This window comes from Frondihabitans sp. Leaf304, from assembly GCF_001423105.1.
Lineage (GTDB): Bacteria > Actinomycetota > Actinomycetes > Actinomycetales > Microbacteriaceae > Frondihabitans.
This window is the reverse complement of sequence record NZ_LMNV01000002.1, coordinates 150,233-264,048: the sequence shown is the minus strand read 5'-3', so window position 1 is coordinate 264,048 and position 113,816 is coordinate 150,233. Positions and strand designations below refer to the sequence as shown.

The following is a 113,816-nucleotide window of genomic DNA, read 5'->3' as shown; positions in this document are numbered from 1 at the left end:
GACGCGCGCCTTGACGGCGGTCGGGAGGACCGACTCCTTGTAGTCGTCGCTCTGCTCGTCGAACCATTCGAGGCTCGGAGCAGAGATGACGCGGGCGTTGATTCCCTCGCCACGAAGCACCTCGCGGGCCTCGACAGCGATCTGGACCTCGGAACCCGTGGCGATGAGGAGCACGTCGGGGGTTCCGCCCGGGGCCTCGGCCAGCACGTAAGCACCCTTGGCGACATTCTTCGCCGAGGCGAAGGTCTCGCCGGTGGCGTCACCGTCACCGCGCTCGAAGACCGGGAGGTTCTGGCGGCTGAGCGCGAGACCGGCCGGGCCGTTGAAGCGCTGCAGGATCGTGAGCCACGCGTAGGCCGTCTCGTTGGCGTCGGCAGGGCGGACCATCGAGAAGTCGGGGATCGCACGAAGGGCGGCGAGTTGCTCGACCGGCTGGTGCGTCGGGCCGTCTTCACCGAGGGCGACGGAGTCGTGAGTCCACACGTAGGTGACCGGCGCCTTCATGAGCGCGGCGAGACGAACGGCCGGACGCATGTAGTCGGAGAAGATCAGGAACGTGCCGCCGAAGGGGCGCGTATTGCCGTGCAGGACGATTCCGTTGAGGATCGATCCCATGGCGTGCTCGCGGATGCCGAAGTGGAGAACGCGGCCGTAGGGGTCGCCGCTCCACTCGTGGGTCGACCACTCGGTCGGCACAAACGACTTCGCGCCCTTGATCGACGTGAGGTTCGACTCGGCGAGGTCGGCGGAACCGCCCCAGAACTCGGGGAGGACACCGGCAATGCCGTTGATGACCTGGCCGGAAGCGGCACGGGTCGAAACCTCTTTGCCCGATTCGAAGACCGGGAGGGCTTCTTCGAGGCCCTCGGGGAGGTCGCCGGCGAGGATGCGGTCGAGGAGGACCTTCTTCTCGGGGTTGGCAGCGGCCCACGCGTCGAGCTTGGTGTTCCACTCGGCGTGCAGAGCCTGGCCACGCTCGACGGCCTTGCGGGTGTGAGACAGAACCTCGGGGTCGACGTCGAACGACTTCTCGGGGTCGAACTCGAGGAAGCGCTTGAGGCCGGCGATCTCGTCTTTACCGAGAGCGGAGCCGTGCGACTTGCCCGAACCCTGCTTGGTCGGGGACGGCCAGGCGATGATGGTCTTGAGGATGATCAGCGACGGCTTGTCGGTGATTCCCTTGGCGCGCTCGATGGCGTCGTGCAGTTCGGCGACGTCTTCGACGTACTCGCCGGTCTTCTTCCAGTCGACGACCTGGACATCCCAGTCGTAGGCCTCGAAGCGCTTGTGCACGTCTTCGGTGAAGGCGATGTTGGTGTCGTCCTCGATCGAGATCTGGTTCGAGTCGTAGATCGCGATGAGGTTACCGAGCTGCTGGTGGCCTGCGAGCGAGGCGGCCTCGCTGGTGACGCCCTCCTGCATGTCGCCGTCGCCGGCGATCACGTAGACGAAGTGGTCGAACGGGCTCGTGCCGGCGGCAGCCTCGGGGTCGAACAGACCGCGCTCGAAGCGGGCCGCGTAGGCGAAGCCAACCGAGCTTGCAAGACCCTGACCCAGGGGGCCGGTGGTGATCTCGATACCGTCGGTGTGGCCGTACTCGGGGTGACCGGGAGTCTTGGAGCCCCAGGTGCGGAGCGCCTCGAGGTCTTCGAGCTCGAGGCCGTAGCCACCGAGGTAGAACTGGATGTACTGCGTCAGCGACGAGTGGCCGACAGACAGGATGAAGCGGTCGCGCCCGATCCAGGTGCTATCGCTGGGGTCGCGCGCCATGACCTTCTGGAAGAGCAGATAAGCAGCGGGAGCAAGGCTCATCGCCGTACCCGGGTGACCGTTTCCCACCTTCTCAACCGCATCGGCCGCGAGAACGCGGACAGTGTTCACTGCCTTGTTGTCAATGGATTCCCATTGCAGATCTGCCACTTGAAGATGACCCTTCTTGATGCGAGATTGCGCGGGTGTCGTTCCCGCACTGACATGCCTACCGAGGCGCCTTCGACTCAGTCCGGGTGTGTTCCCTGGGCCTGCTGCCGGGCATACTTCTAGGGCGACATCGACACGAACGTGGGATCGGCGCCCTGGGCCCTGCAACTGGCAAGCAACTCCCAGCATAGCGACGTGCACTGTCACAGCGCCCGTCGAACGGCCAGGAACAGCCCCTGATCGCCACATTCATCGCCTACACTTGCTATGGCTTCGGTTTCGCCAGGCACTGCTCTGCCTCCGGCGATTCTTCGCGGCCCGTGCCTGAAACGGCCCAGCAATCAGAGGATGTATGACAACCCATAGCGCTTTGACCACTCCCACCGACTCGCAGCCCGCGGTATCTTCCGCCAAGCGAATCGGCGTCAAACGCAAATTCCGCGCCTACGTCTCGCTGACGAAGCCGCGCGTGATGGAGCTGCTGCTCGTCACCACCATTCCCACGATGTTCCTTGCCGAGGGGGGTATTCCGAGGCTCTGGCTCGTCGTGGCCACCCTGATCGGCGGGGCCTTGAGCGCCGGCTCGGCGTCGTCGTTCAACTGCTACATCGACCGCGACATCGACCGCGTCATGAAGCGGACCAAAGACCGGGCCCTCGTCACGGGTGATGTCTCCGACCGCGAAGCGCTCATCTTCTCGTACGTCATGGGCGTCGCGTCCATCGCCTGGCTCGCGTACACCGTCAACCTGATCTCCGCGGCACTGTCGCTGTTCGCGATCCTCTTCTACGTGTTCGTCTACACGCTCTGGCTCAAGCGCCGCACGCCGCAGAACATCGTCTGGGGCGGAATCGCCGGCTGCATGCCCGTCCTGATCGGCTGGGCCGCAGTCACCGGCTCGCTCACCTGGGCGCCCGTCATCCTGTTCGCCGTCATCTTCCTCTGGACCCCGCCGCACTACTGGCCTCTGTCCATGCGGTACCGCGACGACTACGCCTCCGTCGACGTGCCCATGCTCGCCGTGGTCCGCGGTCGAGCCCACGTCGGCCTGCAGGTGATCCTCTACGCGTGGGCCACCGTCGTCTGCTCGCTCCTCCTCATTCCGGTCGCGCACATGGGTGTGCTCTACACCGTCGTCGCGCTGGCGAGCGGCGCCTGGTTCGTCGTCGAGTCGCACCGTCTCTACAGCCGGGCGATCACCCAGGTGGCCGAGGTCAAGCCGATGAAGGTCTTCCACGCCTCCATCACGTACCTGACGCTGCTGTTCCTGGCCGTCGGCATCGACCCGCTGCTCCCCTTCTGAGTTTGTAGCGCGGCGCGCCGCCGCAGCGCCGGACCTCCGGCTGTGTTGACCGCGGCGGGCGGCCGCAACGCCGGACCTCCGACAAGCTCCGGTCGTCCGGCGGTGCGGCAGCTCGCCACCCCAGCCGTTCGGCGGTGCAGCATTTCGCCACCACCGCTCGTCGAGCGGCGGGGGCACCCGAATTCGAAGGAAAAACCGCCGGGCGCCAACCAGTCCATGCGGATCGGCGGGGGTGCGCCCCGCGTTTCTCCTTCAAATTCGGAGGGCAGGCGGTGCGGCACAGGAGAACCCGGCGCACAACAGGCCGTCAAGAGCGGCAGAGGCGCAGGATCCTGCGGCCCGCCGCTCGACACGAGCCCCGCAGCGCTACGCAGCGATAGTCGCTGCCTCCGGCACCGGCTTCGCGAGGTCGGCGTCGCTCTCGAGCGTGTGCGTAACCGCCGTCATCGCTGCGACGAGGAGCCCGGCGAGCACGAGGTGGACGCCGACGAGGAACGGCGGCAGACCGGTGTTGGCCTGGATGAGCCCCACGGTGATCTGGAGGACCTCGACGGCGAGGAGCAGAAGGGGGAACAGCCGGGGGAGCCCGAGTCGAATCGCGCCCACCACGAGGGCGAGCGTCAGCACGAAGACCGCGAACGCCGGCACGGCATGCAGCGTCTCGATGAGCTTGGGGTCGAACCCGTTGCGATGGGTGTTCTCATCGCCGGCGTGGGGGCCGGCACCCGTGGTCAGGATGCCGAGCACGACCGTGATGGCGACGAAGACCGCGGCGACTCGCGTGGTGAGCGCGTACCACGGGGGAGTCGCGGCCGAGGTGCCGCGCGGCCCGTGATAGACGCGGTAGACGAGGGTCGCCGTGATGCGGACCAGGACCATCGAGACGATGAAATGCGACCCAACGACGTAGGGGTTGAGTTTGGCCAGGACGCTGATGCCGCCGAGAACCGCCTGGAACGGGATGCTGAGTGCCTGGATGAGCGTGAGCCAGAACAGGTCGCGTCGCACCTTCCGCATGCGGAACACGGCGAAGAAGGCGAGGATCACGATGATGACGAGGACGAACGTCAGAAGCCGGTTGCCGAACTCGATGATGCCGTGAAAGCCCATCTCGGGTGTCGTGACGATCGACCCGGCGGTGCACTCGGGCCAGGTCGGGCAGCCGAGGCCGGAGCCGGTGAGGCGGACTAGGCCGCCGGTGCCGACGAGCAAGAGTTGGCAGGCGAGAGACGCCCAGGCGATGAACCGGACACGCCGGTCGATCCGAGCCGGAAGCCACGACCAGACTCGGGCGATGACGCCCATCGACGTTGCCTGTGCATTGCTCACGGATTGCTGTCCTTCGTTACTTTTGGATGCCTGGCCTGTAGCATTGTGGGGTTCAGGAACACACCCGGTTTCGGTGCGTCGACGCAGACCACAGATCTCTCGGTCTCGAGTGTAGAGACATCGATCTGGGTGGTCGCCCCTGAATACCGACTCCTCTCGCAGCTGCGAGACCGAGTCCCGCCCGCCAGGGAATGTCGCAACGAACGTATCGGTTCGAGACGACGAAGAAAGAGGTAGGTATGTCTGACGTGTTGATCGACCGCCCGGAGCTCGCAGGACTGGGCCAGTACGAGTTCGGCTGGGCCGACTCCGATGCCGCTGGCGCATCCGCGCGCCGTGGCGTGAACCCCGAGGTCGTGACCGACATCTCGAACCTCAAGAGCGAACCCGAGTGGATGCTCAAGAACCGCCTCAAGGGTCTCGCCCTGTTCGAGCGCAAGCCCATGCCCACCTGGGGCGCCGACCTCTCCGGCATCGACTTCGACAACATCAAGTACTTCGTGCGGTCGACCGAGAAGCAGGCCGGTAGCTGGGAAGAACTGCCCGACGACATCAAGGCGACCTACGAGAAGCTCGGCATCCCCGAGGCCGAGCGCAACCGCCTCGTCGCCGGCGTCGCCGCTCAGTACGAGTCCGAGGTCGTCTACCACCAGATCCGCGAAGACCTCGAAGAGCAGGGTGTCATCTTCATGGACACCGACACGGCTCTTCGCGAGCACCCCGAGTTCTTCCAGGAATACTTCGGCACGGTGATCCCGGCCGGCGACAACAAATTCGCCGCGCTCAACACGGCTGTCTGGTCGGGCGGATCCTTCGTCTACGTTCCGAAGAACGTCCGGGTCGAGATTCCCCTTCAGGCCTACTTCCGTATCAACACGGAGAACATGGGCCAGTTCGAGCGCACGCTGATCATCGCCGACGAGGGCAGCTACGTGCACTACATCGAGGGCTGCACGGCTCCGATCTACAAGAGCGACTCGCTGCACTCGGCCGTGGTCGAGATCATCGTCAAGAAGAACGCCCGCGTTCGCTACACGACGATCCAGAACTGGTCGAACAACGTCTACAACCTCGTCACGAAGCGCGCCATCGCCCACGAGGGCGCCACCATGGAGTGGATCGACGGCAACATCGGCTCCAAGGTGACGATGAAGTACCCCTCGATCTACCTCGCTGGTGAGCACGCCAAGGGCGAGACCCTCTCTGTCGCGTTCGCGGGCCCCGGCCAGCACCAGGATGCCGGCGCGAAGATGATCCACATGGCGCCGTACACGACGTCGTCGATCGTCTCCAAGTCGATTGCCCGTGGCGGTGGCCGAGCCGGCTACCGCGGCGAGGTCCGCGTCGACGAGGGTGCGCACCACTCCGCCAACACGGTTCGCTGCGACGCCCTCCTGGTCGACACCATCTCGCGCTCTGACACCTATCCGGCGATCGATATCCGCATCGACGACGTGCAGCTCGGCCACGAGGCGACTGTCTCCCGTGTGAGCGAAGAGCAGCTCTTCTACCTGATGTCGCGCGGCATGGCCGAAGACGAGGCCATGGCCATGATCGTCCGAGGCTTCATCGAGCCCATCGCCCGCGAACTCCCGATGGAGTACGCACTCGAATTGAACAAGCTCATCGAGATGAGCATGGAAGGATCCGTCGGCTAGATGTCCGCCACTCCCGCAACGACCGACACATCCACGCCGATCGTCGAAGCGGCGGTGCCGAACGGTGCCGTCGTACCCGGCTCTGCGGCGCACACCGACGGGGCCTGGGCCGACCGGCCCATCCCCGTCCAGACCCGCTCCGGTCGATTCGCCTCGACCGACCCGGCGGCCTTCCCGGCCGTCACCGGCCGCGAGGTCGACTGGAAGCTGAGCCCGGTCCAGGCGCTCCGTCCCCTCATCGACGGTCCGCTCGACGGCTCTCCGTACGCCTATCTGGCCCGCGAGACGCCCGGCGCGTCCGTCGACTGGGTGACACCGGAGCACGAGCTCGTCGGCACTGCCGGCACGCCCGAAGACAAGGCCTCGGCCAACGCCTGGGCGAGCACCGAAAACGTCCTCCTCGTGACCGTCTCCGGTGACGAGCCGACGTCGATCACGATCGGTCGCTCGGGCCTCGACACCGCGCCGCGCGCCGGCCACACGGTCATCCACGCCAAGCCGAACTCGACCGGTCTCGTCATCCTCCAGAACTCCGGAGATGCGCAGCTCGTCGAGAACGTCGAGGTCGTGGTCGACGAGGGTGCTCACCTCACGGTGGTCAGCGTGCAGGAGTGGAACGACTCCGGCGTCCATCTCTCGAGCCACTTCGCCAAGATCGGCCGCGACGCACAGCTCAAGCACTTCGTCGTGAGCCTCGGCGGCTCCATCGTGCGGGTCAATCCGTCCGCGCACCTCGCGGCGCAGGGTGCCGACGCCGACCTCAACGGCGTGTACTTCGCCGATGCGGGGCAGCACCTCGAGCAGCAGGTCTACGTCAACCACGACGCCCCCAACACCAAGAGCCGCGTGAACTACAAGGGCGCCCTTCAGGGCGACGGTGCACGGACGGTCTGGATCGGCGACGTCCTCATCGGGCGCACGGCCCCCGGCACCGACAGCTACGAGCAGAACCGCAACCTCGTTCTCTCCGAGGGCACCCGCGCCGATTCGATCCCGAACCTCGAGATCGAGACCGGCGACATCATGGGCGCCGGCCACGCGTCGGCCACCGGCCGCTTCGACGACGAGCACCTGTTCTACCTCGAGTCGCGCGGCATTCCCGAAGAAGAAGCGCGCCGCATCGTCGTGCTCGGCTTCCTCAGCGAGATCGTCCAGCACATCGGTGAGCCCGCCCTGCAGGAGCGCCTGATCGCGGCCCTCGAGGCCGAGCTCGCAGACGGCGCCGACGCGCGCTCGGCTGCGAATGCGGCGGGCAGCTCGACGGCAGCGCGACGTTCTCCGTACGTCGACTCGCAGCCCGGTGCCGCCGTCGCGACGGGCACCGACCATGTGTCGAGCGAGCCCGATGTCGCAGCCGGAGTCACCGGTGAGGGCACGGCACCCGGAGGCACGCACTGATGGCTACGACACCTATGGGGCAGCGGGTCTGCGCCGAGGCCGACGTCAGCGTGTCCGAGGCCCTGCGAGTCGTGGTCGACGGAATCCCCGTCGCCGTGGTTCGCGACTCGGCGGGGCAGTTGCACGCCCTCGGCGACACCTGCACCCATGGCGACATCTCACTCGCCGAGGGGTTCGTCGAAGACGACACCCTGGAGTGCTGGGCCCACGGCTCGAAGTTCGAGCTGACCACCGGCAAGCCGCTCACCCTTCCCGCCTACGAACCCGTGCCGGTCTTCCCGGTCACGGTCGTCGACGGTGACGTCTGGATCGACACCACACCGGTCACGGCACCTCCGGTCGCGTAGCGGCCTCCCGATCTTCAGCTCCAGATTCAACTAAAGGAACATCATGGCTACCCTCGAAATCCGCGACCTCCAGGTCTCGATCGACACCGAGCAGGGCAACAAGCCCATCTTGAAGGGCGTCGACCTCACCATCAAGCAGGGTGAGATCCACGCCGTCATGGGGCCCAACGGCTCCGGCAAGTCCACCCTCGCCTACACGATCGCCGGCCACCCCCGGTACAAGGTCGACGGCGGATCGATCACCCTCGACGGCGTCGAGGTGCTCGACATGACCGTCGACGAGCGCGCCAAGGCGGGCCTCTTCCTGGCCATGCAGTACCCGGTCGAGATTCCCGGCGTCACCGTCGCGAACTTCCTCCGTACCGCGAAGACCGCCCTGGACGGCGAGGCGCCCGCGCTCCGCACCTGGGTCAAAGACCTCCGCCAGCACATGAGCGACCTCAAGATGGACTCCTCGTTCGCCGAGCGCAACGTCAACGAGGGGTTCTCGGGTGGCGAGAAGAAGCGCCACGAGATCATGCAGCTCGAGCTCCTCAAGCCGAAGTTCGCGATCCTCGACGAGACCGACTCGGGGCTCGACGTCGACGCTCTCAAGATCGTCTCGGAGGGCGTCAACCGCGCTCACCAGTCGACCGACCTCGGCATTCTGATGATCACGCACTACACGCGGATCCTTCGCTATATCAAGCCTGACTTCGTGCACGTTTTCGTCGACGGCCACGTGGCCGACGAGGGCGGACCCGAGCTGGCCGACCAGCTCGAGAACGAGGGCTACGACCGCTACGTCGCTGCCTCGGCCGAGGCTGCTACACCGGCCGGAGCCTAGACATGCCGATTGCACTCGCGCCCGAGAAGTTCGACCAGATCGAAGAGGCCCTGAAAGAGGTCATGGACCCCGAGCTCGGCGTCAACGTCGTCGACCTCGGCCTGATCTACGACCTGGCCCTTGACGACGAGGTCGAAGACGCGCTGATCATCAGCATGACTCTGACGAGCGCCGGTTGCCCTCTGACCGACGTGATCGAGTCCGAGACGGCCAATGCCCTCGACGGGGTCGTCGACGCCTTCCGTATCAACTGGGTCTGGATGCCGCCGTGGGGCCCCGACCGCATCACCGACGACGGGCGCGACATGATGCGCGCCATCGGCTTCTCGATCTAACTGAGCTGTTCCGACCCGCACGGTCGGCGAATGCATCTGTCCCTGGGCAGATGGTTTCGCCGGTCGTGCGGGTTTTGCGTTCCCCGGCGCAGAAGCCGCCCGCGCAGAGGAGGCCCCGCGCAGAAAAAGGCCCCCGCCGCGTACGACGGGGGCCCGAAAGCGAAGGATCCGGCGGCTAGTCGTTCTTCTTCGAGTCGAGGGCGCGCACACCGCGCCACAGCAGCGGCAGCATGCCGGCCGCGATGACCCACTTGACGATGCCACCCACGATGAACGGCGTGAAGCCGGCCGCGAGCACCGCGGAGACGTCGTGCGGGTAGCCCAGTCGAGCCAAGGCGAACCCGAGGAAGGGGAGACCGACGGCGAAGGGGATCAGCGATGCCAGGAAGAAGCCGACGAGCGAGCGGACGACGTGGCGATCCCACTGGCGCTCCGACAGCCAGCCGATGGCGAAGGCGGCCGGGATGAATCCGACGATGAATCCGAAGCTCGGGAGCATGACGCTGGCGAAGCCGCCGTTGTGCTCGGCGAAGATCGGCAGGCCGACGAGGCCGACGAGAGCGTAGGCGAGCAGCGACAGCGCACCACGGCGGGCGCCGAGAGTCGCGCCGACGAGCAGAACACCGAGAGTCTGGCCGGTGACCGGGACGGGCCACAGCGGCACGACGACCTGTGCGAGAACGCCCATGACGGCGACTCCGCCCGCGATGAGCGCGGCATCGGTCGCGATGCTCCGCGTGACGAAGCGATCGGCGAGCACGGACTTGCGGGCCGGAAGAAGGGCGCCAGCGGACAATGCTGCGGGGTTGGTCATGCAATCTCCTAGAATAGGTAGGTCGATCGGCGCAGTCTGCTCCGACGACTCGGTTCCACGCTGATTCCTCTTCATCCTAGGGGCGACCCAACGGCGGGCGGCGTTGTGGACACCTCACCAGATGATTGGACTTTCGCTGTGCTCTCCGTGCACGACCTCGAGATTCGCGTAGGCGCCCGCCTCCTCATGGAGGGCGTGACCTTCCGTGTCGAAAAGGGCGACAAGATCGGCCTGGTCGGCCGAAACGGCGCGGGCAAGACGACCATGACCAAGACCCTGGCGGGCGAGACGATGCCCACCGGTGGCTCGATCGACAAGACCGGTGAGATCGGGTACCTGCCACAGGATCCCCGCAGCGGTAACCCCGAAGACCTGGCTCGCACCCGGATCCTCGATGCCCGTGGTCTCGGCCAGATCCTCCTCGGCATCCAGGAGGCGTCGCTCGCCATGGGTAGCGACGACCCGGCCGTGGCCGAGAAGGCCATGAAGCGCTACGGCGACCTCGACGACCGCTTCAACGCCCTCGGCGGGTACGCCGCCGAAGCGGAGGCCGCGTCGATCGCCAGCAACCTCAGCCTGCCCGACCGCATCCTCGACCAACCCCTGTCGACCCTGTCGGGTGGTCAGCGTCGCCGCATCGAGCTCGCGCGCATCCTGTTCTCGGCCGCCGACACGATGATCCTCGATGAGCCCACGAACCACCTCGACGCCGACAGCGTCGTCTGGCTGCGCGAGTACCTCAAGACGTACCAGGGCGGCGTGATCGTGATCAGCCACGACATCGAGCTCGTCGACGAGGTCGTCAACCGTGTCTTCTACCTCGACGCGAACCGCCAACAGATCGACATCTACAACATGGGCTGGAAGCACTACCAGCGCCAGCGCGCCTCCGACGAGGAGCGTCGCAAAAAAGAGCGCGCCACCGCTGAGAAGCAGGCCGGGCAGCTGCAGAAGCAGGCCGCCCGCTTCGGTGCGAAAGCGTCGAAGGCTGCCGCGGCGCACCAGATGGTCGCTCGCGCCGAGAAGCTCCTCGCGGGGCTCGACGAGGTGCGTGCCGTCGACCGGGTCGCGAAGCTCCGGTTCCCGACCCCCGCCGCCTGCGGGCGGACGCCGCTCATGGCGACGAACCTCTCGAAGAGCTACGGCTCCCTCGAGATCTTCACGGCCGTCGACCTCGCCATCGACCGCGGATCGAAGGTCGTCATCCTCGGCCTGAACGGTGCCGGCAAGACGACCCTCCTGCGCATCCTCGCGGGTGTCGACGCGCCCGACACCGGTCAGCTCGAGCCGGGGCACGGGCTCCGCATCGGTTATTACGCACAGGAGCACGAGACGATCGACGTCAAGCGCAGCGTGCTCGAGAACATGGTTTCGTCGTCACCGAACATCACCGAGATGGAGGCACGTCGGGTGCTCGGGTCGTTCCTCTTCACGGGTGACGACTCGGCGAAGCCGGCCGGTGTGCTCTCCGGTGGCGAGAAGACCCGTCTGGCCCTGGCGATGATCGTCGTCTCGGGCGCCAACGTGCTGCTTCTTGACGAGCCCACGAACAACCTCGACCCGGCCTCGCGGCTCGAGATCCTCGACGCGCTCAACAACTACGAGGGTGCTGTCGTCCTCGTCAGCCACGATGAGGGTGCTGTCGAGGCGCTGAACCCCGAGCGCGTGCTGATCATGCCCGAGGGCACCGAAGACCACTGGACGCCCGACTACTCCGATTTGATCACGCTGGCGTAGCGCAGCGGAGCCAGCGTGACCATCGAGCACAGGACGCTGGCGTAGCGAAGCGGAGCCAGCGTGACCATCGAGCACAGGACGCTGGCGTAGCCACCGCCGCAACACGTATCGCGGACTCTCAGACCTGCCGCGGCAGGTGGGGGAGTCCGCGATACGTCTTACGGCGCTCAGCGACTGATGCGCGTACCCGGCGCCGAACTCTCGTAACCCGACTCGTCGAGATCGCCGTCTTCGATTTCGGCGTCGCTCGGGCCGCGCTTGAGCCGCTTGCGCTCGCGCTCCTCCTCGAGCCAGCGCTGGTCTTCTTCGTCGCTGTTGTGGAGGTCGTACTCCTGGCGGATCACGTAGGCGAAGAAACCGAAGCCGGCGAGGGCGAACAGGACCCACTGCACGGCGTACGACACGTTGAGGCCGTAGTCGACCTGGGGCTTCTGAGCCAGCTTGGGCAGTGTCGCCGCCGACGGCGTCTCGCTCTTGAGCTGACCGAATGCCGCGGTGTAGGTCGGCAGATCGAGCCGCTTGCCGATCGTCGCCGGCTTGATGACGGCCAGCTCGTTGGTGTTGGGGATGTCGGTGCGACCCGGTACGTCCGGCTCCGTCTGAGCGAGTCGGGCGATGACGGTGACCGTGCCGCTCGGGGGAGCGGGCACCGAGTCGGGATAGTCGTGGGTGTTGCCGGTCGGAACCCAGCCGCGGTCGATCACGAAGATCTCGCCGCTCTCGGTCTCGAGCGGTACCAGCACCTCGAAGCCGGGGAACCCGTTGTAGCTGCGGTCGCGAGCCAGAAAGTAGTCGTCGGCGAGATAGGTGCCGGTCACCCGCACCGGCGTGAACTCGTCAGACGTCGAGTACGAGTCGAGGTTCGGCAACACCGACGACAGGTCGACGGGCCGGGCGTTGTAGTTGGCGTCGAGTTTCTCTTGCAAAGCGAGGTTCTCGCCGCGTCGCTCCCACTGCCAGTGCGAGAGCCCCGCACAGATGATCGCGAAGACGACGGCGACCGACAGATAGCCGACCCACTTCTTCGAGAGCGCGAAACGCCACTCCTTCACGAGGTGGCCTCCGTTCCGACCGCCGACACGGTCACGCCCAGTTCTGTCACCTCCACGGGAAAGTCGCGGGAGCGCAGGAATTCTGCGAGAAAGTCTACGTGCTCGGCGCAAGCGGCCCAGACCTTCACGCGGTCGATGCCGTGGATCTTCGGGTTGCGCCAGTTCACCTGGTGGGTTGCATCGGCGCGGCATCCCGCGCGGGAGCACTGGGGGATGTCGGGGCCTGCCGAACCGATGATCACGGGCGGTGTGGGCCGGGAGACGTCGGTTCGCCCGAGGCGCCGGTGAAGGGACGGTCTCGAGGATCCTGACCCTCGTATCCCGGAACACCCTGCTCGGGTCGGTAGATCTCGACTCCGCCGGGGCGCACGACCTGACCCTGCGGCCCCTCGGAGCCGACCGTGGCGAGCACGACCGCGACGTAGGGGAGGACGATGGCGCCGACGGCGGGAAGGGCCGTCCACCAACCGAACGGGATCAGGAATGCCACGATCACGCACACCAGACGGATGAACATCGCCAGGCTGTAGCGGATCATCCGGCCGTGTCGCTCTTCGTCGGGCGACGGCGGCAGCGAGGTGATCGCGTTGGTCGTCTTCTTCGTCGTTCTCATTCACTCACGGGCTCAGGCGTCGTCGATGCCCGGCCGAACGGGAGGGCATCACATAATCGTAAGGCGTCTTGGGTATCCGCCCTTTATGGCGAGACTAGGCTTATCGCGGTCGCTCCGGTCGAGGCCGTGACATCTCCCGGGTGTGATCTCTCGATCCCGAGCAAGTCGGGGCCCGTGCGCCCCGGCGAGAAGACATGGAGACCCACATGGAAACCCCTCGCACCGTCCTCGTCACCGGCGGAAACCGCGGCATCGGCTACGCCATCGCCGCTCGCTACGTAGCCGCCGGCCACCGCGTCGCCGTGACGGCCCGCTCTGGCGCCGGCCCCGATGGCACCCTCACCGTCCACGCCGAGATGACCGACTCGGCCTCGATCGACGCCGCGTTCACCACCGTCGAGCAAGAACTCGGGCCGATCGAGATCCTGGTCGCCAACGCCGGCATCACCAAAGACACCCTTCTGATGCGCATGTCGGAAGACGACTTCACGTCGGTCATCGATACAAACCTCGGCGGCACCTTCCGCGTCGTCAAGCGCGCCTCGAAGGGCATGCTCAAGGCGCGATTCGGGCGCATCGTGCTGATCTCGAGCGTCGTCGGGCTCTACGGCGGAGCAGGCCAGGTCAACTACTCGGCGTCGAAGGCCGGCCTCGTCGGCTTCGCCCGCTCGGTCACCCGCGAGTTGGGCGCGCGCGGCATCACGGCGAACGTGATCGCACCGGGCTTCGTCGAGACCGACATGACCGCCGTGCTGCCCGAGGCGCAGCAGGCCGAATACAAGAAGAGCATCCCCGCCGGCCGGTTCGGCACCGTCGACGACATCGCCGACGCCGTGGTCTGGGTCTCGTCAGACAGCGCCGGCTACATCTCGGGCGCCGTGATCCCGGTCGACGGCGGCCTCGGCATGGGCCACTAGGGCTCGAGAGCGCGTGGGGCGAGGAGCCCAGGATCCGGCGGGCCGGATCCTGGGCTCCTCGTCATCCGCGCAGGCCCGCGAGTGCCAGCACCGACGCGAGGTCTCGGGTGCTGAGCGAGACGTCCGCCGCCGCGCGGACCCGCGGTTTGGCGTCGAAGGCGACGCTGAGCCCGGCGGCCCGCATCATTTGAAGGTCGTTGGCGCCGTCGCCGACCGCGATCGTCTGAGACCGGGGGATGCCGGCGTTCGCAGCCCACTCGACCAGGGCCGCGGCTTTGGCGTCGGCGTCGACGATCGGCCCTTCGACGCGACCGGTGAGGTGGCCGTCTTCGACCTGGAGCCGGTTGGCCCGCCAGTGGTCGAGACCGAGATCACGAGCCAGTGGATCGAGGATCTCGTGGAACCCGCCCGAGACCACGGCGATGAGCCCGTCTGCCCGATGCACACCGGCGATCATCTCGGGAACCCCCGCAGTGACCTGCACTCTCGCCGAGGCGTCGGCGAAGCAGCTTTCAGGGAGCCCCTCGAGCGTTGCGACTCGGGCGTGCAGGCTCTCGGCGAAGTCAAGCTCGCCCGCCATCGCTCGCTCGGTGATGTCGCGCACCTCGTCGTGAGAACCGGCGGCGTCGGCGAGCATCTCGATCACCTCGTTCTCGATGAGGGTGGAGTCGACGTCGAGGACGATGAGGAAGCGCGGCACGCTCTCAGGGTAGTGGGCGGCGTCAGGACTCGACGCGAACGCCCTTGCCCACCACGGTGATTCCTGAGGGCGTGACCGTGAAGCCGCGAGCTCGATCGGCCTCGGCGTCGAGCCCGACGTGCGCTCCGTCGGCGATCACCACGTCTTTGTCGAGGATCGCGCGGTTGACGATCGAGTTCTTGCCGACGTAGATGCGGTCGAAGAGCACCGAGTCGACCACGCGTGATCCTGAGTCGAGGGTGTTCCACGGCCCGACGACGCTCCGCTCGATGTGCGAGCCCACTGCCAGGGTGCCGAGCGACACGATCGATTCGATCACGGACCCCGGGTTGCCGTGCTCGTCGCGACCGAACTTCGCCGGGGGAGAGTTCAGTTGCTGGCTGAAGATGGGCCAGTCGGTGTTGTAGAGGTTGAAGACCGGCAGCGCGGCGATGAGGTCGCGGTGGGCGTCGTAGAACGAGTCGATGGTGCCGACGTCACGCCAGTAGTAGCGGTCGCGCTCGGTCGCTCCTGGTACCTCGTTGCGATTGAGGTCGTAGACCGCCGCGTCGCCGCGCGACACGAAATCGGGGATGATGTCGCCACCCATGTCGTGGTCGGACTCGGGGTTCTCTCCGTCGCGGAGCACAGCGTCGATCAGCGCGTCGGCGTTGAAGACGTAGTTGCCCATCGAGGCGAGCACCTCGTCGGGCGAGTCGGCGAGACCCACCGGGTCTTTCGGCTTCTCGAGGAAGGCGTCGATCAGAGTCGCGTCGTCGGCGTTCGTCTGGATGACGCCGAACTGGTCGGCCAGCGAGATGGGCTGACGGATCGCCGCGACGGTCGCACTCTTGCCCGAGGCGATGTGCGCCTCGACCATCTGCTCGAAGTCCATGCGGTAGACGTGGTCGGCACCCACCACGACGACGATGTCGGGCTTCTCGTCGCGGAGCAGGTTGAGGCTCTGCAGGATCGCGTCGGCGCTCCCCGCGAACCACCGCTTGCCGAGGCGCTGCTGGGCAGGCACGGACGCGACGTAGGCGCCGAGGAGGCCCTCGATGCTCCAGGTCTGCGACACGTGCCGGTCGAGGCTGTGCGACTTGTACTGGGTCAGGACGACGATCTGCCGCAACCCGGAGTTGATCAGGTTCGACAGAGCGAAGTCGACGAGACGGTAGTTTCCGCCGAAGGGCACGGCGGGCTTCGCCCGGTCAGCGGTCAGCGGCATGAGCCGCTTGCCTTCTCCGCCTGCCAACACGATGCCGAAGATCTTCTTTGATGCCATGGGCCCAGAATGGCACGTTTCGCCCCCGGACGACTACGGTAAGGGCCGTGCGAGTCGATGTGATTACCAAGGAATACCCGCCCAACGTCTACGGGGGAGCGGGCGTCCACGTGACGGAGCTGGTCAAGGCCCTCCGTTCTTCCATCGACGTCGAGGTTCGAGCCTTCGGCGCGGCGGTCACCGAGAGTGGCACGACCGGCTACCCCGATCTTGCCGAGCTGGCCGACGCCAACGGTGCGCTCAAGACCCTCGGCGTCGATATCGCGATCGCCCAGGACGTCGCGGGTGCCGACGTGGTGCACTCGCACACCTGGTACGCCAACGCGGCCGGGCAGCTCGCCCAGATGCTGCACGGGGTTCCCCACGTTCTCACCGCGCACTCCCTCGAGCCGCTTCGGCCGTGGAAGGCCGAGCAGCTCGGAGGCGGCTACCGCGTCTCGAGCTGGATCGAGAAGCAGGCGTACGAAACCGCCGACAAGGTCATCGCGGTCAGCGAGGGCATGAAGCGCGACATCCTCCGCTCGTACCCGTCGATCGACGAGACAAAGGTCGACGTCGTCTACAACGGCATCGACCTCACGTCGTGGCGGCGCCTCGACGAGCCCGAGCTGGTCCGCTCGCTCGGCATCGACCCGGATCGCCCCGCCGTGGTCTTCGTCGGTCGCATCACGCGCCAGAAGGGCCTGCCGTACCTGCTGCGCGCGGCCAAGCTGCTCCCGGACGACGTGCAGCTCATCCTCTGCGCCGGAGCGCCCGACACCCCCGAGATCATGCAGGAGGTGACCGGCCTCGTCGAGGAGCTCCAGGCGGAGCGTTCCGGCGTCGTGTGGATCGAGCGCATCCTGCCGCGCGACGAGCTGTGCGCCGTCCTGTCGGCCGCGACGGTCTTCGTCTGCCCGTCGATCTACGAGCCCCTCGGCATCGTCAACCTCGAGGCCATGGCCTGCAGTCTCCCCGTCGTGGGTACGGCAACCGGCGGAATCCCCGAGGTCGTCGCCGACCAGCTCACCGGTTGGCTCGTGCCCATCGACCAGGCGACCGACGGCACCGGAACCCCGCTCGACCCGGAGCGCTTCGTGAACGATCTGGCCGCGACCCTGACGCACGCCGTCTCGGATCCTGGGCTGGCAGCTCTGATGGGCCGAGCCGGTCGTCTCCGCGCCGAGGCCGACTTCTCGTGGGGCGGCATCGCCGATCGAACCCTTGAGATCTACCGTTCGCTGCTCTGACGCCGATCGATCCATCACCTGTGGAATAGTGACGGCTTCGAGCACCCCCGTGGAATAGAGTTCTGTCATGGCCACCGTTTTGCAGCTCACCGATGTGTCCGTTGTTCGAGATGGCTCGCCGGTGGTCGATTCAGTGTCGTGGACCGTCGATTCCGACGAGCGCTGGGTCGTGCTCGGGCCTAACGGTGCCGGCAAGACCACGATCCTCCAGGTAGCGGCCGCGCAGACGCATCCGTCGTCCGGTGAGGCCGAGATCCTCGGCGAAGACCTCGGCAGCGTCGACCTCTTCGACCTCCGACCCCGCATCGGCTTCGCGTCGACCACGATCGCGCGAAGGATCCCGCCGAAAGAGAAAGTCCTCGACGTCGTTCTCACTGCGGCGTATTCCGTGACCGGCCGCTGGAACGAAGAGTATGAGGGCGTCGACGTGCGTCGGGCCCACCGTGTGCTCGACGAGTGGAAGCTCGGTCACCTCGCCGACCGGTCGTTCGGCGACCTCAGCGACGGCGAGCAGAAGCGAGTGCAGATCGCCCGTGCCGTGATGACCGACCCCGAGCTCCTCCTCCTCGACGAGCCCGCCGCGTCGCTCGACCTCGGTGCCCGCGAAGAGCTCCTCCGCATGCTCGGCGGCTATGCCTCGAGCGAGGGGTCGCCCGCCATCGTCATGGTCACCCACCACGTCGAAGAGATCCCACGCGGCTTCACGCACGCGCTGCTGCTGGCCGGGGGCGAAGTGCGGGCGATGGGTCCGCTCGCCGAGGTGCTCACCGCATCCACGCTGGGCGACACGTTCGGCCTCGAGCTGACCGTCGTCGAAGACGCTGGGCGCTACACCGCTCGCGCCGTCTAGGCGTTCTCACCAAAAGGTGACGCGAATCGGCCAAAGCGACCTGGCGAGCCGCGTCACTTCGGCCGAACCGCGTCGGGAAGGCCCCACGGTCAGGGGAGCCTGCACATCAGCCGCAGCTCGGCTCGCCGCTCTTTGTCTGGTATCGTTAGAGGCTGTTTGCGGGCCTTATTGTGCCTGCACTCCCACGAGCTGGCAAAAACCAGTTCACCCCTAGCCTCTGAGGAACCCCATGAAGAACGACACCCACCCGTCTTATAACCCGATCGTGTTCCGCGACCTCGCCTCGGGTGAGACCTTCCTCACGCGCTCGACCGTCACCAGCAGCAAGACCATCGAGCTCGACGGCGTCGAGTACCCCGTCATCGACGTCGAGATCTCGTCGGCCTCGCACCCGTTCTACACGGGCAAGCAGCGCATCATGGACAGCGCCGGCCGCGTCGAGAAGTTCAACCAGCGCTTCAAGAACTTCGGCAGCAAGTAGGCCCGAGCGCCTCACGCTCCGCACAACGCCCCGTTTCTGCTTCGGCAGTCACGGGGCGTTTCTGCGTCTGCGGAGATCGCTAAGGGCTCGTCGTCACGCTCGGCGGTCGAGCCGGTACAGGGTGTCGCGATGCAGCCCCACCGTCAACGTCACCCGGTAGCCGAGGCGCTCCAACTGGGCGAGCTGCTCCGGGCGGTCGCCCGAGAGCCCCCTGTAGTCGACGAACCAGACCCGGCCGTCAGTAGCCCGCAGCGCTGCCGCCGACGCTTCGATCGATCGCGTTACATCACGAATTCCCGAGGTCTGGGCGTACGGCGTCTTCAGGGTGACGTCGACCAGCCCGGCGAAATCGCTCGGGTAGAGATACTTCACCGCACGGGGCTTGCGTGAGTTGCCCACGTCGTCGTCGAACACGACCGCGTCGCCGGGGCGAGCCCGCTCGCGCACCGCCCGGGCGACCTCGGCCCAGTCGCTGCCGCCGTCTTTTGCGAACGGTTGTCGCTGTGCGACGTACACGGGAAGCACCAGCACTGCGAGTCCGACAACGACGACTGCCTGAACTGCGAATCGGCGAGTGATCGTGGATATGCCCAGAGCCATCAGCAGCGCCACGAACGGCGTCGCGAACGAGAGGTAACGCGTTGTGTAGATCGGCGCGACGAGCGCGTTGACGACCAAGAGAATCAGCATTGGCACGAACACCGCAGCTGCAGATAGCGAGAGCAAAGACGCTGTGGCGTCGTCCGCACGAGTGTGTCGCCGACTCTCCCCGACCCCGACGACGAGGGCCACGGCGATCGCCGACCAGCCGAAGACAGCTACCGGAGAACTACCGAACCACTGCGTCACGACCAGCGTGTGAGGGGTGACCGCCTGCTGATCGCCAAGAAAGCTGATCTGGTTGCGTTGTCCGATGGCAAAGCCGATGACGGGGCCGGCGAGCAGGATCCCGAGGAGCGTGAAGCGAATCCAGCGTGCTGGCTCGACCACCACGCATCGCCCCCTCTTCGCACCCCGCCACAGCCACGGCACGACCACCGCGACTGCCACCGCCGGAAGAAGCAGCCCCAGGTAGAGGAATATGCCGATGCTGGCGGCCAGGGCGAGCGAATACGCGAACCAGACGCGTGGCCGAAGCCCCGGGCTGTGGAGCAGGTGGACGATCAGCACCACGAGCCAGACCGCCGCGGCGGCGCTCAGCGCGTACGACCGCGCCTCCCCGCCCATGAAGGCGACCCGGGGCAAGACGATGAAGACCGCGCCGGCGATGGTTCCTATTCGACGGCTACCGAGCCGATCCCCGAGAACGACGACCCCCGCCGCCGCGAACCCGACCGCCACCGCGCTCGGCAGCCGGAGGGCAACCATCGACTGCCCGAATGCATCGATCCAGACGTGCATGACGGCGTAGTAGACACCGTGGACGGCATCCACCGTCGTCAGCATTCGCGCGAGGGAGAGCCAGGGCCGATCCGCCGACAGCACGGTCGCCGCCTCGTCGCCCCAGGGCGACGGCACCCACGAGAACGCGAACGAGACGAGAAACGCCACGACGCCGAACAGAGCCGGTCGCGCGAAACGGTGAAGCCGCGCTGTCATCGGGCGACCGAGGGCACTCCCGCTGCGACGTCGGCGCGGAGGCGGGAGACGATCTCCTCTCCCGCACGAACACCCCTCGCCTCGGTCACGCCGAGGTGCGGCCGAGCAACCCCAAGATCGTGCAGTTCGCCGTGCGCCGGCCGGTAAGCGACATCGGCGAAGTCGAGCAGGTCGAGATCGAGGAGCGAGTCTCCGGCCGCGAGAACTCGGCTCGCCCCCACCCGCGACGCGACCTCGGCGATGGCGGCGCTCTTGGTCAGCGGTGCCGGGACCAGATACAGCTTCCGCCCCTGCAGCGAGACCGTCCAGCCCCGTCGTTCGACCTCTGTCGTGAGGGTCGCGAGACTGTCGGCTGCGGCGCTGCCCTCGATCAGCTGGTCACGCTGCACGATGGCGTACACGAAGTGGTCTTCCGCACGAGAGAACCGAAGGATCCAGCCGTCGTCGTGAGGATCGGGCAGCAGCGCTTCAACCTCGGCGAGGGGAGCACATCGCCCCTCCAGGCGCCGCATCACGGTGTCGGCCCAGTCACCGTCGGGCTCACCGTGGTGGAGGAGGACCCCGCCGTTGGTCGTCACCGCGTACTCGAATCGGACGGTCGGCAGGCGAACGCGTCGAAACTGAGCCACGGTGCGGGTGGTGACCGGCACGAAGACGACCTCGGCGGCGAGGGCAGCGAGCTGCTCTTCTGCCGCCCGCGTCATGAAGGAGAGGGGCTCACCCCGGTAGATCTCGCTAACGGTGAGCAACGGAGCATCGAGGTCGAGCGCGCGGCTGTCGGACGCGCTGCCGTCGGACGCCGAACTGCCGACTCCCGCACTCGTCTCGTCGAGGTGCAGTGCTCGTGCCGAGTAGATGAGTGTCCGGTCGAGGTCGGACGCGACGAGATCGCCACTCACAGCGCACCCTGGGCCGGGTCGAGCGGGTCACCAGCGAGCGGACGGATGAGACCGACGCAGCTGTAGGGGAGCCCCTCGACGTGAACGACTTCGACACCCCGTTGCTCAGCGAGCAGCAGCACGTGCGCAACTTCGTCGAGGGCGTCGGGCCTCACCAGGATCTTCCACGGCACCCGCCGCAGCAGCACGCGGGTGGTCTCGCCGACACCCGGCTTCACCAGGTTGACATCGTCGAGGCCGTACTCCTGCTGAAGGCGCTCGACCGTGGCCCAGCCCTCCCAGGTGGGGGTCCGGTCGGTGGCCAGGAGGTCGATCGCTGCGGCGGCGGCCTCGGCGCGAACCGCGGCGAAGTGCTCCGACACCGTGTCGAGAAACTCGCCCGAGACGTCGTCGGCCGCAAGCTCGGAGTAGAACTTCGCACCGTGGAACTCGCCCGGGCCGATGAGCCGCTCGCTGAACACGGTCCGTGACACGAGCCCCGAGACCGTCGAATTGAGGCACGCGGAGGGAATGAGGAAGTCGTCGCGGGTGCCGAAGACAGGCACGCAGTGGCCGGGGTCGGCGAGCACGACGAGGTCGTCGGAGAAGCGCGAGCCGCCCGCCGCCGCATAGTCGTCGAGAGCTGCGGTCAGCTCGCGCGCGATCGCGCCTTTCCCGGTCCAGCCGTCGACGAAGACGACGTCGGCGGGGTCGTGATGGTCTGCCAGCCAGTCGAGCGCTGTCGTGTCGATACCGACACCGCGGACGATGCTCATCGTGTAATGGTCGACACCGATCGATCTCGACCGTTCGATCCAGCGCTTCATGAGGATGCCGATCGGCGTCCCCGCGCGAGCCAACGAGACCAGCACCGGTGGCCGCTCGCGGCCGTCGAGCACCATCTCGGCCGCCACTCCGACAGCGAGAGCCACGCGGCGGGCCGACCGCTCCAGAGCGTCGGCGTAGAGCGCGCGATATTCGGGCGACGGGACGTACTCCTGCGGGAGCGACTCGGCGTAATGTGCTCGCCCGGACTGGATGGCCGCCTCACGGTCAGCCGAGGGCGCCTCGAGAGCGATGCCACCGAGGTCTTGCAGCAACCAGCTCACCTCATCGGCACGGTACGACCCGAACGCAGGGCCGCGGAGGGGTCTCGCGACCACCTCGTCGACGGGCGCGCTGACGGTCACGACGACGACCTCGTCGCAGGCTGTGGCGAGCACGTCGAGCACATCGGCGAGGTCGTGGAGCGTGACACCGGGCTCCGGCACGAGCACGATCTGCTCGAAGCGTCGACCGCCGGGCGTCAGGTTGTAGGCGAACCGCGGGCCGGGACCGTCGATCGTCTCGTCATGCGAGGGGAACGAGTGCACCGAGCGGATCGCGTAGTCGTCACGGTCGATCGCCGCGATCGGCGAGCGGGTCGTCGACGAGAACAGCGCTCCGACCCGGCGAGTGTCGAGCAGGGCGGCGACCTCGAGCGGGAACGCCATGAACTCCTCGGTCCCGAGCACCAGGGTCGACACTGGGGTCGACTCTCGCGAGCTCGCCTCCACCGCATCGGCCACCGCCCGAGCGACGGCTCCGTCAGAGCGATCGCGGTAAGAGGCGCCCGAGCGGTCGGCAGCAAGCACCCCGACGACAGGAGCCTCGAGGATCCGCGCCAACCCCCGCTCATCGGCGGGCACCGGGGCGGTCTCGACCGTCTCGGCCACCCGCTCCGCCGCGGCTGCAGCAAACCCGTCGGGAATCCGGACGGCGCCGCTCCCGAGCGACACGACGTCGATCACGGTGTCGAGTTCGTGCTCGAGCTCAGTGAATCGCGCACGATCGGTCTCGGAGCGGAGGTCGACGAGGGCGGCGACGACGACGCGCCGGGGAGCGGCCAGGGCGTGGATCTCGCGGATCGTGTTGATGATCGTCGATCCCGTGCTGAGTTCGTCATCGACGAGCACGAGGGTGCTCCCGGGCCGAAGCCAGCCCTCGTCGGTCGGCACGATCTGATGGCGGGTGGCGTGCGAGTGGGCCTCATCGAACCCGCCCACCGGGCGGTCGCCGGGCGACGATCTCCGGGTGGAGTGGATGTAGTAGCAGCCGAGCTGGTCGGCCACCAGGCGTCCGAGACCGGTCGCCGTCTCGGCGTAGCCGAGCGCGACCGCGTCGGGCACGACGACCTCGGCTCTGCGGAGCAGGCGGCGGAGCGCAAGCAGCTCGTCGCGAGCCGGCCTCGGCGTCGCTAAGGCCTCTGCGAGCTGCCGTGACGCATCGTTGACGAGGCCCGGCTCGGCGGGCCGCCCGAGCTGTTCCGCGACGAGGGTGCCGAGGAGCGCGCCCGCGCTCTCGACGAGGAGCGGGGGAGTCGGCACGTGCTTGGCGAGAACGGTGGAGACCAGCAGGTGGGCGCGGCGGGGATTCCGACGGAGCGCGACACCGACCAGGGCATCGACGGGAACGACGCTGTTCGCCGGATCCTGGTCGATTTCGAGCCCTAGCTCGTCTCTGACGTAGGAGCCCGTCCAGGTGCGGATCACAGCATGCTCGCTTCGAGGAAGTCGACGAACGTCGCCTCCGGGGAGGCCACGCCGAAGGCATCGGCGCGCAGCAGAGTCTTCTCTGCCCACATCTGGTGCGGTTTCATCTCGTTCATCTTGTTTCTGTAGGGGGAGGCGGCTACTCCGGCCGACCCGGGGGCAGTGATCGCCACGGCGTCGAGATACTCCTCGTGGCTGATCACCGAGAGCGCGTGCACGAGCGGAACGTGCGAGGGGTGGATGACGGTCTTGCCGAGCAGGCCGTTGGCGTGGTCGAGCGTGATCTCGCGGAGCAGGCCGTCGTAGTTCTTGACCAGCAGCTGGCGTCGGAGGTTCTCTTCGTGGGCTTCGGCGAACGGGGTGAGGCGAAGCTGCGGGCGCAGGAGGCGCTCTGTGTCGGCGTAATGCTCCCAGACCGGACCCGTGATGGTGAATCCGTCGCTCCCGCGGCCGAGGATGTTGACGATGTCGCCGATCACCGAGGCCACGACGTTGACGTCGTAGATGGTGAGGTCGCGCGAACGCCGCAGGCCGAACACGCTCGACAGGTCGGTCGTGCCGATGCGGACGGCCAACACGTCGTCGCGGTTCGCCTGCAGCAGGCTCGCGATGTCCGAGAGCACGCGCGTGCGCGACTCCGCATGGATCATGGCCGGCGACTCGAGGATCGGCATGATCCGAAGCGACCCGGCTCGGGCCGGCCGAGCGGACTGAACCTCGTGCAGGGCATCGAGGAAGTCCTGCCCATAGCCGTCGTCGTTGTGGAATTTGGGCACGACGAAGCCGGCGAGGCTTCCGATAGCGTCACCCGCGCGCTCGGCCAGCATCGTGATCTGCGCGGCAGTCCGCACCCGCACGAAAAGGAGCGGGAGCCCGTCGCGACCATCGAGGTCACGCAGGGCCTGCACCACGTTGTCTTCGGCCATTGGCACGACATCGTCGGCGATGCTGTCTTCGAGGCACAGCACCATGCTGATCGCGCCACGCGCCGTCTGCCGGATCACTGACCCCGCGAGGTCCGGTCGATCACCCGGGGTGTACAGCGTCGCACCGAGCGCCGTGCTGAGCAGACGGGCGGGCGATGCGGTCGTCAATTCGACGGGCTGCCGGTGGAAGAGCCGGGATCGGTAGTCGTCGCTCAGGAACGAGAAGTGGCGCATCCTTGATTCTCAGGTATCTCGGCTGAGAAAGTCGAACCGCTCCGCGACCTCGAAGCCGAACTCCGCGTGAACGGCAGACGACGAATCGCCCCTCGAGGCGCTGGCGACCCGGAGCTCGATGACGCCGTCGATGACGAGGAGCAGGACCACCGTCGGCCCGGCGCCGTCGCTGGACGCCGTCACGACCGAACCGTCGGCCAGCCGGATGCCCATACTGCGGCCCGAACCACCGACGAAGAGAGCGCGACGCAACTCGCGGACGTGGCGGAGAGTGACCGCGGCCAGATCGCCGTGGAAGCCCACGAGAGGGCGGTTGCCGGCGGTCATGACGACGGTGCCGGTGGTCTCACCCGAGACCGCGGCCGTGCCCGAGACGAGGTCGGTCGACTCCCAGACGACTTCCGTCGCCCCCTCGACGAGGAGCGTGCCGATCGACGACCGCAGCAGGTCGAGACGGGCGACCGGGCTCTCCGCGTCGAGTTCGGCGCGACCCGACACGGCGGGAGCGGGAAAGAGGCGGGAGCGGTTGGAGCGGCTCGGAGTGCGGAGCGGGGGCCTCGGCGGGGCCGCGGGCGGAGCGACGCGGGTTGCAGGGGCCGTGCGGGACGGGGCCGAACGGACCACGGGGTGCGACATCGCGGGGGAGGCGGGGCGAGCGGGAGGGGGCGCGGGCGGGGTCGGGGGAGTGACGGTGGGCCGGATCCTGCGCTTCAGAAACGGGAGGTCATGACGAACGGGCGAGGTCACGGTCAGATCGAGACGTCGAAGTCTTTGGCGACCCCGGTGAGGCCGGTGCGGTACCCCTGGCCCAGCGCCCGGAATTTCCACTCGTCGCGGTGGCGGTACAGCTCGCCGAACAGCAGCGCGTTGATGGCCTTGTCGTCGATGGTCGAGAGGTCGAAGCGAACCAGCTCGGACCCGTCGCGTCGAGCGACCCGGATGTGCGCCGACCGTACGGAGGCGAAGCTGCCGGGGCCACGCACGTCGGGGTCGACGTAGACGATGAACATGATCGTGTCGACGGCCGGTGGCACGTGCGCGAGGTCGACGTCGATCTCGTCGTCGTCGTCGTCGCTGAGGAACGCCACCGAGGCATCGGCCGATTCGATCTGGTTGAAGTAGACGAGGTGCTCGTTCGAGAGAGCTTTGCCATCGGCACCGAGGAGCAGCGCCATGGCCGTCAGTTCGGACTGTGGGCCGCGGCTGGGGATGACATCCCAGCCGAGGCCGACCACGACCTCGTCGAGGCCGGGGTTTTCGGCGGTGAGCGCGGCATTGCCGCCGGCAACGATGCTCGCCATCAGGCGTTCTCGGAGGAGGGCGCGAGCGTGAGCTCGGGTCCGTCGAACTTGGCGGCGAGAAACCGGCCGTGCGTGGACAGCTCGGCGATCGCTCCGGTGCGGATCTGGTTGAGCAGATCGCGGATGGTCTCTTCGAGCAGAGTCAGCTGGTCGACGAGGATCCCGGTGGCCCTGCTCGACTCCCGGCGATCGTCGCTCGGAAGCGCAAGGTAGGTGTGCACCGGCGTCGGCAGATAGTCGCCGACCATCGCGTCGAGCAGGTATCGCTGCTCCGTAGACGCGTCTTCGGAGGCCGCCGCGTCGACGACCACTCCGAGCAGGTCGGCGATCTGGCCGAGCTGCGACGAGACCAGCGTCGGCAGGTCTCGGCCCGACCGACGTACCAGAGCCTGGAAGTCGGCCAGTGCCCGGGCGGTGCGCTGCGCCTCGGTCTCGACGGCCTCGGCGGGTCGGGAGTCGTCGACCGGCACGGCTGGCCGGCCAAAGATCGCCTCGACGAATCGCCGCATCAGCGCCTCACCTCTCTGCCGTCATTTCTCGTGCTGTTCTCTCTTCTGTGCCGGGCCCCTGCGCTGAGTGGACTCTCGGCGACGGGCCGGGCTTCAGGAGCGACCGGTGCCGATGGCGTCGGGCTCCGTGCCCTCGCTCTGCCGGCTGCGCTCGAGATAGGGCCGAGCACGCTGGATACCCGTCTCGAGGGCCGCGACTGTTCCGGCCATGTTCGTGGCCGCCTGGGCGCGGAACGTGTCGATCGAGTCCATCGTCGCGAAGACGTTGTCGAATGCCTTCTGCAGCGTTTCGACACTCACGCCCGAGCTCGATGCCTGCTCGTGAATCCGGGTCGTCTGATCGCGCAGCATCTCGCTCGTCTGCAGGATCATGTTGTTGGTCGTCGTGTTGATGGCGTCGATCTGATCGAGCACCATCTTCTGGTTGGCCAGCGCCTGAGCGACGACGACGGCCGTGCGCAGGGCCGCGATGGTCGTGGTGCGTGCCCGGTCGACGCCCTTGATGAGCTCGACGTTGTTCTTGCGAATGAGGTCCATCGCGAGATAGCCCTGCACCGAGACGGCGAGCTGCGTCAGGATGTCTTGGTGCCTCTGGCGCACGGTGAACAGCACGTCGGATTCGAGCTTCGAGGCCTCGTCGATCTTGCCCGACGAGCGCATCGCGTCGATCTTCTCAACGGTGGCCGCGTCGAGGGCCTTGGCGAATACGGCGTACTCGCTCAGCTGCTGCATCGTCTCCCACAGCTGAACCTTCTCGCCCGCGAGCGACGCGTTGTCTTTGAGGAGCTCGTCTTGACCCGACATGAGCGACTTGATGATCGCGTCGAGCTGGGTCTGAGCCGACTCGTACTTCTGGAAGTACTTCGCCAGCTTGTTGCCACCGGGGATGAAGCCGAGGATCTTGCGACCCACGCCCAGGTCAGCCTGATTCGGCGTGAGGTCTTCGACTGTCGACCGGAGATCACCGAGTGTTGCGGCGACCTTCACCTGCGAGCTCGACCCGCTCCGCTTCGACCCCGCCACGGAGGTCGAGGAGCGTTCCAGCATGCGCGACGAGAACGACCCCGAGGTCGTCATCTCGGTGCTGGCGATCGCGGAGATGCCCTCCACCTTCTCGGTGAACTGCGGGGAACGAGGATCCATGGAAGCCACCTCGGCGACGAACTCTCGCGCCTGCCGCTGAATCTCGGTCTGACGCTCAGCCGGCACGGGAACCATGCCCGGCGCGTCGTCAGCGGTGACGATCTCGGGTGCGTCGGGAGCGCGCAGCACCAGACCGGCTTCGCCGCCGGTGTCTTCAGGGGGAGTGAGGGGAGTGGCCACGGGGGAGTCCTCGTCGAATGGAAGGGATCGGGAATGGGCGGGCGTGTTAGCCCAGGTTGACGCCGAAGTCGGCTGCGATGCCTGCGAGGCCGGTCGTGTAGCCCTGGCCGACGGCCTTGAACTTCCACTCCGAACCGTTGCGGTAGACCTCGGCGAAGACCATCGCGGTCTCGGGCGCCGCGTCTTCGCTCAGATCGAAGCGAACGATCTCGGTGTTGTCTTGGTCGACCACACGGCAGTACGCGGCTCGCACCTGACCGAAGTTCTGGCGACGCTCGTCGGCCTTGTCGATCGAGACCGCGATGACGACGCGCGTCACGTCGGCCTCGACGTTCTTGAGGTCGATCATGATCTGCTCGTCGTCGCCGTCGCCCTCACCCGTCCGGTTGTCGCCCAGGTGCTCGACCGAGCTGTTCGCCGACTTCTTCTGGTTGTAGAAGATGAAGTCGGCGGACGAGCGGACCTTGCCGTCGGCGCCGACGAGCAGGGCGGAAGCGTCGAGGTCGAATTCTTCGCCCGAGGTAGTGCGGGGATCCCAGCCGAGGCCGACGGTGGCGACGGTGAGCCCGGGGCTCGTCTTGGTGAGCGAGAGGTTGTTGCCCTTTTCGAGCGTGAGTCCGGCCATTTCGAATGCTCCTTCGAGGTGCTGATGGTCTGTGTCTCGACGAGCGTCGGATCGCTCGTCGGCCTGAGTGGCTGGTTGGCTGGTGGTGCTTGCCAGAGCTAGTCGAGGACGATGCCGAAATCGGTCGCGATTCCGCGCAGGCCCGTCACATAACCCTGGCCCACGGCCCTGAATTTCCACTCAGCGCCGTTCCGGTAGATCTCGGCGAAAATCATCGCGGTCTCGGCGGCGGCGTCTTCGCTGAGGTCGTACCGGACGATCTCTTGCTGGCTGTCTTCGTTCACGACCCGGCAGAAGGCGTCGCGCACCTGGCCGAAGTTCTGCCCGCGCACGTCTCCCTGGTCGATGGTGACCGTGATGACGATTCGCTGGACGTCGGCCTCGACGAGCGACAGGTCGATGAGGATCTGCTCGTCGTCTCCGTCGCCGAGGCCCGTGCGATTGTCACCCTGGTGGATCACCGACCCATTGGGGGTCTGCAGCTGGTTGTAGAAGATGAAGTCGTCGTTAGACCGCACCTTGCCGTTGGCTCCGATGAGGAGGGCCGACGCGTCGAGGTCGAACTCCGCCCCGCTGGTCGTCCGGGGATCCCACCCGAGGCCGATCATGGCGCGCTTGAGCCCCGGATCCGCTTTCGTCAGAGAGAGGTTGTTGCCCTTGGAGAGCGACAGGCTGGCCATGGTGATCCTTTCGGCGGAAGGGTTCGACTGGTGTGAGGCGGATGCCCGCGCTAGAGCGCCTGGGCGGCCGGGGTGATGAGGTCGAGAACGGAACGCCCGGCGGCACGATTGCCGACGGCCGTGAACTTCCAGCCCGCGCCTTCGCGAGACACCTTCGCCATCACCATCGCCGTGTGCGTACCCGCGTCGGTGAGCTCGAACCGGACGACCTCCGGTGAGCCGGCTGTCGAGTCGTCGACCAGGCGGCAGAACGCGTTCTGCACGAGGTCGAACGTCTGGCCGCTGTAGCTGGAGATGACGAAGACGATCTGGGCGACGGCGGGCGACACCTTCGTGAGGTCGACAAGGATCGTCTCGTCGTCTCCGTCGCCGGCACCCGTGAGGTTGTCGCCGGTGTGCTGAGCGGAGCCGTCGGTGCTCTTGAGCTGCTTGAACCAGATCTTGTCGAGCGGCTGCCCGGCCTGGTCGAAGTAGATGGCCGACGCGTCGAGGTCGACTTCGGCGGCCTTGCCGCGGCCGAAGAGACCACGCTTGACGGGTGCCGCGCTGTCCCAGCCGAGGCCCATGCGGACTTTGCTGAGAGCACCGCCGTCGGACTTCGTGAGTGACAACGACTGACCCTTGGAGAGGCTCAAACCCATGACGTGATCTCCTTCGATTGGTGGTGCGGGGGAGTTGGCGGTCGGCCGACCGGATGTTCGACTAGACGGAGACGGACTCGACCGGGTGGTCGGCCGCCTCGGCGAGGCGTCTGTTGCGCATCACCGAAGTGATGAACGCGGCGAGGATGAAGAGGACTCCGATGAGGCCGGTGACCACTTCGCTGACCTCGGTGGTGATCGTGACGAGCAGGATCACCGAGAGGGCACCGATCGCCCAGTGGGCGCCGTGGTCGAGGTAGACGAATTCGTCGAGTGTGCCCTGACGGACGAGGAACACCGTCAGCGACCGGACGAAGATGGCGCCGATGAGGCCGAGACCCAGGGCGATGATGATCGGATCGGACGTGATGGCGAACGCCCCGATGACACCGTCGAAAGAGAACGACGCGTCGATCACCTCGAGGTAGAGGAACAGGAGGAACGCGGCCTTGCCGACGACCTTGCCGAGTTCGCGATTGCCTCCGCCGACCTTGGCGGCCCGCTTGTCGATGGAATCGGCGTCGAGTTCGCTCTCACCGTTCTCTTCTTCGACCTCATCGTCACCGACGTCGAAGAGATCGCCGAGCCCGTTGACCAGGAAGTAGAGGATCATTCCGGCGATACCGGCGATGAGCACGATCGTCTGCTTGTCGCCTGCGGCCAACGACGCGGCGACCAGACCTGCGAGCCCGACGATGACCGAGGCGGCGTTGATCTGGCCGATTTTGGCCAGGGGCTTCTCGAGGAAGCCGATCCAGCGGATCTCGCGCTTCTCGAACATGAAGTCGAGGAAGATCATCAGCAGGAAGATGCCACCGAACGCGGCGATCTGCGGGTGGGCGTCGTGGAGGATGTACGCGTACGTGCCGGGTGTCTCGATCGACCCCTTTTCGAGCGCCAGCTTGACGGCCTCGACCGGGTTGAGGCCCGAGGTGACGGACACGATGACGAGGGGGAACAGGATCCGCATGCCGAGGACGGCGATGAGGATGCCGACCGTCAGGAAGATGCGCTGCCAGAACGGGCTCATGCGCTCGAGGATGCGAGCGTTGACGACCGCGTTGTCGAAACTGAGACTGATCTCGAGAACACCCAGGATCGCCGCCAGGGCGAGGGCCGATGGCCCGCCGTAGAGGAATGCGATGGCCAGGGCGAGGACGGTGATCACGAGCGACCAACCGAAGGTCTTCAGGAACAAGGCTTGTGGCCCCCAAGGGATCGCGCTGCTGTCGGAACGTATTTCGCTCCTACATCGATATTACTGAACCGCGTCTGAGAGACGCGAGCCGTCTAGCGGGACGGCCAGGAACCGGACGCCGTGAAGGTGGGGTCGGTGCGCCGCTTGAACTCTTGGAAACTGGCCGCCTGGTCACGACACCAGCCCACCTGCAGGGTGTGGAGGTCGGGTGCCGGCACGTCGAGCGTGGCCTGGTGTTTGCGGGCCATGGCCTGCGCGACGCGACCGGCAGCGACCGCGTCCGCACCGGCGTCGTGGGCGTCGGTCAGCGAGACCTCGTAGAACTGGGCGGCCGCCTCGAGCGTGCGCTTGCCCTTGCGGTACTTGTCGACGGCCTTGTCGATCACGAGCGGATCGACGACGCACCCGTCGACCAGGGCGTCGGCCAGTGGCTCGAGACCGTGGCGACGAGCCTCCCGGTCGAGCACGGTGAGGTCGTAGGGGGCGTTGTAGATGACGAGGGGGATGCCCCGCAGGAAGACGGCGCGAAGAGCCGCGATGATCTCGGCGACGACCTCGACCGCGGGCCGCCCCTCGGCCCGCGCGCGCTCGGTCGTGATGCCGTGCACGGCGGAAGCCTGCGACGGGATCTCGACGCCGGGGTCGGCGAGCCATTTGCCAGCGGCGATCGACGCCCCGGTCGAGTCGATCACGCCGACGTGCGCCGTGACGATGCGCGCCGTCTCGACGTCGATGCCCGTGGTCTCGAGGTCGAACACCCCTAGGCCGTCCCACCAGCGGACGGGGACAGGTCCGATCTCCACGTCTCCGTCGACCGCACCGACGGCGGCACCGGCTTCGTCACTCGAACCGGAACCGTCGATCGCTGCATCACTCACGCGAGAAGCCTAGAGCCAGCCACCGTCAGCCCTGGGCAGACACCGCCGCCTGGTCATCCGTGGTCGCGGTATCGGGCCCACCGACGTGCAGCCAGAAGAACGCCTGGGTGCCGAGAGTGAGTGTGACTTCGCCCTTCTCGTCGAACGACGGGAACTGCCCCCCGCCGAACAAGTCGAACAGCGTCCGGCCCGCGAACTGCGGCGCCGAGACTGTGACCGAGGTCGGGTTGTGCGCGAACGAGAACACGCAGAGGATGTCTTCCGCCGAGTCGCCGAACTGCGTTCCCGATCCGGCGTACGAGCGCACGAAGGCGAGCGTCGACTCGTGGTTGGTCGGAAGCACGTCGAGGGTGCCGAGCCCGAAGGTCGGGTGCGCCTTCCGCACGTGGATCACGTTGCGGATCCAGTGCAGCAGCGACCGCGACTGCGCGAGCTGGCTCTCGACGTTCACGAGCGTGTAGTTGTACACGAGCGACTGGATCGTCGGCAGGTAGAGCTTTCCCGGGTCGGCGGTGGAGAACCCGGCGTTGCGGTCGGGCGTCCACTGCATCGGTGTGCGCGAGGCATCGCGGTCGTTGAGCCAGATGTTGTCGCCCATGCCGATCTCGTCGCCGTAGTAAAGGAACGGCGAACCCTTGAGGGCGAAGAGGAGGGCGTGGGCGAGCTCGAGCTCGGCGCGCGAGTTGTCAAGGAGCGGAGCGAGGCGCCGCCGGATCCCGATGTTCGATCGCATTCTCGGGTCGTAGGCGTACCAGCCGTACATGGCCTGGCGGTACTCCTCGCTGACCATCTCGAGGGTCAGCTCGTCGTGGTTGCGGAGGAACACCCCCCAGCCGGCGCTCTCGGGCACGTCGGTCGTCTCGGAGAGGATGCGGGTCAGCTCGCCGGCATCCTGCGAGCGCAGCGAGTAGAAGATGCGCGGCATGACCGGGAAGTCGAAGGCCATGTGGCATTCGGGCTCGTCTTCGGTGCCGAAGAAGGCGGCGACCTCGCGGGGCCACTGGTTGGCCTCGGCGATCATGATGCGTCCGGGGTACTCCTCGTCGATCATGGCGCGGAGCTTCTTAACGAACTCGTGCGTGGCCGGCTCACCCTCGCCGTTGCCCTCTTCGGACTGATACAGGTAGGGGATCGCATCCAGTCGGATCCCGTCGACTCCGAGGTCGAGCCAGTGCCGGATGACGTCGTAGATCGCCTCGTGCACCTTCGGGTTCTCGTAGTTGAGGTCGGGCTGGTGCGAGAAGAAGCGGTGGAAGAAGAATTGGCGGCGGACGGGGTCGAACGTCCAGTTGCTCTCTTCGGTGTCGACGAAGATGATTCGGATGTTCTCGTACTTCTCGTCGGTGTCGCTCCAGGTGTAGAAGTCGCCGTAGGGACCGTCGGGGTCTTCTCGCGACTGCTGGAACCAGTCGTGCGCGTCGGAGGTGTGGTTGATCACCATGTCGATCACGATGCGCATGTTGCGCTCGTGCGCCTTGGTGACCAGGTCGCGGAACTCGTCGAGCGTGCCGAACTCGGGCAGGATCGCCTTGTAGTCGGAGATGTCGTAGCCACCGTCGCGGAGGGGCGACTGGAAGAAGGGCGGCATCCAGAGCGCGTCGATGCCGAGCCACTGGAGGTAGTCGAGCCGCGACGATAGACCGGCTATGTCGCCCGCGCCGTCACCGTTGCTGTCGACGAACGAGCGGACCATCACCTCGTAGAAGACGCTTCGTCGATACCACTGCGGATCGAGGGTGAGTCCGGGCGTTTGGATGGGGGCAGTAAAGCTCACCGTTCTCCTTGCGACTGTGCGGGTTGGGCTGACCGGGTATCGGCACGCGAACGCGTTTGCAGCGGTCCTTCTACTCTAGGGCGGGCGGTCGCCCACCCGCCCAAACTCGCCCACTCGCCGAAACTCGCCTGCCTAGACTGAACGCGTGCCTGAACCGAGAGTCCCCTCGCCCTACGCCGACCGGCTCGGAGCCATTCCTACCGAGCGGGGCCTCGTCGAGGTCGGGGGTCGAGCCGCGCACTACTGGGTGTATGGCGATGTCGCCGCGCCGACCACGATCGTGGCGGTCCACGGCTTCCGCGGCGACCATCACGGCCTCGAACCCGTCGTCGCCTTCCTCGCGGGGCCCGATGCTCCCGGCGAGCGCGTCCGGGTGATCTCGCCCGACCTGCCGGGCTTCGGCGAGTCCGAGGCACTGACGGGTCGCGAGCACAGCGTCGCCACCTACGCCGAATGGCTCCGCGGTTTCCTCCGTGCTCTCGACCTCGGCCCCGAGACGGTCCTGCTCGGTCACTCCTTCGGGTCGATCGTGTCGAGCGCCGCGTGCGCCTCGGGGCTCGACGTCGCGAAGCTGATCCTCGTCAACCCGATCGCCGCTCCCGCGCTCTCTGGGCCCCGCGGCGTGCTGACGAGGCTCGCCGTCTTCTACTACTGGGCAGGCGCGCGGCTGCCTGAGCGGGCGGGGTATCGGATCCTCGGCTCCCGTCTCGTGACCCGGATCGCGAGTCTCGCCATGGTCAAGACCAAGCAGAGCGCTCTGCGGGCCTGGGTGCACGACCAGCACGACGTCTACTTCTCGCGATTCGCCTCGAGGCAGGTGGTGCTCGAGGCGTTCCAGGCATCGGTGTCGAGCGACGTGTCGACGTACGCGCGCGACATCCGCGTCCCGGTTCTGCTGGTGGCCGCGGACCGCGACGACATCACGGCGCTGCCCGCGCAGTACGAGCTGCAGACCCTGTTCGCCGACGCCCAGCTCGACGTGATCCGCGGGGTCGGGCACCTGATCCACTACGAGAAGCCCCGCGAGGCGGCGGTCGCGATCCAGGACTTCCTCCGATGACCCGCGCCTCCACCGCTCCGCTCCACCTCGTCGTCGACTGCCGCTACGTGCGGGTGGGTCGGCACGACGGCATCAGCCGATTCACGGCCGGGGTGGCATCGGCTCTCGTTCCGCTGGCGCGTACCGCAGGGCACGACGTGACGCTGCTGGTCAACGACGTCCGTCAGCTCGACAAGCTGCCCGAGGCGCCCCACCAGCTCGTCAGCGCCCCCACGAGCCCGAGAGAACCCCTGGTGGCCCTCCAGGTCAACCGGCTGAAGCCCGGTGTCGTGTGGTCGCCCATGCAGACGATGGGCTCGTTCGGGCGCCGATACCGGCTCGTGCTGACCCTGCACGACCTCATCTACTACACCAACCGCACACCCCCGCCCGAGTTCGCGCTGCCGATCCGTTTGCTCTGGCGGCTCTACCACCTCGCCTGGTGGCCGCAGCGGCTGCTTCTGAACCGGGCCGACGAGATCGTGACCGTCAGCGAGACCACCGCGGCCGAGATCGCGGCACACCAGCTCACGTCGAAGCCGGTGACGGTGGTGTACAACGCGGCCGACCCGCAGACGGCGGAACCGAGGATCCAGCCCACCGCCCGCAACCTGGTCTACATGGGCAGCTTCATGCCTTACAAGAACGTCCGGTCGCTCGCCCGAGCCCTGCTCCGCCTCGACGGGTACCGCCTGCACCTCATGAGCCGGGTCTCCGACCGCGAGCGCGACGAGCTCGAACGCCTCGCCCCACCCGGGTCACTGGTGTTCCACGACGGGGCGAGCGACGAGGAGTACCGAGACGTGCTGCTGGGCGCCACGGCGGTCGTCACAGCCTCGAAGGCCGAGGGCTTCGGCATTCCGGTCATCGAGGGCATGGCACTCGGAACCCCCGCTGTCGTCAGCGACATCCCGATCTTCCGTGAGGTCGGCGGGGAGGCGGCGCTCTACTTCGACCCCGACTCGCCGGCGTCGATCGCGGACGCCGTGCTGAAGCTGGCCGAGCCGGGGGAGTGGGCGCGTCGCTCCGAAGCGTCGGTCACGCAGGCCGCCCTGTTCAGCTGGGAGTCGTCGGCGACGACGCTGCTCGAGGCGCTGGAGCGGGTCGGTCGACGCTAGCCCGGCAGCGAGCTGACGCGGATCGGCCGAACCGACGCGGCGCGCCACGTCGCTCTGGCCGATCCGCGTCGGATCGCGGCCCGCGTCAGGCGTCGGCGCGACCCTCGAGCGCGTTCTGGTACTCGAACGAGTAGCGGCCCGCGGCCTCCGACTCGACCTCGATCGGATCGTCGAACGCGATCAGCGACAGGGCGCCGTCGATCACATCGAACGAGTGGATCGACCCGTTGCGGATCGGCACCGAACGATCGGCCGACGTCTCGGGTGAGATGTGGTTGACGATGGCGCGGATCACGGCGCCGTGTGTCGCAACCACGACGGTCTCTCCGGGGTGACGCTCGGCGATCCCCAGCAGGGCGGCCTCGACCCGGGCGCGAAGCACACTGCGACGCTCCCGACCGGGCACCGGCGCATCATCGGGAAAATGCAGCGCGATGTCTTCGAACGTGAACCCCTCGGCCTCGCCGTAGTTCCGTTCGATCATTCCGGGGTCGATCTCGGGCTCGGCGAGCCCGAGGTGGCTCGCAATGATCGAACCCGTCTCGAGCGCACGGGAGAGCGGGCTCGCGACGACGCGGTCGAACGAGCGGCGAGAGAGCAGGCGGGCGGTGTCGAGGGCTTGGGCCCGGCCCGTGTCGTTCAGGGGGATGTCGGTCGAGCCCTGGATCCTTCGCGTCCTGTTCCAGTCGGTCTCACCGTGGCGGACGAGGTAGAGCCGTGTCATGGGGGAGTCCTTCGTGTCGGCGAGGCCGTGCAACCACCCCTCGACGGGACTACGCGTCGATGAGCCGCTCGGCCAGGGCTGCCAGCGTCTCTGACGCGCCGGCACTCAGCTTAACCACGGCGCGGGCATCGCCCTTCGTGACGCCCCGGTTGACGATGACGACCGGGGCCTTCTTGCGGAGGGCCGTCTCGAGCAGTCGAATGCCGGAGTTGACCACGAGGCTCGACCCCGCGATGACGAGAGCGTCAGCCGACTGCACCATCGCCCGGGCCTCGGCGAACCTCTCGACCGGTACGAACTCGCCGAAGAACACCACGTCGGGCTTCAGCACGCCCGAGCACACGGTGCAGACCGGCAGCACGAAGGCGTCGATGTCGTCGACGTCGACATCGCCATCGGGGTTCAGGCGGATCTTGTCGGGACGCTCGAGCCAGGGATTCGCTTCGGCCATGCGCTGCGCGACCGTCTCGCGCGCGAACGCCTGACCGCAGGTGAGGCAGACGACCCGGTCGACGGTGCCGTGCAGATCGACGACACGCGAGGATCCCGCCCGCAGGTGCAGCCCGTCGACGTTCTGCGTGACGACACCGTTGGTGACACCGGCCTGCTCCAGTGCGGCGAGCGCGCGGTGGCCGTCGTTCGGGCGGGAGGCGGCGAAGTGGCGGTAGCCGAGGTGGCTGCCGGCCCAGTAGCGCTTCTGGAAGTCGGTATCGCCCTTGAACTGCTGGAAGGTCATCGGGCGACGAACCGGCGCGCCCTCGCCGCGGTAATCCGGGATCCCCGAATCGGTCGACACCCCCGCGCCCGTGAGCACTGCGAGGCGGCGCCCCCGGAGGACGCGCACGGCCTCATCGAGCGTGGCTGCTCCGTCGGTCGAGCTGTCGGGCGTGGCGGCTTGCGCCATAGGTGGGGCTCCTCAAAGGCGGGTGACGTTAGCCTAAACGCGTTCTCTTGCCGTTTTGTTTCCGGGAGCCCTCCTTGCGCGTCACCCGCATCACCGACCTCGACTCCGCCGAGCTCGCCGACTACTCCCGCCTCACCGACGTGGCCCTGCGCCGCAAGACCGAGCCCGAGGGCGGCCTGTACATCGCCGAGTCGTCGAAGGTCATCGCGCGCGCTCTCGCTGCCGGCCACGTGCCCCGGTCGGTCCTCCTGAGCGAGAAGTGGCTGGCCGACATCGAGCCGCTCGTGGCCGACTACGACGGGCCGATCTTCGTCGGTGAGTCCGACGTGCTCGAACGACTGACCGGCTTCCACCTGCACCGTGGGGCGCTCGCCGCAATGCACCGCCCCGAGCTCCCGAGCGTCGAGTCGGTGCTCGAGGGCGCCCGGCGCGTCGTCGTGCTGGAAGACATCGTCGACCACACGAACGTCGGGGCCATCTTCCGCGCCGTAGCGGGGCTCGGGGCCGACGCCGTCCTCGTCACACCCCGTTCGGCCGATCCGCTGTACCGTCGCAGCGTCCGCGTCTCGATGGGCACGGTGCTGCAGGTGCCCTGGACCAGGTTGCCCGACTGGCCGGAGGGGGCGGACGTGCTCCGCAGCGCCGGCTTCGAAATCGCCGCCCTGGCGCTCAGCGACGACGCGGTGACCCTCGACGAGTACGCCGCTCGGGCTCCCGAGAAGATCGCGATGCTGTTCGGCACCGAGGGTGACGGGCTGTCGCACCGGGCGCTCGAGGCCGCGACAACGGTCGTCACGATCCCCATGCTCCACGGCGTCGACAGTCTGAACGTCGCCGCGGCCTCGGCGGTCGTGTTGTGGGCACTGCGTCCAGGCGCGGCGCGGCCCGGGGCCCAGGCGTGAGCCGGGGAGCGCGGGGCCGCGGGTCGGCGCGTCGTCCGCACTACGTGAGGCGCCGTATCCTGACGATTCTCGCCCTGGCCGTCGTCGTAGCAGTCGGCGTCTACGTTCCGGCCACGCTGCTCGCCCCGATCGCTCCGGCCTCGGCGACCGTCACGAAATTCACCGCACCGGCCGAGAAATCACTGTCGCTGTCGTTCCCGTCGTACGGCGCGACCGCCGTCGAGGCCGTCGGCTTCACCGACAGCCTGAAGACCTCGGGCGATGCCAAGCCACGCTCGATCGCCTCCATCTCGAAGATCGTCACCGCACTCGTGGTGCTCGACAAGAAGCCCCTCGACGGCTCTCAGGGCCCCAAGATCACGTTCACGGCCTCCGACCACGCGCTGTATGCGCGCTACCTGGCCCAGAACGGCGAGGTGGCCGACATGCCGACGGGTCTGACGCTGACCGAACGGCAGACTCTGCAGGTCGCCCTGATCAAGTCGGCCAACAACTACGCGAGCGCCCTCGCCTACTGGGCCTACGGCTCCAACGACGCCTTCGTCGACGCCGTCTCTGCCTGGCTGAAGAAGAACGGCCTCGACCACACCCGACTCGTCGAGCCGACCGGCCTCAGCGCCGCGAACCAATCGACGGCGACCGATCTCGTGAAGATCGGAAAGCTCGCTCTCGCCAACCCCGACGTGGCGAAGATCGTGTCGACGAAGTCGGTCGAGATACCGACGGTTGGCACGGTCGAGAACTCCAACAAGCTGCTCGGCATCGACTCGGTCGTCGGAATCAAGACCGGCACCCTCGACGAGGCCGGCGCCTGCCTGCTCTTCGCCTCGCGCGAGACCATCGAGGGCAAAGAGGTCACCGTCATCGGCGTGATGCTCGGCGGAGTCGACCACGACTCACTCGACGCCGACATCCAGAAGCTCCTGGCGAGCGTGAAGTCGGGGTTCCAGACCGTGACGGCCGTCACCGAGGGCACCGCCTTCGGCACCTACGCGACCGAGTGGGGCGCGAATGCGCACGCCGTGGCCTCGAAGACGGTGTCGAAGCTCGTCTACGGCAAGGCAACGGTGAGAGCCGTCCCGTCGCTCGACCCCGTCACGGAGGCGTCGACCGGAGACCGGGCCGGAACACTCGAGGTCACCATCGGCGAGACGACGACGACCGTGCCGCTCGAGCTCGACCACCCGATTCCGGCGCCCGACGCGTGGTGGCGGCTGACGAACCCGTCGTTGGTCTTCTAGCCGCGCTACGGGGCGTCGCGGCCGTGGCCGGGAACTGACCTCGCGCGGATCGGCCGATGTCACAGCGCCGCGGCGCACGAGGTTGGCCGAAAGTCGTCAGGTCGCGAGGCTGGTCGCTGGTCGCTGGTCGCTGGTCGCCGGTCGCTGGTCGCAGCCGGTGGCGACTGCTCGCGCCTACTGCTCCCGGTTCGTGCTCTCGCGGTACAGCACCGCGACAGCCTCCGGCCGCTTCGGCCCGAGCCCGTCGCCCGACGACTGGTGGCGCACCCGGCGCAGCACCCACGGCACCAGGTACTCGCGCGCCCAGCCCATGTCTTCGCGGCGGGCCTCGCGCCACAGGCGACGATCAGGATCCGGCAGCACGTACTCCTGCAGATCGTTCTCGACAGCCAACGACGCCAGGACCATCCGGGCGATCCGGTGGTGCCCAAGAGGAGAGAAGTGCAACCGATCGGGAGCCCACATGCGGCTGTCGGCGAGCTCGCGAAGAGCCCACATGTTCGCGACGACGGCGTCGTGCCGGAGAGCGATGGCCTGCACGTTCTCGTTGTAGATCGCGACCTTGCCGCGAATGCGCCCGAGCACGGGAGTAGCCCCGATGTCGGGCCCGTTGAAGAGCACGACCGTCGCCCCCTGAGATGACAGCGTCGCGACGAGACCCTCGAGTCGGGAGGCGACCTCATCGGGGTCGGTGCCGGGGCGGATGATGTCGTTGCCGCCGGCCGAGACCGTGATGAGGTCGGGCCGGAGGTCGAGCGCGGCCTGGGCCTGCTCGTCGATAATCTGCTGCAGCAGCCGCCCGCGGATGGCGAGGTTGGCGTACGCGAAGTCGTCGACCGTCGACCCGAGCACCTCTGCGACGCGGTCGGCCCAGCCTCGATGCCCGCCGGTCGACCCCGGATCCGGGTCGCCGATTCCCTCGGTGAAGGAGTCGCCGATCGCGACGTAGCGGGACCACGGGTGGGCTTGTGTCATGCAACCACCGTAGCGTTGTCGTATGGCGACCATCGCGGATCCTTCTGCCCTTCTCGACGACGACCTGCTCGAGCGATTCCGCGCGCGAGCGGCCGGCTACGACGAAGCCAACGCGTTTCCGCACGACGACTTCGACGAGCTCGCCGCGCTGGGGTACCTCAAGGCGGCCGTCCCGCGCGAACTCGGCGGCCTCGGGCTCGGCGTGGAAGCGATCGCCGCCCTCCAGAGCCGACTCGCCACCGCGGCGCCCGCGACCGCACTGGCGGTCAACATGCACCTCGTCTGGACAGTCACCGCGGCACTGCTCGCGGCCCGCGGCGACGACTCCCTGCGGCTCGTGCTCGACGACGCGGCCGCCGGAGAGATCTTCGCGTTCGGAGTCAGCGAGCCCGGCAACGACCTCGTGCTCTTCGACTCGGTGACGACGGCCACCCCGACCGGCGACGGCGGATACACGTTCACCGGCACCAAGATCTTCACCTCGCTCTCTCCGGTCTGGACGAGGCTCGGCGTCTTCGGTCGAAACGACGAGGATCCGGCGGCGCCCTCGATCGTGCACGGCTTCCTCCGCCGCGCCGACGGCGGCCACGAATCGCTCGACGACTGGGACACCGTCGGCATGAGGGCGACGCAGAGCCACACGACGCGGCTGGTCGAGGCCCCGGTGGCCGCATCGCGGGTGGTGCGGATCCTTCCGGTCGGCCCCTCCGCCGACCCGTTCGTCTTCGGCATCTTCGCGGCGTTCGAGACACTGATCGCCGCCGTCTACCGCGGGATCGCCCGGCGCGCCCTCGACCTCGCGGTGGGTTCCGCCCTCGCCCGTGACTCGCGCCGCACCGGGCTGCCGACGTCGAGCGACCCCGTCGTACGGTGGCGGATCGCCGACGCCGCCATCGACCTCGACGGACTCGAACCCCAGGTCGACCGGATCGCCGCCGACCTCGACGGGCTCGTGGACCACGGTGTCGACTGGTTCCCGAAGCTCGTCGGGCTGAAAGTCCGGGCGACCGAAACGGCGGCCCGGGTGGTCGACCGCGCCGTGACGGTGGCCGGCGGATCCTCGTTCCGGTCGACTTCGGAACTCGGACGGCTCTACCGCGACGTGCTGGCAGGGCGATTCCACCCGTCGTCGAGCGACTCGGCGCACGCGACGGTGGCGGCGCGCTGGTTGGGGCCCGTCGGCTGAGCTCGTGCTTGTCGTCCCCCCTGCCGAATTTGAAGGAGAAACCGGAGCGCCGGGGCTCTCGATCGGCATGTCGTCGTCGGCGTGCGGGCGTTTCTCCTTCAAATTCGGGCGCAGGATCCGAGGCGGCCCCGTTCGAGGATCGGATGTCAGTGGCCCGTGTGAGGATTGCCCCCGGAGGTGATCGATGAGCAAGCAAGACGGCAGCGGGCGTCAGGTCACGGCTGAGCCCACTGACGATGCGACCGCGACGATCTTCCACGTCGATATGGACGCCTTCTTCGCGTCGGTCGAGCTTCTCGAGCGGCCGGAGCTTCGCGGCCTACCGGTCGTCGTCGGCCATCGATCCCAGCGTTCAGTCGTCACGGCCGCCACTTACGAGGCCCGTAAATACGGCGTCAACTCGGCTATGCCCATGGCGATCGCCCTCCGCAAGTGCCCCCACGCGATCATCCTGGAGCCGCATTTCGAGCGGTACAAGCACTACTCGCAGCAGGTCATGTCGATGTTCGACGACGTCACCCCCCTGGTCGAACGACTCGGAATCGACGAGGCATTCCTCGACGTGCGCGGCTCGCTGCGCCTGCTCGGCACGCCGTACGAGATCGCGACGCGACTGCGCCAGCGGGTGCACGCCGAGACGGGTCTGCACTGCAGCATCGGTATCGCCTCGACCAAATTCGTCGCCAAACTCGCGTCGAGCGTCGCCAAGCCCGACGGGCTGCTGCTGGTGCCGCATCGCGAGACCCTGGCGTTTCTGCATCCGCGGCCGATCAGCGCGCTGTGGGGCGTCGGCGGGCGTACCGAAGAAGTGCTCCGGGGCTACGGGCTGGCAACGATCGGCGACGTCGCGGCGGCTCCTCTCGACATGCTGGTGAGGGCCATCGGAGCGGCGGGCGGTCAGAAGATCCACGAGCTCGCCTGGGGCCGCGATCCTCGGCACGTGACGACCGAGAGCGAAGAGAAGAGCGTCGGCCACGAGGTCACGTTCGAGTCGAACGTCGGCGACGCCGACCGCATTCGCAGCGAACTCCTCCGACTGAGCGACCAGGTCGGCCGACGGCTGCGAGCGGCCGGAGCGACGGGTCGAACCGTCGTGCTCAAACTGCGCTTCGGCGACTTCGAGACGATCACCCGCTCCAAGACGCTTGCCGAGCCGACCGACCTGGGGCGGCGTATCTACGAGGAGGTCCGCGGAGTGTACGAGACGAGCGGGCACGCCGGCTCGCTCTCGCGGCACCCCACGCCACTCCGGCTCGTGGGGGTGCGCATGGAACAGCTCGCCTTCGAGGGGTCGTCGGGCGGCGCCGTAGGCCTGTGGGACGACGATGCCGACTGGCGCGAGGCCGAGACCACGATGGACGCGCTCCGAGCTCGCTTCGGGCCCGGCAGTGTCACAAGCGCGAGCCTGCTCGGGGGCTCGACCAAGCGCATCTCGCGCGGCGACCGCGACACGAACGGCGCCGCCCAGCGAGGGGCCTCGGCTACCGATGCGTCGTAGGCGGCTCCCGGTGACGACTAAAATCGGAGAGAAGTGAGTATCGCCACCGCACCAGACCCCGACGAGCCCCGCGGCTCGACCTTCGACGAACCCGGCGCATCCGGGCCGCAGCCCGCTGAGGCCGCGCCGACTGGCTCCGCGCTTGCCGGGCCCGAGCCCACCGGCTCTGCCCTCGCCGGGCCGGAGCCCACTGGCTCTACCTCTTCCGGGCCGGAGCCCACTGAAATCGGGCGGGCGGCCGCCGAACACCTGTCGCCGGCCTTCCCCGAGCGAGCTGCCTGGGGCACCGCGGGCAAACTCCGCGCGTGGCAGGCCGAGGCCCTCGAGAAGTACTTCGCCGCTGAGCCCCGAGACTTCCTCGCCGCCGCGACCCCCGGGGCCGGTAAGACGACATTCGCTCTGCGCCTCGCCACCGAGCTTCTCTCGCGCGGCGACGTCGATCGCATCGTCGTCGTCGCCCCCACCGAGCACCTCAAACGCCAGTGGGCCGATGCGGCGGATCGCGTCAACCTCCGCCTCGATCCGATGTTCAAGAACGCCGATGTCACCTTCGGTCGGCACTACCACGGCGTCGCCATCACCTATGCGCAGGTGGGCATGAAGCCCGAGGTGCTGAAAAGGATCACCGAGACAGGCCGCACTCTCGTGATTCTCGACGAGGTGCATCACGGCGGCGACGCCCTTACCTGGGGTGACGGAATCCGCGAGGCCTTCGGCAAGGCGACCCGGCGACTCTCGCTGACCGGAACCCCGTTCCGCTCCGACACTGCGCCGATCCCGTTCGTGCAGTACGCCCCCGACGAGCACGGCATCCGCACCTCTCAGTCCGACTACTCGTACGGTTACGGCCGTGCTCTCGCTGACGGCGTCGTCCGGCCCGTGCTCTTCATGGCCTATGCCGGAGCCATGCGCTGGCGCACCCGCATGGGCGACGAGATGAGCGCTACTCTCGGCGAGCACGTCACCAAAGACATCACCGCCCAGGCCTGGCGAACCGCATTGTCACCGCAGGGCGACTGGATCGCGTCTGTGCTCTCGGCCGCCGACAAGCGTCTCACCGAGGTGCGCCGCGGCGTCGCCGACGCGGGTGGGCTCGTCATCGCGACCGACACCACCGCCGCCCGCGCCTATGCGTCCATCCTCACCAAGATCACGGGTGAGCGGCCCACCGTCGTCCTCTCCGACGAGAAAGCGTCGAGCGACCGCATCGGCGCCTTCTCCTCCTCCGACTCGCGCTGGATGGTCGCCGTCCGCATGGTGTCCGAGGGCGTCGATGTGCCACGCCTCGCGGTCGGCGTCTATGCCACGTCCGCTTCCACGCCCCTCTTCTTCGCCCAGGCCGTTGGGCGTTTCGTCCGAGCTCGTCGTCGCGGCGAAACGGCGTCGATCTTCCTCCCGAGCGTGCCCGGGTTGATGGCGTTGGCCGGGCAGCTCGAACTCGAACGAGACCACGCTCTCGACCGGCCGACCAACGCCGACGACGGCATCTTCACTTCCGAGGAAGACGCGATGGTCGCCGAGGCCAACCGCGAAGAGAAGGCGTCGAGCCTCCTCGAGCAGCAGCCTTTCGAAGCTCTCGACGCGCAGGCCAACTTCGACCGGGTCCTCTACGACGGCGGTGAGTTCGGCACGGCAAGCGAGGTGGGCAGTCTCGAAGAGCTCGACTTTCTCGGCATTCCCGGACTGCTCGAGCCCGACCAGGTGCGAGAGCTCCTCCGTCAGCGCCAGGCGACTCAGGCCGGCCGCTCGAAGCGTCAGCCCAAGACCGGCCTGCCCACCGTGGTCGAGGAGCCATCGCGCCCCCTCTACATGACCATCAAAGAGCAGCGTCAAGAGCTCAGCCGCCTCGTGTCGATCTGGTCGCGCCACTCCAACGAGCCGCACGGGGTCATCCACGCTGAACTCCGCCGCGTGTCGGGTGGCCCGTCGGTGGCCCAGGCCAGCACCGAGCAGATCCAGAAGCGGATCGACGTGCTCCGCGGCCGCATCGGCAACCGCAAATAGCGCGCCGCTGCGGTGGCTCGCGGCTCGCGGCTCGCGGCTCGCGGCTATCTAGTCGCGTTTCGCGGGTTTAGTCGCGCTATATCGCGACTAAACCTGCGATTTGCGACTAATTGCGCCAGATAGCAGCGTCGGCGGCGCTTGCCAGCCGCAGCCCGCCTCGCGGTTACGCATCGCTAACCGAAATCTGCATCGCTTACCTAAAGATCGGTGTGCGATGCGTGATTCGGTTAGCGATGCAACAAACAGCCGGCACCGAGGCCGCGAGTAGCCAGCAGACGGCAAAGACCGACGACCCACACCCACTGCCTAGGCCGCCACCCGGCACCCGGCACCCGGCACCAGCTAAAATCGACGCGTGCTCGACGAAAGCGGCCCCGGAAGCTGGCTCGTCCGCGCCCACGACGATGCGCCACCCGAAGCCCTCGTCGAGAGGTTCGCCTCCGGCTACCGGCTGACGAGTTGGTCGCTCACCGAAAGCGAGCAAGAAAACCTCGGCGTCTACACCTCGGCTGCCCACGCCGAGACGGCGTGGTGGCGCCACCTCGACGGTTCCGACTCCTAGCGGCAGCCGCTCGGCCCCTTAGTGCAAGAGGCGAGACGACTCAGCTCGCGCGAGAACACCTCACCCGCACCCAACGCGACGGACTCCACGCGGCTCACGCCGACTCACGAGCCGACGCACCCATCGACGCACTAACGACGCACCCACCGGCACACCGCCCGGCACCGGCTCGCCGCGGCTCTTCTCCTCCCGCGCGATCTCGGCCCTCGCCTACTCAGCCGTCGCCAACACCGGGCAGGTCACGCACCGTGTCTCGTAGCGCGGAAGCTCGGCGCCGGGAACGAGCGTGTCGATGTCGGCCGCCTCGAAGCCCGCGTGGCCGGACTCGTGGCAGACGTAGGCGGCCCGCACTGTAAAGCCGGTGCGATCGCCGCAGGTCAGCAGGTGTTCGAGCCACGAGACATCGTCGCGGTCAAGCACGGCTGCGCCAGGCCGTTCGAGTACGAAGACGTACGACACCGCGTGGAACTCGTCGCGGATCGAGCGGAGGAGCTCGACGAGACCCTCACCGTCCGCACCGCCCGTGGCGTCGGGCCCGCCCCAGAGGGGGAGATCGCCGATCGGCACCATGACCGGCATTTGCACGTCATCGCCGTCGAGGAGCAGGAGCCAGAGCTGACGCTGCGTCGCGCAGGGGATGAGTTGCCGGATGCGCTCATCGAGGTCGGCCCGAGTGCGGAGCTCGCGATGCGAGTCGAGCACTTCGGTCGAGGGCGGGCAGGGGCAGGTGGTGGACGGAGCATCGGTTGAAGTGGTCGTTGTCATGCGAAGAGCATCGTGCAGATGCCCCGACGCTCGCCGGCGTTATCCACAGCCCCGTCGGATCCTCGGCCCGGACCGAGACGAGGAGACCAAGACCAAGACCAAGACCAAGCCCAAGCCCAAGCCCAAGCCCAAGACCAAGCCCAAGCCCAAGCCCAAGCCCAAGCCCAAGAGAAACCGAGACCGCTATCGGGCGATCGAGCCCTCGTCCAGTGCCGACACGGCCCGACGAAGAATGGTCGACGACGTCGACATCGTGTACGGGAAGTACACGACCTCGACTCCGACCTCGGCGAACTCGCGCTCGAGCTTCAGCCCCTTCTCGGTGCCGCGCCAGTCGTCGCCCTTGAAGAAGACGTCGAACTGCAGCTCGCGCCAGACGTCCATTTTGTCGGGGACGACCTCGGCGTGGGCGAGGTCGACGAAGTCGATGTGGCTGACGATCTCGAGGCGCTCGGCGAGCGGCACCATGGGCGAGATGCCTTTGGTGAGTTCGAGCATCTCGTCGGCGACGACACCGGCGATCAGGTAGTCGCACTGGGTCTTGGCATGACGAAGCAGATTGAGGTGGCCGATGTGGAACAGGTCGTAGGCACCGGCCGCGTAGCCGACGCGTCGTTTCAGGGTCACGAGCGGTCCTTTCGAAGTGAGTCGCGCACGGGGCGCGACGGGTCAGAAACAGCGGCGAATGCCTCTCGCTCTTCGGCGAGACGTGCAAGGTCGGCAATGGAGAGTCGCGAACGCGGGGGAGCGCTGACCAGATCGAGATCAGGATTCGCGGAGCTCGCCTGCAGTACCGGACCCCTGCCCGCACGTGCCTCGCGGATGTCCGTCGCCGCCCAGTCGCGCCGGACGGCGATCCGGTGGCGGCCCGCGACGCTCGTCATGAGCACACCGAGGGGTTCGACCCCCATCCCGACGAGTTCGCCGTGCATCGCCAGGAGATCCTCGACGGTGGTCCGGTTCGATCGGACGACGATCACGACGGCGTCCGCGAGCGGTGCAACCGCTCGGAGCGGCAGCGGGTGCGAATTGCTGGCGACGAGCGTGACGACCGCGTCGTACCGCTCGCCGAGAGATCCGAAGAGGCTCTCGACCTGGCCGAGGAGGCGCTCGGGGCGGGCCGAGGCGACGAGATCCGGCACCGGTACGCGCTGGTAGCCCGCGGCGTCGGGGTAGGCGGCCGCATCGAGGGCCGTGTCGCGGACGGTGGAGGGTCGAGCGAGAAGCTGTGACTCGATGTCGGCCTGAACCAGGGCTGGGCGGAATCCGCTCTCCAGCAGGGCACGGGCGTAGCCGCCGTCCACCCCAGAGACTTCGCCGACATCGTCGGCGCGGGCCAGGACGAGTCGCGACGGCAACTCGCCGCCAGCGAGCGACCGGACGTTCATGACGGCTTCGCGAAGCGCCGATCGCATGCGACTCGACGTCGGACGGATCGCGAGGTCGTCAGCGTCGACGACACCCCGCGGGAGTTGCGCCACAACGGGAAGGCCCGTGACACGACGAACATCGTCGGCCGTCGTGACACGGGGTTCAAGTCGCGTCAGGACGATGCCTGCCGCGAGGCCGAGCGCTCCACCGGCGAGGAGGAACGCGAAGAGGATGACGAGGGCGCCGATGGGCGTCAGTCCCCGGTCGTCGCGTCCGTCGAGCGCCTCGACGAGGGCCACGCCCGCGACGAGAGCGAGCAGCGCCGACGCGGCGACGAGGATCCACCGTCGGCCGAGCTGAGCGACGGCGTCGGCAAGGGCTACGCGGCGCGTCATGGCGCGACCGACCGGTCGGGAAGCTCGCCGAGGCCCTTGAGCTCGCGGAACCACTTGGGCAGGGCGAGCGCGAGGTACAGGGTGTTCGCGGCGAAGAAGGCAATGTACACGACGGTGAATCCGAGAGGCCACGCCAGGAGGGCGAACGACAGGCACATGAGGCCATAGTCGGTCGGCACGACGGCCAGCGAGTACAGCGTGCTCGTCGAGCGACTGCCGCGCGTCGGGATCCCGGTGCGGATGTGCTCGGCGCGGCGCAGCTGGTCGGTCAGGACGATCGCGAAGAAAGCGACCGCCGCGATGGCAGCGTAGGCGAGCGGCACGCCGAGCACCGCGTGGCGCCCCTCGGGCTCGCGCAGCCAGTTTCCGAAGACGGCCAGGTGGAGAACGCCGATCTTGGTGGCGTCGATCACGTGGTCGAGCCATTCACCGGCCGGGCTGCCGCCACCGCGAAGGCGGGCCAGCTGCCCGTCGGCGGAGTCGAGTGCGTAACCGATCACGAGAAGCAGCATCACGACGATGCCCACGACGATCGAGGTGGGGACGAAGGCGATCACCGCGATGCCGGCGAACGTGAACAGGGCGCTCACGGCGGTCACCTGGTTCGGCGTCATACCCAGCTGATAGGCCGCGGCCGCGAGGTAGCGACCCAGACGGCGGTTGATGAAGCGCGAGTAGGCGGGGGCGCCGCTCGACCCCTTCTGGGCGCCGGCGAGGCGGGTGAGGGAGTCGGCGTACGTCTCGCGGACAGCAGTCGTGGTCATGAGGCCTCCGCCAATTCGGTGGTGATGCGGGTGGGGCGGCCCAGCTCGCCGTCGACGACCGCTGCGATGCGGGAACGCATGCGGGCGGGCGTGAAGTCGCGGTGGTAGGCCGCTTCGGCTCGGCGGCCGGCTGCGCCGAGGGTGGCGACGTCGAGGTCGCGGAAGAGCGATGCCAGGCCGTCGACGTCCTCGCGGTCGAACAGCCAACCGGTGACGCCGTCGTCGATGACCTCCTCGGGACCTCCGGACCGGCTGGCGATCACGGGGCGCCCTTCGCTGAAGGCTTCCACGGTCACGAGCCCGAATCCCTCGAGGGTGTCAGTCGGAAGCACGACGGCGTCGGCGGCCTGCAGATACGGGGTCGCGTCGTCGACTTCGCCCACGACGAGAACCGTCTCGGGCCGGGAGACGTGCTTCTTGACCAGGGCCGCGACGTCGATGCCGAGACCCACCGCGGGGACAGCACCGAGGATCACCAGCTCGCCGGGGCAGCCAGCGGCGTCCCACGCTCGCAGGAGCGTGCCGTGGCCCTTGTGCGGGTTCCAGCGGCTCGCGATGACGTAGTGCGGTCGACGGTGCTCCGGGGGAGCCGTCGGAAGCTCACGCGAGCGATGGGGGACACCGTTGTGAACCACCACCGCCCGCGGGTCCTCGGCGAGACCCGACGCGCCGAGGACCGAGTGCGACACAGCCACGAGGGCCGTGCACGCACTCGCCAGGGGACGAAGACCTACCCGGTCCTTCGCACTCCATGGTTCTTGGAGATGCCCGACCACTCGACGGACGCCAGTGAGGCGTGCGAGAGGTGCGACGGGCAAACATGCGCTGGTAGCGCAGTAGACGAGATCGAAGTGACGGCCGCGGAGCCTCGCCAGAGTGCGCACCGCGTCGCGCCCGAGGCGGAGGAATCCGCCCGGGCTCAGTTTCATCCGCCGCAGAATGGGCAGCGGGTGCCGCTCGACCCGGGCTCCGAGCTCGCGGAGCATCGGGCCGAGGGGGCCCGGCGCGACGTCGCTCGGTAGCCACACGGTGACGTCGAGCTCGTCGGCGGCCACGAGTTCCGCGACCACTTCGAGCACGATGCGGTCCGATCCGTACAGCTCGTCAGACGAGTGCACGACGAGGACCCGCCCGCGACGCCCGCTGCGGCGTGCCGCGCCCGCATCGCCGGGCAGGGCGGAGGCCGTCTCGTTCACGGTTTCGTCGGGAGTCATCAGTACGCCCCGTTCGGCCGCAGAATCACTTTCACGGTGCGCCACATCAGCACGAAGTCGACGGTCATCGACCAGTTCTCGACGTAGTACAGATCGAGCCGAACGCTCTCCTCCCAGCTGAGGTCGCTGCGTCCGTTCACCTGCCACATGCCGGTGAGGCCGGGCTTGATGTAGAGACGGCGGTGCACGTGGTCGGTGTAGCCGTCGACCTCGCGGGGAAGCGGGGGCCGCGGCCCGACGATGCTCATGCTGCCGCCGATGATGTTGAAGAGCTGCGGGATCTCGTCGAGGGAGTACTTCCGAAGGATCCGGCCCACCCTCGTGACGCGGGGGTCGTCTCGCATCTTGAAGAGCACGCCGTTCCCCTCCGACTGCTCGGCGAGAGCCGCGAGACGAGCTTCGGCGTCGACGACCATCGTGCGGAACTTGAGCATGGTGAAGCGGCGTCCGTCGCGCCCCACTCGTTCCTGCCTGAAGAGCACCGGGCCGGATCCTTCGCTCTTGATCACCAGGGCGATCACCAGCATGAGGGGAAGCAGGAGAAGCGACGCGAATCCGGCAAGAATGACGTCCGTCGCACGCTTCATGACATGCTTCGGGCCGTCGAACTGGGGCAGCTCGACGTGCATCAGCGGGAGCCCCTCGACGGGACGGAAATGGATGCGGGGTCCGGCGATGTTGGCCAGGCGAGAGGCGATCACCAGTTCGGTGGCGCGGCCTTCGAGGCTCCACCCGAGGTCACGGATGTAGTCGGTGCCGGCACGCGGGTCGCCGGCGACGATGACGCTCTCGACGTTCATCTTCCAGACGGCGCGCGAGACGTCGTCGAGCGACGCGACGATCGGAACGACCCGCGACCCGGCGGCAACGGCGCTGCCGTCCTCGTCTTCGACGACGGCTCCGACGACGTCGTAGAGGGCGCCCGGCTTCTCGTCGATTCGATCGATCACGTAGCGGACGTCGCTGCGGCCACCGACGACGATGGCTCGAGAGAGGTAGTTGCCGAGCTGGCGCTGGCGGATCAGCCACTTGCGCAGGAGGAACCGCGAGGCGATGAGGCCGACCGAGCCTCCGGGGAGGGCGACGAAGAAGTAGGCGCGCATCGACTCATGGCCGGTGATCGAGATGACGAGCGCGATAAGCACGAAGGTGAGGATCGTGGCGTTGAGCACGCGCTTGTACTCGGCTGCCCCGGTTCCGACGACCGAGAGGTCGCGGGTGCGCTGGAACGCCAGGCAGAGGGCCCAGAGGAGGCCGATGCCGACGGGGTAGCCGATGAACTCGACGAGGGGTTTCGCGTCGGCGGCAGCAAGGCCGGCAAAGGTCTGGTCGACCCCGTCTCGGATGGTCTCGACGACGGCGGCAGTGACGACGCTGGCGAGAATCACGAGCGCGTCGCTGGCGAGGAGTCGACGGCGGTATCGCAGCGCCCAGCCGATGCCGGTTGTGGCACCGCCTACTCGATCTCTGGCTTCCGTCCATCCTGCGCTCGGGTTTCGGACCGGTGCAGTCCACGGCAGACGGCGTTGTTCGCCGACGTCGCGGCTGATGCCGGTCATGATGCCGCTTCCGATTCGGGACGGAAGGGGGTACGCGAAAACGTACGCAGAAGAGGCTGGGTAAGCATGGATCCAGGGTTCGGGTAGGCGGTGCAGTAGCTCTGACTCGTATTTCGGGTACGGGTCACAGCATGAATCCGGTACTTCGACAAGAGATCGGGTTCCTGTCGGAGTACCGGAGTGACGACGGCGATTTCGATCCGTCGAGCTCCCGTCGGGTACGGGAGATCTCGAGGTTCGGTGCGCGTCGACGATCGGGAAGGGTTCGGGTCAAGCGGTGATCGGGTGTGGTGCTATTCGGGTTTCATGCTGGTGGAGCTGCGCGGACCGTGGACGGAATGACAAGCGGATGGGTTCCAGTTGTCAGCCGATGGCCTCAGCGGGTATATCCCGACGGTAGGCCATCGACCGCTCGCTCCACATGCCCCCATTTCGGGGGACCGCATGCCCCCCGCATGAGGTACGCGCCAACGGGTGATGCCGCCTCTCCAACGGGTGATGCCTTCGGGGGACCGGACCCCCCTCCGGGGGGCGTTGCCGTAACACCCAGGCACGAAACAGTTTGGTTCGGCATGAGGCACACCTGATGCCCGCCAGCACGCGGATGCGGGCACCTCGTCCCGTTCGACAGGAGTAAATTAGACGACGGGCGTCGTTTATCTCGTCGACGTCGATTGTGCGCGTCCTCCCGAATGACCGCACGTGCTGTACCCCGTTTTCAACCAAACGGGCGAGAGGGGGTGAAGTCTCGGCTTTCGGCGTTCACGGCCCGTTCACCTGCGCGAAGCGCACTGACCGCTCGTGCGCCACCCCTCGGACACGAAAGGGCCCCCGTCGCACGAATGCGACGGGGGCCCGATATTTGGCGAGATGAAACGCTACTTCTTCACCCCACCCGCGAGAGCGACGAAGTTCGCTCGCGGGTCGTTCATGTTCTCCAGGGTGGTCTCGTCGCGACCACCGACGAGGTTGGTGACCCATCCGGTCAGGATGCGCCACTTGCGCGTGAAGGTCGGCATGGCGAGCAGGTGGTACCCGCGGTGGGCCAGCCACGCGAACAGGTTCTTCAGGTGCACGCCCTGAATGAGAGCCGCACCCTTTCCGATGCCGTAGCTCGCAACGGTTCCGACCGACTCGTGGCGGTATTCGGCGAGAGGCTCTCCGGCCATCGACGCGAGGATGTTCTCGGCGACCGTCACCGCCTGACGGACGGCGTTCTGAGCGTTCGGCGGGTAGTAGGCCGGCTGCTTCGCGGCAGTCAGGTCGGGTACCTGGGCGTTGTCGCCGAGTGCCCAGACACCATCGATGCGCTTGCCCTCGTCGGTGACGACCTCGAGCTTGGCGTTGGCGTTGACGTGACCCTTGGGCCCGCGGGGCAGGTCGGTGCTGTCGAGCGCCGGGTTCGGCTTGACGCCTGCCGTCCACACAATCGTGCCGGCGGGGACCGTCTCGCCGTCGCTCAGCACGCAGTCGCCGTTCTCGCACGACGGCATCGTGGTCTTCAGTCGGATGTCGATGCCACGGGCGCGGAGCGCACCGAGGGTCCACTTGGACAGCTCGGGGCCGACCTCGGGAGCGACACGGTCGAGGGCCTCGACGAGCACAAAGCGCACCTCGTGCCGGGAGAGAACCGGGTACTGGTCGACCGCGGAATTCGCGGTGTCGAGCAGTTCGCCCATCGCCTCGACGCCCGTGTAGCCGCCACCGACGAAGACGACTGTGAGGAGCTTGGCCCGTTCCGCCGGGTCAGTGGTCGCGGCCGCCTTCTCGATGTTGCCGAGGATCCGGGCCCGCACGTACGACGCTTCCTCGACGCTCTTGAAACCGACGGCGTTCTCAGCCAGGCCGGGCGTCGGGAACGTCCGCGTGACCGCACCGATGGCGACGACCAGGTGGTCGTAGGCGACCTCGCTGGTGCGGCCGTCGACGAGGTCGACCGTCACCTTCTTGGAGTCGGTGTCGATACCCGACATCGCCCCCTGAATGAATTTGGAGCGCTTAAGCGTCTTGCGTAACGGAACCGTCACATCTTTGGGATCGATGTGCCCGCCCGCCACTTCGGGCAGGAACGGCTGATAGGTCATGTAGGGGCTCGGGTCGATCACCGTGATGCTCGCGCTCTGGGGAGGTCGCTTCTTTTGAAGAGCCAGAGCGGTCTGAAGACCCGCCGAACCACCACCCAGAATAACGATTCGTGTTGTCATGACGACGACGCTACTCCTGAGTCACCAGTGGTTGCTATTCGACGCCGTCGCTTTCGGTATAGCTGCCCTCGAAGCCTGCACGATCAGCCTCGGTCTCGCCCGGCTTCGTTGCTTCCTCGGGGATCTCGCTGTCGGTGAAAGCCCCGTCGTACTCGACGCCGTCCTCCTGGGTTCCCGTGTACGAGCCAGCCTTGATGTGCTCGCCACCGTTGAGGGGAGCATCTGTTCCGGCGTCCGTCTGCTTAGCCCCGGTCTGCGCGGCCTGGGCCTCGTTGTGGTCGTGCTTGTCGTCGCTCACGGGCGGCTCCGTTCGTCGTGCCGGGCGGCTCCGTCACCGCCCTGGTGGGTCGAGTATGCACCCTCCGGGGGCGGGAGGTCAGAAACCTTCGGGCGCACGGGGGACGTAGGGCCCCTGAAGCGCGACGAGCTCGTCGTCGTCGAGGTGGAGCTCGACGGACGCGATCGCGTCGTCGAGGTGCTGAGGCTTCGTGGCCCCCACGATCGGCGACGTCACCGCCTCCTGCTGCCGGACCCAGGCGAGTGCCACCTGCGCGCGGGAGACACCACGGGCGTCGGCGATCGTCTTCACGGCGTCGGCGACCCGGCGGTCCGCCTCTTCCTGCTGGCGATAGAGAGTCTTGCCGAAGGCGTCCGTCTCGCTGCGCGTCGTGGTGTCGTCGAAGTCGCGGGTGAGTCTGCCTCGGGCGAGAGGGCTCCACGGCAGCACGCCGACCCCCTGGTCCAGGCAGTAGGGCAGCATCTCTCGCTCCTCCTCGCGCTGGATCAGGTTGTACTGATCCTGCATCGAGACGAATCGCGTCCAGCCGCCGAGGTCGGCCGCGTGCTGCATGGTGGCGAACTGCCACGCCCACATGCTCGACGCGCCGATGTAGCGGGCCTTACCGGCCTTCACGACGTCGTGTAGCGCCTCCATCGTCTCTTCGACGGGCGTGTTCGGGTCGTAGCGGTGGATTTGGTAGAGGTCGATGTAGTCAGTCCCGAGCCGCTTCAGCGACGCGTCGACCTCGGTCATGATCGATCCGCGCGACAAGCCCTGCCCTCCGGGGCCGGGACGCATTCGGCCGTGCACCTTGGTCGCGATCACGACCTCCTCGCGCGTGGCGAAATCGGCTAGCGCCCGCCCGGTGATCTCTTCGCTCGAGCCGTCGCTGTAGACGTTGGCGGTGTCGAAGGTGGTGATGCCCGCCTCGAGTGCCTGCTTGATGAAGGGGCGGCTCTGCTCTTCGGGGAGACTCCAGGAGTGCCCGCCACGGGCCGGATCGCCGTAGCTCATCATTCCGAGGGTGATCGCGGAGACTTCGAGGCCGCTGTTGCCGAGACGCACATAATCCATGGCCCGACCATACGCCCGAACAAAAAAGACCCTGCCCGGTAAGGGCAAGGTCTTTTCGTTTTGTTCGGTGTCCGAAGGGGGACTTGAACCCCCACGCCCGTAAGGGCACTAGCACCTCAAGCTAGCGCGTCTGCCATTTCCGCCACCCGGACCGGTGTGTTGCGGCGTAACCGCCTCGAAGACATTAGCACGATCTGAGCGGCGGTTTTGACACGCGCCTCCGGGTAGCGTTGCGGCATGACCGAACACGTCGACACCACCCAGCTCGACGAGACGGCTGAGATCGCGCGCGACCTCATCCGTTTCGACACCTCCAACTACGGAGGAGGCAAGTCCAATGGCGAGGCCGATGCCGCCGAATACGTGTCGGCGAAGCTCGAAGCCCTCGGCCTGAAGCCGGAGACGTTCGAATCCGAGCCCGGCCGTCACAGCGTGATCGCGCGGGTCGAGGGCCGCGACCGGGCAAAGCCGGGGCTCGTCGTGCACGGTCACCTCGATGTCGTTCCCGCGGATCCTGCGAACTGGACGGTCGATCCGTTCGGCGGCGTCGTCAAAGACGGCATGCTCTGGGGCCGCGGCGCGGTCGACATGAAGAACATGGACGCCATGATGCTGACGGCTGTCGGCGACCTGCTGCGTGCCGGCGAGCGTCCGGCGCGCGACCTCGTGCTGGGATTCCTTGCTGACGAGGAGGCCGGGGGAGTGCTCGGGTCGCACTTCCTGGTCAAGAACCACCCCGAGCTCTTCGACGGCATGGGCGAGGCGATCAGCGAGGTCGGCGGCTATTCGACGTACATCGATGGCAAGCGCTCGTACCTGCTGCAGACCGGCGAGAAGGCGCTCATCTGGATCAAGCTCATCGCTCGGGGCACCGCGGGGCACGGGTCGCAGATGATCGCGAACAATGCGGTCACCCGACTCGCCGAGGCCGTGGCGATCCTGGGGCGTCAGGAATGGCCCGTCGCACTGACCGAGACGACGTCCGGGCTGCTGCGCGAGGTGTCTCGGATCCTCGGTGTCGATCCCGAGCGGGTGAGCCCCGACGAGCTGGTGCTGAAGACGGGCACGGCATCGGGCTTCATCAAGGGCAGCCTTCGAGTCACGACGAACCCGACCATGCTGACGGCGGGCTACAAGCACAACGTCGTGCCCGACACGGCCGAGGCGCTCGTCGACATCCGCTGCATGCCCGGCGAAGAGGAAGACGTCCTGGCCCAGGTGCGCGCCCTCATCGGCGACGACATCGAAATCGTGACCATGCACACCGACATCGGCCTCGAGACGCCGTTCTCCGGCCCGCTCGTCGAGTCGATCAAGGCCACGCTCGAGCGGCACGATCCGGGAGCCCCCGTCTTGCCCTACCTGCTCAGCGGCGGCACCGACAACAAGGCCCTCAGCCTTCTCGGCATCAAGGGCTACGGCTTCGCGCCGCTCCGCCTGCCCGAAGAGATGGACTTCCCGGCCATGTTCCACGGCGTCGACGAGCGGGTACCGCTCGAGGCGCTAACCTTTGGCAGTCGCGTGCTCCGCGACCTTCTCGCCAGCTACTGAGAGGCTCCTTCCTCACGTGGAACACCTTCTTCAGGCACTCCTTCTCGGCCTCGTCCAGGGCCTCACGGAGTTCCTCCCCATTTCGTCGAGCGGTCACATCCGCCTCGTCGCGCTCTTCTTCCCGCACGGCGCCGAGGAGTTCGATCCCGGCGCGGCTTTCACCGCGATCATCCAGCTCGGCACCGAGCTGGCGGTGCTGATCTACTTCTGGAAAGACGTTTCTCGCATCGTCTCGAAGTGGTTCGGGTCGCTCTTCGGTCGGGTCGACAAGCGCGACCAGGATGTCCGGATGGGCTGGCTGGTGATCATCGGCACGTTCCCCATCGTCATCGTCGGCGTGCTCACCCAGAAGTTCATCGCGAACGAGTTCCGGTCGCTCTGGTTGCTCGCGACCGTGCTCATCGTCTTCGGCCTGGTCTTGGCCGCCGCCGACATCTTCGGCAAAAAGCTCGCGCGCTTCGAAGACATGAAGTGGGGGCACGGCATCGCGATCGGCATCGCGCAGGTGCTCGCACTGGTGCCCGGTGTCTCGCGCTCGGGCGCCACGACATCGGCTGGCCTCGCACTCGGCTACACCCGTCCGGCGGCCGCCCGCTTCTCGTTCCTCCTCGCGATCCCCGCCGTCTTCGGCTCCGGGCTGTTCGAGGTCTACCAGGCCCTCTCGGGCGGGGCCACCAACGAGTTCACCTGGCCCGCCACCATCGCGGCGACCGTGGTCTCGTTCGTGGTCGGCTTCGTCGTCATCGCCTTCTTCATGAACTACATCTCGAAGCGGAGCTTCCTGCCCTTCGTGATCTATCGGATCCTGCTCGGCATCGTCCTGTTCATCCTCCTCGGCGTCGGGGTCATCGGCTGATGCGCTCCTGGAACGCCCCGGTCATCCCGGTTCTTCCGGGCAAAGGATCCGCGCCCGACCTCTTCGACACCGCCACCGGCGGGCGGCACGTCACCGACGGTGGTCGCCTCTACGTCTGCGGGATCACCCCGTACGACGCCACCCACCTCGGTCACGCCAACACGTATCTCGCCTTCGACACGCTCGGGCGGGTCTGGCGCGATGCGGGCGTCGAGGTCGTCTACGCGCAGAACACGACCGACGTCGACGACCCGTTGCTCGAGCGCGCGACAGCCACCGGCGTCGACTGGCGTGAGCTCGCGGCCTCGCAGACCGACCTGTTCCGCTCCGACATGGAGCACCTCCGTGTGAGCCCGCCCGACCACTTCGTGGCCGTCACCGACGTCATCGAGCCCATCGGCGAGGCCGTCGCGAAGCTCCTCGCCGACGGCTTCGCCTACCGGGTCGACACACCCGATTCGACCGCGGGTGACGACGTCTACTTCGATGTCGACAGGGCAGGATCCGAGACGGCGTGGCATCTCGGTCTCGAAAGCCGTCTCGGCGCGGGCGACATGCTGCGGTTCTTCTCCGAGCGCGGGGGAGACCCGGAGCGACCCGGCAAGCACAACGTCCTCGACCCGCTGCTGTGGCGTTCCGCCCGCGACGGCGAGCCCTCGTGGCCGAGCGCCGTCGGCGACGGACGCCCCGGCTGGCACATCGAGTGCTCGGTGATCGCCCTCGACCACCTGGCTCTGCCGGTGTCGGTGAACGGCGGCGGCTCCGACCTCATTTTTCCGCACCACGAGATGAGCGCGGCCCACGGCACGGCACTGACCGGTGAGACGTTCGCCTCGCACTACGCCCACTCGGGCATGGTCGCGTATCAGGGCGAGAAGATGTCGAAGTCGCTCGGCAACCTCGTGAAGGTCTCCCAGCTTGTGGCCTCGGGAGTCGACGCCCGTGCCATCCGGCTCGCGCTGCTCGACCACCACTACCGGAGTGACTGGGAGTGGTTCGACGACTCCCTTCTCACGGCCGTCGCACGCCTCGCCGAGTGGCAGCGGTGGGCCGCGCGAGCCGTCGATGGCACCGAGGTCACACCGCTCCTCACCGAATTGCGCCGCCACCTCGCCGACGACCTCGACACACCCGGTGCCATCGCGGCGGTCGAACGCGCGGTGGCGTCCGGCGAGGCGCCGTCATCGATCGACGTGGAGGCTGTCGATGCTCTTCTCGGCATCCGCGTCTCGGCCTGACAGCGGGTTCTCGGCATGACGCTCAGGCCCCTCGACGCTCTCCCCACGAGCCCACGCCGAGTGCTGGTGGCAGGCGTGTCGGGGGCCGGCAAATCGACTCTCGCGAGGCGCCTCGCCCGGATCCTCGGCCTCGACTACGTCGAACTGGACGCCCTCTTCCACGGCCCGAACTGGACACCGCGCGAGGAATTCGTCGCCGACATCGAGGCGTTCAGCAGCGGCGACCGGTGGATCACCGAGTGGCAGTACGAATCCGCTCGCGCACTGCTGGCCGAGCGCGCCGACACGCTGGTGTGGCTCGACCTGCCCTATCGGCTGGTCTTCGCCCGGGTGGTTCGTCGCACTCTGACGCGCAGGATCCGGCGACAGCCGCTCTGGAACGGCAACATCGAAGGCCCCCTCAGCGCGATCCTCACCGACCCGGAGCACATCATCCGCTGGTCCGTTCGCACTCGCCGCAAATACCGCGACCTCGGTGCCCGGCTCGCGCGGTCGCACCCGCACCTGCAGGTCATACGTCTTCGCTCGCGGCATGAGGTGGAGCAGTTCGTCTTCGCGGCCGGCACCCACCGGGCCGACCAGCGCGACTCGTAGGTCCGGCCTGCCCTCGCGGCGGGTCGCTGACGGCCGCGCCAGCGATCCACGGTGTCACACCGCGGGCGGCCGCCAGGGCTCGTCGCCGCTTTTGCCGTCGCGCTTGCGGAGGTACTGCTCGAACTCCTGCGCGATCGCCTCACCGCTGGCCTCGGGGGAGTCGACCGTGTCGCGGGCCTGTTCGAGCTGCTCGATGTAGCCGGCCATGTCTTCGTCGTCGGCCGCGAGCGCGTCGATGCCGGATTCCCAGGCCGATGCCTCGTCGACGAGCTCGTCTCGGGGGATGACCACACCGGTGATCTCGGCGACCTTGTCGAGGATCGCGAGGGAGGCCTTGGGGGAGGGGGCGTTGTGCACGTAGTGCGGCACGGACGCCCAGATGGACAGGGTCGGGATCGACGCTGCCTCGAGGGCGTGCCCGAGTACGGAGAGGATGCCGACGGGCCCCTCATAGGTGGAGCGCTCGACGTCGAACTCTTGACGGACGTCGGCGTTTTCGCTGCCGACGAAGATCGAGATCGGCCGGGTGTGGGGCACATCGGCGAGCATCGCGCCGAGAAAGACCACACCCGTGATGTCGTGCACGTCGACCAGGTCGACGATCTCGGCGGCGAAGCTGCGCCAGCTGCGCGAGGGCTCGGCGCCGAGCAGCACGAAGAGACCTCCGTCGGCAGGACCGTCGGCGGTGTCGAGGACGCCGGAGATGTCGATCACGGGGGAGGCGACCTGGGGCGTGCCGTGCAGCTGGATTCGCGGCCAGATGAGGCTGGCGCTGCCGTCGTCGTCATGCGAGGCCTGCGGACGATTGAACTGGTAGTCGATGTACGCCTCACCGTCGAGCTCGGCGAGCGTCGTCATCTCGAGGGTGTCGACGAGTGACCTGGCGACGTTGCTGGCGGCTTCTCCGGCGTCGTTCCAGCCTTCGAAGGCGACGACGAGCAGTCGACCCTCAGCGAATCGTGACGATGGCGACACCGGACTCCTTTACTGCGGAGACCCTCGTTCGGCCCTCCGCGTCAGCTCTCCACGATAGCCGCTAGCAGCAGTGGCCCGGTCCCGGACCTCCCGTCGGCGTCACCGCCCTGCTCTAGACTCGCCTGTCGTGACCGATTCGACTGCAGAGCGCCTCCGCGCCGAGATCATCCCGGCCGCCGTCCTGTGGGACATGGACGGCACGCTCGTCGACACCGAGCCGTACTGGCAGGAGTCACAGGTCGCTCTCGTGGCCGAGCACGACGGTGTCTGGAGCCAGGAAGACGGCGACTCGCTGATCGGCTCGAGCCTCTGGCACTCGGCCAAGGTGCTCCAAGATCACGGCGTCGACCTCACGGCCCAAGAGATCATCGACCGGATGACGGACGACGTGCTCGAGCGGGTCCGCGTCCACGTACCGTGGCGTCCGGGTGCGCGCGAGCTCCTCCGCGAGCTGCGCGACGCCGGCATCCCGACGGCTCTCGTGACCATGTCGTTCCGGCGGATGGCCGTCGAGATCGTCGAAATCATCGATTTCCCCGCCTTCGACCTCGTCGTCGCCGGTGACGAGGTCGAGCACGGCAAGCCGCACCCCGAGGCGTACCTCACCGCGGCCGCGAAGCTCGGCGTCGACCCGCGGCACTGCGTCGCGATCGAAGACAGCCCCACCGGCCTCGCTGCGGCCATGGCCTCGGGCGCTGCGACGATCGGAGTCGAGCATCATGCACCGTTGCCGCAGGACGGCGGGTTCACCCACCGGCACTCGCTGAGTGACGTCTCGCTGAGCGAGCTCTCGCGGATCCTTCACTCTGCCCGCGGGCTCGACGTACTCCCGGAAGGCGACTCATGACCGACCACCAGACCGACACCTCGCAGGCGGACGCCCAGTTCCGTCGGCAGAGCGGGCCGTTCCTCTGGGGCGACAAGGTGCAGCTGACCGGGCCCAAGGGCCGCATGCACACCATCACGCTGACCCCCGGCGGCGAATTCCACACGCACCGCGGCATCATCCGCCACGACGACGTCGTCGACCTGCCCGACGGCTCGGTGCTCATCAGCACGACGGGCGATGAGTACCTCGCGCTTCGGCCGCTCCTCGCCGACTTCGTCATGTCGATGCCCCGGGGCGCCGCGATCGTCTACCCGAAAGACGCGGCGATGATCGTCACGTTCGCCGACATCTTCCCGGGAGCCACCGTCGTCGAGGCGGGGGTGGGCTCGGGTGCCCTGTCGCTCTCCCTGCTGCGCGCCATCGGCCCCGAGGGTCGCCTCGCCTCGTTCGAGCGCCGCGAAGAGTTCGCCGACGTCGCGCGGGGCAACGTCACGAGCTTCGTCGGCGCCACGCCCAGCAATTGGTCGGTCACGGTCGGCGATCTGCTAGAAGAACTGCCCCGCGTGGTCGAGGCCGGAACAGCCGACCGCGTGGTGCTCGACATGCTCGCCCCGTGGGAGAACGTCGAGGCGGTCGCGACGGCCCTCAAGCCCGGCGGTCTGGTGGTCTGCTACGTGGCCACCGTCACTCAGCTCTCCCGGACGGCCGAGGCGTTCCGTCACTTCGGCGGCTTCACCGAACCCGACTCCTCCGAGACGCTTGTGCGGTCCTGGCACGTCGAGGGCCTTGCCGTTCGGCCCGACCACCGCATGATCGCGCACACCGGCTTCCTCTTGACGGCCCGTCGTCTCGCCCCGGGGGCCGTCCTCCCGCAGCTGAAGCGCCGCGCGTCGAAGTCCGACTACTCCGAAGAAGATGTCGAGCTCTGGACTCCGGGCGCTCTCGGCGAGCGTTCGGCCACCGCGAAGAAGCTTCGCAAGACTGCGAGGCAGGCTCAGGACGCCGCGGCCAAGGCCGTCGCCGGCGCCGACGCGATTCGGCCCGCAAGCGAAGGATCCGAGGCTCGCGCGCCCGGCACCGACCTCCCGACTCCGTCCACCACAACCGAACAGGACTGACCGTGCAGATGAAGATCACCAAGACACTCGCCGCCGCTGCCGCCGTGGGGGCTCTCGTCTCCCTGTCGCTCGCCGGTTGCTCCTCCGCCGAGCCGAGCGCCAGCTGCTCGGGCGGCACATCGTCGGGCAGCGTCTCCGAGTCGATCAAGGCGACCGGCGACGTGGGCAAGGCCCCCAAGGTCACCTTCGACAAGGGTCTATCGACGAAGACCACCGAGAAGACGACGCTGGTCAAGGGCGACGGGGCCCTCGTGAAGAGCGGCCAGCCGGTCATCTTCCAGGTCTCGCTCTACAACGGATCGACGGGCAAGCAGGCCACCTCGACCTACACGTCGACGCAGGGCGGTACGTACCTGGTCGCGGGTAAGCCGGCCTCGGGCACCAGCCTCGCCGCACTCAGCGAGGGCTTCGTGTGCTCGCACGTCGGCGACCGCGTCGCGATCGCCGGCAGCCCCGAAGACTCCACGAACGGTCAGGGCATCAGCGACTACAAGATCGGCGCGAAAGACAGCGTCGTCTTCGTCGCCGACATCCTGAAGGCGTTCCCCTCGAGGGCGACCGGCGAGAAGCAGAAGGCCGTGTCCGGCGAGCCCACCGTCACCCTCGCCAAAGACGGGGCCCCGACGATCACCGTTCCGAAGACGAAGGCTCCCAGCAAGCTCGTCTCGACCACGCTCATCGAGGGATCGGGCGCCACCGTCAAGGAGGGCGACTCGGTGATGATGCAGTACACCGGCGTGCTCTACAAGAACGGCAAGGTATTCGATTCGTCGTGGGCCAAGGGTCAGCCCTTCGTCGGGAGCCTGACCTCGGGTCAGCTCATCGACGGCTGGGTCAAGGGTCTCGCCGGCAAGAAGATCGGCAGCCAGGTGCTGCTGGTCGTGCCTCCGGCCGACGGCTACGGAGCCACCGCGCAGGGCGATTCGATTCCCGCCAACTCGACGCTCGTGTTCGTCGTCGACCTGCTCGGCAAGGTGTCGTGACCCGTCGCGACTGAGCGGTCGGAGCCGCGGCCGCAGCCCCTCGAAGGGCCTGTGACCAGCGGCTTCGACCCCCACGAACACCCGATAGGCTGAACGGGCCGTGCCCTCAGGGGCCGGCTCTCTCAAGTGCAGTAAAGAAATGAGGATTCGTGCGCAAGATCCCCGCGCTGATCGTTGTTGCCGGGCTTCTGGCGACGCTGACCGCTTGCTCCACGAGCTCCGCCCCCGGTTCGGCCGGCTGCACGACCCCCGCCTCGGGCGACGCCTCGTCTGTAGTCTCGGCGAGCGGGTCGGTCGGTGAAGCGCCGACCAAAGTCACGATCCCCACGCCGATCAACACGCGGCACACCCAGGTCTCCACACTCGTGCAGGGCGACGGCCAGACCCTCACCGACGGCACTCCCGCGCTGATCAAGTTCGCCGTGTACTCGGGTGAGACCGGCAAGGCGGTCCAGCCCTACGCCGCCGCCGCAGCCCCCGTCACCGTCGGTGCCACCGCCGGTGGCCCCCTCGTCGACGCGCTCGAGTGCGCCCAGGTCGGGTCGCGTATCGCCGTCGCCGTCAAGGTCAGCGATCTCAGCTCCACCACGGCGAAGAAAGACGACAAGTCGGGCCCGGCCTACATCGCCGTCATCGACGTCGTCCGCGCCTTCCTTCCCAAGGCCGACGGCGCCCTCCAGTTCGGCGTCAACAACATGCCGGCCGTGGTGACCGCCGCCAACGGCGCACCCGGCATCAGCATCCCCGACGTCGCTGCTCCCAAGACCGAGAAGGTGCAGCTGGTCCGTAAGGGCAACGGGGCGAAGCTCACCGCGAAGTCCACCGCCGTCGCGCAGTTCACCGCGGTCGACTGGGCGGCCGAGCCGACCGTTCAGGGCTCCACCTGGGTCAACGGCGACGCCGCGACGACGATCGACCTCTCGTCCGACAAGATCCCCAGCACCGTGAGAAAAGCCCTGATCGGCCAGCGGGTCGGCTCGCAGGTCATGATCGTCATCCCGCCGACGGCCGAGAGTGGCTCCACGTCGACCCTCGTCTACGTATTCGACCTTCTGGGATCGCTCTGACGATCCGCCTCGGCTGACCTAAGATCCCTTTCGTGCCGAAGAAAGCCACTCCTTCCTCCAGTGCCGGACCCGTTGGGCGCGCCCCACGCGTCCCGGTTGAAGAGCGGCTGTTCAGTCTCGTTCTGGCGTTGCTCGCCACCGACACGGGTCTGACCAAGACCGAGATCCTCTCGACCGTCCAGGGCTACCGGCAACGATGGAGCCGGGGTGACAACCTCGCCCTCGAGCGACAGTTCGAGCGCGACAAAGACGACATCCGCGAGCTCGGCGTTCCCCTCGAGACCATCGAAGAACTCGGTTCGAGCGGCAACAACCAGAACCTCCGCTACCGAATTCTCCGCGGCGACTACGAGCTCCCCACCGACATCGCCTTCTCGTCCGAAGAGACGGCCCTGCTAACCCTCGCCGCCATGGTCTGGCGCGAGGGGACGCTCTCGGGGGAGTCCCGTCGTGCCCTCCTCAAGCTCCGCAGCCTCGGTGGGGCGGCCCCGGTCCCCGAACTCGACTATGCCCCCAGAATTCGCTCGCGCGACTCCGCGTTCGAGCCGCTGCGCACCGCCCTCGATCGGTCGGCCGTGGTTCTGTTCGACTACCTCAAGCCCGGCGAGAGTGCTCCTCGGGCCCGGCGAGTGGTTCCCTATGCCCTCGTCCAGTTCCAGGGGCGCTGGATGTGCTCGGCGATCGACACCGAGACGGGCGGCTGGCGAACGTTCCTCCTCTCCCGGATCACCGGCGAAGTCACGGTGACGAACGAGAGCGTCACGGTCCCGCCGGAGGCGACAGCCGAGCGCTCGCTCGCCGACCTCGAAGACCTGTGGGCGGCACAGACGGCCGTCGTCGAGGTCGAACCCGCCTCCGATGCAGAGACCCGACTGCTGAAGCGCCGCGGCACGACCCGGGGTGACGACGGCACCCTGACCATCCACTGGTCGGATCGCTTCCTCCTCGCCGACGAGCTGGCCTCGTTCGGGCCCGAGGTGCGCGTCGTCGAACCGGAGGGGGTGCGCGAGCTCGTCGTCGAGCGTCTCAGCGCAGTCGCGACTCAGCACGCCGATTCACGAAAGGCATCCCGTGGCTGAGCGCGCACCCGCCCTCCAGGCGCAAGACAAACTCGCTTTCCTGCTCTCCCTCGTTCCCTACCTGATGGATCGCGGAAGCGTCAGCGTCGCCGAGGCTGCTACCCACTTCGGAGTTCCCGTCACGCAGATCCGGCGCGCGGTCGAGCTCATTGCCGTCTCGGGTATACCGGGCGAGACAACCCAGTACCAGCACGGCGACCTCTTCGACATCGCCTGGGACGACTTCGAGCAGAACGACGTGATCGTCCTCACGAACCTCGTCGCTATCGACGACTCGCCTCGCTTCTCGGCACGAGAGGCCGCCGCCCTCATCGCCGGTCTGCAATATCTCTCGTCCCTGCCCGAGAACGCCGACAGGCAGGCCATCGCCACCCTGATGTCGAAATTGGCGCGCGGAGCCTCCGGGGCCCCCAGCCAGGTCGCCGTCGAGAATTCCGAAACGAACCAGCTCCTCGCCCTCGTCCGCCGCGCGGTCGACGAGGGCGTCCAGCTCGAATTCGACTACTCCGGAGTCCGCGGGCAGATCGAGCGGCGACGCGTCGATCCGCTCCGAGTCGAATCCCTCGACGCCGACTGGTACCTCCGGGGCTACGACCACCTGCGCGAAGCCGTCCGCACTTTCCGCCTCGACCGGGTGAGCGATGCCGCTGTCAGCAACCAGCCCATCTCGTTCCGCGCCGCCGACGTCTCGCTTCCCGACACGCTGTTCGAAGGCTCGCCCGACGACATCGTGGTCGAGATCGAGATCGACGCCGCGGCCTCGACGCTGCTCGACGACTACGCCCCCGAGACGATCGAGGGCGGGCCCGAGGGGCGCACGCGACTTGCGCTGCGGGTCAACCACTTCGGATCCTTGGCTCGCCTTGTCGCCGGGCTCCCCGGGGGGCCTGTCGTCGTCTCGCCGGCCGCGGCACGGGCGGCTGTGGCCGACTGGGCCACCCGAGCCGCTCACAGGTACGACCGGCCCTGACGCTTTTCCGCGGCGTCCGCGTTAGAATCGTCTTTCCGCACACGTCTTAGGAGGCGACTGATGTTCTCAGGTGCTCTTGGCCTACCCCACCTTCTGATCATTCTGGTGATCCTGCTCCTCCTCTTCGGAGCGCCGAAGCTCCCCGCCCTCGCGAAGAGCGTCGCTCAGTCGATGAAGATCTTCAAGACCGAGATCGGGCCGAACCACGACGGTTCGTCCGACGCCGCCACCACGGCGCCGACCAACGCCGCACCCACGACCGTGGCGCCGACTCCAGCTGCACCCGTGCAACACACCACGGTGAACCCCGACGGCAGCACCACCACCACCGTCACCACGCCGGCACCGTCCGGCAACGCGGCTCCGCTCAACACCGACAAACCGAAGCTCTAGTCGGTGGCCACGACCTCGGCGCCGGGCGGTGCTCAGGGCGGTGGCACGGCTCGTTCTCGCGGTGCGAAGCGGAGCCCGGCTGAGGGTCGCATGTCGCTCGGGCAGCACTTCCTCGAGCTGCGCAAACGTCTCTTCTTCGCCGCAGTGGCCATTGCCGTGTGCTCGGTGGCCGGCTGGTTCCTCTCGCCGTACGTGCTCGACGTGCTCCGCTCACCCGTCGAACAGATCTCCGGCAACGGTCGTCGTCTCGCTTCACTGAACTTCGCCAATGTCACCGGCGCGTTCGACCTCAAACTCACCATCACGATCACCGTCGGCGTCATCATCTCGAGCCCGGTGTGGCTTTACCAGATCTGGGCGTTCATCGTGCCGGCTTTGGTCCGCAAAGAGAAGCTCTACGCGATCGGCTTTCTCGGCGCCGCGATCCCACTCTTTCTGGCCGGTTGTTGCGCCGGGTTCTTCGTGCTACCGCACATCGTGCAGGTCATGACCTCATTTATCGCCTCCGAAGACTCCAGCATCATCGACGCCAAGACGTACTACGACTTCGTGCTCAAGCTGGTGCTCGCCATCGGCGTCGCGTTCGTGCTTCCCGTCTTCCTCGTCCTGCTGAACTTCATCGGTGTCCTGACAGCGGCGTCGATCCGCAAGAGCTGGCGCGTAGCGATCATCCTCATCACCCTTTTCACCGCCATCGTCACCCCCTCCGCCGACGTCATCTCGATGATCCTGCTGGCCATCCCCATGGTCGGGCTCTACCTGATCGCCTGCCTCGTCACCACCCTCCACGATCGCCGTCTCGCCAAACGGGTGGCTGCCCTCGACGCCGAGCTCGCCGGGGCCTAGCGGTTCCCGGCACAAGCCCCTCTCGGCAGTGGTCTCCCGTGCACGGGCTCGGAGGCCGCGCGTGACAGAATCGACCACGTGACCAGCAGCGAACTGTCTCCGTCCGAGCGATTCGCGGCCTCCCGGGCCCGAACTCGCACCCCTCAGCTCCAGGGTTTCCGCGAGCGTCTGGGCTTCGCGCTCGACGGGTTCCAGATCGCTGCCTGCGAGGTCGTCGAGGCCGGTCGCAGCGTGCTCGTCGCGGCTCCGACGGGGGCCGGCAAGACGCTCGTCGCCGAGTTCGCCATTCACCTCGCGATGCAGCACCCCCGTGACAAGGTCTTCTACACGGCTCCGATGAAGGCGCTGAGCAACCAGAAATACCAGGAGCTCGTCGCCGAATACGGCGCATCCGAGGTGGGTCTGCTCACCGGCGACACCAACGTCAATTCCCGCGCGCGGATCGTCGTCATGACGACCGAGGTGCTCCGCAACATGCTCTACGCCGGCTCCGACCTGCTGACCGACCTGCGCTGGGTCGTGCTCGACGAGGTGCACTTCCTCGGCGATCGGTTCCGCGGCGCCGTCTGGGAGGAGGTCATCATCCACCTCCCACTCGACGTCCGCATGGTGTCGCTCAGCGCGACCGTCTCGAACGCCGAGGAGTTCGGCGACTGGCTCCAGACGGTCCGCGGCGACACCGATGTGATCGTCTCCGAGGAGCGCCCCGTTCCTCTTCAGCAGCACGTCCTGGTGGGCTCCAAGTATCTCGACCTGTTCGACTCGACCGGCAAGGCCGCGACCAATCGGGTCAACCCCGAGCTGGTGCGGGCGGCATCGCTCAGTTCGAGGCCGGGCTCGAGAAACGGCCGACAAGGATCCGGCTCCCACGGCTACAAGCCCAAGCGAGACTCGCGCCCCCAGTCGTCCGGGCCCCAGAACTTCGGCCGGATGGACCGCTGGAAGATCGTCGAGCTGCTCGACGGAAAGAACCTGCTGCCGGCCATCTTCTTCGTCTTCAGCCGCGTCGGCTGCGATCAGGCTGTCCGGCAGGTGCTCCGCTCCGGCATCCGGCTCACGACCGCCGCGGATCGCGATGAGATCCGCGAGATCGTCGATGAGCACTGCCGCACCCTTCGCGACGAAGACCTCGCCGTCCTCGGCTACTACGAGTGGGTGGAGGGTCTCGAGCGCGGTGTCGCCGCACACCATGCGGGCCTGCTCCCCGCCTTCAAAGAGGTAGTCGAGGAGCTCTTCCAGAAGAAGCTCGTCAAGGTCGTCTTCGCCACCGAGACCCTGGCGCTGGGCATCAACATGCCTGCTCGAAGCGTCGTGCTCGAGAAGCTCGAGAAGTACAACGGCGAGTCGCGCGTCCCGATCACACCGGGGGAGTACACCCAGCTCACCGGCCGCGCGGGTCGCCGGGGCATCGACATCGAGGGTCACTCCGTCATCCAGTGGGCTCAAGGTCTCGACCCGCAGGCGGTCGCAGCGCTCGCTTCGCGCCGCACGTACCCGCTCAATTCCAGCTTTCGGCCGACCTACAACATGGCGGTCAACCTGATCGAGCGGTTCGGCCGATCCCGTACGCGAGAAGTGCTCGAGACGTCGTTCGCCCAGTTCCAGGCCGACCGGGCCGTGGTCGACCTGGCCCGTAAGGTCCGGTCGCAGCAACAGTCGCTCGACGGGTACGCCAAGTCGATGGAGTGCCATCTCGGCGACTTCGGCGAGTACATGACCCTGCGACAAGACATCGCCGAACTCGAGAAGCAGGGCGCATCCCGCTCTGAGGTCCAGAGTCGAAAGGAGCGCGACTCCCGCCAGGAGAAGATCACCGCCCTCCGTCGTCAGCTACGGCAGCATGTCTGCCACAACTGCCCGGAGCGCGAGCAGCATGCACGCTGGGCCGAGCGCTGGTACAAACTGAAGAAGCAGACCGATCAGCTGTCGGCTCAGATCCGCAGCCGAACGGGTGCGGTCGCGAAGGTCTTCGACCGGGTCACCGACGTGCTGGTCGACCTCGGTTACCTGGTTCCTCGAGGTGCGGAGCCGAGTGCAGGGTCGGCCGACAGAATCGCCGATTCGTCGCGGCTCTCTCGCGTGGCTGAGGTCGACGTCGCCGCCCCCGGCAAAACCCTGCGGCGCATCTACGGCGACCGAGACCTTCTCGTGGCCGAGTGCCTCCGACGAGGATCCTGGAACTCGCTCGACGCACCGCAGTTGGCGGCCATGGCGGCGACGCTCGTCTACGAGCCCCGCCGCGACGAGGGGATGCTCGGCGACCGCTACCTCCCGTCGGGAGAGTTCCGCACAGCACTCGATCGAACCCGGACGATCTGGGCCGAACTCGACGACCTGGAGCAGGCGCATCGACTCCCGGGAACCCTGCAACCGTCGCCGGGTATCGCGCTGGCCATGTACCACTGGGCGCGGGGAGCGTCGCTCGACACGGTCCTCGACGACGCCGAGCTCGCGGCCGGCGACTTCGTACGCTGGACCAAGCAGACGATCGACCTCCTCGACCAGTTGTCGGTCGTCGCCGATCCGCCGGTCGGTCCGGTGGCGCGGAAGGCGCTCGACGCCGTCCGGCGCGGCATCGTCGCCTACACCGCGGTGTGATTCGACAGAGTCACTCCACAGTGTCGGCACCCTACAATTCACGCGTGCCCCGTTTCTCCGGCGTGCCGAGCCCTTCGGGCGACCCGCGCACCTCCGACTTCCGTCTTCCCCTCTGGATCGCCCTCGTCACGGGTGTCGGGGGCGGGGCATTGATGGAGTTCGGGTTTCCCGACCGCGGTATCTGGCCCCTGACCTTCGTCGGCATCGGCCTGATCCTTCTGGCGCTGAAGGGGAGAAGCGTCGGCGGATCCCTCCTGGTGGGCCTGGCGTCGGGCATGGCCTTCTTCTTCGTCCTCATCGACTGGGTGGCCACCTACCTGGGCCCGGTGCCGTGGATCGCCCTAGCGGGGCTTGAGGCGCTGATCTTCGCCCTCGGCGGCATTCCGATCACCCTGGCGTATCGGTGGGTTCCTCGCGTCTGGCAGGGCACGCTGGGCCGCACGCTTCTTCTGCCGGTCGTTGTCGCCGGATTCTGGGTCGGTCGCGAGTTCGTTGCGGGGCACTACCCCTACGGGGGCTTCTCGTGGGGACGCGTCGCTGAGAGCCAGTCGCAGAGCCCGTTCGCCTCGCTGACCGCCTGGTTGGGCATCTCCGGGCTGAGCTTCGTCATGGTCGCGCTCGTAGCCGCGGTCATGCAGCTGCTCGTCGAGCAGCCGATTCACCTCACGACTCGGGCCCTCGTGGCCGCGACGGCGATCGTGGCTGTCCTCGTCGTTCCCGCCTGGCCGACCGCGTCTGCCGGATCCTCGACGATCGCGGCTGTTCAGGGCAACAGCAAAGCCGGCTTCTTCCAGCAGCGCACGTACGGCGACCTGAGCAACGCGCAGGTCGACGCGACGTACAAGGGCGTTCTGCCGTCCGACGACATCGACATGCTCGTGTGGCCCGAGGGCGCATCCGACCGCGATCCCACTCGGGATCGTTTCGGTGCCTACATCTTCGACGTGCTGTCGAAGGCTTACAGCGCTCCGATCGTCTCCGGCGTCATCACCGAGCGCGGGTCGAAAGACTACAACTCGTCGATCGTCTGGGACGACGGCACGGTCCAGGCGCAATACGACAAGAGGCATCTCGTTCCATTCGGGGAGTACGTGCCCGATCGCCCCTTCTTCAACGCCCTCGCCCCCTCGCTCGTCGGTTTGCTCACGCGTGACCTGACCCCGGGCACGAATACGAACGTGCTCGACGTCGGATCCATCAAGGCCGGTATCTCGATCTGCTTCGACATCGTCGACGACGCCCTGACTCGCGAGATGGTCGACGGGGGAGCGCAGGTCATCCTCGCTCAGACGAACAACGCCGACTTCGGCCAGACCGACGAGAACACCCAACAGCTCGCGATCGCCCGCCTGCGAGCCATCGAGACGTCTAGGCCGCTCGTGAACATCTCGACCGTCGGATCGAGCGCCGTCATCTCCGCCGACGGCAAGACCATCGACAGCATTCCGGCGTTCCAGCCCGGTGCGATGGTCACCAAGGTCCCCCTCGGCACGGGCACTACTCCCGCGGTGAGGGGCGGGGCCGCTCTCGAGCAGCTCGCGATGTTCTTCGCGGCTGCGGCCCTCGTGCTATCTCGTGTTCTACTGAGGGGATCCGGGTATGGCGATGCTGCGCGTCAGGCGAAACAGTCTGATCGTCTCGCCCGCCGGTCTCGTCGTCTCGGTCGCGCCGCCCAGTAGGCGTAGAAAAGTCCACCCACCCCGAGGCCGAGAGGCCGGTCGAGGTAGATGGACGTGTGAGGCGCGGTGAGGCTATGCGCCGATCTTCTGCTGCCCTTTGCGGGCCCGCAGGTAGTCGAGTCGCTCTTGCAGCAACTCTTCGAGCTCGGGTCGCGTGCGACGCTCGAGCAGCATGTCCCAGTGGGTTCTGGGCACTTTCACGTCACCGCGGTCGATGTCGACGGGCTTGCCGTCGGCCGAGAGCAGAAGTCCTTCTTGACCGCTCTTCGGCGACTGCCACGAGTCGGGAATCTCCGCCTCTGCGGCGAAGACGACATCGAACGTGGCTCCGTCGGTCGTCTGATAGACGGCCTTTTTGCGGGGTGAAAATTCCACGCCCTCTTCGCTTTGGAGGCTCTGGCTACCAAGCCTCATTCCGCGCAAACTGCGATCTGCCATTGCATGGTCTCCTCTCGCGTTGCAATCTCCCGTTATAACCACTTAAGATGAAGGTTTGTTTCGCGAGGTGAGATTTCACAGTGCCCTCCCAGGCCTCGCCGCTATTTGCTACTCCTAGTTCGGAGCAGAGCGAGTGTGAGATCGGATCGATCGGTGATGAGGCCGTCGACTCCCCGGTCGAGCAGTCGGGCCATGTCGACCGGATCGTTCACGGTCCAGACGTGAACCTCGACGCCGGCAGAGTGAGCGGCCTCGAGGAGGGCTGCCGAGAGGACCGGGACCCCGCGGTGCTTTTCGGGGATCTGCAGGGCGTCGATGCCTCGAAGTGCGCTGCGCCGGAACCAGGGGAGCGGGGTTCGCGCCGCCAAAGCTGCACGCACGACGCCTCTCGTCGAGGGCGAAGTCGCTACACCGGGCAGGGCTGCCACGGCCGCCTTGCGACGGGCATCGTCGAACGATGTGACGAGCACGCGAGGGGCGGCACGGTGCCGCTTGATCGCCGCAACCGTCGGCTCGAGAGCCTCGTCGACCTTGATGTCGATATTGAAACGCGCATCGGGAAAAGCGGAGAGGGCGTCGTCCAAGCTCGGAACCTCTGTGCCGTCGGGCAAACGCAGCCTCGCGACTTCTCGGGAGGTCAACCCGAGGATCCCGGTGGCCGGCCCACCGACCCGGCCAAGGTCGGCATCGTGGCTTAGAACCGCAACGCCGTCGCTCGTCGCATGCACATCGGTCTCGAGGTGTGTCACACCGAGGGCCAGGGCAGCGAGGAATGCCGGAAGTGTGTTCTCCGGCGCCTCCGTTGCCAGACCCCGGTGCGCGATCACCCGCGGCGGGGCCGGCGTGAACCAGCTCGCCGTCACTCGGCGGAGGGTGCCGTCGTCGCGGTGGGGAAGCCCGTGGCCGGGGCGCTCTTCGTCGAAGGAGTCTCTCCCGACATGGCCTCTTTGGCTCCCATGAATCCGGCACCGACACCCTTGAGCGCCTCGGTGAATTCGGACGGGATCATCCAGACCTTGCTCGCAGCGCCGTCGGCGATCTTCGGCAGAGTCTGGAGGTACTGGTAGGCGAGCAACTTGGGGTCGGGGTCGCCGTCGTGGATGGCCTTGAAGACCGTCTGGATGGCCTCGGCCTCACCCTGAGCCCGAAGGACCTGCGACTTCGCCGCGCCTTCGGCCTCAAGGATCGAGGCCTGCCGGGAACCCTCCGCCTGGAGGATCGCCGCCTGCTTCGTGCCCTCGGCGCGGAGGATCTGCGCACGGCGGTCGCGCTCGGCGCGCATCTGCTGCTCCATGGAGTCTTGGATCGACAGGGGCGGCTCGATCGCCTTGAGCTCGACTCGCCCGACGCGAATTCCCCACTTGCCCGTCGCCTCGTCGAGCACGATGCGCAGTTGGCCGTTGATGTTGTCGCGACTGGTCAGGGCTTCTTCGAGGTTGAGCCCACCGACGACGTTACGAAGGGTCGTGGTGGTGAGCTGTTCGACGGCACCCAGGTAGTTGGCGATCTCGTAGGTCGCTGCTCGCGCGTCGGTCACCTGGAAGTAGACCACCGTGTCGATCGAAACAACGAGGTTGTCTTCGGTGATCACGGGCTGAGGCGGGAAGGAGACGACCTGCTCGCGCATGTCGAGGAGGGGACGCACACGGTCGATGAACGGAACCAGGATGTTCAGACCCGGCGTCAGGGTCTTGTGGTACTTACCGAGTCGCTCGACGACACCCGCTGTCGCCTGAGGGATGATCCGTACCGACCGGAACAGGATCACCAGAACGAAGATGACGACGATGATAAGGAAGATGGCGAGGACGACTCCGCCGATTGCTGCTCCGTCGGTCATTGGTGATGCCTTTCGCGTAAGGGTGGCTAGAGAGACTTGATGTCGGACGGGACGACCACTGCTGTCGACCCCTCGATGGCCGTCACGACGACGGCCGACCCCGTGTCGAGGAGACTGACCCCGGCCGGTGCGAGAAGCCGGGCGGTCCATGTCTCGCCGTTAGCCAGCTTGACCTGGCCGAGACCCGGGTGCACCTCGCCGCCGGGAATGGGAACGACCACGGAGCCGCCGAGGCCCAGAAGAGCCTCGACGTTGCTCGGCGTCGGGTCGCCGCCCCGTTTCAGGGCTCGGAGAAGGGGTGGCTTGACCGAGAAGAGGAGGAGGACTGACACCACCGCCGCGACGATCACCTGCAGCCAGAAGGGCCCGCCGAAGAGACCGGTGAGAAGACCGCCGACGCTGCCGATGGCGAGCATGAGGAAGGTGAACTCGACCGTCGTCACCTCGATGATGATGAAGATCAGGATGAGCGCCAACCAGACGACCCACGAATACTGCTGTAAGGAGTCGACCAGGTTGTCCATCTGAGCTACCCATCTCCTTCGGTGGTGTTCTGCATTTTTGTTTGCGCTTCCACGCTAGCAGTCGGATGGTCCTCTCCGTCAGAGGCACTTGATAGCCTGGGGACTGCCTCAATGCCAGCACCGACAGGAGTCTCCCCGTGCCACTCGACCTCGCTTCCGCCCCCCTCGCGGCCGGTTCCCTCTCGGGCAAGCGCGCCCTCGTCACCGGTTCGTCGCGCGGCGTCGGAGCAGACACGGCCCAGTACCTCGCCGCCGCGGGCGCCCGGGTCGTCATCAACTTCCGCAACAAAGAGAAGCGTGCCCTGCAGCTCGTCGCGAAGATCGAGGAGACAGGCGGCGAGGCCGTCTCCATCGGCGCCGACCTGACAGACGGCGAGTCCGTCCAGGCCATGATCGATCAGGTCGAGACGGAGTTCGGCGGCCTCGACATCCTGGTGCTCAACGCCTCCGGCGGCATGGAGTCGGGCATGGCCGAGAACTACGCCCTCCTGCTCAACCGCGACGCGCAGGTCGACGTGCTGACGCGGGCCCTGCCGCTCATGGCCGCCGGTTCGCGCGTGGTGTTCGTCACGAGCCACCAGGCGCACTTCATCAAGACGACCGAGACGATGCCCGAATACCTCCCCGTCGCGCTCTCGAAGCGGGCCGGCGAAGACGCTCTGCGCGATCTCATCCCCACCCTTACCGAGAAGGGCATCGACTTCGTGGTCGTCTCCGGCGACATGATCGAGGGCACCATCACTGCGACACTCCTCGAGCGCACCAACCCCGGTGCCATCTCGGCTCGCCGCGAGGCCGCCGGCAAGCTCTACAACGTCGCCGAGTTCGCCGCCGAGGTCGCCCTGGCGGCCGTCGAGGGCATCCCTGCCGATCACACGCGGCTGGTCGGCGACACCGCCGACTTCCAGGCCGTCTGAGCCGAGCGGCCGCGCGACCATGTCTGATACCGAGCCCGACGCCGAGAACGGGACCAGAAGGATCCTGCGGCTCACCTCGCGACTGATCGTGGTCGACGAAGACGACCGCATTCTGCTGATGGACACCAAGTCGCCCGACACCTCCGGCGTCTCCCGCTGGATCACGCCGGGCGGCGGCGTCGACCCGGGGGAGTCGCACCGCGACGCCGCGATCCGCGAGCTGCACGAAGAGACCGGGCAGGTGATCGACGATCCGGGCGAGGTCGTCTACACGTCCGACTTCGAAGTGGAGTGGGACGCCGCCGACCACACCCACGGTCATGCCGAGTTCTACGTCGTGCGCCTGCCGCACTTCGAAATCGTCGACGACGACTGGACAGACGAGGAGCGCGTCGACATCGTCGAGTCGCGCTGGTGGAGTCACGATGAGCTCCGCACGTCCGACGAGAAGTTCGAGCCCGAAGACCTGCAAGAGCTGATCGAGCGGCTTTTGGCCTGAGCCTCATACTTTGTGATGAGGCCGAAATGCGGCCGATCGGCCGGTGCCCCCGCGAAGGCCGATCCGTACGCTTGGAGCTATGGAGCTCACAGTCATCGTCCCCACGTTCAACGAGGCGCCCAATGTGGCTGAGCTCGTGCGCCGTGTCGAGGCTGCGGTCGTCGGTATCGACGCCGAGGTGCTCTTCGTCGACGACTCGCGAGACAACACGCCCGACGTGATCCGCGAGGTCGCGGCCCAGCACGATCTCCCCGTGCGACTCATCCACCGCGACACTCCCGTCGGCGGCCTCTCCGGTGCCGTCATCGAGGGCCTCCGGTCGACGACCAGCCGCTGGTCGATCGTGATGGACGGCGACCTGCAGCACCGCCCCGAGACACTCCCGTCGATCATCGCCAAGGGCGACGCCTCGGGCGCCGATGTCGTCGTCGCCTCCCGCCACGTCGACGGCGGCTCGAGCGACGGGCTGTCCGGGGGAGTGCGACGCCTGGTGTCACAGGCCTCGATCAAGGTCACCAAGGCGCTGTTCCCGACCCGCTTGCATGGCACCACCGACCCGATGAGCGGTTTCTTCGGCATCCGCACCGGGGCCATCCAGCTCGACGGGCTGCACGCTCGCGGCTTCAAGATCCTCCTCGAGATCCTCGCCCGCCAACCGCTGCAGGTCGCCGAAGTGCCTCTCGTGTTCGAGGCGCGCCTCGCCGGCACGTCGAAGGCCGACATGAAGCAGGGCATCGCGCTCGGCCGGCAGCTCTTCGACCTCAAATTCGGGCGCATCTCGGGCTTCGCGGCCATCGGTGCGCTCGGCGCCGTGGCCAACCTTGCGATCCTCGCCGGCCTGCAGACGTTCGGCGTCGGCTACCTCGCCGCCGCCTGCATCGCCGCCTTCGTCACCATCATCGGCAACTTCCTGCTGCAGGAGCGCTTCATCTTCAACGATTTGAAGCACGGCGCCCGCGGGGTGTGGAAGCGCTGGTGGCACACCTTCGCCTTCAACGGCACCGAGTCGATCGTCCGCACCTTCGTGCTCTGGGTGATCGTCGAGAACACAGCGCTCCACAGCGTGTTCGTGCAGGCCGCGCTCATCGCCGTCGGCTTCTCGCTGCGCTACCTCTACCAGTCGCGAATCGTCTACAAGAAGATGTCGCCCGAGCCGACCCTGGACGACATCATCGAGGCCGAAGAGGCCCGCGCTGACGAGCCCGCTATCCCCGTGAAAGCCACCGAGCCCGTCTGATCGCCTCGTTCGACCAGACTCAGACGAGTCCGTTCTCGTACGCGTAGATCACGAGCTGCACGCGGTCGCGGAGCGCCAGCTTGGCGAGGATCCGACTCACGTGCGACTTCACCGTCGCGTCACTCAGGTGCAGCTTCTCGGCGATCTCGTTATTGCTGAGCCCGGAGGCCAGCGCCGCGAAGATGTCGCGCTCCCTCGTCGTCAGCGGCTCGAGCGCCTCGGTCTCGACCCGCGGCGTTTTTCGGGCGAACCGCTCGACGAGCCCGCTCATCACCGAGGGCGCTACGACCGCTGATCCCGAGTGGATCGTCCGCAGCGACGCGAGCAAGAACTCCGGGTCGGCGTTCTTCAGCAGGAAGCCGCTCGCCCCGGCCTGAATGGCGTGGAACGTCTTGTCGTTCAACTCGAACGTGGTGAGAACGACGACCCTGGTGCGGGTCGCGACGTCTCCTGTCTCGGTGGAGTCGAGGATCCTGGTGGTCGCCTCGACCCCGTCGGTCACCGGCATCTCGAGATCCATCAGCACCAGATCGACGGGTTGCTCGACGGCGAGTCGCACGGCTTCGGCGCCGTCGGAGGCCTCCCAAACGACGTCCAAATCGTCTTGTGAGTCGAGGATCATGCGGATGCCCGCCCGGAAGAGCGGTTGGTCGTCGGCCAGGCCGATTCGGATGGGGTTCACTCGGGGCCTCCGGGGGAGTGGGGGATTCGCGCGGCGACTCGGAAGCCGGGTGTGCCGTCGTCTCGAGGGCGGGCGTCCACCGTGCCGCCGACGAGCCTGACCCGCTCCATCATGCCGGGAATGCCGTAACCGCCAGTGCTGGGTCGCAGTTCGTCTCCGAGGAGACCGGGACCGTCGCCTTCGGTCGTCTCGGTGCGGACCGAGACCGCGTTGTCCGACCAGTCGAGGTCGACCTTGACCGTCGTGCCGGGCCCGCCGTGCTTGAGGGCATTGGTGAGGGCTTCCTGGACGACGCGGTACAGCGCGAGATCAGGGCCGATCGCCAACGGGGCCCGGTCTCCCGTCTCGTGGATGTCGACTACGAGTCCGGCTGCCCGGGTGTTTTTCGCAAGCCCCTCGAGGTCGGCGACACCGAGCGAGCCCTCGTGTCCGTCCGACCCGGTGAGGACGCTCAGAAGCTCACTGACGTCATCGAGGGCAGAGCGTGCCGAACTATTGATCACGCCTAAAGCTTCAATCGCCACTTGAGGGTTCTTCGCTACGGCGTATCGAGCACCGTCGGACTGCGCGATGATGACCGCGAGGGAGTGACCGATGACGTCGTGCATCTCACGCGAGATCCGCGTGCGTTCGGTCTCTTGCGCCACTCGCAGCTCGGCACGGAGCAGTTCTTGCGAGCTCTCGAGCCGGTCGACGCGTTCGCTCATCAGGGCGCGGCGGATCCTGGTGATCATTCCCAGCAGCCAGAACAGCGAGAGGGTCGCCGCGATGACGCCCGCCACGCCCACGAAGTAGAGCACCTTCGACAGGGCGGCCTCGCCATCCTGCTGATGCGCCGGCAGGAACAGCCCTGTGATCAAAACGAGCTTGACGCTAGCCAGGATTCCACCGACGACGCTGGAGATGAGCCCCAGGCGACTCACGAGGCGGCTGTCGGCGACGCTGGTGCCGTAGATGACCACGGCGATGAGCACGTTGCCGTTGATGAACGTCGGCAAGACGAACAGCTGCGCGATGGCTCCGGCCCAGGCGATACCGAGCGCCGCGCCGGGAGAACGACGACGAAAGACTAATGCGACGGCGAACACTGCGTCGATGGGAAGAGTCGTCCACCCGGTGCGGCTGACGTCGAGCACACCGAAGAAGGCGAACGCCACAATCGCGATGATGGCGTCGAAGACCATCGGCCGACGTTCGAGGGTGGTCCACACAGGAGTAACGCTAGCGTGCGGCGGTGCTGTGGTCCGGGTAGCCGCGGGCACGCTCCGAGACCCCTCTTCCCGCGTCGCTCTATTCGCCGATAATGCACATTATGTCAAGTGACGTCAATTTGACCCTGTTCTCCGAAGTTGATATGTGGTGTACTGAATAAGAAGCACTCCACTTCTGACCAGCCGACGAGAGGCCGACCCGATGAGCCCGACTCCGCACGTGACGATCATCAACCCGCTGGCCGGGGCACTCGGGCACTACGCCCGCACGCTGAAATCGAATCTGACCGACTCGGGCCATGACGTGACTGCGGTCGATCTTGTCGAGCCATCCTTGGCCGACGAATCTCGATTGACCTGGGTTCGACGCTATGTCTCAGCTCTCTTCCGTGTCCGTCGTGCCAAGCCCACGGGTGCGGTCATCCTCGCGTGGCCCGTGCTCGGCTATTGGGATCTCGTTCTCGCCCGCCTCATCCTCGGTCACCGCCGCACGACTCGGCTCGTCATGCACGACCCGGTCCCCCTTGTGCGTGCCGTGGGCTATTCGGCACCCGCTCGGCGTATCGGGTGTGCCCTGTCACGCAGGCGCACCGTCATCGTCCACTCGACCACGGCTCAGGAGGCGATCACCGAGACTACGTTCGGCGTCGACAGCCCGATCGTGGCTCACCCCCTTCAGGCGACCACCCACTCCTGCGAGTCCACCGAAAGCAACGTGCCGACAGAGCGCCCCGTCATTCGAGTTCTCGGCCAGTTCAAGCCGGATCGAGACATCCAGCTCCTCGCTGACCTCGCCGTCGAACTAGCGCCGCGCTATTCGCTGGAGATCCACGGCCGCGGCTGGCCCCACATCGACGGCTGGGCAGTCAGCGACGAGTTCGTGGACGAAGACCGCCTCGATCACCTGCTCGCGACGTCGGCAGCCGTCCTCATTCCCTATCGACGCTTCTACCAGAGCGGCATCGCGATTCGCTGCTTCGAACTGGGCACACCGTTCGTCGGGCCCCGGTGCGATGCCCTGGCTCAGCTCTATGGCCCCGACTCCCCCCTGCTCGTCGGCTCCCCCGCCGACACGTCGGCCTGGGTGAGAGCCGTCGAGCAGGCCGCGACCGAATGTCGCGACGCGCTTCGTCTGCGGGCTGCCACGGCGACCGCGGAGGTCTCAGACGCCTGGCGACGCGAGCTCGCCCTGCACTGACGACGACGCCGGAGTCGATCGAGGGCGCCCTGGATCCTGCTCTCCCCCGCCACAGAGGGCGAGACTCCACGAATGGCCCGTGTCTGCTGAAGACACGGGCCATTCGTGGAGTCTCGCGTAACGCCGTAAAAGAGAGTCAGTCGGTGCCGGAGTCGAACGCGGCCGACTCGGAGGCGGCGTCGGTCGCCCGCCCGAGTGCGTCGGTGGCGGAGTCGGGCGCGCCGGCGCCACCGAGAATCTGGTCGGCCTCGCCCGCCTCGAGCTCTCCGACCAACTCGGCTGTCGCTCCCCCGATGAGCCCCGCGGCCGCGTACTGCTCGAGTCGAGACCGCGAGTCGGCGATGTCAAGGTTGCGCATGGTCAGTTGACCGATGCGGTCGTCGGGACCGAACGCTGAGTCGCCGACGCGCTCCATCGACAGTTTTTCGGGGTGGTAGCTGAGCTGCGGCCCCGTCGTGTCGAGGATCGTGTAGTCGTCACCGCGGCGAAGGCGGACGGTGACCTCGCCGGTGACGGCGGAGGCGACCCACCGCTGCAGGGATTCGCGGAGCATGAGCGACTGCGGGTCGAGCCAGCGCCCCTCGTACATGAGTCGGCCAAGACGGCGGCCCTCGTTGTGATAGGCGGCGACCGTGTCTTCGTTGTGGATCGCGTTGAGCAGTCGCTCGTAGGCGAGGTGGAGCAGGGCCATTCCGGGCGCCTCGTAGATGCCGCGGCTCTTCGCCTCGATGATGCGGTTTTCGATCTGGTCGGAGGCGCCGAGGCCGTGACGACCACCGATGGCGTTGGCCTCGTAGACGAGCGCGACGGGGTCGGAGAACTCGACGCCGTTGATGGCGACCGGGCGGCCCGCCTCGAAGCGGATCGAGACGACCTCGGTGGCGATCTCGACGTCGTCGCGCCAGGCGGCGACACCCATGATCGGCTCGACCAGGTCGATGCCGGCGCTGAGCTCTTCGAGGCTCTTCGCCTCGTGAGTCGCACCCCAGATGTTGGCGTCGGTCGAGTAGGCCTTCTCGGTGGAGTCGCGATACGGGAAGCCTCGCGCCACGAGCCATTCGCTCATCTCGGTGCGGCCCCCGAGCTCGTTCACGAAGTCGGCGTCGAGCCACGGCTTATAGATGCGCAGGCGCGGGTTCGCCATGAGGCCGTAACGGTAGAACCGTTCGATGTCGTTGCCCTTGTAGGTCGAGCCATCGCCCCAAATGTCGACCGCGTCGTCTTTCATCGCGCGCACCAGCATCGTGCCGGTCACGGCGCGGCCGAGCGGCGTCGTGTTGAAGTACGTCTTGCCGCCGGAGCGAATGTGGAACGCACCGCACTGAAGAGCGACGAGGCCCTCTTCGACCAGAGCGCTCTTCGCGTCGACCAACCGAGCGACCTCGGCACCGTACTCTTTCGCGCGTACCGCGACGGAGTCGATGTCGGGCTCGTCGTACTGGCCGATGTCGGCCGTGTACGTGCAGGGAACGGCACCCTTCTCTCGCATCCAGGCGACGGCGCACGATGTGTCGAGACCACCGGAGAACGCGATGCCGACGCGTTCGCCGACGGGAAGAGAGCTCAAGACTTTGGACATACCCAAAACCCTAGCGGGATCAGACCCCGCGCTTGACCTTCGGGGTTTTCGGCACGACCACCTGCCCGGGCTTCTGCTTCGCCGCCCGCCCAATCGCCTTCTTTCGTTTCGTCGACTTAGGCGCAAGGGCACCGTTCTTTCGCGAGTTAACGACGAACAGGGTGGTCGCAACGGCTGCGACGACGAGGACTAAGGCACGCATGGCATTCTCCTTCTGGGTGAAGCTCAACGCTACGCTCCCGATCGAGCAAAGGATCCGCGCCACCGTGACCTCCTCCCCCGCGTCCGATTCCCCCTCGACGACACTCGCCGATGCCGCCCGCTGCCCGTGCCTGAGTGGCGAGACGTACGGCGCCTGCTGCGGGCCACTGCACCGAGGCCTGGTGGTAGCAACGACGGCAGAACGCCTGATGCGGTCTCGGTACTCGGCCTTCGCGGTCGGCGACGCGGTCTATTTGCTCGCCACCTGGGATCCTGCGCTTCGGCCCGATTCGCTCGACCTCGACGAGGGCGTGCGCTGGTACCGACTCGACATCATTGCCACCGAACGCGGCGGCATGCTCGACACCACGGGAATCGTCGAGTTCCGGGCGCATTATCGAGACGACGAGGGAGCGCACACCCTGCACGAACGGTCGACCTTCTCCAAGCAGAGCGGCCGCTGGTTGTACGTCAACGCCCTCTAGTGCGAGCGGTGCAGTTCGAGTACGCGCACCGGCCCGAGATCGGTGCGGCTGGCCACGGCGAATCCGCTCGTCTCGAGCACCCGCCTGGCTTCGTCGGCTCTCGGGTCGACCCCTGAAGCGCCGATGATCCAGACGTTGTCGATCGACGCGAGGCGACGCGGAATGAGGGTCGCGAGATCTCCATTGCGATCGAAGAGGCGCCCTTCGGCACGACGGTTTCCGGTCACGGCCAGATCGCGCATTCCCTCGAAGGCACCCGGGTAGGCGATCTCCACGAGATTGGCTGTCGCTGAGGGGAGCTGGGCCACCGTGGCGAAGACGACCGCGTCCGGCCCGGTCGACGACTCGCGTTGTTCGTGCACGAGCTCCGCCGCATCGGACCAGTAGATCTCGTGGTGCGAGTGGGGCAGGCGGATCGCGATGAGGGAGGGAATGGCCACAGCGACGACCAGGACCACAGCCACCACGCGGCGTCGTCGGGTGAGACCCGCAATACCGATGGCCATGAGGATGGCGACGAAGGGAGCGCTCAAAGTGAGGTAGTAGGGCGCGAAAAGTGGTTTTCCGAGGGCCGTCGCGGTAAGCAGGAGCACCATCGGCCCGAAGGCGAGAAGAGCGAGCGCCCTTCCCGGGTACACGCGAACGGTGCCCGAGTCGTCGGTCTCAGACCCGGAGGTCGGCCTGTCGCCCGACTTGAGGGCCGACCGGACTCCGACAAGGAGAAGCACCCACCCGACGGGCACCGCGATCAGCGTGAATACGCCAAGACCTCGAATCGGCCAGACGGCACGGAACCAGGTGTCGAGGACGATGTGTCGGATCGTGTGCACCGAGAGCTCGGGAATCCAGTGCACCTGCGCCGCCTCCCCCACGACCAGGAGCGCGAAGGGAACGAGGAGGGCCGCAGCAGAGCCCGCCGTGATCAGCCAGGGAAGAAGTCTCGAACGGCCACTCCGGCAGGCCACCGCGAGAATGACGACGTGCATCACCACGATCATCGCGAGGTAGATATTGAGCAGAACGGCGATGACGATTGCGAGCCCGTACCACAACCAAGCGACGCGGCTCGGTGACTTGCGGTCTCGCTCGAGGGCACGAACGAAGAGAAGCGTCAGCCCGACGGCGGCGACCATCACCATGGCGTAGGGCCGCCCTTCGACTGCAGCCCAGGCGACCCTGGGCAGACACGCGTAGACGACGCCCGTGATGACGGCGACCCGTTTGCTCCCCAGACGGGAAGCCAGAAGCATCGTGAGGGCACACCCCACACCCACCGCCACGGCGCTCGGGAGGCGCATCGTGAAGACCGACGTGCCGACGACCCCGAACCAGACCTTCATCAGGGCGTAGTACAGGCCGTGGACGGCATCGATGTTGCCCAACAGGTGGATGAGCTCGGGCCAGCTTCGGGTTGCGGCCGAGAGAGTTGCCGCCTCGTCTTCCCACGCGTCGGGCACGTCCGACGAGATCAAGGAGAGACTTGCGACCACGATGCCGAAGATCAGGGCACTCGTGGTCAGAGGCAGACGGGTTCGCAAGACGGGTCGCATATTTTAAATTCTACTTTAAAATATACGACCTGAGAAGAGGTCAGCTTGTCTCGCTCGGGTCGGACGGAGCATCCCCGAGGGTCGCTCGTCAGAGCTCGCCGAATCCACCCTCGACGAGCTCGATCAGCGCGTCCACCGCCTCAGCGGCATCCGGTCCGGTTGCCACGATCGACACTGTCGAGCCCTTGGGCAGCCCGAGACCCATGATGCGAAGCAGGCTCTTCGCGTCGACACCGTTGATCTGGATGGTCGATTCGAAGGCGCCGGCATGCTTGACGAATTCGGCGGCCGGTCGCGCGTGCAGCCCCGAAGGGTTGACGAGGGTCGCAGACCGCTCGACTGCGCCCTGCACTTCGGCGCGGCTGAGGCTCCGTTCGTCGGCGTGGGGATCGGCGATGCCCGTGGCAGTCCGGGCCGCGGCCGTGACGTCGTGCAGGGATCCGCCCGTCTCCGATGCGACGGCTGCCGCGACAGCTCCCTCGACGATTGGCGCGTCGGCGATGACCACGAGGGCTCGCTCGGCGTCGTCCAGGAAGTCGAGAGCCGTTTCGGCCGTGAGGATCGCCGAACCGAGGTCGCACAGGATCACGACGCCGCTCCCCTGCTGTGCCGCGGTGATTCCGGACGAGATCTTCTCGAAGCTCGTGCCCAAGGCGCCCCCGTCGGTGCCGCCGGCGGCGACCACGGTAACGCTCGGAGCCATCTGCTTAGCGAGCTCGAGCGCCCCCTCGGCGATTTTCGCGCTGTGCGAGACGATCAGGATTCCAACCGGTGATGCCATGAATTAGCCTTCCGTGGCGGCGGCCGCGTCGGCAGCAGCCGTGATGATGAGGGCGGAGGATTCCGCCCCGGGGTCTCGGTGACCGATAGCGCGTTCGCCGAGGTAGCTCGCGCGGCCCTTGCGAGCGACGAGCGGCTCGGTGGATTCGGCTCCGGCTGACGCGGCTGCCGCAGCGGCGCGCAGAACGCCGGCGGGTGATGCACCTGCTGCGGCGGCCTCCCCCGCGGCGTCGACGGCAGGGGTCCACGCATCGATCATTGTCTTGTCACCCGGCTCTGCTTTGCCGCGCAACACGACGCCGTCGCGGGCCGCGGTGAGCAGGGCGACGACACCGTCGGCATTGATCTCGGGCGCGTCTCCGAGTGCCTGCGCGCCCTTGAGGAACGCCGTGCCGAGCAGGGGGCCCGAAGCGCCGCCGACGGTCGAGATCAGCGTGGTGGCCACGAGCTTGAGCGCCGCCCCAGGGGTCGCGTCGTCGGGGAGGGTGTCGAACTTCACCTTGACTGCGGAGAAACCCCGATCGAGGTTCTCGCCGTGATCGCCATCGCCGATCTCACGGTCGAGTTCGCTCAAGCGGGTTCGGTTGTGAGAGACGACCTCGACGGTGTCGTCGATCCAGGCAGTGACCCAGGAGATACCGAGGCTCATGTAATGGCGTCCTTTCGTGTTGCGTTCGACTGACAGACCGAAGGATCCGACTGCTCAGCGACCCCACCGGAGGGCGGCGGTCTCGACAGGGGCGTCCCACAGCTCGGTCAACTCGTCGTCGAGTTTCGTGACGGTGATGGAGATGCCCTGCATCTCGAGGCTCGTCACGTAGTTGCCTACGAGGCTACGCGTGACTTCGATGCCTCTCTCGGCGAGCACGGAGGCGGCGTGGCGATAGACGATGTAGTGCTCGAGCAGCGGAGTACCGCCCATGCCGTTGACGAAGAGCAGCACACGGTCACCCGATTCGAAGGGCAGGTCGTCCAGGATCGGCCCTAGCATTCGATCGACGATCGCGTCGGCGGGCTCCAAGGCGATGCGCTCGCGGCCGGGCTCGCCGTGGATCCCGATGCCGATCTCGATCTCGTCGTCGCTCAGGGTGAAGCTCGGCTCCCCCGCGTGCGGCACGATGCCGGCTGCCAGGGCCACACCCATCGTGCGGGTCACCGAGTTCACCTTCGTTGCCACGGCAGCTACGGCATCGAGGTCGTCGCCCCGTTCCGCCGCGGCTCCGGCGCACTTCTCCACGACGACGGTGCCGGCGACGCCGCGCCGCCCAGCCGTGAACAGGCTGTCTTTGACGGCGACGTCGTCGTCAACGATCACCGAGACGACGCGGATTCCCTCGGCGTCGGCGAGATCGGCGGCGGTCTCGAAGTTCAAGACGTCGCCCGTGTAGTTCTTCACGATGTGGAGCACGCCCGCGCCGCCGTCTGAGGCGATCGTGGCGGCCACGATGGGGTCGGGCGTGGGCGAGGTGAATACCGGACCGGGCACGGCGGCGGTGAGCATTCCGTGGCCGACGAAGCCCGCGTGAAGCGGTTCATGGCCGGAGCCTCCACCGGAGACGATGCCGACGTGCCCCTGCGTCGCGCCCCCCGCACGGACGACGAACAGAGGATCCGGCGAGACCGTCACCAGGTCGGCGTGCGCCAGCCCGAATCCCTCGACGGATTCGTCGACGACGTTCTTCGGATCGTTGATGAGCTTCTTCATTGAAGGCCTCCAGGCTGCGGGCGACACGCCGTGACGTGCGCCACGACAGGGGGTGTTGCCCCACCGTAGCCTTCTTCTAACGGACACAGCCAGACACGAAACAAAGTCCGAGGGTGTTTGTATCGGAATGCCTCGGTACAGCGCTACTGTGTTGACACACGCTCACCGCAGAGCACCCAGCAGGGGAGTTTCTGCCTAGACGACATAAGGACGGTCGAAGTGGATCTGGGAACAATTTTTCTCTCCGAAACGGTGGGAACCGCAATGCTCCTGCTCCTGGGTGGTGGCGTCGTCGCGAACGTCGCTCTCGTCAAGAGCAAGGGCTTCAACGGCGGAACGCTCATGGTCAACTTCGGCTGGGGCCTCGCGGTCTTCGCCGGAATCCTGGTGTCGTACAAGTCGGGTGCCCACCTCAACCCGGCCGTCAGCATCGCGCAGCTCATCCTCAAGAACATCGATTTCCCGCAGTTCTTGATCTACGTGCTCGCGCAGATGATCGGAGCGATCATCGGTGCCGTTCTGGTCTACCTGGCGTACAAGAACCACTTCGATGAGGAGCCCGAACCGGCTGCCAAGCTCGGTGTGTTCTCGACCGGCCCGGCGATCCGCAGCTACGGCTGGAACTTCGTGACCGAGGTCATCGCGACCTTCGTGCTCGTCTTCGTCATCATCGGTATCGGCAACGGCAAGTCGCCTTCCGAACTCGGCGCCCTCCCTGTCGCACTGCTCGTGGTCGGTATCGGCGCCTCCCTCGGTGGCCCGACCGGCTATGCGATCAACCCCGCGCGTGACCTCGGCCCGCGTATCGCCCACGCCTTCCTTCCCATCAAGGGCAAGGGTGGCAGCGACTGGAGCTACGCCTGGGTTCCCGTCGTCGGCCCGCTCGTCGGTGGTGCTCTCGCCGCTTTCGCGTCGATGGCCTTCCTCCCCATGGCCTGACACGGGCCTCACAGACTAAGGACGGGTGATTTCGCGAGAGTGAGGTCACCCGTTCTTTTCGCCTCGACCTTTCTCCATCAGCTTTCTCTGCAGCATCCATCAACGACGAAGGAGCACCACTAGTGAGCGACGACTACATCCTCGCAATTGACCAGGGCACCACCTCGAGCCGCGCGATCGTCTTCGATCACTCGGGCTCGATCGTGTCGACGGGTCAACTCGAGCACGAACAGATCTTCCCCCGCGCCGGCTGGGTCGAGCACAACCCCAAAGAGATCTGGGAGAACACCCGCGAGGTGATCGGCCAGGCACTCAGCCGTGCCAACATCACGCGGCACAACATCAAGGCCGTCGGCATCACCAACCAGCGCGAGACCGCTGTTGTCTGGGATAAGAACACCGGCGAGCCCGTGTACAACGCGATCGTCTGGCAAGACACCCGCACGCAAGAGATCGTGGATCGATTTGCGAAAGACGGCGGGGTCGAGCGTTTCAAAGACATCGTCGGTCTCCCCCTCAGCACCTACTTCGCCGGCACGAAGATCGTCTGGATCCTCGAGAACGTCGAGGGTGCCCGCGAGAAGGCGGAGGCGGGCGACCTTCTCTTCGGCACGACAGACACCTGGGTGCTCTGGAACCTCACCGGCGGAGTCGACGGCGGCGTGCACGTGACCGACGTGACGAACGCCTCCCGCACCCTGTTCCTCGACCTCGAGACCCTCGAGTGGCGCCAAGACATCCTCGACGTCTTCGGCGTCCCGGCCTCCATGCTCCCCGAGGTCAAGTCGTCGTCCGAGATCTACGGCTATGCCTCCTCGTCCTCGCTCCTGCGCGAAGTGCCTATCGCGGGCATCCTCGGCGACCAGCAGGCCGCCACGTTCGGCCAGGCCGCGTTCGACAAGGGTGAGTCGAAGAACACCTACGGCACCGGTAACTTCCTGATCTTCAACACCGGTGAGGAGAAGGTCAAGAGTGAAAACGGCCTGCTCACGACCATCGGATACAAGCTCGGCGACGGCCCGACCCACTACGCCCTCGAGGGGTCGATCGCCGTGACAGGCTCCCTCGTGCAGTGGCTGCGCGACAACCTGGGGCTGATCTCGTCGGCTCCCGAGATCGAGACGCTGGCCGCAACCGTCGACGACAACGGCGGGGCCTACTTCGTACCGGCCTTCTCGGGGCTCTTCGCTCCGTACTGGCGCTCCGACGCCCGCGGAGCCCTAGTCGGCCTGACGCGGTACGTGAACAAGGGTCACATCGCCCGCGCGGCACTCGAAGCGACCGCCTACCAGACCCGCGAGGTGCTCGACGCGGTCAACGCCGACTCGGGCGTCGACCTGACCGAGCTCAAGGTCGACGGCGGCATGACCGCGAACAGCGTTCTCATGCAGTTCCAGGCCGACATCCTCGGCGTTCCCGTCGTCCGCCCGGTGGTCGCCGAGACCACCGCGCTCGGAGCCGCCTACGCCGCTGGCCTCGCCGTCGGGTTCTGGGCGAACCTCGACGACCTCCGCGCCAACTGGCAGGAAGACGCCCGCTGGACCCCGTCGATGGACGAGGCCGAACGCGACCGTCAGATCCGACTCTGGAAGAAGGCGGTAACGAAGACCTTCGACTGGGTAGACGAAGACGTCAACTAGCGCTGACCCGAGAGACACGGAGAAAGCCCCGTCAGGATCCACCTGGCGGGGCTTTCTGCCTGCGGTCACGCCCGCGTGGCGGCCACCCACTCCGCGAGCTTCGCGGTCGCACGCCCACTGTCGACGGCGTCGGCGGCGACCACGAGCTGCTCGCGGAAGCGTTCGGCGATGGGTCGATCGCGCTGGGCTGGATCCTGGGCCAGTCGGAACGAGACCAGACCGGCCGCCGCGTTCAAAAGCACGATGTCGCGAACCGCGCCCCGCTCCCCCGCCAGCGTTCGACGGGCCACCTCGGCGTTGTGCTCGGGGTCTCCGCCGAGAAGGTCGTCGATCCGGGAGCGCCGGATTCCGAGCTCGAGCGGGTCGAGGTCGTGCTCGGTCACCGAGCCGCCCGAGATCTCCCAGATGTGGCTGTGGCCGGTAGTGGTGAGCTCGTCGAGACCATCATCGCCGCGGAACACCAGGGCCGTGGCGCCGCGAGTCTGGAACACACCGACCACGAGGTTGACCTTGGAGGCATTGGCCACACCGACCGCACTGGCCTCGGGCCGTGCCGGGTTCGTCAGCGGACCGAGAAAGTTGAACACGGTTGGCACGCCGATCTCGCGACGAGTGGCGGCCGCGTGCTTGAAGCCCGGGTGGAACGCCGCGGCGAACGCGAAGGTGATTCCGACCTCGACCAATACCGCGGCGACACGCGCGGGGTCACGATCGAGATCGATTCCGAGAGCGCTCAAGACGTCAGACGACCCCGATGAGGAGCTCGCGGCCCGGTTGCCGTGCTTGATCACCGGAACACCGGCTGAGGCGACGACGATCGAGGCCATAGTGGAGACGTTCACCGTGCCGAAGCGATCTCCGCCGGTACCCACGATGTCGACACCCATGGTGTCGACGGCGAGGGGCAATGCGTGCGCCAGAATCGCGTCACGGAAGCCCACGATCTCGTCGACCGTCTCGCCCTTGGCACGCAGGGCGATGAGGAACGCGGCGAGCTGCGAGTCGGTCGCCTCGCCCACCATCACGCGCTCCATCGCCCAGGTGGCATCGGCGATCGAGAGGTCGTTCCCCTCCAGGAGGGAATCGAGAAGACGGGGCCACGAGAGTGCGTTCGACATGGCTCTCAGCTTACTGAGCGGCTTCTTTCAGATATCTCGTCATCGAGACTGGCAGTCTGTCGAGGCGAAATTCTCGGCGGTTTATCGGCCATAATGAACCTGTGACAAGTACCTCTCTCTCGAGACCTTCAGGCGGACCGGTTGTCAACCGGCCCAGCACCGCTGCCGTAGGCACCATCGTCTGGCTCGGAAGCGAGGTGATGTTCTTCGCCGGTCTCTTCGCGATCTACTTCACCTTGCGGAGCACCTCTCCCGAGCTCTGGGCCTCCCAGACCGAGAAGCTGGACGTCCCGTTCGCCGCCTTCAACACCATCACCCTGGTGCTGTCGAGCGTCACCTGCCAGTTCGGTGTCTTCGCGGCCGAGCGCCTCCAGGGCAAGCGGACCGGCAAGCTCTTCCAGGTCTCCAAGTGGGGCCTCGTCGAGTGGTTCTTCCTGTCGTATGCCATGGGCGCCGTCTTCGTGTCTCTCCAGATGTACGAATACACGAACCTCATTTCCGAGCACGTGACGCTGCAGTCGAGCGCCTACGGCTCCGCCTTCTACCTGACGACCGGCTTCCACGCCGCACACGTCACCGGGGGTCTGCTCTGCTTCCTCTTCATCATCGGTCGCGCCTACGCGGTGAAGAACTTCGGTCACCGAGAGGCCACGAGCGCCATCGTGATCTCGTACTACTGGCACTTCGTCGACGTCGTGTGGATCGGCCTGTTCCTGGTCATCTACATCCTCAAATAGGCATTGGATCCCCTGCTCCCCATGAAGATCTCTCCCTCAGCAAAGCTCGCTTCGTCAGCGACAAAGGGCGCCCGCAAATCGGTCGGCGCCAAGTCGAAGCGAACGGGTCGCCGGTCTCCCCTCGCGACCGTCTCGCTCATCGTCGTGGGCCTCCTCACCACGGGTGGCGCTTACGCGCTGTTCACGTCGACCGCCACCGCCGAGACCAGCACCTCCAGCAACTCGCAGGCCACGGTCAACGAGGGTAAGAAGCTCTTCGCTGCGAACTGCGCCACCTGCCACAACGTCAATGGTTCCGGCACCGAGGCCGGACCGAGCCTCGTCGGCGTCGGCGAGGCGTCGGTCGACTTCCAGGTCGGAACAGGCCGCATGCCCGCGGCGGCGAATGGCCCGCAGGCGCTGAAGAAGCCCGTGCAGTTCACAAACGAAGACATCCAGGCGATGGCCGCTTACGTTGCTTCGCTCGGCACGGGTCCGTCCGAGCCTGAGACGAAGTACCTCCAGGCCAACGGCGACACCGCCAAGGGTGCCGAGCTCTTCCGCATCAACTGCGCCATGTGCCACAACGTGGCCGGCGCCGGTGGAGCGCTCACGCAGGGCAAGTTCGCACCGGCACTCAAGGGCGTCACCTCGAAGCACATCTACGAGGCAATGCTCACGGGCCCGCAGAACATGCCGGTGTTCAACGACCTGAACATCACTCCGCAGGAGAAGGCCGACATCATCACCTACCTGAAGTACCTCGAGAAGAACCCTTCTCCCGGTGGATTCGAGTTGGGCAACCTCGGTCCGGTCTCTGAGGGTCTGTTCATCTGGATCTTCGGTCTCGGCGCCATCGTGGCCATCACCGTGTGGCTGACGGCCCGCTCGAACTAGCAGCATCATCCCCGGGCTCCCTAGGCCCAGAGTCAACGATTTATAGAGTGAAGAGCTCACCGAAAGGCAGCACCATGGCAGATCACGACGACGAGACCCCCCAGGCGGGCTCGGCTGTCGAGAAGAGCGAGCCGCTGAAGGTTTCCGCCGGCACGGCGGTCATCCCGACGGATCCCTTCGAGAACCCGGGTGAGCCCGCGCACCACCTCCGCGTCACCGACATCGACCCGGTCGAAGAAAAGAAGGCGGCCCGCCAGGTCTCCACTCTGTTCTTCGCCTCGATCGTATTTAGCTGCCTCGCGGTGGCCGCCTACATCGCGTTCCCGATCACCCCGGGCGACACCGGCTCGATCCGGCTGAACAACCTGTTCCTCGGTCTCGGTATCGCTCTCGGCCTCCTGGCCATCGGCATCGGTGCCGTGCACTGGTCGAAGACCATCATGCCGGCGCGCGAAATCACCGAGATGCGCCACGGCACCCGTGGCTCCGACGCAACTCGCGCCAAAGCAGCCGAAGTGTTCGAACTCGGCAACAAAGAGTCCGGTTTCGGCCGACGCAGCCTGATCCGCAACAGCCTCTTCGGTGCGCTCTTCGCCTTCATCCTTCCTGGCGTGGTCATTTTCCGTGACCTCGGCCCGAAGGTCGACCCCAATGTCGTCCTGCGGCATACACTCTGGAAAAAGGGCATGCACCTCACCCTTGACCCTTCCGGCACGCGCATCAAGGCTGCCGATGTGACCCTCGGTTCGGCATTCCACGTGATTCCGGAAAGCCTGCTCGAATCCGAAGATCTGCTCGAAGAGAAAGCCAAAGCCGCCGTCCTCGTCATGCGGCTCAACCCCGACGACCTCAATGAGCCCGAGGGCCGTGAAAACTGGCAGTACAACGGAATCGTTGCCTACTCCAAGATCTGCACTCACGTCGGATGCCCGGTCGCGCTGTACGAACAGCAGACCCACCACCTGCTCTGCCCCTGCCACCAGTCGACGTTCGACGTCACCGACAACTGCAAGGTCATCTTCGGCCCGGCCTCTCGGCCGCTCCCGCAGCTGCCCATCACGGTCGACGCCGAAGGCTACCTCGTGGCTCAGAGCGATTTCCACGAGCCCGTAGGCCCGAGTTTCTGGGAGCGTGACCGCGCATGATCACCACCACCACAACCACCGAATCGCAGCCCACCAGCTACGCCGAACAGGGTAACGCCCCGGTTCGACCGGCCAAGGGCATGAAGTTCATGGGTGCCGCCGCCAACTACGTCGACGAGCGGACCAGCATCTCCGGACTCGTCAAAGAGGTTGGTCGCAAGATCTTCCCCGACCACTGGTCGTTCATGCTCGGCGAGGTCGCGCTCTACAGCTTCGTCGTCATCCTGCTCTCCGGTACGTTCCTGACCTTCTTCTTCCAGCCGTCCATGGCCGAGGTCACCTACAACGGCTCGTACGTGCCGCTGAAGGGAATCGACATGTCGGCGGCGATGCAGTCGGCGCTGAACATCTCGTTCGACATCCGCGGTGGTCTCCTGTTCCGTCAGATCCACCACTGGGCGGCCTTGCTCTTCATTGCGGCCATCGGCCTGCACATGCTGCGCATCTACTTCACCGGTGCGTTCCGCAAGCCCCGCGAGATCAACTGGTTCATCGGCTTCGTCCTGTTCATCCTGGCTCTCGCCGAGGGCTTCACCGGCTACTCGCTCCCCGACGACCTGCTGTCCGGCAACGGTCTGCGGATCATCGACGGAATGGTCAAGGGCATCCCCGTCATCGGCGTCTGGATCAGCTACCTCCTCTTCGGCGGAGAGTTCCCAGGCACCGCCGTGGTCAGCCGCCTCTACTCGTTGCACATCATGTTGCTGCCGGCTCTTCTGATCGCCATGCTCGGCGCTCACCTGCTCCTGCTCATCATCAACAAGCACACGCAGTTCGCTGGCCCAGGCAAGACGAACAACAACGTCGTCGGCGTTCCGGTCATGCCCGTCTTCGCTGCGAAGGCCGGTGGGTTCTTCTTCATCGTCTTCGGTGTCATCGTGCTGATCGCCTCGCTGTTCACGATCAACCCGATCTGGAACTACGGCCCGTACGACCCCTCGCCCGTCTCCGCCGGTACCCAGCCTGACTGGTACATCGGATTCGCCGACGGTGCTCTGCGTCTCGCACCGCCCCACTGGGAAGTCGTCTGGGGCGGATACACCGTCTCGTTCAACATCCTCGTGCCGATCGTCGTGCTGATGGGTCTGCTCGCCACCGTTGCCTTCTATCCGTTCATCGAGGGTTGGGTCACCGGCGACAAGCGTGAGCACCACATCCTGGATCGCCCGCGTAACGCTCCCACCCGTACGGCTATCGGTGCCGCTCTCATGACGCTGTACGCAGCGCTCTGGGCTGCAGCTTCCTCCGACCTCATGGCAACTCACTTCAAGTTGTCGCTGAACCAGGTCATCCACGTCATGCAGTTCTTGACGGTGATCGGTCCGTTCATCGCCTTCTGGATCACGAAGCGGGTCTGCCTCGCCCTGCAGAAGAAGGATCGCGAGATCGTTCTTCACGGTCACGAGTCGGGTCGAATCGTCCGCCTCCCCGGCGGCGAATACATCGAGGTCCACGAGCCGCTCACCGATTACGAGCGCTGGAACCTGGTCAGCTACAACGAGTACGAGCCGCTCATGGTTCGACCGAATGCGCGTGGTGTCGTGACTCCGATCGAGCGCATCCGTGCATCGGTGTCGGGCTTCTTCTTCGAAGATCGCATCTCGCCCGTCACCAAGGCCGAGATCGAGGCCGCACATCACGACTCGCACGCCGAGATCGATGGCGGCCCCGGCGGCAAGCACTAGCAGCTCCGCTCCCCCGAAACCCGCTCGCACCTCCGGTGCGGGCGGGTTTCGTCGTGCTGTAGGGCGATGGTCGATGGTTCGGGCAGGCCCGTTTCGGGCGCAGGACGCGCTGCTCCGCATCCGGGGGCCGTGGGCGGTCGCTCTCCTAGTCGCGTTTCGCGGGTCTAGTCGCGGTATGTCGCGACTAAACGTGCGATACGCGACTACGAGGCACACCGCCGCACCGCCACACCCCCACACCGTCGCGAATGACACCCGACGCCATCGTCGATTTCAGGGGGTCCAACGTGAGGTCCTGCTGAGGCCGCCAGCCCGGGGCGACCCGCATTGCGTGCCCTGGAGGGCGGTCGAACGCGGCGGGCGCCGCCGGCGGACAGATTGCACCCACCGCATCCCGTGGTCGAGCTGCGGCCCGGGTCGATCGAGCCTCGGCTAACCGAATCACGCGTGGCTAACCGTAAGAACAGTTAGTCGTGCGTGAAACGGTTCGTGACGTACCGCGAGCCCCATGTGTCTCGTCAAAGTCGGGAAACGCGACCCCCTCGTGATCACGCAGGCGATGACGGGACCGCTACAGCAATGACGGGCTCCGCTGAGCCGGAAGCGGACCCGAACTCGAGCTCCCTAGGCCGCTGCAGCGAACACCTCGTCAACGGAGACCCAGCGGGCGGCGCGAGATGCTCGGCGTTCGCCCGCCAGCGCAGAACGGCCCCAGGGGACCGCAGGATCCGGCAGACGCCGCCAGGCCCGTCGCAGCCGGCCCGGGAGCGTCTGCCGGATCCTGCGGTCTTTCGTGCTCACACGCCGCCTCTAGCTCACTCCGTGTTCGCAGCCCGGCTCACCATCCGTTCGGACGGGCCCACGTCGGCTAGTCGCCTCGCGGGCACCCACCGGCGCGGAGGTTCGGCAGCCGTGGCGCAGGAGCCTCCACAGCCGTCGCAGTCACCCTCTACCGCCATCCACGTCCTCTGGGCGGCTCGGCCGGTTAGGTGCGGCTCCGAGGCGCCCAGCAACCCGTGCGTACACGAAAGCGGGGCACCACCCGAGGGTGGTGCCCCGCTTAGCGCGAGACGCGGTAGTGGTGCTTAGTGCTTGTAGACGCCGCGGTAGTTCTCGTAGACCCAGCCGACGAGAGCAATCGCTGTGAGGGCGACACCGAAGAAGATCAACCAGATTCCGACTGCGAGCGACAGGAAGACGATCGTGCAACCGGCGGCCAGGAAGATGGGCCACCAGCTGAACGGGTTGAAGAACCCGATCTCGGGGTCGCCATCGTCGATGTTCGCGTCGAGGCGGTCTTCGGGCAGTTCACCCGACTGGGCGAAGTGCGACCGGTTCATGTAGTAGCCGAGGAACACCGACATGATGCCGGCCAGGCCGATACCGAGGGTTCCCGTCCACTCCACCTTCTGGAATTCAGTCGACAGGAGACTCCAGACGGTGTAGCCGGCGTCGGCCACGAAGAAGAAGACCGCGAGGATCCAGAAGATGTTCGATTGGGCTCTCATTGCCGGACTACTTTACTTTCTCGTCGGAAGCGTCGTACGTGGGGGCGTCAGGGGCGTCTTTCAACGGACCCACACCGACGGGGAGACCCGCTTCGGGGTGGTTCAGATCGAAGGCCGGAGACTCCGAACGGATGCGCGGGATCGACGTGAAGTTGTGACGCGGCGGCGGGCACGACGTGGCCCACTCGAGCGATCGCGAGTAACCCCAGGGGTCGTTCACGGCCACCTTCGGAGCAACCCGAGCGGTGATGTAGACGTTGTAGATGAATGGCAGCATCGAGACGCCGAGGAGCATGGCACCCACCGTCGAGAGCTGGTTCATCCACTCGAAGCCGTCTTCGGGCTGATACGTCGCGTACCGACGCGGCATACCCATCACGCCAAGCCAGTGCTGGATCAGGAACGTGGTGTGGAACCCGACGAACAGGAGCCAGAAGTGGATCTTGCCGAGACGCTCGTTGAGCATCTTGCCCGTCCACTTCGGCCACCAGAAGTAGAAGCCGGCGAACATGGCGAAGACGACCGTACCGAACACCACGTAGTGGAAGTGCGCCACCACGAAGTAGGAGTCGGACACGTGGAAGTCGAGAGGAGGCGATGCCAAGATCACACCGGTCAGACCACCGAACGTGAAGGTGATCAGGAACCCGATCGCCCAGAGCATGGGGGTCTCGAACGTGATCGAGCCGCGCCACATGGTGCCGACCCAGTTGAAGATCTTCACGCCGGTCGGTACCGCGATGAGCATTGTCATCAGCGAGAAGAACGGCAGGAGCACGGAACCCGTGACGTACATGTGGTGTGCCCACACGGTCACCGACAGAGCAGCGATCGCGATGGTGGCGTAGATGAGGGTCTTGTACCCGAAGATCGGCTTGCGGCTGAAGACGGGGAAGATCTCGGAGACGATGCCGAAGAACGGCAGCGCGATGATGTAGACCTCGGGGTGGCCGAAGAACCAGAAGAGGTGCTGCCAGAGGATGGCACCGCCGTTGGCGGGGTTGAAGACGTTGGCATCGAAGACTCGGTCGAAACCGAGACCGAAGAGCGCCGCCGCGAGAACCGGGAAGGCCATGATGACGAGGATCGACGTGACGAGGGTGTTCCACACGAAGATGGGCATGCGGAACATCGTCATGCCCGGGGCGCGCATGGTGATGATCGTCGTGATGAAGTTAACGCCACCGAGGATCGTCGAGAACCCGGTCAGGGCGAGGCCGAAGACCCAGAGGTTTCCGCCGAGCCCCGGAGTGAAGGTCGTGTCGGAGAGCGGCGCATAGGCGAACCAGCCGAATGATGCCGCACCCGCCGGGGTGAGGAACCCGGCGATGACCACGATGGCACCGAAGAAGTACAGCCAGAACGCGAAGCCGTTCAGTCGCGGGAACGCGACGTCGGGTGCACCGATCTGCAGCGGCATGATCGCGTTCGCGAAGCCGGAGAAGAGTGGAGTGGCGAACAGCAGCAACATGATCGTGCCGTGCATGGTGAAGAGCTGGTTGTACTGCTCTTTGGTCTGCAAGATGTCGACACCGGGCGCGAAGAGCTGCGCTCGGATGACGAGCGCCATCACTCCCCCGATGAGGAAGTAGACGAACGAGGTGATCAGGTACATGTACCCGAGGACCTTGTGGTCGGTGGAGGTGATCCACCTGACGACGACGTTGCCCTTACGGCCGACGCGCGTCGTGTTGAAGTTCTGCTGTGACGATTGACCGCCGGTCGCAGGACGGGTTGCAGTGGCTGAGCTCATCGAATGGCCTTACTTGCTCGAGGTGCTGTCGGTGCCTGCGGCGACCGGGGCCTTGTTGTCGGGTTCGTTGGTGTTGGTGTTGTACTGGTCGCCCAGGTCACCCACGTTGCCCTCGGTACGGAGCGTGTCGAGATAAGCCTGGTAGTCGGCCTTCGACTCGACCTTCACGTTGAAGAGCATGAGCGAGTGGTACTCACCGCACAGCTCCGCGCACTTACCCGTGAAGGTGCCCTCTTTGAGAGGGGTGAAGTATTCGTAGTTCGTCTTGCCCGGGATCATGTCTTTCTTGTAGAGAAAGTCGACGACCCAGAACGAGTGGATGACGTCGCGAGACTTGAGTTCGATCTTGATCGTCTCGCCGACGGGGAGGTGCAGTGTCGGCAGCTTGGACTCGTCGACGTTGCCGTCGCCGAGCTCCTGCGCCTGGATGCCCTGGTAGTAGACACTGTTCGCCTTGTTGGCGGTGTCCATGTAGTTGAAGTCCCATGCCCAACGCTTGCCGTAGACCGTGATGGTCTGGTCGGGGTTGGCCGTCGGCTTCTCGATGTCGGCCTGGTCACGGGCCGTGAAGAAGAAGAAGCCGAGCACGAGGAACAGCGGCACGATCGTGTAGAAGATCTCGATCGGCATGTTGTAGCGCAGCTGGACGGGCAGGCCCGTGTCGGCCTTCCGGCGTCGGTACACGACGACTGCCCAGATGATCAGCGCCCAGGTGATGAGACCCACGCCGAGGAGGACGATCCAGGAGGTGACCCAGAGACCGATGGTGGCGTTGACGTGGTTAGTCGTGCCGCGCTCCGTCGGGAGCCATCCCATCATCTGCTGCTCGGTGCAGCCCGACAGGGCAAGGATCGAGACTGCAGCCACGGGAATGGCTGCGAGTCGGAGACGACGTTTTGAGCGCACTGTTACCTCTCGGATGACTCAACTGTGGGGCGCGCCCCATTTCGTCACCGGGCCCAAGGGCTCACAGTAAGAAACGGAACATGCTTAGCCTACTCGCAGGCTGGGGGTGCTTCCGCCGCTCGCTCCCGCGGTTCGCTCGATGTGGAGACGAAAAAACGAAGGGGAACCATTCGTCTGAATGGTTCCCTTTCGTTCACTGTGAGCGAAGTGCGCGAAGCCTTCACGCGGGCGACTTGGCCGCCTGGTAACCCCTAGTGGAAGGAGTCGCCACACGCGCAGGAACCCTGCGCATTGGGGTTGTCGATCGTGAAGCCCTGCTTCTCGATGGTGTCTTCGAAGTCGATGGAAGCGCCATCGAGGTAGGGGACGCTCATCTTGTCGACGACGACCTCAACACCCTCGAAGTCGACCGTGGCGTCGTTTTCGAGCAGACGCTCATCGAAGTAGAGCTGGTAGATGAGCCCTGAGCAACCACCGGGCTGGACGGCGACGCGCAGACGAAGATCGTCGCGACCCTCTTGCGTGAGGAGGTTCTTGACCTTGGTCGCGGCAGCATCGGTGAGGCCGATGCCGTGGGCCTTGGTGTCGACGGAAGTGGTGAGTGTGTCGGTCATAAGTGCCTCCTTCGAGAGCGGAATGTGCACGAGTGCACGACTGAGTTGATTCTAATCCTCGATGGTTCGGCCGTCGAGCCTCGCGAGCAGGAGAGCCTCGCTGAGAATCGACCGGTGGAACACGCCCAGGTGCTGAGATTCGTTCGGGCTGTGAGCGCGGGTGTCGGGATCTTCCACACCGGTGACCAGGATCTGCGCTTCGGGGAACACCTCGGCGAGATCGGCGATGAACGGAATCGATCCGCCGGCTCCGACCTGGAGCGGTGCTGCACCCCAGCCCTCCTCGAGAGCCTGCAGGCCCTCGGCCACTCCCCAGCCGGACGTGTCGACGAGGAACGCGTTGCCGCGGTCGACGTCGTCGATCTCGACGTGCGCACCGAAGGGAGCGTGCGCGCGCAGGTGCGCTTCGAGAGCGTCGAACGCCGCAGCCGCCGTCTGCCCGGGGGCGACCCGGGCGCTGATCTTGACCGACACCTCGGGGCTGAGGGTGTTGGAGGCGTTGAGAACGCTGGGCGCATCGATGCCGGTGACCGTGATCGAGGGCTTTGACCAGAGACGGCTGAGGATGTGGCCGGTGCCGATCGGCGAGACGCCCTCGAGAAGGCCGGTCTCTTCGCGGAGCTGGGATTCGGGATAGTCGGGGTAGTCGCCCTCACGAGAGGTAAGACCGGCGACTGCGACGGATCCTTCGTCGTCGTGCAGCGTGGCCAGGAGCTTGATCATGGCGAGCATGCCGTCGGGGACCGCTCCCCCGTTCATGCCGGAGTGCGAAGCATGCGACAGCGTCGACACGGTCAGCTTGAACGTGACGTTGCCGCGGAGCCCGACGGTGAGCCCGGGGACGGTCGTCGAGGGGTTGTCGGCGTCCGCGACGATGATCAGGTCGGCCGCGAGTTCGTCGCGGTGCTGCGCGAGGAAGTTCGTGAACGAGCGGGAGCCGAACTCCTCTTCGCCCTCGATGAAGACGACGACGCCGACGTTGAGGTCGTCGCCGAGTACCTCGTGGACGGCACGGAGAGCCGCGACGTGCGTCATGACGCCCGCCTTGTCGTCGGAGGCGCCCCGCCCGTACAGCCGATCGCCGCGGACCGTGGGTTCGAACGGCGGGGTCTCCCACAGCTCAGCCCGCCCTTCGGGCTGGACATCGTGGTGGGCGTACAGGAGCACGGTGGGCCGGCCGTTGCGGGCGGCTCGCGTCGCGAGGACCGCGGGGTGACCGAGCACGTCGCCCTCGATCGGCGCACGGCTCGTCTTCACGCTGTCGAACAGTCCTGTCGACTCGACGAGCGCGGCGACGGCCTGCGAGCTCGCCACGACGTTCTCGGGATCGAAGCTGTCCCACGAGACGCTCGGGATCTTCACGAGCGATGACAGATCGGCGATGGAAGACGGAAGAGCCGCGTGGACGCTCTCTCGCAGCTTCCCTGCGAGTTCGGCGTCGGTCGGCTCGATGGGGTAGGAGGTCTCGGTCATGACAGGTAATCTTAGGTACTCCGACGAACTTGCAAGGATCACTCGTGGCCAAGGCACCCATCATCTCCCCAGACAACTCGGCGTCGAAGACGACATCCGAGTTCACCACCGCGGCCGACTCTCCGGTCGGCAAGGGTCGACCGACTCCCAGCCGCAAAGAGCGTGAGGCCGCCAACCGTCGACCTCTCGTCCCTGTGGGCAAAGAGGCCCGCAAAGAGCAGCGCGGACGCGTCGCCGAACAGCGCAACCGGGCTCGCATCGGGCTCGCGAACGGCGAAGAGAAGTTCCTGCCCGCCCGCGACAAGGGCGAACAGCGCAAGTACGTCCGCGACTACATCGACGCTCGCTGGAGCGTCGGCGAGGCCATGATCCCGATCATGGTGATCGTGATCCTCCTCAGCCTGATCCCCGCCGCATCGGCGTTCACGCTATTCGCCCTCTGGGGTTTCTTCGTCTTCGCGATCATCGACTGCCTCCTCGTCGGCCAGCGCATCCGCTCCAAGCTGGCCGCCGCTCACGGCGGTGCCGACAAGGTCGAGGCCGGCCTCCGCTGGTACGCCGCGATGCGCGCGCTGCAGATGAAGCCGATGCGCCTGCCGAAGCCGCAGGTCAAGCGGGGCGAGTTCCCGACGGCGTAGGGCCGCGCGGGCTTTCACAGGGCCAGAAACGAAGGATCCGGGGGCACGTGCCCCCGGATCCTTCGTTTTTGGCCCTGTAAGCGCACCGCCCCTACTTGCTGCGGTTCCGCCTCAGTTCGCGCAGCCCGCGGTTGATCTGCCTCGCCCAGAGCGGCCCGCGATAGAGGAATGCCGTGTAGCCCTGCACCAGGGTCGCTCCGGCGTCGATTCGCTCTTGGACATCGGCGGCCGTCTCGACCCCTCCGACGCTGATCACGCAGAGGTCGCTCGGCACGCTGGCGCGAATAGCTCGCAGCACGGCGAGGGAGCGGGCCGCGAGCGGTGCTCCCGACAGGCCGCCGGCCCCCGCCTTCGCGATCACCGAGGGGTCGCTCGACAGCCCCTCGCGGGACAGCGTCGTGTTCGTGGCGATGATTCCGGCCAGGCCCAGTTCGACGACCAACTCGGAGACGCGGCGCACGGCATCGTCTTCGAGATCGGGAGCGATCTTGACCAGCACGGGCGTGGTGCCCGCCGCATCGCGGACCGCGGTGAGGAGGGGCGACAGCTTGTCGAGCTCTTGCAGGCCGCGGAGCCCGGGGGTGTTGGGCGACGACACGTTGACGGCCAGGTAGTCGGCCAGGGGTGCGAGGAGGCGCGTTGATACGAGATAGTCGTCGACGGCGTCATCGACCTCGACCACGCGGCTCTTGCCGATGTTGACACCGATCACCGGGCGATTGCGCAGGTGTCGGGCGCGACCGACCTCGCCGGCGGCCTTGACGGCGCCGCCGTTGTTAAAGCCCATGCGGTTGATGACCGCCCGGTCGTCGACGAGCCGGAACAGGCGCGGACGGTCGTTGCCCGGCTGCGGCTTGGCCGTGATGGTGCCGACCTCGACGTGACCGAACCCCAGAACTCCGAGACCGGAGATGCCCTTGGCGTCTTTGTCGAAACCGGCAGCGACGCCGAACGGCGAGGAGAAGGTGAGCCCAAGCGTCTCGACGCGCAGTGACCGGTGGGGCCCGGTCGAACGCCGCACGAGAGACGCCACCACGGGGCTCACGGGAAGGAGCTTGATGAAGCGGAATGCGAAGTGGTGGGCGTTCTCAGGATCCATTCGCACAAAGACCGTACGGAAGATCAGGTCGTAGAGGCCCTTGCGGTCGTGCTCGCTCATTCGTCGCCCGATGCCGTGGTCGCGGTGGCGTGATCTTCGCGAAGGGTGCGGATGGACGCCTCGAAGTCGTCGAGCGAATCGAAGGCCTGATACACGCTGGCAAAACGCAGGTAGGCGACCTCGTCGAGCTCTCGTAACGGCGGAAGAATGGCCAGGCCGACCTCGTTCGCGTCGATCTGCGAGGCACCACTCGCGCGGACCGCCTCTTCGACCTTCTGAGCCAGCTGAGCAAGGTCGCCGTCTGTCACGGGTCGCCCCTGGCACGCCTTACGCACACCCGAGATGATCTTCTCGCGGCTGAACGGCTCGAGCACCCCGTTGCGCTTGATCACGGAGAGGCTCGCGGTCTCGGTCGTGGTGAAGCGACGACCGCAGTTCGGGCACTGCCTCCGACGGCGGATCGACGTGCCGTCGTCGCTCGTGCGGGAGTCGACGACTCGGGAATCGGGGTGACGGCAGAAGGGGCAGAACATGATGCTCAAGCTTATGGGTGCGACGCGTGTCGCGGAGCCGGACCTCGACAAGCTCTGCCACCCGGCACTGCGACACGCGCCGCGCCGGAGCTTATGGGTGCGACGCGTGTCACCGCGCCGGACCTCGACAAGCTCGGCCACCCGGCACTGCGACACGCACCGCGCCGGAGCTTATGGGTGCGACGCGTGTCGCGGAGCCGGACCCTCCGCCTACCGAATCGGGCCAACAGGGTCGAAACGGGCCGAGAACGACCGGGAATGTCGTGTGACGGTACGCCTGCCCGACACTAGGGCCGCTGCAGCCGAGCCGACACGGCCTCGCCGTGCGCCGGCAGCCGCTCTGCCCTCGACAGTGCCACCAGGCGTTCGGCCACGGCAGCCAGGGGCTCCGCCTCGTAGCGCACGATCTGCTGCGGCCGGAGGAACGTGTATGCCCCGAGCCCGGACGAGAAGCGCGCCTGCCCGCCGGTCGGAAGCACGTGGTTCGACCCGGCGAGATAGTCGCCGAGGCTTACCGGGGTCTGCGAGCCGACGAAGATCGCCCCGGCGTCATCGATCAGCGCCAGCACCGCATCGTCGTCGGCGGTCTGGATCTCGAGGTGTTCGGGGCCGTAGGCGTTGCTGAACGCCGCCGCGACGGGGAGATCGTCGACCACGACGACCGCTGACTGCGGGCCCGTCAACGCGGTACGGACTCTCTCGGCACTCGCGGTGAGCGGCGCCAGACGCGCGACCTCGGCCACGACGCGCTCTCCGAGGTCGGCCGAGTCGGTGACGAGCACGGCGGATGCCTGTTCGTCGTGCTCGGCCTGGCTGATGAGGTCGACGGCCACGAGGGTCGCGTCGGCGGAGGCGTCGGCGATGACGAGGATCTCGGTGGCTCCTGCCTCCGAGTCGATCCCGACGGCTCCTCGCACGAGGCGCTTGGCCGCCGCGACGAAGTTGTTGCCGGGCCCGGTGATGACCTGCACCGGAAGCAGATCTGCGTCGTCGACCCCGTACGCCAAAGCGCCGATCGCACCGGCACCGCCCATGGCGTAGACCTCGGTGATGCCGAGCAGGCCTGCGGCTCCGAGGATCGTGGGGTGCACGGATCCTTCGAATTCGGCCTGCGGCGGGGAGGCGAGCGCGATGGAGCGAACGCCCGCCACCTGGGCGGGAACGACATTCATGATGACGCTCGACGGGTAGACGGCCTTGCCGCCCGGCACGTACACGCCCGCCCGGGCCATCGGCTGCCAGCGCTGCACGATCGTGGCACCCGGAGCGGGGTGCGTCGTCTGCTCGGCCGGCACCTGTGCCGCGCTGGACGCCGTCACCCGAGCGATCGACTCGACCAGAGCTTCGCGGACGAGCGGGTCGAGTGAGGCGACAGCCTTGTCGATGTCGGCCTGGGGCACGCGGAGCGCCGGGGGCCGGACCCGATCGAATCGCTCGGCCTGGTCGAGCAGGGCTGAGACGCCTTGCTGACGGACGTCGGCGATGAGGGCTGCAGCGGCCTCGGTCGCATCGTTCACGTCGCCGACCGCACGCGGGACGAGGGCCAGCAACTGGCTCGGGCTGAGGGTCTGACCGCGGAGGTCGGTGGTCGTCATCATGGCCGCTCAAGCCTATCGGCGCGGGCCGGGAGAGGCCCGCGAGGTGGCTCGATATCCGCAATCGGGCCAGGATGCCCGGCGATGAGGCCATCTCGCGCAACTATTCGACAAGCTCACGACCCGAAGGACCCTGCGGCTCGTTGCTCTCACCGACGCCGAGATCGCATTCCTGGTCGGGGTCACCCGACCACGACTGCGATCTCGACGCCGCGATGGGCCTCGAGCAGGCAGGTCAGAGCAGGCAGCTCGGCCCGAGCAGGCTCTTGAGCTCGCCGTAGAGGTCGGCCGTGATGTCGACCGGCAGCGGGATCTCGAACGTGCGGGCGTTGTCGCCCTTGAGGAGGCGCAGTCGCACTTCGGTGGCACCCGAGTGACGACCGAGAACGGCGCCCAGCTCGGTGACGACGTCGGTCGTGGCACGGAACTCGGGCATGCTCAGCACGAGCGGCCCGTTGCTGGCCGCAACGCCGAGATCGGGCAGGAACATGCTGACGGCGTGGAGGTTCTTGCCGTCGTCGCGGACGCTGACCCGGCCCTTGAGCACGATGACCGAGTCGCCGACGAGAGTCGGACCGAACTCCTGGTAGGTCTTGCCCAGGAACATGACGCTGATCTCACCGCCGAAGTCTTCGATGGTGATGATTCCGTAGGGGTTGCCGGAGTTGCGGGCGACCCGGTGCTGGACGCTCGTGACGAGACCGGCGACCGTGACCTGTTCGCCGTCGATGGAGTCGTCAGCGGCCGAGATGGTCGTGATCGTCGTGGACGCGTGCTTGGCCAATTGGAGTTCGAGACCGGCCAGAGGATGGTCGGAGACGTAGAGACCGAGCATGTCGCGCTCGAAGGCAAGTTTGTCGCGCTTCGGCCACTCGGGGCGGGGCGGCACCTGCTGCACCTGAGCCGGTTCGTCCCACAGCGAGTCGAAGTCGAAACCGACCTGGCCATTGGCCTCGGCCCGCTTCTCGCTGACCGCCGCCTCGACGGCGCCCTCGTGGATCTCGACCAGAGCCCGGCGGGTATCGCCCATCGTGTCGAATGCCCCGGCCTTGACCAGCGACTCGACCGTGCGCTTGTTGGCCACCGGGATCGGCACCTTGCGCAGGAAGTCATGGAAGGAGGTGAACGGCTCTTTGCTCTCGCGGGCAGCGATGATGTGGTCGACGACGTTGAAGCCGACGTTGCGGATCGCGCCCATGCCGAACCGGATGTCTTCGCCGACAGCGGCGAAGAAGCCGATCGACTCGTTGACGTCGGGCGGGAGCACCTTGATGCCCATGCGACGGCACTCGTTGAGATAGAGACCGAGTTTGTCGCGCGAGTCGCCGACGCTCGTGAGCAGCGCCGCCATGTATTCGGCCGGATAGTGCGCCTTCAAATAGGCGGTCCAGTATGAGACGACACCGTAGGCCGCCGAGTGCGCCTTGTTGAAGGCGTAGTCGGAGAACGGGAGCAGGATGTCCCAGATCTTCTGGACGGCGTCGGCCGAATAGCCGTTGTCGATCATGCCCTGCTGGAAGCCGGCGAACTGCTTGTCGAGCTCGGACTTCTTCTTCTTGCCCATCGCGCGACGGAGGATGTCGGCTTGACCGAGCGAGAAGCCGGCGAGCTTCTGGGCCACGCTCATGACCTGCTCCTGATAGATGATCAGGCCGTAGGTGCCGCCGAGTACCTCCCGCAGGGGCTCTTCGAGCTCGGGATGGATGGCCGTGATCTCTTGCAGGCCGTTCTTGCGGAGCGCGTAGTTGGTGTGCGAGTTGGCGCCCATGGGGCCCGGCCGGTACAGGGCGATGACGGCCGAGATGTCTTCGAAGTTGTCAGGCTTCATCAGCCGCAGAAGACCACGCATGGGGCCGCCGTCGAGCTGGAAGACACCGAGCGTGTCGCCGGAAGAGAGCAGTTCGTAGGCGCCCTGGTCGTCGAGTTCGAGGTCTTCGAGCACGAGGTCGATGTCGCGGTTCGACTTGATGTTGTCGAGGGCGTCGTTGATGATCGTGAGGTTGCGGAGCCCCAGGAAGTCCATCTTGATCAGACCGAGTGATTCGGCCGCCGGGTAGTCGAACTGCGTGACGATCTGGCCGTCTTGCTCGCGCTTCATGATCGGGATGATGTCGATGAGCGGGTCGCTCGACATGATCACGCCGGCGGCGTGCACACCCCACTGACGCTTCAGGCCCTCAAGGCCGAGGGCGGTGTCGAAGACCGTCTTGGCCTCCGGGTCGCCCTCGACGACCGCGCGGATGTCACCCGCCTCTTTGTAACGACCGTGGTCGCGGTCGAAGATACCGGTGAGCGGGATGTCTTTGCCCATAATCGCGGGCGGCATTGCCTTGGTGAGCTTCTCGCCCATGCCGAACGGAAAGCCCAGCACTCGAGACGAGTCTTTCAGCGCCTGCTTGGCCTTGATCGTGCCGTAGGTCACGATCTGAGCGACCCGCTCAGAGCCGTATTTGTCGGTGACGTAGTTGATGACCTCGGTGCGCCGGCGGTCGTCGAAGTCGACGTCGAAGTCGGGCATCGAGACGCGGTCGGGGTTGAGGAACCGCTCGAAGATGAGGCCGTGGCGGATCGGGTCGAGGTCGGTGATGCGCATGGCGTAGGCGGCCATCGAACCGGCCCCCGAGCCGCGGCCCGGCCCGACTCGGATGCCGTTGTCTTTCGACCAGTTGATGAAGTCGGCGACGACGAGGAAGTACCCGGGGAAGCCCATCTGAGCGATGACGCCGACCTCGTAGTCGGCGCGCTCCCGCACCGCCTGCGAGATGCCGTCGGGGTACCGGTATTCGAGGCCCTTCTCGACCTCTTTCTTGAACCAGGTCTCTTCGGTCTCACCCTCGGGCACCGGGAACCGCGGCATGTAGTTCGCCTCGGTGTCGAACTTGACCTCGCAGCGCTCGGCAATGAGCAGCGTGTTGTCGCAGGCCTCGGGGTGGTCGCGGAACAGGTGCCGCATCTGGGCGGCCGTCTTGAGGTAGAACTCGTCGGCGTCGAACTTGAACCGGTTCGGGTCGGTCAGCGTCGAGCCGGACTGCACGCAGAGCAGGGCCGCGTGGCTCGTGGAGTCGTGGGCGTGCGTGTAGTGGAGGTCGTTCGTCGCCACCAGGGGGATGTCGAGCTGCTTGGCGAGCTTGAGCAGGTCGTCCATGATGCGACGTTCGATACCCAGACCGTGATCCATGATCTCGGCGAAGTAATTCTCTTTGCCGAAGATGTCGCGGAAGTCGGCGGCCGCCTTGATCGCCTCGTCGTACTGACCGAGGCGAAGGCGAGTCTGCACCTCGCCGCTCGGGCAGCCGGTAGTCGCGATGAGGCCCTTCGCGTGCTCGGACAGAATCTCGCGATCCATACGGGGCTTGAAGTAGTAACCCTCGAGAGACGCCCTCGACGACAGGCGGAAGAGGTTGTGCATGCCCTCGGTCGACTCGGAGAGCAGCGTCATGTGGGTGTACGACCCGGCGCCCGAGACGTCGTCTCGCCCGCCGTCGCCCCACTTGACGCGCGTTTTGTCGCCGCGCGCCGTGCCCGGCGTGATGTAGGCCTCGGTGCCGATGATCGGTTTGATACCGGCCGCCGTGGCGGTCTTGTAGAAGTCGAATGCGCCGAACATGTTGCCGTGGTCGGTGACGGCCACCGCAGGCATGCCCTGCTTGACGGCCTCTTCGATCAGGGGCCCGACACGAGCTGCGCCGTCGAGCATGGAGTATTCGCTGTGGACGTGCAGATGCACGAAGGAATCGGCGCTCGACGGCAAGTCTTCTCCTGATGGTTGCTGCGGTTGAACAAGCCTAACCGCGGCCGCCGACATCGATCGGCGTGTCGGCGTCAGGCGTTGCGAAGCACCTCAAGTGCGTGTTGAAGGTCGGCCGGATACTCCGAGGTGAACGACACCCACTCGCCCGTCGCCGGATGGGCGAAGCCGAGCTGGACCGCATGCAACCACTGCCGGGTGAGGCCGAGCTTGGTCGACAGGGTCGGATCGGCGCCGTACAGCGCGTCGCCGACGCAGGGGTGCCGCTGAGCCGCCATGTGCACGCGGATCTGGTGGGTTCGGCCCGTCTCGAGGTGGACCTCGAGAAGCGACGCGGCCGGGAACGCCTCGACGGTCTCGTAGTGCGTCACCGACGGCTTGCCGTCGACGACGACCGCGAACTTCCACGACGACGAGGGATGCCGACCGAGAGGTGCGTCGATCGTGCCCTTCAGCGGGTCGGGGTGCCCCTGGACGACGGCGTTGTAGATCTTCTCGACGGTGCGCTCGCGGAACGCCTGTTTGAGAACGGTGTAAGCGTGCTCCGACTTGGCAACGACCATGAGCCCGGAGGTGCCGACGTCGAGCCGATGCACGATACCCGCGCGCTCTGCAGCACCGCTCGTCGAGATCCGGAAACCTGCTGCGGCAAGCCCGCCGAGCACCGTCGGGCCGGTCCAGCCCATGGCAGGGTGGGCGGCGACACCGACCGGCTTGTCTACGACGACAAAATCGTCGTCGTCGTAGACGATGCCCATACCGGGCACCTCGACGGCCTGAACCGTCGGGCCCTCTTTCGGAGTCCAGGTCACTTCTAACCAGGATCCGGCCTCCAGCCGATCGGACTTGCCGACCTCGCGCTGGTCGACCGTGACTCCCCCGGACGACGCGACCTCGGCCGCGAACGTGCGGCTGAAGCCGAGCAGCTTGGCGAGGGCCGCATCGACGCGCTCGCCGGCCAGGCCGTCGGGCACGGGCAGCGAACGGGTTTCACTCACGAGGCATCCCGTCCGGTGGCAGCTGACGGGGTGGCCGACGGGTCGGTGGTCGAGGAGACGGCCGCTGGATCCTTGGCGTCACTGCCGTCGTTGTCGATGGTGTTCGGCTCGTCGCCCTTGCGGGGCGCCCGCTTTCCGTCGAGACCGACACCCAGAAGCGTCAGCAGAATCAGGAGCCCCATGCTCGTCACGATGAACGTATCGGCGATGTTGAAGATGGCGGGCAGGATCCACGGGAGGTAGATGAAGTCGACGACGTGGCCGACTCCGAAGCCCGGCTCGCGGAACAGGCGGTCGGTGAGGTTGCCAAGGGTTCCGCCGAGAAGCATGCCGAGCATCAGTGCCCAGCGCAGCGAGCGGATGCGGCGCGAGAAGACCACGATCGCGACCACGACGGCGGCGGCAGCAATCGAGAAGATCCAGGTGGAGCCGGTGGCCAAGGAGAAAGCTGCGCCGGGGTTCTTGACGAAGTGGAATCGAAGGACCGGGCCCAGAACGTCGACGTCTTGGCCGAGCGTCAGGTTCGACACGACGAGGAACTTGGTGCCCTGGTCGAGCACGTAGACGATGACAGCGACAAAGGCCAGTGCCAGCAAGATGCGGGCACTGGCCTTCGTGGCTGTCGTGTTAGTTGGAGCCAAAACCCTGGAAGCTGGCGGGTGCAGACGACTGCGCCGCGACGGGCTCGGGGTTGTTGTCGCCGTCGAGCTCGCGGAGCTGACCCTCGATGTAGCTCTTCAGCTTCTGGCGGTAGTCGCGCTCGAAGTTGCGGAGTTCGTCGATGCGGTGCTCGAGGCCGATGCGCTCGTTGTCGAGACGCTCGACCTGGGCGCGCTGCTCGTTTTCGATCTTCTCCTGGCGGGCACGGAACTCGACGTCGAACTGATCGGCCTTGGCCTTCTGCTCGTTGTCGAGCTGAGCGACGCGGGCGCGGTGCTCGTTCTCGAACTGCTCGACCTGGGCCTTCTGTGCGGCCTCGGCCTCGGAGACGATGCGCGCGGCCGTTGCATGGCCCTCGGCGATGAGAGAGTCGCGCTTTTCGATGCCCTCACGGACGTGCTCTTCGTGCAGACGACGAGCGAGCTGGAGGAGGTTGTTGGTGCTCGTGGTCTCGTCGTCGGTCGGCGCCGCGTAGGCGGGCGCTGCCGACACCGCGGCGGGCGCGGGGGCCGGCTCGGGCTCGGGAGCGGCGGCGACCGGCTCGGGGGTGGGCTCCGGCTCCGGCTCGGGAGCGGGCTCTGCCGGGGCCGCTGCCACGGGGGCTGCGGCGGACTTCGACTGGAGCTCTTCGACCTGCGAGTCGCTCGAGGCGAGGCGCTGGCGGAGCTCGTCGTTCTCCTGACCAAGTCGGCGGAGTTCGACGACGACCTCGTCGAGGAAGTCGTCTACCTCGTCTTGGTCGTAGCCCTCACGGAACTTCGTCGGCTGGAACCGCTTGTTGACTACGTCTTCAGGCGTCAAAGCCATTGCCGTCACCTCGTGAATCTTCTGGAACATGGTCTGGGATGATGCCCTCCCCCGATTCTGCGCGTGTTGCCTAACAGACAACGACGCGCGCCGTGAAGACACCGTGCGCCAAAAGCCTACAACGTCAACCGTGTGGTTGACCTGCAGGGTGAGGGTCACGCCGTGTCGCGCTGTCGTGCTGGGCGCCGGAGGGAGGACGGATTACAGCGCTGCGCGGCTCAGGCCGGACGCGACACTCATCAGGATCACGACGGCGAGCATCACGATGCTCCAGCCGAAGTCGAGCGCGACGGCTCCGAGTCGGATCGGAGGCAGGACCCGTCGAATGGCCCGGATGGGTGGATCGGTGACGGTGTACGTCACCTCGGCCAGCACCAGCAGGGGCCCTTTCGGGCGGTACGAGCGACTGACCGACTGGGTCAGATCGAAGATGAAGCGCCCCCACATCAGGAGGAAGAAGATGAGGAGCGCGACATAGGCGATGGTCGCTATCAGGTTGACGATCACGAAACTACCAAGCACACGGGGCGTTCAACTCGCACGGTTCAGGCGCGGGCGCGGCCCGCGGAGGAAGAATCTCGGGGGCAGAAGCCCTCAGGACTGGGCGAAGAAAGACGCCTCGATGTCGGACTCTACCTCAGCCGGATCTCCGCTCACTGCGATGTGCGCGGGCGACAACAGGAACACCTTGTTGGTCACGCGCTCGATCTTGCCGTAGAGACCCTGCGAGAGTCCGCTGGCGAAGTCGACGAGACGACGGGCGTCGCTCTCGGTCATCTGCGACAGGTTGATGATCACGGGGATGCCGTCGCGGAAGCTCGCCGCGATCGACTGCGCGTCTTTGTATTCGCGGGGGTGAACAGTGAGGATTTCGTTCATTTCGGAGGACGCTGCCATTTCGGTGGGGACCACATTCTTGGTCGACGTGGTGCGACGCAGGGGCGTCACGGGAGCGCGATTCGCCGTGGGAGTCGACACCGGCTGAACCGGCGACGTCGCGTCGCGCTTGTGGACCGGCGCGGCCTGCGTGGGGGCAGCCTGGGCTGGTGCCGCGGCCGGAGACGGCGCGGTCTGCTGGCGAGAGGAGGGCTCGGCCTGCGCGGCCCGGGCAGGCGTCTCGGTACGCGACTGGTCGTCGTATTCGAGTTCTTCGTCGGCTAGGCCTAGGTAGATAAGGCTCTTCTTCAGCGGGTTCGCCATGGTGTCCTCCGGTCGCGGATCGTCTGACTCGACATTAACCAGCCACCGGCCGGTTTCCCGTGATTGCCGTGCCTATTCGTAGGTGTGTCGCACCCTCGGCGATGGCGTCGGCGAAGTCGTTCGACATCCCGGCCGAGATCTGGTCCGCATCGGGGGCGATGGCCCGCAGCCGCTCCGAGAGTTCGCGAAGGTGGGCGAAGGCCCGGCGGGGCTCTTCGTCGAGGGGCGCGACAGCCATCACGCCCCGGAGTCGGATGCCGGGCGAGCCGAGGATCCGAGTCACCGCACGTTCGAGATCGGCCTCCGCGACTCCGCCCCGACCCTCGTCTTCGGTCAGGTTGACCTGCACGAACCCGTCGACGACGAGACCGTCGTCGGACGCCAGGGCGTCGATCACTGAGTCGCGGTCGAGCGAGTGCACGGCGTGCGCATACGCTCGCGCCTGGCGAGCCTTCTTCGACTGCAGCTGGCCGACGAAATGCCACCGGAGGCCGTCGAGGTCGGACGTCTCGGCGGCTTTCGCCTGCGCCTCCTGGTGCCGGTTCTCACCGACGTCGCGAACACCCAACGCGTGCAGTTCGCGCACGAGCGACACCGGGTGGAACTTCGTGACGACAATCGTCGTCAATTCGCCGGGGTCGCGAGACGCCGAACGGGCCGCGTCGGCGATGCGTCCGAAGACGTCGTCGACGCGGCCCGAGAGCTCGAGGGAGGGCGCGGCAGCCGCTTCGGCTGCCGCCTCGCCCGGAGACACAGAGTCGTCGGTCACGCTCTACTTCAGGAAGTCCGGTACGTCGAGGTCGTCGTCGCCGTCGTCGAAGACGGGGTCGGACGCCTGCTTGACGGGCTCCGCAGGGCGCTGGTAGCTCGGCA

110 protein-coding genes and 1 tRNA gene (2 of these 111 running past the window's edge) are annotated in these 113,816 nt (G+C 66.8%); 45 read left to right on the top strand and 66 right to left on the bottom strand.

The genetic code is table 11. The features are described 5' to 3' along the window. A protein-coding gene (tkt, locus tag ASF54_RS01185; protein WP_055957774.1) for a transketolase crosses the window boundary here: on the bottom strand, positions 1 to 1,920 show its 5' portion. The gene continues 183 nt to the left of window position 1, outside the view; only the first 1,920 of its 2,103 coding nucleotides appear in the window; its start codon is at positions 1,918 to 1,920; the stop codon falls past the left edge of the window. A gap of 352 nt (positions 1,921 to 2,272) precedes the next feature. Between tkt and ASF54_RS01180 the strand changes: the two genes are divergently transcribed. Further along, on the top strand, positions 2,273 to 3,223 hold the full coding sequence (locus ASF54_RS01180) for a heme o synthase (RefSeq protein ID WP_055957771.1): 951 nt from the start codon (positions 2,273 to 2,275) through the stop codon (positions 3,221 to 3,223). Positions 3,224 to 3,589: 366 nt separating this feature from the next. Here ASF54_RS01180 and ASF54_RS01175 read toward each other — a convergent pair whose 3' ends face one another. Continuing rightward, a complete protein-coding gene (locus ASF54_RS01175; protein ID WP_326934234.1) occupies positions 3,590 to 4,552 on the bottom strand; it encodes a COX15/CtaA family protein in 963 nt (320 codons plus the stop codon). 239 nt (positions 4,553 to 4,791) lie between these two features. On the opposite strand from ASF54_RS01175, the gene sufB reads away from it, so the two are divergent. From sufB to ASF54_RS01150, 5 genes are read left to right on the top strand one after another with little or no spacing between them, the layout of a single operon-like run. Further along, positions 4,792 to 6,210 carry a Fe-S cluster assembly protein SufB gene (gene sufB / locus ASF54_RS01170; RefSeq protein ID WP_055961818.1) on the top strand — a complete coding sequence of 473 codons (1,419 nt, stop codon included), beginning with the start codon at positions 4,792 to 4,794 and terminating at the stop codon, positions 6,208 to 6,210. Further along, positions 6,211 to 7,608 (top strand): Fe-S cluster assembly protein SufD, encoded by a 1,398-nt coding sequence (gene sufD, locus ASF54_RS01165; protein WP_084815861.1) that lies wholly within the window; start codon positions 6,211 to 6,213, stop codon positions 7,606 to 7,608. It abuts the gene before it with no gap. Further along, positions 7,608 to 7,955 (top strand): non-heme iron oxygenase ferredoxin subunit, encoded by a 348-nt coding sequence (locus ASF54_RS01160; RefSeq protein ID WP_200919551.1) that lies wholly within the window; start codon positions 7,608 to 7,610, stop codon positions 7,953 to 7,955. The genes sufD and ASF54_RS01160 overlap by 1 nt, the downstream gene beginning before the upstream one ends. A 43-nt stretch (positions 7,956 to 7,998) precedes the next feature. After that, positions 7,999 to 8,781, top strand: a complete 783-nt coding sequence (gene sufC / locus ASF54_RS01155) for a Fe-S cluster assembly ATPase SufC (RefSeq protein WP_055957762.1) — start codon at positions 7,999 to 8,001, stop codon at positions 8,779 to 8,781. Positions 8,782 to 8,783: 2 nt separating this feature from the next. Further along, positions 8,784 to 9,116: a metal-sulfur cluster assembly factor gene (locus ASF54_RS01150; protein ID WP_055957760.1), complete on the top strand. Its 333-nt coding sequence runs from the start codon at positions 8,784 to 8,786 to the stop codon at positions 9,114 to 9,116. A gap of 175 nt (positions 9,117 to 9,291) precedes the next feature. Here the strand turns inward: ASF54_RS01150 and ASF54_RS01145 are convergent, their stop codons facing one another. Continuing rightward, a complete protein-coding gene (locus tag ASF54_RS01145; protein ID WP_055957757.1) occupies positions 9,292 to 9,930 on the bottom strand; it encodes a biotin transporter BioY in 639 nt (212 codons plus the stop codon). A 138-nt stretch (positions 9,931 to 10,068) separates the two neighbouring features. On the opposite strand from ASF54_RS01145, the gene ASF54_RS01140 reads away from it, so the two are divergent. Then, complete coding sequence (locus ASF54_RS01140) at positions 10,069 to 11,667, top strand: ABC-F family ATP-binding cassette domain-containing protein (RefSeq protein WP_055957755.1); 1,599 nt, start codon at positions 10,069 to 10,071, stop codon at positions 11,665 to 11,667. Between the two features lie 167 nt (positions 11,668 to 11,834). Here the strand turns inward: ASF54_RS01140 and ASF54_RS01135 are convergent, their stop codons facing one another. The 3 genes from ASF54_RS01135 to ASF54_RS15980 are packed head-to-tail and all read right to left on the bottom strand — an operon-like array spanning position 11,835 to position 13,332. Continuing rightward, positions 11,835 to 12,719 carry an SURF1 family cytochrome oxidase biogenesis protein gene (locus ASF54_RS01135; protein ID WP_055957752.1) on the bottom strand — a complete coding sequence of 295 codons (885 nt, stop codon included), beginning with the start codon at positions 12,717 to 12,719 and terminating at the stop codon, positions 11,835 to 11,837. Beyond that, a complete protein-coding gene (locus ASF54_RS16585; RefSeq protein WP_235480899.1) occupies positions 12,716 to 12,961 on the bottom strand; it encodes a hypothetical protein in 246 nt (81 codons plus the stop codon). The genes ASF54_RS01135 and ASF54_RS16585 overlap by 4 nt, the downstream gene beginning before the upstream one ends. After that, positions 12,958 to 13,332, bottom strand: a complete 375-nt coding sequence (locus tag ASF54_RS15980) for a DUF3099 domain-containing protein (RefSeq protein WP_084815859.1) — start codon at positions 13,330 to 13,332, stop codon at positions 12,958 to 12,960. The genes ASF54_RS16585 and ASF54_RS15980 overlap by 4 nt, the downstream gene beginning before the upstream one ends. A 206-nt stretch (positions 13,333 to 13,538) precedes the next feature. Here ASF54_RS15980 and fabG point away from each other — a divergent pair, with 206 nt between their 5' ends. Next, entirely contained in the window at positions 13,539 to 14,249 is a 711-nt protein-coding gene (gene fabG / locus ASF54_RS01120) for a 3-oxoacyl-ACP reductase FabG (RefSeq protein WP_055957750.1), read from the top strand. A 61-nt stretch (positions 14,250 to 14,310) separates the two neighbouring features. Here fabG and serB read toward each other — a convergent pair whose 3' ends face one another. Together serB and ASF54_RS01110 are read right to left on the bottom strand one after the other, a co-directional pair. Next, positions 14,311 to 14,949: a phosphoserine phosphatase SerB gene (gene serB / locus ASF54_RS01115; protein WP_055957748.1), complete on the bottom strand. Its 639-nt coding sequence runs from the start codon at positions 14,947 to 14,949 to the stop codon at positions 14,311 to 14,313. Between the two features lie 22 nt (positions 14,950 to 14,971). Continuing rightward, positions 14,972 to 16,213 (bottom strand): glucose-1-phosphate adenylyltransferase, encoded by a 1,242-nt coding sequence (locus ASF54_RS01110; RefSeq protein ID WP_055957745.1) that lies wholly within the window; start codon positions 16,211 to 16,213, stop codon positions 14,972 to 14,974. 47 nt (positions 16,214 to 16,260) lie between these two features. Between ASF54_RS01110 and glgA the strand changes: the two genes are divergently transcribed. The 3 genes from glgA (at position 16,261) to ASF54_RS01095 (ending at position 18,773) form a co-directional block, all read left to right on the top strand. After that, positions 16,261 to 17,442 carry a glycogen synthase gene (glgA, locus tag ASF54_RS01105; protein WP_055957742.1) on the top strand — a complete coding sequence of 394 codons (1,182 nt, stop codon included), beginning with the start codon at positions 16,261 to 16,263 and terminating at the stop codon, positions 17,440 to 17,442. A gap of 67 nt (positions 17,443 to 17,509) precedes the next feature. Beyond that, positions 17,510 to 18,292, top strand: coding sequence for an ABC transporter ATP-binding protein (locus tag ASF54_RS01100; protein ID WP_055957739.1), 783 nt, complete (start codon positions 17,510 to 17,512; stop codon positions 18,290 to 18,292). A 229-nt stretch (positions 18,293 to 18,521) separates the two neighbouring features. Then, positions 18,522 to 18,773 carry a type B 50S ribosomal protein L31 gene (locus tag ASF54_RS01095; RefSeq protein WP_055957737.1) on the top strand — a complete coding sequence of 84 codons (252 nt, stop codon included), beginning with the start codon at positions 18,522 to 18,524 and terminating at the stop codon, positions 18,771 to 18,773. Between the two features lie 93 nt (positions 18,774 to 18,866). On the opposite strand, the gene ASF54_RS01090 is transcribed toward ASF54_RS01095, so the two are convergent. The 14 genes from ASF54_RS01090 to treS all read right to left on the bottom strand — a co-directional run bounded on the left by ASF54_RS01090 (position 18,867) and on the right by treS (position 33,870). Then, a complete protein-coding gene (locus ASF54_RS01090) occupies positions 18,867 to 20,372 on the bottom strand; it encodes a glycosyltransferase family 39 protein (protein WP_055957734.1) in 1,506 nt (501 codons plus the stop codon). Continuing rightward, positions 20,369 to 21,271, bottom strand: coding sequence for a hypothetical protein (locus tag ASF54_RS01085; protein WP_055957731.1), 903 nt, complete (start codon positions 21,269 to 21,271; stop codon positions 20,369 to 20,371). The genes ASF54_RS01090 and ASF54_RS01085 overlap by 4 nt, the downstream gene beginning before the upstream one ends. Next, positions 21,268 to 23,781 carry a phosphoribosyltransferase domain-containing protein gene (locus ASF54_RS01080; protein ID WP_235480898.1) on the bottom strand — a complete coding sequence of 838 codons (2,514 nt, stop codon included), beginning with the start codon at positions 23,779 to 23,781 and terminating at the stop codon, positions 21,268 to 21,270. Before ASF54_RS01080 ends, ASF54_RS01085 begins: the two co-directional genes overlap by 4 nt. Beyond that, positions 23,778 to 24,941, bottom strand: a complete 1,164-nt coding sequence (locus tag ASF54_RS01075) for an HpcH/HpaI aldolase/citrate lyase family protein (RefSeq protein ID WP_055957726.1) — start codon at positions 24,939 to 24,941, stop codon at positions 23,778 to 23,780. Before ASF54_RS01075 ends, ASF54_RS01080 begins: the two co-directional genes overlap by 4 nt. 9 nt (positions 24,942 to 24,950) lie before the next feature. Next, entirely contained in the window at positions 24,951 to 25,688 is a 738-nt protein-coding gene (locus ASF54_RS01070; RefSeq protein ID WP_157509977.1) for a hypothetical protein, read from the bottom strand. Positions 25,689 to 25,690: 2 nt separating this feature from the next. After that, a complete protein-coding gene (locus tag ASF54_RS01065) occupies positions 25,691 to 26,242 on the bottom strand; it encodes a TerD family protein (protein ID WP_055957723.1) in 552 nt (183 codons plus the stop codon). After that, complete coding sequence (locus ASF54_RS01060) at positions 26,242 to 26,751, bottom strand: hypothetical protein (RefSeq protein ID WP_055957722.1); 510 nt, start codon at positions 26,749 to 26,751, stop codon at positions 26,242 to 26,244. The genes ASF54_RS01065 and ASF54_RS01060 overlap by 1 nt, the downstream gene beginning before the upstream one ends. Positions 26,752 to 26,844: 93 nt before the next feature. Beyond that, positions 26,845 to 28,074: a toxic anion resistance protein gene (locus ASF54_RS01055; RefSeq protein WP_055957720.1), complete on the bottom strand. Its 1,230-nt coding sequence runs from the start codon at positions 28,072 to 28,074 to the stop codon at positions 26,845 to 26,847. Positions 28,075 to 28,120: 46 nt separating this feature from the next. Continuing rightward, positions 28,121 to 28,699, bottom strand: coding sequence for a TerD family protein (locus ASF54_RS01050; protein WP_055957718.1), 579 nt, complete (start codon positions 28,697 to 28,699; stop codon positions 28,121 to 28,123). 98 nt (positions 28,700 to 28,797) lie between these two features. Then, positions 28,798 to 29,379, bottom strand: coding sequence for a TerD family protein (locus ASF54_RS01045; protein WP_055957713.1), 582 nt, complete (start codon positions 29,377 to 29,379; stop codon positions 28,798 to 28,800). A 50-nt stretch (positions 29,380 to 29,429) separates the two neighbouring features. Next, the gene (locus ASF54_RS01040) at positions 29,430 to 30,020 is read right to left on the bottom strand and encodes a TerD family protein (protein WP_055957711.1); all 591 of its coding nucleotides are present in this window, start codon (positions 30,018 to 30,020) and stop codon (positions 29,430 to 29,432) included. A 61-nt stretch (positions 30,021 to 30,081) separates the two neighbouring features. Further along, a complete protein-coding gene (locus tag ASF54_RS01035; RefSeq protein ID WP_055957707.1) occupies positions 30,082 to 31,218 on the bottom strand; it encodes a DUF475 domain-containing protein in 1,137 nt (378 codons plus the stop codon). Between the two features lie 92 nt (positions 31,219 to 31,310). Continuing rightward, entirely contained in the window at positions 31,311 to 32,021 is a 711-nt protein-coding gene (locus ASF54_RS01030; protein WP_200919590.1) for an exonuclease domain-containing protein, read from the bottom strand. Between the two features lie 100 nt (positions 32,022 to 32,121). After that, entirely contained in the window at positions 32,122 to 33,870 is a 1,749-nt protein-coding gene (gene treS / locus ASF54_RS01025) for a maltose alpha-D-glucosyltransferase (protein ID WP_055957706.1), read from the bottom strand. Between the two features lie 145 nt (positions 33,871 to 34,015). Between treS and ASF54_RS01020 the strand changes: the two genes are divergently transcribed. Next, positions 34,016 to 34,930: an alpha/beta fold hydrolase gene (locus ASF54_RS01020; RefSeq protein WP_055957705.1), complete on the top strand. Its 915-nt coding sequence runs from the start codon at positions 34,016 to 34,018 to the stop codon at positions 34,928 to 34,930. After that, positions 34,927 to 36,027 carry a glycosyltransferase family 4 protein gene (locus tag ASF54_RS01015; RefSeq protein ID WP_055957702.1) on the top strand — a complete coding sequence of 367 codons (1,101 nt, stop codon included), beginning with the start codon at positions 34,927 to 34,929 and terminating at the stop codon, positions 36,025 to 36,027. Before ASF54_RS01020 ends, ASF54_RS01015 begins: the two co-directional genes overlap by 4 nt. A gap of 85 nt (positions 36,028 to 36,112) precedes the next feature. Here ASF54_RS01015 and ASF54_RS01010 read toward each other — a convergent pair whose 3' ends face one another. Together ASF54_RS01010 and ASF54_RS01005 are read right to left on the bottom strand one after the other, a co-directional pair. Next, entirely contained in the window at positions 36,113 to 36,751 is a 639-nt protein-coding gene (locus tag ASF54_RS01010) for a histidine phosphatase family protein (protein WP_055957696.1), read from the bottom strand. A 49-nt stretch (positions 36,752 to 36,800) separates the two neighbouring features. Next, positions 36,801 to 37,655, bottom strand: coding sequence for a Sir2 family NAD-dependent protein deacetylase (locus tag ASF54_RS01005; protein WP_055957690.1), 855 nt, complete (start codon positions 37,653 to 37,655; stop codon positions 36,801 to 36,803). Positions 37,656 to 37,729: 74 nt separating this feature from the next. Here ASF54_RS01005 and ASF54_RS01000 point away from each other — a divergent pair, with 74 nt between their 5' ends. Both ASF54_RS01000 and ASF54_RS00995 read left to right on the top strand, forming a co-directional pair. After that, on the top strand, positions 37,730 to 38,557 hold the full coding sequence (locus tag ASF54_RS01000; protein WP_055957687.1) for a TrmH family RNA methyltransferase: 828 nt from the start codon (positions 37,730 to 37,732) through the stop codon (positions 38,555 to 38,557). Between the two features lie 44 nt (positions 38,558 to 38,601). Further along, positions 38,602 to 39,798 (top strand): D-alanyl-D-alanine carboxypeptidase family protein, encoded by a 1,197-nt coding sequence (locus tag ASF54_RS00995; RefSeq protein WP_055957684.1) that lies wholly within the window; start codon positions 38,602 to 38,604, stop codon positions 39,796 to 39,798. A 174-nt stretch (positions 39,799 to 39,972) separates the two neighbouring features. Here ASF54_RS00995 and ASF54_RS00990 read toward each other — a convergent pair whose 3' ends face one another. Beyond that, positions 39,973 to 40,773, bottom strand: a complete 801-nt coding sequence (locus ASF54_RS00990; RefSeq protein ID WP_055957681.1) for an SGNH/GDSL hydrolase family protein — start codon at positions 40,771 to 40,773, stop codon at positions 39,973 to 39,975. Between the two features lie 22 nt (positions 40,774 to 40,795). On the opposite strand from ASF54_RS00990, the gene ASF54_RS00985 reads away from it, so the two are divergent. From ASF54_RS00985 to ASF54_RS00970, 4 genes are all read left to right on the top strand, one after another. Continuing rightward, positions 40,796 to 41,959 carry an acyl-CoA dehydrogenase family protein gene (locus tag ASF54_RS00985; RefSeq protein WP_055957676.1) on the top strand — a complete coding sequence of 388 codons (1,164 nt, stop codon included), beginning with the start codon at positions 40,796 to 40,798 and terminating at the stop codon, positions 41,957 to 41,959. Between the two features lie 184 nt (positions 41,960 to 42,143). Beyond that, complete coding sequence (dinB, locus tag ASF54_RS00980; RefSeq protein WP_055957675.1) at positions 42,144 to 43,457, top strand: DNA polymerase IV; 1,314 nt, start codon at positions 42,144 to 42,146, stop codon at positions 43,455 to 43,457. A 225-nt stretch (positions 43,458 to 43,682) separates the two neighbouring features. Beyond that, positions 43,683 to 45,461 (top strand): DEAD/DEAH box helicase, encoded by a 1,779-nt coding sequence (locus tag ASF54_RS00975; RefSeq protein WP_055961805.1) that lies wholly within the window; start codon positions 43,683 to 43,685, stop codon positions 45,459 to 45,461. A 355-nt stretch (positions 45,462 to 45,816) separates the two neighbouring features. After that, a complete protein-coding gene (locus ASF54_RS00970; RefSeq protein WP_055957671.1) occupies positions 45,817 to 46,023 on the top strand; it encodes a hypothetical protein in 207 nt (68 codons plus the stop codon). A gap of 210 nt (positions 46,024 to 46,233) precedes the next feature. Here the strand turns inward: ASF54_RS00970 and ASF54_RS00965 are convergent, their stop codons facing one another. From ASF54_RS00965 to ASF54_RS00920, 10 genes are all read right to left on the bottom strand, one after another. Further along, on the bottom strand, positions 46,234 to 46,788 hold the full coding sequence (locus tag ASF54_RS00965) for a hypothetical protein (protein WP_157509976.1): 555 nt from the start codon (positions 46,786 to 46,788) through the stop codon (positions 46,234 to 46,236). A 183-nt stretch (positions 46,789 to 46,971) separates the two neighbouring features. Beyond that, complete coding sequence (locus ASF54_RS00960) at positions 46,972 to 47,409, bottom strand: adenylyltransferase/cytidyltransferase family protein (RefSeq protein ID WP_055961801.1); 438 nt, start codon at positions 47,407 to 47,409, stop codon at positions 46,972 to 46,974. 2 nt (positions 47,410 to 47,411) lie between these two features. Beyond that, entirely contained in the window at positions 47,412 to 48,554 is a 1,143-nt protein-coding gene (locus tag ASF54_RS00955; protein ID WP_055957665.1) for an archaellin/type IV pilin N-terminal domain-containing protein, read from the bottom strand. After that, on the bottom strand, positions 48,551 to 49,318 hold the full coding sequence (locus ASF54_RS00950) for a CDP-alcohol phosphatidyltransferase family protein (RefSeq protein WP_055957662.1): 768 nt from the start codon (positions 49,316 to 49,318) through the stop codon (positions 48,551 to 48,553). Before ASF54_RS00950 ends, ASF54_RS00955 begins: the two co-directional genes overlap by 4 nt. Further along, positions 49,315 to 50,532 carry a glycosyltransferase gene (locus tag ASF54_RS00945; RefSeq protein ID WP_055957658.1) on the bottom strand — a complete coding sequence of 406 codons (1,218 nt, stop codon included), beginning with the start codon at positions 50,530 to 50,532 and terminating at the stop codon, positions 49,315 to 49,317. Before ASF54_RS00945 ends, ASF54_RS00950 begins: the two co-directional genes overlap by 4 nt. Beyond that, positions 50,532 to 52,091, bottom strand: coding sequence for a sugar transferase (locus tag ASF54_RS00940; protein WP_084815857.1), 1,560 nt, complete (start codon positions 52,089 to 52,091; stop codon positions 50,532 to 50,534). The genes ASF54_RS00945 and ASF54_RS00940 overlap by 1 nt, the downstream gene beginning before the upstream one ends. Positions 52,092 to 52,969: 878 nt before the next feature. Further along, the gene (locus ASF54_RS00935) at positions 52,970 to 54,295 is read right to left on the bottom strand and encodes an NAD(P)/FAD-dependent oxidoreductase (RefSeq protein ID WP_055957655.1); all 1,326 of its coding nucleotides are present in this window, start codon (positions 54,293 to 54,295) and stop codon (positions 52,970 to 52,972) included. Positions 54,296 to 54,329: 34 nt separating this feature from the next. After that, on the bottom strand, positions 54,330 to 54,593 hold the full coding sequence (locus ASF54_RS00930) for a hypothetical protein (RefSeq protein WP_055957653.1): 264 nt from the start codon (positions 54,591 to 54,593) through the stop codon (positions 54,330 to 54,332). Positions 54,594 to 54,671: 78 nt separating this feature from the next. Beyond that, positions 54,672 to 55,649 carry an aldo/keto reductase gene (locus ASF54_RS00925; RefSeq protein WP_055957650.1) on the bottom strand — a complete coding sequence of 326 codons (978 nt, stop codon included), beginning with the start codon at positions 55,647 to 55,649 and terminating at the stop codon, positions 54,672 to 54,674. 68 nt (positions 55,650 to 55,717) lie between these two features. Continuing rightward, positions 55,718 to 55,801: transfer RNA gene (locus ASF54_RS00920), tRNA-Leu, on the bottom strand. Between the two features lie 85 nt (positions 55,802 to 55,886). On the opposite strand from ASF54_RS00920, the gene ASF54_RS00915 reads away from it, so the two are divergent. The 4 genes from ASF54_RS00915 to ASF54_RS00900 are packed head-to-tail and all read left to right on the top strand — an operon-like array spanning position 55,887 to position 59,888. After that, entirely contained in the window at positions 55,887 to 57,200 is a 1,314-nt protein-coding gene (locus tag ASF54_RS00915; protein ID WP_055957647.1) for a M20/M25/M40 family metallo-hydrolase, read from the top strand. Positions 57,201 to 57,216: 16 nt separating this feature from the next. Then, on the top strand, positions 57,217 to 58,056 hold the full coding sequence (locus tag ASF54_RS00910) for an undecaprenyl-diphosphate phosphatase (protein WP_055957644.1): 840 nt from the start codon (positions 57,217 to 57,219) through the stop codon (positions 58,054 to 58,056). Then, a complete protein-coding gene (mshC, locus tag ASF54_RS00905; protein WP_055957642.1) occupies positions 58,056 to 59,294 on the top strand; it encodes a cysteine--1-D-myo-inosityl 2-amino-2-deoxy-alpha-D-glucopyranoside ligase in 1,239 nt (412 codons plus the stop codon). The genes ASF54_RS00910 and mshC overlap by 1 nt, the downstream gene beginning before the upstream one ends. A 15-nt stretch (positions 59,295 to 59,309) precedes the next feature. Next, positions 59,310 to 59,888 carry an AAA family ATPase gene (locus tag ASF54_RS00900; protein ID WP_055957639.1) on the top strand — a complete coding sequence of 193 codons (579 nt, stop codon included), beginning with the start codon at positions 59,310 to 59,312 and terminating at the stop codon, positions 59,886 to 59,888. Between the two features lie 54 nt (positions 59,889 to 59,942). Here the strand turns inward: ASF54_RS00900 and ASF54_RS00895 are convergent, their stop codons facing one another. Then, positions 59,943 to 60,863, bottom strand: coding sequence for a proteasome assembly chaperone family protein (locus ASF54_RS00895; RefSeq protein WP_055957636.1), 921 nt, complete (start codon positions 60,861 to 60,863; stop codon positions 59,943 to 59,945). Positions 60,864 to 60,990: 127 nt separating this feature from the next. On the opposite strand from ASF54_RS00895, the gene ASF54_RS00890 reads away from it, so the two are divergent. The 10 genes from ASF54_RS00890 to lnt all read left to right on the top strand — a co-directional run bounded on the left by ASF54_RS00890 (position 60,991) and on the right by lnt (position 72,425). Beyond that, positions 60,991 to 61,710: an HAD family hydrolase gene (locus ASF54_RS00890; RefSeq protein WP_268760962.1), complete on the top strand. Its 720-nt coding sequence runs from the start codon at positions 60,991 to 60,993 to the stop codon at positions 61,708 to 61,710. Beyond that, on the top strand, positions 61,707 to 62,810 hold the full coding sequence (locus ASF54_RS00885; protein ID WP_055957634.1) for a tRNA (adenine-N1)-methyltransferase: 1,104 nt from the start codon (positions 61,707 to 61,709) through the stop codon (positions 62,808 to 62,810). Before ASF54_RS00890 ends, ASF54_RS00885 begins: the two co-directional genes overlap by 4 nt. 8 nt (positions 62,811 to 62,818) lie before the next feature. Then, positions 62,819 to 63,793 (top strand): FKBP-type peptidyl-prolyl cis-trans isomerase, encoded by a 975-nt coding sequence (locus tag ASF54_RS00880; RefSeq protein WP_055961792.1) that lies wholly within the window; start codon positions 62,819 to 62,821, stop codon positions 63,791 to 63,793. Positions 63,794 to 63,942: 149 nt separating this feature from the next. Beyond that, the gene (locus ASF54_RS00875) at positions 63,943 to 64,860 is read left to right on the top strand and encodes an FKBP-type peptidyl-prolyl cis-trans isomerase (RefSeq protein WP_055957631.1); all 918 of its coding nucleotides are present in this window, start codon (positions 63,943 to 63,945) and stop codon (positions 64,858 to 64,860) included. Positions 64,861 to 64,892: 32 nt separating this feature from the next. Next, a complete protein-coding gene (locus ASF54_RS00870) occupies positions 64,893 to 65,939 on the top strand; it encodes a helix-turn-helix transcriptional regulator (RefSeq protein ID WP_055957628.1) in 1,047 nt (348 codons plus the stop codon). After that, a complete protein-coding gene (locus ASF54_RS00865) occupies positions 65,932 to 66,909 on the top strand; it encodes a helix-turn-helix transcriptional regulator (RefSeq protein WP_055957624.1) in 978 nt (325 codons plus the stop codon). Before ASF54_RS00870 ends, ASF54_RS00865 begins: the two co-directional genes overlap by 8 nt. A 60-nt stretch (positions 66,910 to 66,969) precedes the next feature. Continuing rightward, positions 66,970 to 67,302, top strand: a complete 333-nt coding sequence (locus ASF54_RS00860; RefSeq protein ID WP_055957621.1) for a twin-arginine translocase TatA/TatE family subunit — start codon at positions 66,970 to 66,972, stop codon at positions 67,300 to 67,302. Between the two features lie 90 nt (positions 67,303 to 67,392). Further along, positions 67,393 to 68,148: a twin-arginine translocase subunit TatC gene (tatC, locus tag ASF54_RS00855; RefSeq protein WP_055961789.1), complete on the top strand. Its 756-nt coding sequence runs from the start codon at positions 67,393 to 67,395 to the stop codon at positions 68,146 to 68,148. A 78-nt stretch (positions 68,149 to 68,226) separates the two neighbouring features. Further along, positions 68,227 to 70,746 (top strand): DEAD/DEAH box helicase, encoded by a 2,520-nt coding sequence (locus ASF54_RS00850; RefSeq protein WP_055957618.1) that lies wholly within the window; start codon positions 68,227 to 68,229, stop codon positions 70,744 to 70,746. A 44-nt stretch (positions 70,747 to 70,790) separates the two neighbouring features. Continuing rightward, a complete protein-coding gene (lnt, locus tag ASF54_RS00845; protein WP_157509975.1) occupies positions 70,791 to 72,425 on the top strand; it encodes an apolipoprotein N-acyltransferase in 1,635 nt (544 codons plus the stop codon). Between the two features lie 72 nt (positions 72,426 to 72,497). On the opposite strand, the gene ASF54_RS00840 is transcribed toward lnt, so the two are convergent. The 4 genes from ASF54_RS00840 to ASF54_RS00825 form a co-directional block, all read right to left on the bottom strand. Then, positions 72,498 to 72,863 (bottom strand): RNA polymerase-binding protein RbpA, encoded by a 366-nt coding sequence (locus ASF54_RS00840; RefSeq protein WP_055957617.1) that lies wholly within the window; start codon positions 72,861 to 72,863, stop codon positions 72,498 to 72,500. Positions 72,864 to 72,964: 101 nt separating this feature from the next. Beyond that, on the bottom strand, positions 72,965 to 73,726 hold the full coding sequence (locus ASF54_RS00835; RefSeq protein WP_055957614.1) for a glycerophosphodiester phosphodiesterase family protein: 762 nt from the start codon (positions 73,724 to 73,726) through the stop codon (positions 72,965 to 72,967). Next, positions 73,723 to 74,703, bottom strand: a complete 981-nt coding sequence (locus tag ASF54_RS00830) for an SPFH domain-containing protein (RefSeq protein ID WP_084815855.1) — start codon at positions 74,701 to 74,703, stop codon at positions 73,723 to 73,725. Before ASF54_RS00830 ends, ASF54_RS00835 begins: the two co-directional genes overlap by 4 nt. Positions 74,704 to 74,729: 26 nt before the next feature. Then, positions 74,730 to 75,227, bottom strand: a complete 498-nt coding sequence (locus tag ASF54_RS00825; protein WP_055957610.1) for an NfeD family protein — start codon at positions 75,225 to 75,227, stop codon at positions 74,730 to 74,732. 137 nt (positions 75,228 to 75,364) lie between these two features. Here ASF54_RS00825 and ASF54_RS00820 point away from each other — a divergent pair, with 137 nt between their 5' ends. The 3 genes from ASF54_RS00820 to ASF54_RS00810 all read left to right on the top strand — a co-directional run bounded on the left by ASF54_RS00820 (position 75,365) and on the right by ASF54_RS00810 (position 77,880). Further along, a complete protein-coding gene (locus tag ASF54_RS00820) occupies positions 75,365 to 76,144 on the top strand; it encodes an SDR family oxidoreductase (RefSeq protein ID WP_055957607.1) in 780 nt (259 codons plus the stop codon). 19 nt (positions 76,145 to 76,163) lie between these two features. Further along, a complete protein-coding gene (locus tag ASF54_RS00815) occupies positions 76,164 to 76,643 on the top strand; it encodes an NUDIX hydrolase (RefSeq protein ID WP_055957605.1) in 480 nt (159 codons plus the stop codon). Between the two features lie 79 nt (positions 76,644 to 76,722). Further along, positions 76,723 to 77,880 carry a glycosyltransferase gene (locus ASF54_RS00810; protein WP_084815854.1) on the top strand — a complete coding sequence of 386 codons (1,158 nt, stop codon included), beginning with the start codon at positions 76,723 to 76,725 and terminating at the stop codon, positions 77,878 to 77,880. 19 nt (positions 77,881 to 77,899) lie between these two features. On the opposite strand, the gene ASF54_RS00805 is transcribed toward ASF54_RS00810, so the two are convergent. Both ASF54_RS00805 and ASF54_RS00800 read right to left on the bottom strand, forming a co-directional pair. After that, the gene (locus ASF54_RS00805) at positions 77,900 to 78,562 is read right to left on the bottom strand and encodes a response regulator (protein ID WP_055957603.1); all 663 of its coding nucleotides are present in this window, start codon (positions 78,560 to 78,562) and stop codon (positions 77,900 to 77,902) included. Continuing rightward, positions 78,559 to 79,773, bottom strand: coding sequence for a sensor histidine kinase (locus tag ASF54_RS00800; protein WP_157509974.1), 1,215 nt, complete (start codon positions 79,771 to 79,773; stop codon positions 78,559 to 78,561). Before ASF54_RS00800 ends, ASF54_RS00805 begins: the two co-directional genes overlap by 4 nt. A 202-nt stretch (positions 79,774 to 79,975) precedes the next feature. Between ASF54_RS00800 and ASF54_RS00795 the strand changes: the two genes are divergently transcribed. Continuing rightward, complete coding sequence (locus tag ASF54_RS00795) at positions 79,976 to 80,971, top strand: glycosyltransferase (RefSeq protein ID WP_055957598.1); 996 nt, start codon at positions 79,976 to 79,978, stop codon at positions 80,969 to 80,971. 136 nt (positions 80,972 to 81,107) lie between these two features. On the opposite strand, the gene argG is transcribed toward ASF54_RS00795, so the two are convergent. Continuing rightward, positions 81,108 to 82,550: an argininosuccinate synthase gene (gene argG, locus ASF54_RS00790; protein ID WP_055957595.1), complete on the bottom strand. Its 1,443-nt coding sequence runs from the start codon at positions 82,548 to 82,550 to the stop codon at positions 81,108 to 81,110. Between the two features lie 19 nt (positions 82,551 to 82,569). Then, positions 82,570 to 82,752: a hypothetical protein gene (locus tag ASF54_RS00785; protein ID WP_055957592.1), complete on the bottom strand. Its 183-nt coding sequence runs from the start codon at positions 82,750 to 82,752 to the stop codon at positions 82,570 to 82,572. Here ASF54_RS00785 and ASF54_RS00780 point away from each other — a divergent pair. After that, complete coding sequence (locus tag ASF54_RS00780; RefSeq protein WP_157509973.1) at positions 82,751 to 83,236, top strand: YchJ family protein; 486 nt, start codon at positions 82,751 to 82,753, stop codon at positions 83,234 to 83,236. The two genes, ASF54_RS00785 and ASF54_RS00780, sit on opposite strands and share 2 nt — an antisense overlap. On the opposite strand, the gene ASF54_RS00775 is transcribed toward ASF54_RS00780, so the two are convergent. The 4 genes from ASF54_RS00775 to dhaK all read right to left on the bottom strand — a co-directional run bounded on the left by ASF54_RS00775 (position 83,233) and on the right by dhaK (position 87,271). Beyond that, on the bottom strand, positions 83,233 to 84,786 hold the full coding sequence (locus ASF54_RS00775) for a glycosyltransferase family 39 protein (protein ID WP_055957589.1): 1,554 nt from the start codon (positions 84,784 to 84,786) through the stop codon (positions 83,233 to 83,235). The two genes, ASF54_RS00780 and ASF54_RS00775, sit on opposite strands and share 4 nt — an antisense overlap. An 88-nt stretch (positions 84,787 to 84,874) precedes the next feature. After that, positions 84,875 to 85,567 (bottom strand): dihydroxyacetone kinase phosphoryl donor subunit DhaM, encoded by a 693-nt coding sequence (gene dhaM / locus ASF54_RS00770; RefSeq protein ID WP_055957587.1) that lies wholly within the window; start codon positions 85,565 to 85,567, stop codon positions 84,875 to 84,877. A 3-nt stretch (positions 85,568 to 85,570) separates the two neighbouring features. Beyond that, positions 85,571 to 86,215: a dihydroxyacetone kinase subunit DhaL gene (dhaL, locus tag ASF54_RS00765; protein ID WP_055957585.1), complete on the bottom strand. Its 645-nt coding sequence runs from the start codon at positions 86,213 to 86,215 to the stop codon at positions 85,571 to 85,573. Between the two features lie 54 nt (positions 86,216 to 86,269). Continuing rightward, positions 86,270 to 87,271 (bottom strand): dihydroxyacetone kinase subunit DhaK, encoded by a 1,002-nt coding sequence (gene dhaK / locus ASF54_RS00760; RefSeq protein WP_055957583.1) that lies wholly within the window; start codon positions 87,269 to 87,271, stop codon positions 86,270 to 86,272. A gap of 264 nt (positions 87,272 to 87,535) precedes the next feature. Here dhaK and ASF54_RS00755 point away from each other — a divergent pair, with 264 nt between their 5' ends. Together ASF54_RS00755 and glpK are read left to right on the top strand one after the other, a co-directional pair. Then, positions 87,536 to 88,210, top strand: coding sequence for an MIP/aquaporin family protein (locus ASF54_RS00755; RefSeq protein ID WP_055957580.1), 675 nt, complete (start codon positions 87,536 to 87,538; stop codon positions 88,208 to 88,210). Positions 88,211 to 88,332: 122 nt separating this feature from the next. Then, complete coding sequence (gene glpK / locus ASF54_RS00750; RefSeq protein ID WP_055957577.1) at positions 88,333 to 89,850, top strand: glycerol kinase GlpK; 1,518 nt, start codon at positions 88,333 to 88,335, stop codon at positions 89,848 to 89,850. Between the two features lie 65 nt (positions 89,851 to 89,915). Here the strand turns inward: glpK and trpD are convergent, their stop codons facing one another. After that, positions 89,916 to 90,968 (bottom strand): anthranilate phosphoribosyltransferase, encoded by a 1,053-nt coding sequence (gene trpD / locus ASF54_RS00745; RefSeq protein ID WP_055957574.1) that lies wholly within the window; start codon positions 90,966 to 90,968, stop codon positions 89,916 to 89,918. Between the two features lie 101 nt (positions 90,969 to 91,069). Here trpD and ctaE point away from each other — a divergent pair, with 101 nt between their 5' ends. From ctaE to qcrB, 4 genes are all read left to right on the top strand, one after another. Beyond that, the gene (ctaE, locus tag ASF54_RS00740; RefSeq protein ID WP_084815852.1) at positions 91,070 to 91,705 is read left to right on the top strand and encodes an aa3-type cytochrome oxidase subunit III; all 636 of its coding nucleotides are present in this window, start codon (positions 91,070 to 91,072) and stop codon (positions 91,703 to 91,705) included. Between the two features lie 21 nt (positions 91,706 to 91,726). Beyond that, positions 91,727 to 92,581: a cytochrome bc1 complex diheme cytochrome c subunit gene (qcrC, locus tag ASF54_RS00735; protein WP_084815851.1), complete on the top strand. Its 855-nt coding sequence runs from the start codon at positions 91,727 to 91,729 to the stop codon at positions 92,579 to 92,581. A 74-nt stretch (positions 92,582 to 92,655) separates the two neighbouring features. Then, positions 92,656 to 93,726 (top strand): cytochrome bc1 complex Rieske iron-sulfur subunit, encoded by a 1,071-nt coding sequence (qcrA, locus tag ASF54_RS00730; protein ID WP_055961778.1) that lies wholly within the window; start codon positions 92,656 to 92,658, stop codon positions 93,724 to 93,726. After that, complete coding sequence (qcrB, locus tag ASF54_RS00725) at positions 93,723 to 95,411, top strand: cytochrome bc1 complex cytochrome b subunit (RefSeq protein WP_084815850.1); 1,689 nt, start codon at positions 93,723 to 93,725, stop codon at positions 95,409 to 95,411. The genes qcrA and qcrB overlap by 4 nt, the downstream gene beginning before the upstream one ends. Positions 95,412 to 96,035: 624 nt before the next feature. Here the strand turns inward: qcrB and ASF54_RS16240 are convergent. The 6 genes from ASF54_RS16240 to ASF54_RS00700 form a co-directional block, all read right to left on the bottom strand. Then, positions 96,036 to 96,212, bottom strand: a complete 177-nt coding sequence (locus tag ASF54_RS16240; RefSeq protein ID WP_157509972.1) for a hypothetical protein — start codon at positions 96,210 to 96,212, stop codon at positions 96,036 to 96,038. A 284-nt stretch (positions 96,213 to 96,496) separates the two neighbouring features. Then, positions 96,497 to 96,919, bottom strand: coding sequence for a cytochrome c oxidase subunit 4 (locus ASF54_RS00720; protein WP_055957571.1), 423 nt, complete (start codon positions 96,917 to 96,919; stop codon positions 96,497 to 96,499). A gap of 7 nt (positions 96,920 to 96,926) precedes the next feature. Continuing rightward, a complete protein-coding gene (gene ctaD / locus ASF54_RS00715) occupies positions 96,927 to 98,672 on the bottom strand; it encodes an aa3-type cytochrome oxidase subunit I (protein ID WP_055957568.1) in 1,746 nt (581 codons plus the stop codon). Between the two features lie 9 nt (positions 98,673 to 98,681). Further along, complete coding sequence (gene ctaC / locus ASF54_RS00710; RefSeq protein ID WP_055957565.1) at positions 98,682 to 99,578, bottom strand: aa3-type cytochrome oxidase subunit II; 897 nt, start codon at positions 99,576 to 99,578, stop codon at positions 98,682 to 98,684. Positions 99,579 to 99,829: 251 nt separating this feature from the next. Then, positions 99,830 to 100,192 (bottom strand): iron-sulfur cluster insertion protein ErpA, encoded by a 363-nt coding sequence (erpA, locus tag ASF54_RS00705; protein WP_055957562.1) that lies wholly within the window; start codon positions 100,190 to 100,192, stop codon positions 99,830 to 99,832. A gap of 51 nt (positions 100,193 to 100,243) precedes the next feature. Beyond that, positions 100,244 to 101,665, bottom strand: coding sequence for a dipeptidase (locus tag ASF54_RS00700; protein ID WP_055957559.1), 1,422 nt, complete (start codon positions 101,663 to 101,665; stop codon positions 100,244 to 100,246). Between the two features lie 44 nt (positions 101,666 to 101,709). Here ASF54_RS00700 and ASF54_RS00695 point away from each other — a divergent pair, with 44 nt between their 5' ends. After that, a complete protein-coding gene (locus tag ASF54_RS00695) occupies positions 101,710 to 102,303 on the top strand; it encodes a DUF3043 domain-containing protein (protein ID WP_084815849.1) in 594 nt (197 codons plus the stop codon). A 91-nt stretch (positions 102,304 to 102,394) separates the two neighbouring features. Here the strand turns inward: ASF54_RS00695 and ASF54_RS00690 are convergent, their stop codons facing one another. The 11 genes from ASF54_RS00690 to ftsZ form a co-directional block, all read right to left on the bottom strand. Further along, positions 102,395 to 103,462: a quinone-dependent dihydroorotate dehydrogenase gene (locus tag ASF54_RS00690; RefSeq protein ID WP_055957556.1), complete on the bottom strand. Its 1,068-nt coding sequence runs from the start codon at positions 103,460 to 103,462 to the stop codon at positions 102,395 to 102,397. Next, positions 103,459 to 103,935: a transcriptional regulator NrdR gene (gene nrdR / locus ASF54_RS00685; RefSeq protein WP_055957553.1), complete on the bottom strand. Its 477-nt coding sequence runs from the start codon at positions 103,933 to 103,935 to the stop codon at positions 103,459 to 103,461. Before nrdR ends, ASF54_RS00690 begins: the two co-directional genes overlap by 4 nt. A 287-nt stretch (positions 103,936 to 104,222) precedes the next feature. Beyond that, positions 104,223 to 105,533 (bottom strand): histidinol dehydrogenase, encoded by a 1,311-nt coding sequence (gene hisD / locus ASF54_RS00680; RefSeq protein WP_084815848.1) that lies wholly within the window; start codon positions 105,531 to 105,533, stop codon positions 104,223 to 104,225. A 232-nt stretch (positions 105,534 to 105,765) separates the two neighbouring features. Beyond that, positions 105,766 to 109,335: a DNA polymerase III subunit alpha gene (gene dnaE, locus ASF54_RS00675; RefSeq protein ID WP_084815847.1), complete on the bottom strand. Its 3,570-nt coding sequence runs from the start codon at positions 109,333 to 109,335 to the stop codon at positions 105,766 to 105,768. A gap of 17 nt (positions 109,336 to 109,352) precedes the next feature. Beyond that, a complete protein-coding gene (locus ASF54_RS00670) occupies positions 109,353 to 110,276 on the bottom strand; it encodes an RluA family pseudouridine synthase (protein ID WP_055957549.1) in 924 nt (307 codons plus the stop codon). Beyond that, entirely contained in the window at positions 110,273 to 110,917 is a 645-nt protein-coding gene (gene lspA / locus ASF54_RS00665) for a signal peptidase II (RefSeq protein WP_235480897.1), read from the bottom strand. The genes ASF54_RS00670 and lspA overlap by 4 nt, the downstream gene beginning before the upstream one ends. Then, positions 110,904 to 111,743 carry a DivIVA domain-containing protein gene (locus tag ASF54_RS00660; protein WP_055961764.1) on the bottom strand — a complete coding sequence of 280 codons (840 nt, stop codon included), beginning with the start codon at positions 111,741 to 111,743 and terminating at the stop codon, positions 110,904 to 110,906. The genes lspA and ASF54_RS00660 overlap by 14 nt, the downstream gene beginning before the upstream one ends. A gap of 201 nt (positions 111,744 to 111,944) precedes the next feature. Next, positions 111,945 to 112,265 (bottom strand): YggT family protein, encoded by a 321-nt coding sequence (locus ASF54_RS00655; RefSeq protein WP_235480896.1) that lies wholly within the window; start codon positions 112,263 to 112,265, stop codon positions 111,945 to 111,947. A gap of 72 nt (positions 112,266 to 112,337) precedes the next feature. Beyond that, on the bottom strand, positions 112,338 to 112,943 hold the full coding sequence (locus ASF54_RS00650; protein ID WP_055957543.1) for a cell division protein SepF: 606 nt from the start codon (positions 112,941 to 112,943) through the stop codon (positions 112,338 to 112,340). Positions 112,944 to 112,977: 34 nt separating this feature from the next. Further along, positions 112,978 to 113,712 carry a YggS family pyridoxal phosphate-dependent enzyme gene (locus ASF54_RS00645; protein ID WP_084815846.1) on the bottom strand — a complete coding sequence of 245 codons (735 nt, stop codon included), beginning with the start codon at positions 113,710 to 113,712 and terminating at the stop codon, positions 112,978 to 112,980. Between the two features lie 3 nt (positions 113,713 to 113,715). Beyond that, a protein-coding gene (gene ftsZ, locus ASF54_RS00640) for a cell division protein FtsZ (RefSeq protein WP_055957541.1) crosses the window boundary here: on the bottom strand, positions 113,716 to 113,816 show its final stretch. Its footprint extends 1,051 nt past the window's final position; the window shows 101 of its 1,152 coding nt (coding positions 1,052-1,152); its start codon lies off the right edge, out of view; the stop codon is at positions 113,716 to 113,718.

What these genes read in the sequence shown, in the direction of transcription:
- ASF54_RS00900 (WP_055957639.1), top strand. Translation starts at nt 59,310, where the DNA reads ATGACGCTCAGGCCCCTCGACGCTCTCCCCACGAGCCCACGCCGAGTG.
- dhaK (WP_055957583.1), bottom strand. Translation starts at nt 87,271, where the DNA reads ATGAAGAAGCTCATCAACGATCCGAAGAACGTCGTCGACGAATCCGTC.
- dhaL (WP_055957585.1), bottom strand. Translation starts at nt 86,215, where the DNA reads ATGAGCCTCGGTATCTCCTGGGTCACTGCCTGGATCGACGACACCGTC.
- erpA (WP_055957562.1), bottom strand. Translation starts at nt 100,192, where the DNA reads ATGACCGACACACTCACCACTTCCGTCGACACCAAGGCCCACGGCATC.
- ASF54_RS00775 (WP_055957589.1), bottom strand. Translation starts at nt 84,786, where the DNA reads ATGCGACCCGTCTTGCGAACCCGTCTGCCTCTGACCACGAGTGCCCTG.
- ASF54_RS01040 (WP_055957711.1), bottom strand. Translation starts at nt 30,020, where the DNA reads ATGGGTTTGAGCCTCTCCAAGGGTCAGTCGTTGTCACTCACGAAGTCC.
- ASF54_RS00660 (WP_055961764.1), bottom strand. Translation starts at nt 111,743, where the DNA reads ATGGCTTTGACGCCTGAAGACGTAGTCAACAAGCGGTTCCAGCCGACG.
- ASF54_RS00940 (WP_084815857.1), bottom strand. Translation starts at nt 52,091, where the DNA reads ATGACCGGCATCAGCCGCGACGTCGGCGAACAACGCCGTCTGCCGTGG.
- ASF54_RS00950 (WP_055957662.1), bottom strand. Translation starts at nt 49,318, where the DNA reads ATGACCACGACTGCTGTCCGCGAGACGTACGCCGACTCCCTCACCCGC.
- ASF54_RS00925 (WP_055957650.1), bottom strand. Translation starts at nt 55,649, where the DNA reads ATGGATTATGTGCGTCTCGGCAACAGCGGCCTCGAAGTCTCCGCGATC.
- dinB (WP_055957675.1), top strand. Translation starts at nt 42,144, where the DNA reads ATGAGCAAGCAAGACGGCAGCGGGCGTCAGGTCACGGCTGAGCCCACT.
- ASF54_RS00720 (WP_055957571.1), bottom strand. Translation starts at nt 96,919, where the DNA reads ATGAGAGCCCAATCGAACATCTTCTGGATCCTCGCGGTCTTCTTCTTC.
- ASF54_RS01075 (WP_055957726.1), bottom strand. Translation starts at nt 24,941, where the DNA reads ATGCGCCACTTCTCGTTCCTGAGCGACGACTACCGATCCCGGCTCTTC.
- ASF54_RS00840 (WP_055957617.1), bottom strand. Translation starts at nt 72,863, where the DNA reads ATGGCAGATCGCAGTTTGCGCGGAATGAGGCTTGGTAGCCAGAGCCTC.
- ASF54_RS15980 (WP_084815859.1), bottom strand. Translation starts at nt 13,332, where the DNA reads ATGAGAACGACGAAGAAGACGACCAACGCGATCACCTCGCTGCCGCCG.
- ASF54_RS00700 (WP_055957559.1), bottom strand. Translation starts at nt 101,665, where the DNA reads ATGACCGAGACCTCCTACCCCATCGAGCCGACCGACGCCGAACTCGCA.
- ASF54_RS00885 (WP_055957634.1), top strand. Translation starts at nt 61,707, where the DNA reads ATGACCGACCACCAGACCGACACCTCGCAGGCGGACGCCCAGTTCCGT.
- ctaD (WP_055957568.1), bottom strand. Translation starts at nt 98,672, where the DNA reads ATGAGCTCAGCCACTGCAACCCGTCCTGCGACCGGCGGTCAATCGTCA.
- ASF54_RS01150 (WP_055957760.1), top strand. Translation starts at nt 8,784, where the DNA reads ATGCCGATTGCACTCGCGCCCGAGAAGTTCGACCAGATCGAAGAGGCC.
- ASF54_RS00965 (WP_157509976.1), bottom strand. Translation starts at nt 46,788, where the DNA reads ATGACAACGACCACTTCAACCGATGCTCCGTCCACCACCTGCCCCTGC.
- ASF54_RS01110 (WP_055957745.1), bottom strand. Translation starts at nt 16,213, where the DNA reads ATGGCATCAAAGAAGATCTTCGGCATCGTGTTGGCAGGCGGAGAAGGC.
- ASF54_RS01160 (WP_200919551.1), top strand. Translation starts at nt 7,608, where the DNA reads ATGGCTACGACACCTATGGGGCAGCGGGTCTGCGCCGAGGCCGACGTC.
- hisD (WP_084815848.1), bottom strand. Translation starts at nt 105,533, where the DNA reads ATGATGACGACCACCGACCTCCGCGGTCAGACCCTCAGCCCGAGCCAG.
- ASF54_RS00945 (WP_055957658.1), bottom strand. Translation starts at nt 50,532, where the DNA reads ATGACTCCCGACGAAACCGTGAACGAGACGGCCTCCGCCCTGCCCGGC.
- ASF54_RS00785 (WP_055957592.1), bottom strand. Translation starts at nt 82,752, where the DNA reads ATGCGTGCCTTAGTCCTCGTCGTCGCAGCCGTTGCGACCACCCTGTTC.
- ASF54_RS01015 (WP_055957702.1), top strand. Translation starts at nt 34,927, where the DNA reads ATGACCCGCGCCTCCACCGCTCCGCTCCACCTCGTCGTCGACTGCCGC.
- ASF54_RS00815 (WP_055957605.1), top strand. Translation starts at nt 76,164, where the DNA reads ATGTCTGATACCGAGCCCGACGCCGAGAACGGGACCAGAAGGATCCTG.
- ASF54_RS01180 (WP_055957771.1), top strand. Translation starts at nt 2,273, where the DNA reads ATGACAACCCATAGCGCTTTGACCACTCCCACCGACTCGCAGCCCGCG.
- ASF54_RS01100 (WP_055957739.1), top strand. Translation starts at nt 17,510, where the DNA reads ATGGCCACCGTTTTGCAGCTCACCGATGTGTCCGTTGTTCGAGATGGC.
- sufD (WP_084815861.1), top strand. Translation starts at nt 6,211, where the DNA reads ATGTCCGCCACTCCCGCAACGACCGACACATCCACGCCGATCGTCGAA.
- ASF54_RS00810 (WP_084815854.1), top strand. Translation starts at nt 76,723, where the DNA reads ATGGAGCTCACAGTCATCGTCCCCACGTTCAACGAGGCGCCCAATGTG.
- ASF54_RS01050 (WP_055957718.1), bottom strand. Translation starts at nt 28,699, where the DNA reads ATGGCCGGACTCACGCTCGAAAAGGGCAACAACCTCTCGCTCACCAAG.
- ASF54_RS00935 (WP_055957655.1), bottom strand. Translation starts at nt 54,295, where the DNA reads ATGACAACACGAATCGTTATTCTGGGTGGTGGTTCGGCGGGTCTTCAG.
- ASF54_RS00985 (WP_055957676.1), top strand. Translation starts at nt 40,796, where the DNA reads ATGGCGACCATCGCGGATCCTTCTGCCCTTCTCGACGACGACCTGCTC.
- ASF54_RS00780 (WP_157509973.1), top strand. Translation starts at nt 82,751, where the DNA reads ATGGCATTCTCCTTCTGGGTGAAGCTCAACGCTACGCTCCCGATCGAG.
- ASF54_RS00755 (WP_055957580.1), top strand. Translation starts at nt 87,536, where the DNA reads ATGCTCCTGCTCCTGGGTGGTGGCGTCGTCGCGAACGTCGCTCTCGTC.
- ASF54_RS01060 (WP_055957722.1), bottom strand. Translation starts at nt 26,751, where the DNA reads ATGCGGCGATTCGTCGAGGCGATCTTTGGCCGGCCAGCCGTGCCGGTC.
- ASF54_RS01095 (WP_055957737.1), top strand. Translation starts at nt 18,522, where the DNA reads ATGAAGAACGACACCCACCCGTCTTATAACCCGATCGTGTTCCGCGAC.
- trpD (WP_055957574.1), bottom strand. Translation starts at nt 90,968, where the DNA reads ATGTCGAACGCACTCTCGTGGCCCCGTCTTCTCGATTCCCTCCTGGAG.
- tatC (WP_055961789.1), top strand. Translation starts at nt 67,393, where the DNA reads ATGTCGCTCGGGCAGCACTTCCTCGAGCTGCGCAAACGTCTCTTCTTC.
- qcrC (WP_084815851.1), top strand. Translation starts at nt 91,727, where the DNA reads ATGAAGATCTCTCCCTCAGCAAAGCTCGCTTCGTCAGCGACAAAGGGC.
- ASF54_RS01145 (WP_055957757.1), bottom strand. Translation starts at nt 9,930, where the DNA reads ATGACCAACCCCGCAGCATTGTCCGCTGGCGCCCTTCTTCCGGCCCGC.
- ASF54_RS00795 (WP_055957598.1), top strand. Translation starts at nt 79,976, where the DNA reads ATGAGCCCGACTCCGCACGTGACGATCATCAACCCGCTGGCCGGGGCA.
- qcrA (WP_055961778.1), top strand. Translation starts at nt 92,656, where the DNA reads ATGGCAGATCACGACGACGAGACCCCCCAGGCGGGCTCGGCTGTCGAG.
- mshC (WP_055957642.1), top strand. Translation starts at nt 58,056, where the DNA reads ATGCGCTCCTGGAACGCCCCGGTCATCCCGGTTCTTCCGGGCAAAGGA.
- argG (WP_055957595.1), bottom strand. Translation starts at nt 82,550, where the DNA reads ATGTCCAAAGTCTTGAGCTCTCTTCCCGTCGGCGAACGCGTCGGCATC.
- qcrB (WP_084815850.1), top strand. Translation starts at nt 93,723, where the DNA reads ATGATCACCACCACCACAACCACCGAATCGCAGCCCACCAGCTACGCC.
- ASF54_RS01065 (WP_055957723.1), bottom strand. Translation starts at nt 26,242, where the DNA reads ATGGCGAGCATCGTTGCCGGCGGCAATGCCGCGCTCACCGCCGAAAAC.
- dnaE (WP_084815847.1), bottom strand. Translation starts at nt 109,335, where the DNA reads ATGTCGGCGGCCGCGGTTAGGCTTGTTCAACCGCAGCAACCATCAGGA.
- ASF54_RS00955 (WP_055957665.1), bottom strand. Translation starts at nt 48,554, where the DNA reads ATGACGCGCCGCGTAGCCCTTGCCGACGCCGTCGCTCAGCTCGGCCGA.
- ASF54_RS00650 (WP_055957543.1), bottom strand. Translation starts at nt 112,943, where the DNA reads ATGGCGAACCCGCTGAAGAAGAGCCTTATCTACCTAGGCCTAGCCGAC.
- ASF54_RS01010 (WP_055957696.1), bottom strand. Translation starts at nt 36,751, where the DNA reads ATGACACGGCTCTACCTCGTCCGCCACGGTGAGACCGACTGGAACAGG.
- fabG (WP_055957750.1), top strand. Translation starts at nt 13,539, where the DNA reads ATGGAAACCCCTCGCACCGTCCTCGTCACCGGCGGAAACCGCGGCATC.
- ASF54_RS00860 (WP_055957621.1), top strand. Translation starts at nt 66,970, where the DNA reads ATGTTCTCAGGTGCTCTTGGCCTACCCCACCTTCTGATCATTCTGGTG.
- ASF54_RS01045 (WP_055957713.1), bottom strand. Translation starts at nt 29,379, where the DNA reads ATGGCCAGCCTGTCGCTCTCCAAGGGCAACAACCTCTCTCTGACGAAA.
- ASF54_RS01005 (WP_055957690.1), bottom strand. Translation starts at nt 37,655, where the DNA reads ATGGCGCAAGCCGCCACGCCCGACAGCTCGACCGACGGAGCAGCCACG.
- ASF54_RS00690 (WP_055957556.1), bottom strand. Translation starts at nt 103,462, where the DNA reads ATGAGCGAGCACGACCGCAAGGGCCTCTACGACCTGATCTTCCGTACG.
- ASF54_RS01090 (WP_055957734.1), bottom strand. Translation starts at nt 20,372, where the DNA reads ATGACAGCGCGGCTTCACCGTTTCGCGCGACCGGCTCTGTTCGGCGTC.
- ASF54_RS00825 (WP_055957610.1), bottom strand. Translation starts at nt 75,227, where the DNA reads ATGGACAACCTGGTCGACTCCTTACAGCAGTATTCGTGGGTCGTCTGG.
- ASF54_RS00915 (WP_055957647.1), top strand. Translation starts at nt 55,887, where the DNA reads ATGACCGAACACGTCGACACCACCCAGCTCGACGAGACGGCTGAGATC.
- nrdR (WP_055957553.1), bottom strand. Translation starts at nt 103,935, where the DNA reads ATGTTCTGCCCCTTCTGCCGTCACCCCGATTCCCGAGTCGTCGACTCC.
- sufC (WP_055957762.1), top strand. Translation starts at nt 7,999, where the DNA reads ATGGCTACCCTCGAAATCCGCGACCTCCAGGTCTCGATCGACACCGAG.
- ASF54_RS00990 (WP_055957681.1), bottom strand. Translation starts at nt 40,773, where the DNA reads ATGACACAAGCCCACCCGTGGTCCCGCTACGTCGCGATCGGCGACTCC.
- ASF54_RS00880 (WP_055961792.1), top strand. Translation starts at nt 62,819, where the DNA reads ATGAAGATCACCAAGACACTCGCCGCCGCTGCCGCCGTGGGGGCTCTC.
- sufB (WP_055961818.1), top strand. Translation starts at nt 4,792, where the DNA reads ATGTCTGACGTGTTGATCGACCGCCCGGAGCTCGCAGGACTGGGCCAG.
- ASF54_RS00830 (WP_084815855.1), bottom strand. Translation starts at nt 74,703, where the DNA reads ATGACCGACGGAGCAGCAATCGGCGGAGTCGTCCTCGCCATCTTCCTT.
- dhaM (WP_055957587.1), bottom strand. Translation starts at nt 85,567, where the DNA reads ATGGCATCACCGGTTGGAATCCTGATCGTCTCGCACAGCGCGAAAATC.